Annotated in this window: 108 protein-coding genes and 1 tRNA gene (2 of these 109 cut by a window edge); 68 read left to right on the top strand and 41 right to left on the bottom strand. The window is 73.3% G+C overall.

Annotated features, from left to right (window positions below; genetic code table 11):
* The 9 genes from AGRA3207_RS03045 to AGRA3207_RS03005 form a co-directional block, all read left to right on the top strand.
* On the top strand, positions 1–423 hold the 3' end of the coding sequence (locus tag AGRA3207_RS03045) for a universal stress protein (RefSeq protein WP_231333026.1). 519 nt of this gene lie to the left of the window's left edge; only the last 423 of its 942 coding nucleotides appear in the window; its start codon lies off the left edge, out of view; it ends in the stop codon at positions 421–423.
* A 145-nt stretch (positions 424–568) separates the two neighbouring features.
* Positions 569–1423 carry a helix-turn-helix transcriptional regulator gene (locus tag AGRA3207_RS03040; protein WP_420830899.1) on the top strand — a complete coding sequence of 285 codons (855 nt, stop codon included), beginning with the start codon at positions 569–571 and terminating at the stop codon, positions 1421–1423.
* Positions 1420–2832: a Fe-S cluster assembly protein SufB gene (sufB, locus tag AGRA3207_RS03035; RefSeq protein ID WP_231333024.1), complete on the top strand. Its 1413-nt coding sequence runs from the start codon at positions 1420–1422 to the stop codon at positions 2830–2832. The genes AGRA3207_RS03040 and sufB overlap by 4 nt, the downstream gene beginning before the upstream one ends.
* Positions 2832–3968 carry a Fe-S cluster assembly protein SufD gene (gene sufD / locus AGRA3207_RS03030; RefSeq protein WP_231333023.1) on the top strand — a complete coding sequence of 379 codons (1137 nt, stop codon included), beginning with the start codon at positions 2832–2834 and terminating at the stop codon, positions 3966–3968. Before sufB ends, sufD begins: the two co-directional genes overlap by 1 nt.
* The gene (locus AGRA3207_RS03025) at positions 3965–4282 is read left to right on the top strand and encodes a non-heme iron oxygenase ferredoxin subunit (RefSeq protein WP_231333022.1); all 318 of its coding nucleotides are present in this window, start codon (positions 3965–3967) and stop codon (positions 4280–4282) included. The genes sufD and AGRA3207_RS03025 overlap by 4 nt, the downstream gene beginning before the upstream one ends.
* Before the next feature lie 14 nt (positions 4283–4296).
* Positions 4297–5061: a Fe-S cluster assembly ATPase SufC gene (gene sufC, locus AGRA3207_RS03020; RefSeq protein WP_231333021.1), complete on the top strand. Its 765-nt coding sequence runs from the start codon at positions 4297–4299 to the stop codon at positions 5059–5061.
* A gap of 104 nt (positions 5062–5165) precedes the next feature.
* Complete coding sequence (locus tag AGRA3207_RS03015) at positions 5166–6446, top strand: cysteine desulfurase (protein WP_231333020.1); 1281 nt, start codon at positions 5166–5168, stop codon at positions 6444–6446.
* A 36-nt stretch (positions 6447–6482) separates the two neighbouring features.
* Positions 6483–6941 (top strand): Fe-S cluster assembly sulfur transfer protein SufU, encoded by a 459-nt coding sequence (gene sufU / locus AGRA3207_RS03010; RefSeq protein ID WP_231333019.1) that lies wholly within the window; start codon positions 6483–6485, stop codon positions 6939–6941.
* Positions 6938–7264, top strand: coding sequence for a metal-sulfur cluster assembly factor (locus tag AGRA3207_RS03005; protein ID WP_231333018.1), 327 nt, complete (start codon positions 6938–6940; stop codon positions 7262–7264). Before sufU ends, AGRA3207_RS03005 begins: the two co-directional genes overlap by 4 nt.
* Positions 7265–7329: 65 nt before the next feature.
* Here AGRA3207_RS03005 and AGRA3207_RS03000 read toward each other — a convergent pair whose 3' ends face one another.
* The gene (locus AGRA3207_RS03000) at positions 7330–7905 is read right to left on the bottom strand and encodes a hypothetical protein (protein WP_231333017.1); all 576 of its coding nucleotides are present in this window, start codon (positions 7903–7905) and stop codon (positions 7330–7332) included.
* Between the two features lie 132 nt (positions 7906–8037).
* Here AGRA3207_RS03000 and AGRA3207_RS02995 point away from each other — a divergent pair, with 132 nt between their 5' ends.
* Both AGRA3207_RS02995 and AGRA3207_RS02990 read left to right on the top strand, forming a co-directional pair.
* Positions 8038–9213, top strand: coding sequence for a sensor histidine kinase (locus AGRA3207_RS02995; protein WP_231333016.1), 1176 nt, complete (start codon positions 8038–8040; stop codon positions 9211–9213).
* Positions 9210–9866, top strand: coding sequence for a response regulator (locus AGRA3207_RS02990; protein ID WP_231333015.1), 657 nt, complete (start codon positions 9210–9212; stop codon positions 9864–9866). The genes AGRA3207_RS02995 and AGRA3207_RS02990 overlap by 4 nt, the downstream gene beginning before the upstream one ends.
* Positions 9867–9929: 63 nt before the next feature.
* Here the strand turns inward: AGRA3207_RS02990 and AGRA3207_RS02985 are convergent, their stop codons facing one another.
* A complete protein-coding gene (locus AGRA3207_RS02985; protein WP_231333014.1) occupies positions 9930–11057 on the bottom strand; it encodes an EAL domain-containing protein in 1128 nt (375 codons plus the stop codon).
* A gap of 117 nt (positions 11058–11174) precedes the next feature.
* Positions 11175–11570 (bottom strand): ABC transporter permease, encoded by a 396-nt coding sequence (locus AGRA3207_RS02980; protein WP_231333013.1) that lies wholly within the window; start codon positions 11568–11570, stop codon positions 11175–11177.
* Positions 11571–11656: 86 nt separating this feature from the next.
* Between AGRA3207_RS02980 and AGRA3207_RS02975 the strand changes: the two genes are divergently transcribed.
* From AGRA3207_RS02975 to AGRA3207_RS02965, 3 genes are read left to right on the top strand one after another with little or no spacing between them, the layout of a single operon-like run.
* Complete coding sequence (locus AGRA3207_RS02975) at positions 11657–12295, top strand: AIM24 family protein (RefSeq protein ID WP_231333012.1); 639 nt, start codon at positions 11657–11659, stop codon at positions 12293–12295.
* Positions 12295–12948, top strand: a complete 654-nt coding sequence (locus AGRA3207_RS02970; RefSeq protein WP_231333011.1) for an AIM24 family protein — start codon at positions 12295–12297, stop codon at positions 12946–12948. Before AGRA3207_RS02975 ends, AGRA3207_RS02970 begins: the two co-directional genes overlap by 1 nt.
* A 2-nt stretch (positions 12949–12950) precedes the next feature.
* On the top strand, positions 12951–13712 hold the full coding sequence (locus tag AGRA3207_RS02965; RefSeq protein WP_231333010.1) for an AIM24 family protein: 762 nt from the start codon (positions 12951–12953) through the stop codon (positions 13710–13712).
* 63 nt (positions 13713–13775) lie between these two features.
* Here the strand turns inward: AGRA3207_RS02965 and AGRA3207_RS02960 are convergent, their stop codons facing one another.
* A complete protein-coding gene (locus AGRA3207_RS02960) occupies positions 13776–14546 on the bottom strand; it encodes a VOC family protein (RefSeq protein WP_231333009.1) in 771 nt (256 codons plus the stop codon).
* A 286-nt stretch (positions 14547–14832) separates the two neighbouring features.
* Between AGRA3207_RS02960 and AGRA3207_RS02955 the strand changes: the two genes are divergently transcribed.
* The 3 genes from AGRA3207_RS02955 (at position 14833) to AGRA3207_RS02945 (ending at position 17810) form a co-directional block, all read left to right on the top strand.
* Positions 14833–16431 carry an ABC-F family ATP-binding cassette domain-containing protein gene (locus AGRA3207_RS02955; protein ID WP_231333008.1) on the top strand — a complete coding sequence of 533 codons (1599 nt, stop codon included), beginning with the start codon at positions 14833–14835 and terminating at the stop codon, positions 16429–16431.
* Between the two features lie 116 nt (positions 16432–16547).
* Positions 16548–16760, top strand: a complete 213-nt coding sequence (locus AGRA3207_RS02950; protein WP_021596738.1) for a helix-turn-helix domain-containing protein — start codon at positions 16548–16550, stop codon at positions 16758–16760.
* A gap of 198 nt (positions 16761–16958) precedes the next feature.
* On the top strand, positions 16959–17810 hold the full coding sequence (locus tag AGRA3207_RS02945; RefSeq protein ID WP_231333007.1) for an enoyl-CoA hydratase/isomerase family protein: 852 nt from the start codon (positions 16959–16961) through the stop codon (positions 17808–17810).
* 75 nt (positions 17811–17885) lie between these two features.
* Here the strand turns inward: AGRA3207_RS02945 and AGRA3207_RS02940 are convergent, their stop codons facing one another.
* On the bottom strand, positions 17886–19805 hold the full coding sequence (locus AGRA3207_RS02940; protein WP_231333006.1) for a Xaa-Pro dipeptidyl-peptidase: 1920 nt from the start codon (positions 19803–19805) through the stop codon (positions 17886–17888).
* A gap of 282 nt (positions 19806–20087) precedes the next feature.
* Here AGRA3207_RS02940 and AGRA3207_RS02935 point away from each other — a divergent pair, with 282 nt between their 5' ends.
* Entirely contained in the window at positions 20088–22067 is a 1980-nt protein-coding gene (locus tag AGRA3207_RS02935; protein ID WP_231333005.1) for an ABC transporter ATP-binding protein, read from the top strand.
* Here AGRA3207_RS02935 and AGRA3207_RS02930 read toward each other — a convergent pair.
* The gene (locus tag AGRA3207_RS02930; RefSeq protein ID WP_231333004.1) at positions 22043–23011 is read right to left on the bottom strand and encodes a sulfotransferase family protein; all 969 of its coding nucleotides are present in this window, start codon (positions 23009–23011) and stop codon (positions 22043–22045) included. The two genes, AGRA3207_RS02935 and AGRA3207_RS02930, sit on opposite strands and share 25 nt — an antisense overlap.
* A gap of 416 nt (positions 23012–23427) precedes the next feature.
* On the opposite strand from AGRA3207_RS02930, the gene AGRA3207_RS02925 reads away from it, so the two are divergent.
* From AGRA3207_RS02925 to AGRA3207_RS02915, 3 genes are read left to right on the top strand one after another with little or no spacing between them, the layout of a single operon-like run.
* The gene (locus tag AGRA3207_RS02925; RefSeq protein ID WP_231333003.1) at positions 23428–24483 is read left to right on the top strand and encodes a S66 peptidase family protein; all 1056 of its coding nucleotides are present in this window, start codon (positions 23428–23430) and stop codon (positions 24481–24483) included.
* Complete coding sequence (locus tag AGRA3207_RS02920; RefSeq protein ID WP_231333002.1) at positions 24480–25370, top strand: DUF1444 domain-containing protein; 891 nt, start codon at positions 24480–24482, stop codon at positions 25368–25370. Before AGRA3207_RS02925 ends, AGRA3207_RS02920 begins: the two co-directional genes overlap by 4 nt.
* A gap of 5 nt (positions 25371–25375) precedes the next feature.
* Complete coding sequence (locus AGRA3207_RS02915; RefSeq protein WP_231333001.1) at positions 25376–26542, top strand: glycerate kinase; 1167 nt, start codon at positions 25376–25378, stop codon at positions 26540–26542.
* Here AGRA3207_RS02915 and yczE read toward each other — a convergent pair.
* Entirely contained in the window at positions 26506–27279 is a 774-nt protein-coding gene (gene yczE / locus AGRA3207_RS02910) for a membrane protein YczE (RefSeq protein ID WP_420830861.1), read from the bottom strand. The two genes, AGRA3207_RS02915 and yczE, sit on opposite strands and share 37 nt — an antisense overlap.
* 94 nt (positions 27280–27373) lie before the next feature.
* On the opposite strand from yczE, the gene yczR reads away from it, so the two are divergent.
* Entirely contained in the window at positions 27374–28840 is a 1467-nt protein-coding gene (gene yczR / locus AGRA3207_RS02905) for a MocR-like transcription factor YczR (protein ID WP_231333000.1), read from the top strand.
* Positions 28841–28877: 37 nt separating this feature from the next.
* Here yczR and AGRA3207_RS02900 read toward each other — a convergent pair whose 3' ends face one another.
* A complete protein-coding gene (locus AGRA3207_RS02900) occupies positions 28878–29312 on the bottom strand; it encodes a CBS domain-containing protein (RefSeq protein ID WP_231332999.1) in 435 nt (144 codons plus the stop codon).
* Between the two features lie 172 nt (positions 29313–29484).
* Between AGRA3207_RS02900 and AGRA3207_RS02895 the strand changes: the two genes are divergently transcribed.
* Positions 29485–30930 (top strand): MFS transporter, encoded by a 1446-nt coding sequence (locus tag AGRA3207_RS02895; protein ID WP_231332998.1) that lies wholly within the window; start codon positions 29485–29487, stop codon positions 30928–30930.
* A 45-nt stretch (positions 30931–30975) separates the two neighbouring features.
* Here the strand turns inward: AGRA3207_RS02895 and AGRA3207_RS02890 are convergent, their stop codons facing one another.
* From AGRA3207_RS02890 to AGRA3207_RS02870, 5 genes are all read right to left on the bottom strand, one after another.
* Positions 30976–32601 carry a phytoene desaturase family protein gene (locus tag AGRA3207_RS02890; RefSeq protein ID WP_231332997.1) on the bottom strand — a complete coding sequence of 542 codons (1626 nt, stop codon included), beginning with the start codon at positions 32599–32601 and terminating at the stop codon, positions 30976–30978.
* Between the two features lie 27 nt (positions 32602–32628).
* Positions 32629–33498 (bottom strand): alpha/beta fold hydrolase, encoded by an 870-nt coding sequence (locus tag AGRA3207_RS02885; RefSeq protein WP_231332996.1) that lies wholly within the window; start codon positions 33496–33498, stop codon positions 32629–32631.
* Between the two features lie 99 nt (positions 33499–33597).
* Positions 33598–34410, bottom strand: a complete 813-nt coding sequence (gene fdhD, locus AGRA3207_RS02880) for a formate dehydrogenase accessory sulfurtransferase FdhD (RefSeq protein ID WP_231332995.1) — start codon at positions 34408–34410, stop codon at positions 33598–33600.
* 47 nt (positions 34411–34457) lie between these two features.
* Entirely contained in the window at positions 34458–35084 is a 627-nt protein-coding gene (locus AGRA3207_RS02875) for a trimeric intracellular cation channel family protein (protein ID WP_231332994.1), read from the bottom strand.
* A 19-nt stretch (positions 35085–35103) separates the two neighbouring features.
* Complete coding sequence (locus AGRA3207_RS02870; protein WP_231332993.1) at positions 35104–35298, bottom strand: DUF3099 domain-containing protein; 195 nt, start codon at positions 35296–35298, stop codon at positions 35104–35106.
* Between the two features lie 446 nt (positions 35299–35744).
* Here AGRA3207_RS02870 and AGRA3207_RS02865 point away from each other — a divergent pair, with 446 nt between their 5' ends.
* From AGRA3207_RS02865 to AGRA3207_RS02850, 4 genes are all read left to right on the top strand, one after another.
* Positions 35745–38654, top strand: a complete 2910-nt coding sequence (locus AGRA3207_RS02865) for a type 1 periplasmic-binding domain-containing protein (RefSeq protein WP_231332992.1) — start codon at positions 35745–35747, stop codon at positions 38652–38654.
* A gap of 203 nt (positions 38655–38857) precedes the next feature.
* Positions 38858–39142: a hypothetical protein gene (locus AGRA3207_RS02860; protein ID WP_231332991.1), complete on the top strand. Its 285-nt coding sequence runs from the start codon at positions 38858–38860 to the stop codon at positions 39140–39142.
* A gap of 10 nt (positions 39143–39152) precedes the next feature.
* Positions 39153–39476: a PadR family transcriptional regulator gene (locus AGRA3207_RS02855; RefSeq protein ID WP_231332990.1), complete on the top strand. Its 324-nt coding sequence runs from the start codon at positions 39153–39155 to the stop codon at positions 39474–39476.
* Positions 39473–40150, top strand: a complete 678-nt coding sequence (locus tag AGRA3207_RS02850) for a hypothetical protein (protein ID WP_231332989.1) — start codon at positions 39473–39475, stop codon at positions 40148–40150. Before AGRA3207_RS02855 ends, AGRA3207_RS02850 begins: the two co-directional genes overlap by 4 nt.
* Before the next feature lie 248 nt (positions 40151–40398).
* On the opposite strand, the gene AGRA3207_RS02845 is transcribed toward AGRA3207_RS02850, so the two are convergent.
* Together AGRA3207_RS02845 and AGRA3207_RS02840 are read right to left on the bottom strand one after the other, a co-directional pair.
* Positions 40399–40641 (bottom strand): hypothetical protein, encoded by a 243-nt coding sequence (locus AGRA3207_RS02845; RefSeq protein WP_231332988.1) that lies wholly within the window; start codon positions 40639–40641, stop codon positions 40399–40401.
* Positions 40642–40723: 82 nt separating this feature from the next.
* Positions 40724–40819 (bottom strand) — tRNA-Sec (locus AGRA3207_RS02840).
* A 219-nt stretch (positions 40820–41038) separates the two neighbouring features.
* On the opposite strand from AGRA3207_RS02840, the gene selD reads away from it, so the two are divergent.
* Positions 41039–42031: a selenide, water dikinase SelD gene (gene selD, locus AGRA3207_RS02835; protein ID WP_231332987.1), complete on the top strand. Its 993-nt coding sequence runs from the start codon at positions 41039–41041 to the stop codon at positions 42029–42031.
* 71 nt (positions 42032–42102) lie between these two features.
* Positions 42103–42369, top strand: a complete 267-nt coding sequence (locus tag AGRA3207_RS02830) for a GlsB/YeaQ/YmgE family stress response membrane protein (RefSeq protein ID WP_231332986.1) — start codon at positions 42103–42105, stop codon at positions 42367–42369.
* On the opposite strand, the gene AGRA3207_RS02825 is transcribed toward AGRA3207_RS02830, so the two are convergent.
* On the bottom strand, positions 42366–44255 hold the full coding sequence (locus AGRA3207_RS02825; RefSeq protein ID WP_231332985.1) for a propionyl-CoA synthetase: 1890 nt from the start codon (positions 44253–44255) through the stop codon (positions 42366–42368). The genes AGRA3207_RS02830 and AGRA3207_RS02825 overlap by 4 nt on opposite strands.
* 120 nt (positions 44256–44375) lie before the next feature.
* Positions 44376–44609: a hypothetical protein gene (locus tag AGRA3207_RS02820; protein WP_231332984.1), complete on the bottom strand. Its 234-nt coding sequence runs from the start codon at positions 44607–44609 to the stop codon at positions 44376–44378.
* Here AGRA3207_RS02820 and AGRA3207_RS39725 point away from each other — a divergent pair.
* The 4 genes from AGRA3207_RS39725 (at position 44593) to AGRA3207_RS02805 (ending at position 49508) form a co-directional block, all read left to right on the top strand.
* Positions 44593–44715 (top strand): hypothetical protein, encoded by a 123-nt coding sequence (locus AGRA3207_RS39725; RefSeq protein ID WP_273699996.1) that lies wholly within the window; start codon positions 44593–44595, stop codon positions 44713–44715. The two genes, AGRA3207_RS02820 and AGRA3207_RS39725, sit on opposite strands and share 17 nt — an antisense overlap.
* A 190-nt stretch (positions 44716–44905) precedes the next feature.
* A complete protein-coding gene (locus AGRA3207_RS02815) occupies positions 44906–46588 on the top strand; it encodes a SelB domain-containing protein (protein WP_231332983.1) in 1683 nt (560 codons plus the stop codon).
* Between the two features lie 89 nt (positions 46589–46677).
* Positions 46678–47871, top strand: coding sequence for an RtcB family protein (locus tag AGRA3207_RS02810; protein WP_231332982.1), 1194 nt, complete (start codon positions 46678–46680; stop codon positions 47869–47871).
* A 689-nt stretch (positions 47872–48560) separates the two neighbouring features.
* Positions 48561–49508, top strand: coding sequence for a pentapeptide repeat-containing protein (locus AGRA3207_RS02805; RefSeq protein ID WP_231332981.1), 948 nt, complete (start codon positions 48561–48563; stop codon positions 49506–49508).
* A gap of 226 nt (positions 49509–49734) precedes the next feature.
* Here AGRA3207_RS02805 and AGRA3207_RS02800 read toward each other — a convergent pair whose 3' ends face one another.
* Entirely contained in the window at positions 49735–49959 is a 225-nt protein-coding gene (locus AGRA3207_RS02800; RefSeq protein WP_231332980.1) for a hypothetical protein, read from the bottom strand.
* 104 nt (positions 49960–50063) lie between these two features.
* Between AGRA3207_RS02800 and AGRA3207_RS02795 the strand changes: the two genes are divergently transcribed.
* Complete coding sequence (locus tag AGRA3207_RS02795) at positions 50064–50648, top strand: hypothetical protein (RefSeq protein WP_231332979.1); 585 nt, start codon at positions 50064–50066, stop codon at positions 50646–50648.
* Here the strand turns inward: AGRA3207_RS02795 and AGRA3207_RS02790 are convergent.
* Complete coding sequence (locus tag AGRA3207_RS02790; RefSeq protein ID WP_231332978.1) at positions 50645–51022, bottom strand: hypothetical protein; 378 nt, start codon at positions 51020–51022, stop codon at positions 50645–50647. The genes AGRA3207_RS02795 and AGRA3207_RS02790 overlap by 4 nt on opposite strands.
* 452 nt (positions 51023–51474) lie before the next feature.
* Here AGRA3207_RS02790 and AGRA3207_RS02785 point away from each other — a divergent pair, with 452 nt between their 5' ends.
* Positions 51475–52269: an SAM-dependent methyltransferase gene (locus AGRA3207_RS02785; RefSeq protein WP_231332977.1), complete on the top strand. Its 795-nt coding sequence runs from the start codon at positions 51475–51477 to the stop codon at positions 52267–52269.
* Positions 52270–52319: 50 nt separating this feature from the next.
* Here the strand turns inward: AGRA3207_RS02785 and AGRA3207_RS02780 are convergent, their stop codons facing one another.
* Both AGRA3207_RS02780 and AGRA3207_RS02775 read right to left on the bottom strand, forming a co-directional pair.
* Positions 52320–53024, bottom strand: coding sequence for a nucleotidyltransferase domain-containing protein (locus AGRA3207_RS02780; RefSeq protein WP_231332976.1), 705 nt, complete (start codon positions 53022–53024; stop codon positions 52320–52322).
* Positions 53025–53082: 58 nt separating this feature from the next.
* Complete coding sequence (locus AGRA3207_RS02775) at positions 53083–53889, bottom strand: alpha/beta hydrolase (protein WP_420830860.1); 807 nt, start codon at positions 53887–53889, stop codon at positions 53083–53085.
* Between the two features lie 174 nt (positions 53890–54063).
* On the opposite strand from AGRA3207_RS02775, the gene moaA reads away from it, so the two are divergent.
* From moaA to AGRA3207_RS40070, 3 genes are read left to right on the top strand one after another with little or no spacing between them, the layout of a single operon-like run.
* Positions 54064–55053, top strand: a complete 990-nt coding sequence (gene moaA / locus AGRA3207_RS02770; RefSeq protein ID WP_231332975.1) for a GTP 3',8-cyclase MoaA — start codon at positions 54064–54066, stop codon at positions 55051–55053.
* A gap of 6 nt (positions 55054–55059) precedes the next feature.
* Entirely contained in the window at positions 55060–55641 is a 582-nt protein-coding gene (gene mobA / locus AGRA3207_RS02765) for a molybdenum cofactor guanylyltransferase (protein ID WP_231332974.1), read from the top strand.
* A 47-nt stretch (positions 55642–55688) separates the two neighbouring features.
* A complete protein-coding gene (locus AGRA3207_RS40070; protein WP_338028255.1) occupies positions 55689–56111 on the top strand; it encodes a DUF6457 domain-containing protein in 423 nt (140 codons plus the stop codon).
* Here AGRA3207_RS40070 and AGRA3207_RS02755 read toward each other — a convergent pair.
* Positions 56108–56338 (bottom strand): hypothetical protein, encoded by a 231-nt coding sequence (locus tag AGRA3207_RS02755; protein ID WP_231332973.1) that lies wholly within the window; start codon positions 56336–56338, stop codon positions 56108–56110. The two genes, AGRA3207_RS40070 and AGRA3207_RS02755, sit on opposite strands and share 4 nt — an antisense overlap.
* Before the next feature lie 65 nt (positions 56339–56403).
* On the opposite strand from AGRA3207_RS02755, the gene AGRA3207_RS02750 reads away from it, so the two are divergent.
* Complete coding sequence (locus AGRA3207_RS02750; RefSeq protein ID WP_231332972.1) at positions 56404–57837, top strand: MFS transporter; 1434 nt, start codon at positions 56404–56406, stop codon at positions 57835–57837.
* On the opposite strand, the gene AGRA3207_RS02745 is transcribed toward AGRA3207_RS02750, so the two are convergent.
* The 3 genes from AGRA3207_RS02745 to AGRA3207_RS02735 form a co-directional block, all read right to left on the bottom strand.
* Positions 57803–59152 (bottom strand): FAD-dependent oxidoreductase, encoded by a 1350-nt coding sequence (locus AGRA3207_RS02745; protein ID WP_231332971.1) that lies wholly within the window; start codon positions 59150–59152, stop codon positions 57803–57805. The two genes, AGRA3207_RS02750 and AGRA3207_RS02745, sit on opposite strands and share 35 nt — an antisense overlap.
* Positions 59142–59942 (bottom strand): tryptophan 2,3-dioxygenase, encoded by an 801-nt coding sequence (locus tag AGRA3207_RS02740; RefSeq protein ID WP_231332970.1) that lies wholly within the window; start codon positions 59940–59942, stop codon positions 59142–59144. Before AGRA3207_RS02740 ends, AGRA3207_RS02745 begins: the two co-directional genes overlap by 11 nt.
* Before the next feature lie 115 nt (positions 59943–60057).
* Positions 60058–60567 carry a MarR family transcriptional regulator gene (locus AGRA3207_RS02735; protein ID WP_231332969.1) on the bottom strand — a complete coding sequence of 170 codons (510 nt, stop codon included), beginning with the start codon at positions 60565–60567 and terminating at the stop codon, positions 60058–60060.
* Positions 60568–60656: 89 nt separating this feature from the next.
* Here AGRA3207_RS02735 and icmF point away from each other — a divergent pair, with 89 nt between their 5' ends.
* Together icmF and AGRA3207_RS02725 are read left to right on the top strand one after the other, a co-directional pair.
* Positions 60657–63875: a fused isobutyryl-CoA mutase/GTPase IcmF gene (icmF, locus tag AGRA3207_RS02730; RefSeq protein ID WP_231332968.1), complete on the top strand. Its 3219-nt coding sequence runs from the start codon at positions 60657–60659 to the stop codon at positions 63873–63875.
* Positions 63872–64699 (top strand): helical backbone metal receptor, encoded by an 828-nt coding sequence (locus AGRA3207_RS02725; protein WP_231332967.1) that lies wholly within the window; start codon positions 63872–63874, stop codon positions 64697–64699. The genes icmF and AGRA3207_RS02725 overlap by 4 nt, the downstream gene beginning before the upstream one ends.
* 62 nt (positions 64700–64761) lie before the next feature.
* Here AGRA3207_RS02725 and AGRA3207_RS02720 read toward each other — a convergent pair whose 3' ends face one another.
* Positions 64762–65913 carry an acyl-CoA dehydrogenase family protein gene (locus AGRA3207_RS02720; RefSeq protein ID WP_231332966.1) on the bottom strand — a complete coding sequence of 384 codons (1152 nt, stop codon included), beginning with the start codon at positions 65911–65913 and terminating at the stop codon, positions 64762–64764.
* 481 nt (positions 65914–66394) lie between these two features.
* Positions 66395–66742 (bottom strand): DUF3099 domain-containing protein, encoded by a 348-nt coding sequence (locus AGRA3207_RS02715; RefSeq protein ID WP_231332965.1) that lies wholly within the window; start codon positions 66740–66742, stop codon positions 66395–66397.
* A gap of 67 nt (positions 66743–66809) precedes the next feature.
* Between AGRA3207_RS02715 and AGRA3207_RS02710 the strand changes: the two genes are divergently transcribed.
* Positions 66810–67022: a dodecin gene (locus AGRA3207_RS02710; RefSeq protein ID WP_231332964.1), complete on the top strand. Its 213-nt coding sequence runs from the start codon at positions 66810–66812 to the stop codon at positions 67020–67022.
* Positions 67023–67215: 193 nt separating this feature from the next.
* Here the strand turns inward: AGRA3207_RS02710 and AGRA3207_RS02705 are convergent, their stop codons facing one another.
* The gene (locus AGRA3207_RS02705; RefSeq protein WP_231336211.1) at positions 67216–68589 is read right to left on the bottom strand and encodes a metallopeptidase TldD-related protein; all 1374 of its coding nucleotides are present in this window, start codon (positions 68587–68589) and stop codon (positions 67216–67218) included.
* 5 nt (positions 68590–68594) lie between these two features.
* Positions 68595–70094, bottom strand: coding sequence for a TldD/PmbA family protein (locus AGRA3207_RS02700; protein ID WP_231332963.1), 1500 nt, complete (start codon positions 70092–70094; stop codon positions 68595–68597).
* A 155-nt stretch (positions 70095–70249) separates the two neighbouring features.
* On the opposite strand from AGRA3207_RS02700, the gene AGRA3207_RS02695 reads away from it, so the two are divergent.
* Together AGRA3207_RS02695 and fabI are read left to right on the top strand one after the other, a co-directional pair.
* Positions 70250–70954, top strand: a complete 705-nt coding sequence (locus AGRA3207_RS02695) for a beta-ketoacyl-ACP reductase (protein ID WP_231332962.1) — start codon at positions 70250–70252, stop codon at positions 70952–70954.
* A 4-nt stretch (positions 70955–70958) separates the two neighbouring features.
* Positions 70959–71747, top strand: coding sequence for an enoyl-ACP reductase FabI (gene fabI, locus AGRA3207_RS02690; protein ID WP_231332961.1), 789 nt, complete (start codon positions 70959–70961; stop codon positions 71745–71747).
* Positions 71748–71807: 60 nt separating this feature from the next.
* Here fabI and AGRA3207_RS02685 read toward each other — a convergent pair whose 3' ends face one another.
* Both AGRA3207_RS02685 and AGRA3207_RS02680 read right to left on the bottom strand, forming a co-directional pair.
* Positions 71808–73772, bottom strand: coding sequence for a helix-hairpin-helix domain-containing protein (locus AGRA3207_RS02685; RefSeq protein ID WP_231332960.1), 1965 nt, complete (start codon positions 73770–73772; stop codon positions 71808–71810).
* A 67-nt stretch (positions 73773–73839) separates the two neighbouring features.
* Positions 73840–74793 (bottom strand): aldo/keto reductase, encoded by a 954-nt coding sequence (locus tag AGRA3207_RS02680; protein WP_231332959.1) that lies wholly within the window; start codon positions 74791–74793, stop codon positions 73840–73842.
* Between the two features lie 275 nt (positions 74794–75068).
* Between AGRA3207_RS02680 and AGRA3207_RS02675 the strand changes: the two genes are divergently transcribed.
* Positions 75069–75887, top strand: a complete 819-nt coding sequence (locus tag AGRA3207_RS02675) for an undecaprenyl-diphosphate phosphatase (protein ID WP_231332958.1) — start codon at positions 75069–75071, stop codon at positions 75885–75887.
* A 107-nt stretch (positions 75888–75994) separates the two neighbouring features.
* On the opposite strand, the gene AGRA3207_RS02670 is transcribed toward AGRA3207_RS02675, so the two are convergent.
* The gene (locus AGRA3207_RS02670) at positions 75995–76855 is read right to left on the bottom strand and encodes a S1 family peptidase (RefSeq protein ID WP_231332957.1); all 861 of its coding nucleotides are present in this window, start codon (positions 76853–76855) and stop codon (positions 75995–75997) included.
* Positions 76856–77058: 203 nt separating this feature from the next.
* Positions 77059–78393, bottom strand: a complete 1335-nt coding sequence (locus AGRA3207_RS02665) for an NsdA family TPR-like regulatory protein (protein ID WP_231332956.1) — start codon at positions 78391–78393, stop codon at positions 77059–77061.
* 247 nt (positions 78394–78640) lie between these two features.
* On the opposite strand from AGRA3207_RS02665, the gene AGRA3207_RS02660 reads away from it, so the two are divergent.
* The 8 genes from AGRA3207_RS02660 (at position 78641) to AGRA3207_RS02625 (ending at position 88108) form a co-directional block, all read left to right on the top strand.
* Positions 78641–78901 (top strand): hypothetical protein, encoded by a 261-nt coding sequence (locus AGRA3207_RS02660; RefSeq protein WP_231332955.1) that lies wholly within the window; start codon positions 78641–78643, stop codon positions 78899–78901.
* Positions 78901–79158, top strand: coding sequence for a hypothetical protein (locus AGRA3207_RS02655; protein WP_231332954.1), 258 nt, complete (start codon positions 78901–78903; stop codon positions 79156–79158). Before AGRA3207_RS02660 ends, AGRA3207_RS02655 begins: the two co-directional genes overlap by 1 nt.
* Positions 79158–79391, top strand: a complete 234-nt coding sequence (locus AGRA3207_RS02650) for a hypothetical protein (RefSeq protein WP_231332953.1) — start codon at positions 79158–79160, stop codon at positions 79389–79391. The genes AGRA3207_RS02655 and AGRA3207_RS02650 overlap by 1 nt, the downstream gene beginning before the upstream one ends.
* Positions 79392–79642: 251 nt before the next feature.
* Positions 79643–81571 carry a DUF2264 domain-containing protein gene (locus AGRA3207_RS02645; protein WP_231332952.1) on the top strand — a complete coding sequence of 643 codons (1929 nt, stop codon included), beginning with the start codon at positions 79643–79645 and terminating at the stop codon, positions 81569–81571.
* Positions 81571–82605, top strand: a complete 1035-nt coding sequence (locus tag AGRA3207_RS02640; protein WP_231332951.1) for a hypothetical protein — start codon at positions 81571–81573, stop codon at positions 82603–82605. Before AGRA3207_RS02645 ends, AGRA3207_RS02640 begins: the two co-directional genes overlap by 1 nt.
* Positions 82606–82684: 79 nt before the next feature.
* Positions 82685–86275, top strand: a complete 3591-nt coding sequence (gene car, locus AGRA3207_RS02635; protein WP_231332950.1) for a carboxylic acid reductase — start codon at positions 82685–82687, stop codon at positions 86273–86275.
* A gap of 56 nt (positions 86276–86331) precedes the next feature.
* Positions 86332–87531, top strand: a complete 1200-nt coding sequence (locus AGRA3207_RS02630) for an MFS transporter (RefSeq protein ID WP_231332949.1) — start codon at positions 86332–86334, stop codon at positions 87529–87531.
* Between the two features lie 211 nt (positions 87532–87742).
* Entirely contained in the window at positions 87743–88108 is a 366-nt protein-coding gene (locus tag AGRA3207_RS02625) for a hypothetical protein (RefSeq protein WP_231332948.1), read from the top strand.
* A 60-nt stretch (positions 88109–88168) separates the two neighbouring features.
* Here AGRA3207_RS02625 and corA read toward each other — a convergent pair whose 3' ends face one another.
* Positions 88169–89140 (bottom strand): magnesium/cobalt transporter CorA, encoded by a 972-nt coding sequence (corA, locus tag AGRA3207_RS02620; protein WP_476692276.1) that lies wholly within the window; start codon positions 89138–89140, stop codon positions 88169–88171.
* Between the two features lie 83 nt (positions 89141–89223).
* Between corA and AGRA3207_RS02615 the strand changes: the two genes are divergently transcribed.
* From AGRA3207_RS02615 to mshC, 7 genes are all read left to right on the top strand, one after another.
* A complete protein-coding gene (locus AGRA3207_RS02615) occupies positions 89224–89925 on the top strand; it encodes an MSMEG_4193 family putative phosphomutase (protein WP_231332946.1) in 702 nt (233 codons plus the stop codon).
* A 9-nt stretch (positions 89926–89934) separates the two neighbouring features.
* A complete protein-coding gene (locus tag AGRA3207_RS02610; RefSeq protein WP_231332945.1) occupies positions 89935–90483 on the top strand; it encodes a DUF3090 domain-containing protein in 549 nt (182 codons plus the stop codon).
* Between the two features lie 48 nt (positions 90484–90531).
* Positions 90532–91311: an SCO1664 family protein gene (locus tag AGRA3207_RS02605; RefSeq protein ID WP_231332944.1), complete on the top strand. Its 780-nt coding sequence runs from the start codon at positions 90532–90534 to the stop codon at positions 91309–91311.
* Between the two features lie 110 nt (positions 91312–91421).
* Positions 91422–92129, top strand: a complete 708-nt coding sequence (locus tag AGRA3207_RS02600; RefSeq protein WP_338028254.1) for an NRDE family protein — start codon at positions 91422–91424, stop codon at positions 92127–92129.
* 77 nt (positions 92130–92206) lie between these two features.
* On the top strand, positions 92207–93154 hold the full coding sequence (locus tag AGRA3207_RS02595; protein WP_231332942.1) for an ABC transporter permease: 948 nt from the start codon (positions 92207–92209) through the stop codon (positions 93152–93154).
* A gap of 6 nt (positions 93155–93160) precedes the next feature.
* Positions 93161–94084 carry an ABC transporter permease gene (locus tag AGRA3207_RS02590; RefSeq protein ID WP_231332941.1) on the top strand — a complete coding sequence of 308 codons (924 nt, stop codon included), beginning with the start codon at positions 93161–93163 and terminating at the stop codon, positions 94082–94084.
* Between the two features lie 89 nt (positions 94085–94173).
* Positions 94174–95403 carry a cysteine--1-D-myo-inosityl 2-amino-2-deoxy-alpha-D-glucopyranoside ligase gene (mshC, locus tag AGRA3207_RS02585; protein ID WP_231332940.1) on the top strand — a complete coding sequence of 410 codons (1230 nt, stop codon included), beginning with the start codon at positions 94174–94176 and terminating at the stop codon, positions 95401–95403.
* 76 nt (positions 95404–95479) lie between these two features.
* Here the strand turns inward: mshC and AGRA3207_RS02580 are convergent, their stop codons facing one another.
* Positions 95480–96322, bottom strand: a complete 843-nt coding sequence (locus tag AGRA3207_RS02580) for a PAC2 family protein (protein ID WP_231332939.1) — start codon at positions 96320–96322, stop codon at positions 95480–95482.
* A gap of 178 nt (positions 96323–96500) precedes the next feature.
* Complete coding sequence (locus tag AGRA3207_RS02575) at positions 96501–96959, bottom strand: universal stress protein (RefSeq protein WP_231332938.1); 459 nt, start codon at positions 96957–96959, stop codon at positions 96501–96503.
* A gap of 152 nt (positions 96960–97111) precedes the next feature.
* On the opposite strand from AGRA3207_RS02575, the gene AGRA3207_RS02570 reads away from it, so the two are divergent.
* From AGRA3207_RS02570 to AGRA3207_RS02540, 7 genes are all read left to right on the top strand, one after another.
* Positions 97112–97810 (top strand): HAD family hydrolase, encoded by a 699-nt coding sequence (locus AGRA3207_RS02570; RefSeq protein WP_420830859.1) that lies wholly within the window; start codon positions 97112–97114, stop codon positions 97808–97810.
* A 255-nt stretch (positions 97811–98065) separates the two neighbouring features.
* The gene (locus AGRA3207_RS02565) at positions 98066–98494 is read left to right on the top strand and encodes a hypothetical protein (protein ID WP_231332937.1); all 429 of its coding nucleotides are present in this window, start codon (positions 98066–98068) and stop codon (positions 98492–98494) included.
* A gap of 478 nt (positions 98495–98972) precedes the next feature.
* On the top strand, positions 98973–99977 hold the full coding sequence (locus AGRA3207_RS02560) for an ABC transporter permease (protein WP_231332936.1): 1005 nt from the start codon (positions 98973–98975) through the stop codon (positions 99975–99977).
* 36 nt (positions 99978–100013) lie between these two features.
* Entirely contained in the window at positions 100014–101771 is a 1758-nt protein-coding gene (locus tag AGRA3207_RS02555; protein WP_231332935.1) for an ABC transporter substrate-binding protein, read from the top strand.
* 90 nt (positions 101772–101861) lie between these two features.
* The gene (locus AGRA3207_RS02550; RefSeq protein WP_231332934.1) at positions 101862–102860 is read left to right on the top strand and encodes an ABC transporter permease; all 999 of its coding nucleotides are present in this window, start codon (positions 101862–101864) and stop codon (positions 102858–102860) included.
* Positions 102860–103945: an ABC transporter ATP-binding protein gene (locus tag AGRA3207_RS02545; RefSeq protein ID WP_231332933.1), complete on the top strand. Its 1086-nt coding sequence runs from the start codon at positions 102860–102862 to the stop codon at positions 103943–103945. The genes AGRA3207_RS02550 and AGRA3207_RS02545 overlap by 1 nt, the downstream gene beginning before the upstream one ends.
* A 170-nt stretch (positions 103946–104115) precedes the next feature.
* Positions 104116–105186 (top strand): ABC transporter ATP-binding protein, encoded by a 1071-nt coding sequence (locus AGRA3207_RS02540; RefSeq protein WP_231336209.1) that lies wholly within the window; start codon positions 104116–104118, stop codon positions 105184–105186.
* Positions 105187–105369: 183 nt separating this feature from the next.
* Here AGRA3207_RS02540 and AGRA3207_RS02535 read toward each other — a convergent pair whose 3' ends face one another.
* A complete protein-coding gene (locus AGRA3207_RS02535; RefSeq protein ID WP_231332932.1) occupies positions 105370–106347 on the bottom strand; it encodes a DUF5937 family protein in 978 nt (325 codons plus the stop codon).
* A 66-nt stretch (positions 106348–106413) separates the two neighbouring features.
* Between AGRA3207_RS02535 and AGRA3207_RS02530 the strand changes: the two genes are divergently transcribed.
* Positions 106414–107685 carry an MFS transporter gene (locus tag AGRA3207_RS02530; RefSeq protein WP_231332931.1) on the top strand — a complete coding sequence of 424 codons (1272 nt, stop codon included), beginning with the start codon at positions 106414–106416 and terminating at the stop codon, positions 107683–107685.
* Between the two features lie 180 nt (positions 107686–107865).
* Here AGRA3207_RS02530 and AGRA3207_RS02525 read toward each other — a convergent pair whose 3' ends face one another.
* The 4 genes from AGRA3207_RS02525 to AGRA3207_RS02510 form a co-directional block, all read right to left on the bottom strand.
* Entirely contained in the window at positions 107866–110361 is a 2496-nt protein-coding gene (locus AGRA3207_RS02525) for an ABC transporter permease (RefSeq protein ID WP_231332930.1), read from the bottom strand.
* A complete protein-coding gene (locus AGRA3207_RS02520) occupies positions 110358–111209 on the bottom strand; it encodes an ABC transporter ATP-binding protein (RefSeq protein ID WP_231332929.1) in 852 nt (283 codons plus the stop codon). The genes AGRA3207_RS02525 and AGRA3207_RS02520 overlap by 4 nt, the downstream gene beginning before the upstream one ends.
* Before the next feature lie 362 nt (positions 111210–111571).
* Positions 111572–112252 carry a response regulator gene (locus tag AGRA3207_RS02515; protein WP_231332928.1) on the bottom strand — a complete coding sequence of 227 codons (681 nt, stop codon included), beginning with the start codon at positions 112250–112252 and terminating at the stop codon, positions 111572–111574.
* Between the two features lie 105 nt (positions 112253–112357).
* Positions 112358–113045, bottom strand: the 3' portion of a protein-coding gene (locus AGRA3207_RS02510; protein ID WP_231332927.1) for a sensor histidine kinase. Its footprint extends 536 nt past the window's final position; the window shows 688 of its 1224 coding nt (coding positions 537–1224); its start codon lies off the right edge, out of view; its stop codon occupies positions 112358–112360.

Below are 113045 nucleotides of genomic sequence, written 5' to 3'. Positions count from 1 at the left end.
CAGGACGCCGGCGGGCCGCTCGCCGCGGCGGCCGGCATCGCGAGGCGGCTGGGGCTGCCGGTACGGCTGGTCACGCTGGTGCTGAGGCCGCCTGGCCTGGCCGCGCGGCTCCGCGACGCCGACGAGCTGCTGGCCCGGCAGCTCACGCAGGCGCAGGAGGACCTCGCGCAGGCCGCCGCCCTGTTCACCGACGGGACCGACGTGGTGACCGAGACCGCCGCCGGGACCGGCATCGCCACGACCGTCGCGGGCCTGGACATGCCGCCCGGGGAGATCCTCGCCTGCATGTCCGGTCACGACGGCCCGCTCCGCAAGGTCTTCCTCGGCGAGGGCTCCGGCAAGATCGTCCGGGCGTCGCCGTGCCCGGTGCTGGTCCTGCCGCGTGGCGCGGCGCCGCGCCCGGAGGCGTCGGCCGGTCGCTAACAAAAATTAGGTAAGGCTTACCTGCGTGAGGCAAGACATCGGCATTCCGCTGTTTCGGGGGAAGGAATTACGGCACACTGATGTTGTGAAAAACGTGAGCGAGGACGAGACGAGTGCCAGGGCCGCCGCCGTGCGGCCGTCCGGCATGCCGTCCTCCGCTGCTCACGGCGGTACGGGCGGTCCCCAGGGCGGTTCCCAGGGTGGCGGAGCCCATCCGGGCGACGCCCTCACGGGCCCGGCCCTGTCCGGAGGCAACGCCGAGCGCGACACCCGCGCCCGCGTCGCCCGGCTGATCCTGGAGCACGGCCCGGTCACCGCGTCCACTCTAGGGGAGCGCGTGGGCCTCACGCCCGCCGCGGTCCGCAGGCACCTGGACGCCCTGCTGGCCGAGGGCATGATCGAGGTCCGCCGGGCCCGGCCCACCCAGACGCGGCGCGGCCGGGGCCGTCCCGCCAAGTGGTTCGCGATCACCGACGCCGGGCGCAGCGCGTTCGTGCACGCCTACGACGACCTCGCCACCAGCGCCCTGCGCTTCCTCGCCGAGACGGCCGGCGACCACGCGGTCGCCGAGTTCGCGCGGCGGCAGATCGCCGACCTGGAACGGCGCTACCGCCCGGTCGTGCAGGCGGCCCCGCCCCACCAGCGGGTCCGCACCCTCGCCGAGGCGCTGTCGGGCGACGGCTACGCGGCGGCGGCCGCCAAGGCGCCGCAGGGCTCCGGCGAGCAGCTCTGCCAGCACCACTGCCCGGTCGCGCACGTCGCCGCCGAGTTCCCGCAGCTGTGCGAGGCCGAGACCGAGGCGTTCAGCAGGCTGCTGGGCACCCCGGTGCAGCGGCTGGCCACCATCGCCCACGGCGACGGCATCTGCACCACCCACGTCAGCTCGCGCTCGCTGTGCGGGCCGGGGGCGGGAGGCGTCACCCCGCGGGGGGACGCGGGGGAGCGGTCCCCCGAAACGACACTGAACACTGACGAGGAGTCCGGGAGGACACCCCTATGACTACGGCAGCCCACCCCGAGCTGGAGGGGCTCGACAGGTACAGGTTCGGCTGGGCCGACTCCGACGTCGCCGGGGCCTCCGCGCGGCGCGGCCTGAACGAGGACGTCGTCCGCGACATCTCAGGCAAGAAGGGCGAGCCGGACTGGATGCTCGACCTGCGCCTGAAGGGCCTGCGCCTGTTCGACAAGAAGCCGATGCCCACGTGGGGCTCCGACCTGTCGGCGATCGACTTCGACAACATCAAGTACTTCGTCCGCTCCACCGAGAAGCAGGCGGCGTCCTGGGAGGACCTCCCGGAGGACATCAAGAACACCTACGACAAGCTCGGCATCCCCGAGGCGGAGAAGCAGCGCCTCATCGCCGGCGTCGCGGCCCAGTACGAGTCCGAGGTCGTCTACCACAAGATCCGCGAGGACCTTGAGGAGAAGGGCGTCATCTTCCTCGACACCGACACCGGCCTGAAGGAGCACCCGGAGATCTTCCAGGAGTACTTCGGCTCGGTGATCCCGGTCGGCGACAACAAGTTCGCCGCGCTGAACACCGCCGTCTGGTCGGGCGGCTCGTTCATCTACGTCCCGCCGGGCGTGCACGTGGAGATCCCGCTCCAGGCCTACTTCCGGATCAACACCGAGAACATGGGCCAGTTCGAGCGGACTCTGATCATCGCCGACGAGGGCTCCTACGTCCACTACGTCGAGGGCTGTACCGCCCCGATCTACAAGTCGGACTCGCTGCACTCGGCCGTCGTGGAGATCGTCGTGAAGAAGGACGCCCGCGTCCGCTACACGACCATCCAGAACTGGTCGAACAACGTCTACAACCTGGTGACCAAGCGCGCCGTCGCCTACGAGGGCGCCACCATGGAGTGGATCGACGGCAACATCGGCTCCAAGGTCACCATGAAGTACCCGGCGGTGTACCTGCTGGGCGAGCACGCCAAGGGCGAGACCCTGTCGATCGCGTTCGCCGGTGAGGACCAGCACCAGGACGCCGGCGCCAAGATGGTGCACGCGGCGCCCAACACCTCCTCCACCATCGTGTCCAAGTCGGTGGCGCGGGGCGGCGGCCGCACGTCCTACCGGGGCCTGGTGCAGATCCAGGAGGGCGCCGAGCACAGCAAGTCCACCGTCAAGTGCGACGCGCTGCTGGTCGACCAGATCAGCCGGTCCGACACCTACCCCTACGTGGACGTCCGCGAGGACGACGTGGAGATGGGCCACGAGGCCACCGTCTCCAAGGTCTCGGAGGACCAGCTGTTCTACCTGATGAGCCGCGGCCTCACCGAGGACGAGGCCATGGCGATGATCGTGCGCGGCTTCGTCGAGCCGATCGCGCGCGAGCTGCCGATGGAGTACGCCCTGGAGCTGAACCGGCTCATCGAGCTGCAGATGGAAGGAGCCGTCGGCTGATGGGGCTCGACACCATCCCCCTGTCGACGCTGCACGAGAAGGCGTCGTACGAGGTGGGCGACTTCGATGTGCCCACGGGCCGCGAGGAGGAGTGGCGGTTCACCCCGCTGCGCCGCCTGCGCGGCCTGCACAACGGCACTGCGGAGGCGCACGGCAAGATCGTCCTGGAGGCGGAGGCGGCGCCCGAGGTGACCGTCGAGACGGTCGGCCGCGAGGACGCCCGCCTCGGCCGGGCCTACGTGCCCGCCGACCGCGTCAGCGCCCAGGCGTGGACGTCGTTCACCCAGGCGACGGTCGTGACCGTCCCGAAGGAGGCCGTCGCCTCGGCGCCGACCGTCCTGCGGCTGCGCGGCGAGGACGCCTCGTCCGCCGCCTACGGGCACACCACCGTGATCCTGGAGCCGTTCGCCGAGGCCACCGTCGTGCTCGCGCACCGCGGCCCGGCGACCTACGCCGACAACGTCGAGTTCGTCGTCGGCGACGGCGCCCGGCTGTCGGTGATCAGCCTGCAGGACTGGTCCGACGGCAGCGTCCACGTCTCGCACCAGCACGCCCGCCTCGGCCGCGACGCGCGGTTCGTCTCGCACAACGTCACGCTCGGCGGCGACCTCGTGCGGATCTCCCCGTCGGTCTCCTACGACGGGCCCGGCGGCGACGCCGAGCTGTACGGGGTGTACTTCGCCGACGGCGGCCAGCACCTGGAGCACCGCCTCCTCGTCGACCACGCCGTGCCGAACTGCCGCAGCCGCGTGGACTACCGGGGAGCGCTCCAGGACCAGGACGCCCACGCCGTCTGGATCGGCGACGTGATCATCCGCGCGGAGGCCGAGGGCACCGACACCTACGAGCTGAACCGCAACCTCGTCCTCACCGACGGGACCCGCGTCGACTCGGTGCCGAACCTGGAGATCCTCACCGGCGAGGTCGCCGGGGCGGGGCACGCCTCCGCGTCCGGCCGGCTCGACGACGAGCACCTGTTCTACCTCCAGGCCCGCGGCATCACCTTCGACGAGGCCCGCCGCATGGTCGTGCGCGGCTTCCTCGGCCAGCTCGTCGAGCGCATCGAGGTCGCCGAGGTCCGCGAGAAGGTCCGCGAGGCGATCGAGGCGGAGCTCGACCGGGAGACGGCCCGATGACCTACGTCAGGGCCTGCCCCTTCGCCGAGGTCCCCGCCGACGGAGCCGTCGGCGTCGAGATCGAGGGCACGCCGGTCGCGATCGTCCGCAGCGGCGACGACCTGTACGCCCTGAACGACATCTGCTCGCACGCCGAGGTCTCCCTCTCCGAGGGAGAGATCTACAACGGCACCATCGAGTGCTGGCTGCACGGGTCCTGCTTCGACCTGCGCACCGGCAAGCCCACCAACCCGCCGGCCACGCAGCCGGTCGCCACCTACAAGGTCAAGGTCGAGGACGGCGACGTCTACGTCTCGCTCGGCTCCGACGACTAAGGAACAGCACCACTATGGCCACGCTAGAGATCCGCGACCTCCACGTCTCCGTCGCCGACGGCTCCGACGGGACCAAGGAGATCCTGCGCGGGGTCGACCTGACCGTGAAGGCCGGCGAGACCCACGCGATCATGGGGCCGAACGGCTCCGGCAAGTCGACCCTCGCCTACGCGGTCGCCGGGCACCCCAAGTACGAGGTGACCTCCGGCACGGTCACGCTGGACGGCGAGGACGTCCTCGGCATGTCGGTCGACGAGCGCGCCCGCGCCGGGCTGTTCCTGGCGATGCAGTACCCGGTGGAGGTCCCGGGCGTCTCCGTCTCCAACTTCCTGCGCTCGGCCGTCACCGCCGTCCGCGGCGAGGCGCCGAAGCTGCGCGAATTCTCCAAGGAGATGAAGAAGGCGATGGACGACCTGTCCATCGACCCGGTGTTCGCGCAGCGCAGCCTGAACGAGGGCTTCTCCGGCGGCGAGAAGAAACGGCACGAGATCCTCCAGCTGGAGATGCTCAAGCCCAAGGTCGCCATCCTGGACGAGACCGACTCCGGCCTGGACGTCGACGCCCTCAAGGTCGTCTCCGAGGGCGTCAACCGCTTCGCCTCCGGCGACACCGGCGTCCTGCTCATCACCCACTACACGCGCATCCTCCGGTACGTGAAGCCCGACTTCGTGCACGTCTTCGCCGGCGGCCGCGTCGTCGCCGAGGGCGGTCCCGAGCTGGCCGACGAGCTGGAGGACGAGGGTTACGAGAAGTACGTGAAGGCGGGCGCATCGAAATGAGCGAAGCGAACCGGGGGGCGTGGGGGGTCGCCCCCCCACAGGGACAGGGCATGAGCGAAGCGAACCGGGGGGTGTGGGGGGTCGCCCCCCCACAGGGACAGGGCATGAGCGAAGCGAACCGGGGGGCCCTGCTGCCCGAGGAGCTGAAGAAGGACTTCCCGCTCCTGCGGCGCACCGTCCGCGGGGGGCGTCCGCTGGTGTACCTCGACTCGGGCGCGACGTCGCAGAAGCCCGTCCAGGTGCTGGACGCCGAGCGGGAGTTCTACGAGCGCCACAACGCCGCCCCGCACCGCGGCGCGCACCTGCTCTCCGAGGAGGCGACCGAGGCGTACGAGCGCGGGCGCGCCTCGATCGCCCGGTTCATCGGCGCGACGCCCGGCGAGATCGTCCTCACCAAGAACGCCACCGAGGGCATCAACCTGGTGGCGTACTCGATGAGCAACGCCGCCACCGCGGGCGAGGAGGCCGGGCGGTTCCGCGTCGGCCCGGGCGACGAGGTCGTGGTCTCGGAGATGGAGCACCACGCCAACCTCGTCCCGTGGCAGGAGCTGTGCCGCCGCACCGGCGCCACCCTGCGCTGGTTCGGGATCACCGACGAGGGCCGCCTGGACCTGGACGACCTGGACTCCCTCGTCGGCGAGCGCACGAAGCTCGTCGCGCTGACGCACCAGTCGAACGTGCTGGGCACCGTCCCGCCGATCGAGCGGATCACCGCCCGGGCCCACGAGGTGGGTGCGCTGGTGCTGCTGGACGCCGCGCAGTCCGTCCCGCACCAGCCGGTGGACGTACGCGGCCTCGGCGTGGACTTCGTCGCCTTCTCGGGGCACAAGATGCTCGGCCCGACCGGCATCGGCGTCCTGTGGGGCCGCCGCGAGCTGCTGGAGGCCATGCCGCCGTTCATCACCGGCGGATCCATGATCGAGACCGTCCACATGGAGTCGACGACGTACCTGCCGCCGCCGCAGCGGTTCGAGGCGGGCGTCCCGATGACCGCGCAGGCGATCGGCCTCGGCGCGGCCTGCGACTACCTCGCCGAGGTCGGCATGGACCGGGTGCACGCCCACGAGGTGGCGCTGACCGGGTACGCCCTCGAACGGCTGGGCGAGATCCCCGGCGTCCGGATCGTCGGGCCCGGTACCACCGAGGCCCGCGGCGGGGCCGTCTCGTTCACGGTCGCCGACATCCACCCGCACGACGTCGGGCAGGTCCTGGACGACCTCGGCGTCGAGGTCCGTGTCGGCCAGCACTGCGCGGCGCCGATCTGCCGCCGCTTCGGTATCCCGGCGACCACCCGCGCGACCTTCTACCTCTACAACACCCTCGCGGACGTGGACGCGCTCGCCGACGGGGTACGTCACGCCCAGAAGTTCTTCGGAACAGCCTGACGGGTGCCCTGGTTGTAGCGAGAGAGAAAGGACGACATGCAGCTCGAGGCGATGTACCAGGAGGTCATCCTGGACCATTACCGCAACCCCCATCACAAGGGGCTGCGGGAGCCGTACGAGGGCGAGGCGCACCACGTCAACCCGACCTGCGGCGACGAGGTGACGCTGCGCGTCCACCTGGAGGGCACGGGCCAGGACGCCGCGGTCGCCGACGTCTCGTACGACGCCATGGGCTGCTCGATCAGCCAGGCCAGCGCCTCGGTGATGGCCGACCTGATCATCGGCAAGTCCGTGAAGGAGGCGATGGCGGTCGGCGAGGAGTTCCTGACGCTCATGCAGTCCCGCGGCCAGGACGTCTCGCCCGACGAGGACGTCCTGGAGGACGCCATCGCCTTCGCCGGGGTGTCGAAGTACCCGGCCAGGATCAAGTGCGCCCTGCTCGCCTGGATGGCGTGGAAGGACGCGACAGCCCGCGCTCTCGGAGAGGCATCATGACCGACACCACGGAGACCGCCGTCCCCGAGGAGGAGATCCTCGAGGCGCTCAAGGACGTCGTCGACCCCGAGCTCGGCATCAACGTCGTCGACCTCGGCCTGGTGTACGGCGTCAATCTCGCCGACGAGGTCGCGACCCTGGACATGACCCTCACCAGCGCCGCCTGCCCGCTCACCGACGTGATCGAGGACCAGGCCCACAGCGCCCTGGAGGGCCTCGTCAAGGACGTCAAGATCAACTGGGTGTGGCTCCCCCCGTGGGGGCCCGACAAGATCTCCGACGAGGGCCGCGACCAGCTCCGCGCCCTCGGCTTCAACGTCTGACCCACCGCCTGCGAGGTCGCGTCCGCCCGGACGCGGCCTCAGGTGTACCTGAGGAACTCCGCTCGTCACCGGGGCGGCGGGCCGCCGGTGGGGCGCTGGGCGGGGCGCTTCTTGGGCTTGGCCGGGGCGAGGGTGTAGGTGATCGGCCACAGCGACCAGATCGCCAGGATCACGCCGAGGCGGGCTGTCCAGCCGGTGAGTTCGCGGGTGCGGTCCGGGTCGTCCGCGAGGGCGATCAGCAGGAGGAGGATCCCGCAGGCCAGCGCGGTCGCGATGACCGCCTTGGCGAACTCTCGCCACTCGTGGCGCGTGCGCGCCCGGCCGTGGGCGGGCCTGCCCCGGGGAGGGGGGCCGCCGGCGAAGCGGTGCGCGAACCGCTCGTCGGCCCAGCGGATCATGCGGTGGCCGAAGGCGACCGAGTAGCCGATGTAGGCGGCCGCGAGGCCGTGGCGGAAGCCGGCGGCCGCGCCCCCGCGCAGGTCGATCACCGTCGCCGTCAGGAGCACGACGTCGACCAGCGGGACGCACAGCAGGAGCGCCGCGCCGGTCCGGCGCATGCGCAGCGGGTACCGGGCGGCGAGCCCGGCGGCGAGGACGACCCAGAAGCCGATCTCGCATCCGGCGATGACCGCGATGAGCATGTCTCCATCGTCGCGTCGCGGGCGGGGGAGGCGCCTCGTCTGGGGTGGGGTTCCGTGGGTCGTCCGAAGGATGTACGCGGGGCCGTCAGCAGGTCGGAGACGGGCACGCCGCGGGGATGCTGAGATGGGGGTGTGCTTCCGATCCGCCGCCTGACCACCCGCCAGGACGCGCTCATCGCCGCCGGGGGGCTGGCGGGCGGGCTGCTCATGATCGCCGTGCACGGGTACTCGACGTGGGGGGCGTCCTGGGACCCGTCGCCGTGGTGGCGGCTCGTCCCGCTCGTCGGGCTGTGCTCGACGATGCTGCTGCGGCGGACGGCGCCCTTGACGTCGCTGGCCCTGGCCACCCCCTTCAACTTCGCCGACGTGGCCATGGGGCCGGGCTTCGCCACGGCGGTGATCTATGGGGACACGCTCTACGCGGCGAGCCTGTACGGGCGGCGGCGGACGGCGGAGTGGCTGCTCGGGACGGCCATCGGGGGGACGCTGCTGGCGGGGGCGGGTGCGGGGATCGCGCTGCGGGAGGTGCCGGCGGGCGTGCTGGGCGCGGCGGTCGCCGGGGTGACGTGGGTGGCACCGGTGCTGACGGCGATGGCCGTCCGCGAGCACCGGTCCAGGGCGGAGGCGGAGCGGCAGCGGGCCGAGCAGGTGGCGCGGCTGGCCGAGATGGACCGGCGGGCGGCGGTGGGCGGTGAGCGGGCCCGGATGGCCCGCGAGCTGCACGATGTGATCGCCAACCATCTGAGCGCCGTCGCGCTGCACTCCTCGGCCGTGCTGAAGGTGCGGGACCTGGACCGGGAGGGCCTCGACCGCGCGATGGAGGTCATCCGCGAGAACAGCGTCCAGGGCCTCGCGGAGATGCGCCGCATGATCGGCCTGCTGCGCGACGGCGGGGACGAGGACCCTCCGGCCGTGCCCCGGCTCGCCGGGCTGGAGCGGCTCGTCGCGCACACGGCCCGGTCGGACCTGTCGGCGGGCCTGGAGGTCAGGGGCGAGCCGCCGCCGGAGCTGCCCGCCGCGGTGGAGCTGGCCGCGTACCGGATCGTCCAGGAGTCGCTGACCAACGCCCTCAAGCACGCCGGGCCCGGACGCGCCGAGGTCCGCGTCGAGCACGCCGGGGGACGCGTGGTCATCGACGTGCTGAGCCCGCTCGGGCGGGACGGCGCGCGGCTGCCGGGGACGGGCAGCGGGCTGATCGGGATGCGGGAGCGGGCGGCGATGCTGTCGGGGGAGTTCGCCGCGGGGCCGGAGGACGGCCGCTGGCGGGTGCACGCCGAGCTGCCCCTCGACTTCGGGAGGACGCCGTGATCGAGGTCCTGGTCGCCGACGACCAGGCGGCGGTGCGCGCCGGGCTGGTGCTGATCCTGGGCGCGGCGCCGGACGTGCGGGTGATCGGCGAGGCCGCGGACGGGGAGCGGGCGGTGGCGCTGGCCCGCGAGCTGCGCCCGGACGTGGTGCTGATGGACGTGCGCATGCCCCGCCTGGACGGCATCAGCGCGACCCGGGAGATCGCCGGGATCGCGGACGTGCTGGTGCTGACGACGTTCGACCTGGACGAGTACGTCTTCGGCGCGCTGCGGGCGGGCGCGTCCGGGTTCCTGCTGAAGGACGTCGACGCCGACCGGCTCGTGGAGGCGGTGCGGACCGTGGCGGCGGGGGAGGGGATCATCGCGCCGAAGGTGACCCGCAGGCTCATCGGGGCGTTCGCGGCGCGTCCCGCGGCGAGACCCGGGGTACCGGGCCTGGACGGGCTCACCCCGCGTGAGCGGGAGGTGTTCCGCTGCCTCGGGGAGGGCCTGTCCAACGGGGAGATCGCCCGGCGGCTGCACATGGCCGAGACCACCACCAAGACCCATGTCAGCCGCATTCTGGGCAAACTGGGGCTGCGCAGCCGGGTCCAGGCGGCCATCCTCGCCCAGGAGACGGCCGCCGACGGGGCGGGGGGCCCGAGTGGTCACTGAGGGCCACCCGGGCCCGTTCGGCGCCCCAGCGCCGTTCTCAGGGAAGAGGTCCGGGGGTCGGTGTCATGGGGACAGCCCGCGGATCAGATCGGCGACGCGGACGATGCCGAGGCAGCGCCCGACCTCGTCCACCACGACCAGATCGTCGTAGACCCGTTCCTCCTCCTTCCCTGCGGCCCGGAGCGCCGCCACGGCAGGGACCGTGCGCGGCACCGGGCGGGGCTGGTCGGCCAGCCGCGCCGCGGGCCGGTGGGCGTGCAGGGCGTGCCCGTACGCGCCGGACAGCCGCAGCAGGAACCGGGTCCGGTCCACCGTGGCGCGGGGCCGCTGCCGTTCGTCGACCAGGACGACGCTGGTGATGCCCGTCTCGGCGTTGAGCGCGGTCAGCACCTCGTCGGCGGTCGCGGTGTGCGGCAGCGTCACCGCGGGCAGCGTGAACTCCGACACCCGCGGCCCGAGGCCGAGGTCCTGTGCCGCCGGTTCCTCGCGGGGCGCGACCGGCACGGTGATGGGCATCCCCGGCCGCCACTCCGGCGGGGCGAGCGCCGGCCCCTGGACCAGGCGGACGCCCAGCCCGCGCAGGTGCACCACCTGGTCCTGCGTGGCCAGGCCCGGCGCCAGGACGTGCGTGCCGAGCCGGTGCGCCAGCTCGACGAGGCTCGCCACCAGCGCCGAGCGGCGCGGCTCCGCGCGGGCCCTGCGGGCCAGCTCGGGATCGAGTTTCAGCAGATAGGACGCGCCGTCCACGAGCAGGTCCAGCGGCGCGTGCCCGGCGCCGAGGCCCGCGAGGCCGACGAGGTAGCCGGCCCGGCGCAGCCCCGAGAGGGCGGCGGCGACGGCCGGCCGTTGGGCGGGCGGGAATCCGCCCGCGACGCAGATGATGAACTCTTGTGGACGCCGTCCCGTCTCCCCGAGCCCGTGATGCAACTCGCCGAGGAAGGCGTCTCCGTGGGTCAGGGTCTCGGCCCGCAGGCCGATCTGCAGCGGAAGGGGGGTGCCCAGGTCCGCTGTCGCTCGGGCCGCCTCGACCGCGCGCCGGACGTCCTCCGCGGCGGGATCGACCCGCACGGGAGGAACGGCCGCGGCGGGCGGGCCCGCGTGCGTCTCCACGGCGACGACGGTTCCGGTGCCGAGATCGACCACCGGATGGAACACCGCGCGCGCCGGAAGCAGGACATCAACGGCTGACACAGCCGCATCATGTCCCCGCGAATCCCCCGAACCGGCAGTTGTCAGGAGAAGTTAACCAACTATTCGCCGGGCATCGGCGCAGGTCGCGAACCATGTCACGGGGTTCGCCCCATCCGATCACAGCCCGCGTCCACCCGCCAGCGCCGACAGCAGGTAGGTCACGCCCGCGACCGCCGCGAGCCACGCGTAGGCGGAGATGTCGGCGCCGCGCAGCGCCTGCACCACCAGCGCCCCGACGACCGCCACGGTCAGCACGTCACCGGTCATCGCCGCGGCCCTCAGGTGGGCGCGCGCCCGGTGGCCCGAGCCGAAGCCCTCCCCGAGCGGAAGCGCGGGCTCGTTGCGCCGGTACGCCAGGTACGCCGAGTAGCCGCTTAGGGCGGCGAGCGCGACGAGGGCCGTCCCCGACCGCCCGTCGGCGGCCAGCACGACCCCGACCACCACCGCCGCACCGAGGACGAGCCCGGGGACGGCCCACCTGCTGAGGCTGCGGCGTTCGGGAGCGATCCACATGAGGACATATCCTTCCCGATCCGCGGACGCAACGGACCTGCAACGCGCCGGTGCGCCCAGGCCCGGTGCCGGTATGTTCTCCGTCCGTGGCGCAATTTCGAATGAACGGCTCGAAAATGCTCGCCGTCGATCTCGCGGGCGAGACGATCAGGGCGCTGAACGGCTCCATGGTCGCCTACGAGGGGCAGATGGCGTTCAAACGGCAGGGCATGACCGGGGGCGAGGGCCTGCGCGGGGCCCTGAAGCGGAAGATCGCCGGTGAGGGGATGACCCTCATGGAGATCACGGGGCAGGGGACGGTGTACCTGGCGAGCGAGGCGACCGAGGTCACGCTCGTCCGGCTGACGGGCGACACGCTCTTCGTGGAGTCCGACAGCCTGCTCGCACTGGACGGGGACCTGAAGACCGGCGTCCAGTTCATCGGCCTGCGCGGGATGGGGACGGGGCAGGGCCTCGCCACCACGAAGGTGGACGGTCACGGCACCGTCGCGGTGCTGTCGGACGGGCCTGCCATCGCGCTGGAGGTGACACCCCAGATGCCGCTGTGCGTCGACCCGCACGCCTACGTCGCCCACCACGGGCAGCTCCAGCAGGACGTCGTCACCGACGTCAACTGGCGGACGGTCCTCGGCCAGGGGTCGGGGGAGAGCGTGCAGTTCCGCTACCAGGGCCACGGCCTCGTCTACGTCCAGCCCGCCGAGCGCGGCGGAATCTTGGAGATCTGATGCCGGGATACCAGTCGATCAACTCCAAGATGCTCCAGGTGCCGGTCGGCCCGGGCCAGGAGGTCTACAGCAAGCGCGGCGCGATGCTCGCCTACGCGGGGCCCGTGGCGTTCGCGCCGACCGCCACCGCCGGGCAGGGCATCGGCGGCACCCTCGGCCGCGCCGTCGCCGGCGAGCGGAGCGCGATGATGCACGTCACCGGCCAGGGCACCGTCATGTTCGGGCACGGCGGCCTGCACGTCACCGTCGTCGACCTGACCGGGGCCGACACCCTGTACGTCGAGGCCGACCGGCTGCTGGTGCACGACGCGACCCTCCAGGTCGGCACGATGTTCATGGGCGAGCAGGGCGGCGTGCGCGGCGTCATCCGCGGCGCGGTCACCGGGCAGGGGCTGTTCACCACGACCCTCTCGGGGCACGGCTCGTGCGGGCTGCTGTCGCACGGCGGCGTCATGGAGCTGCCGATCGGCCCGCAGCGGCCGGTCCACGTCGACCCGCAGGCGTACGTGGCGCACCGCGGACAGGTGCAGAACAAGCTCACCACGGCGGTGGGGCTGAGGGACCTGATCGGACGCGGGTCCGGCGAGGGCTTCCAGCTGGAGCTGAGCGGCTCCGGCGTCGTCTACGTCCAGGCCAGCGAGAGGAAGATCTGACCGTGAGCACCTTCGGCACGCAGACCTGGAACGCCGGGACGCTCCCGTCCAACGACAACGTCAACCCCTACGCCTTCAGCGTCGACCTCAACGGGCAGTGGTTCGCGCAGAAGGGCAAGATGATCGCCTACTACGGGCAGATCAGGTTCGAGGCGCTGTCGGCGGGCCCGCTGGACGCCCTGGTCGCGCACACCTTCAACTCCCCGCTGTACGCCCACGACTGGATCGTCGCGCAGGGCCAGGGCAAGCTCGTCCTGGCCGACCGGGGGTTCGACGTCAACTCCTTCGACCTGGACCAGGGGAACCTCACCGTCCGGGCGGGGAACCTGCTGGCGTTCGAGCCGGGCCTGGAGCTCAAGCAGTCGATCATCCCGGGCTTCCTCACGCTCATCGGGACGGGCCGGTTCGTGGCCGCCTCCAACGGGCCGGTGCATTTCGTCGAGCCGCCGATCCGGGTCGACCCGCAGGCGCTGCTCGGCTGGGCGGACTGCCCGTCGCCGTGCCACCACTACGACCACTCCTACATGCGCGGCGCGCTCGGCGCCGCGCGGATGATCTTCGGGGTCGGCGGGTCCTCCGGTGAGGAGCACCAGTTCGACTTCACCGGGGAGGGGACGGTGCTGATGCAGTCGTCCGAGGTCGTGATGAACGAGGACGTCCTGCTGCGGGACCTGGAGGGCCAGATCGGCCTGGTCGGCACCTCCGGGCTCCAGCGGCTCCAGCACACCATCACCCAGCGGCTGTCCGCCGAACGCCAGGGCTGACCGGCGCCGGAGCCCCGGGCCCCGCACGTGCGGGGCCCGGCGCTCCGGCCCGTGCCCGGGCGGTCAGGACGTCGGCGCGGGCGCGGTCTTCATCACCCGGAACGGCGCGCCGAACGGGTCGCGGACCGCCGCGATGCGCCCGTAGGGGGTGTCCTGCGGCTCCTCGTCGACGGTGCCGCCGCCCGCCCGCACCCGCCGGACCGCCTCGTCGGCGTCGGCCACGTCGAAGTAGCTGATCCAGGACGTCTCGGCCGCCCCCGGCTCGCCATGGATTCCGCCGATGTAGTGGCCGTCGGGACGGCGCAGGGCGGTGTAGTCCATGCCCGGGACGGGCTCCAGCCCGTAGTCGAAGACCGCGGTGTAGAACGCGCGGGCGGTGTCGGCGTCGGCCGTGACCAGATCGTTCCAGACGAGGGTCCCGGGCTCGTTGACGTAGGCGGCGCCCACGTGGTCCTGCCCCTGCCAGAGGCCGAACTGGCCGCCCTGCGGATCCTTGACGATCGCCATCCGGCCCTGGCTCATCACGTCCATCGCGGGCTGGACCACCTCGCCGCCGGCCTTGGCGGCACGGTCCACGACCTCGCCGATGTCGTCGGTGGCGAAGTAGACGTTCCACCAGAACTTGGTGGCCTGCTCGTCAGGGTTCTGCATCATGGCGGCGACGGGCTCCCCGCGCAGTGTGCACATGTTGTAGTGCCCGCCCTCGGGGCCGACGTCCTGGAACTGCCAGCCGAAGAGCGTCCCGTAGAAGGTCTTGGCCCGGTCGAGGTCGGGGATGCCGAGGTCGAGCCACGTGGGCGTCCCTGTCGGCGCGTTGCTCGTCACATGGGTCATCTGGCCACCGTTCCTTGTTGCCGGGGCCGCTCACGGCCCCGGGTCCGCTGCCGCACGCCCGTACCCCCACCATCCTGGCCTCTCCCCGGCGGTTCACACATGTGTTCGGACGGATCCGTAAGGATCGGCCGGCGTGCACGGGCCAGGGCTCCGCGTCACGTACACTGATCAGATGGTTTCGCTCCCGAGCTGACAGGCCGCCCAGGCGCGCCCCGGTCGCATGGACCGCGCGGCGCGCCGTTTTGCGCCTGTCCGTCGAGCCGTCCGTCAGGGGAGCCCTGTCACTGTGATCATCGCGAACGACATCGAGCTGCGCGCCGGGTCCCGGCTGCTGATCGAGGCCGCCTCCTTCCGGGTCAACCCCGGCGACCGGGTGGGCTTCGTCGGCCGCAACGGCGCCGGCAAGACCACCCTCACGAAAGTGCTGGCGGGGGAGGCGCTGCCCGCGCAGGGCAGCGTGACGTCCTCGGGCACGATCGGCTACCTCCCGCAGGACCCCCGCGGCGTCGACCTCGAAGAGCTGGCCCGCGACCGGATCCTGTCCGCGCGGGGCCTGGACGAGGTCATCCGCAAGCTGCGCGCCGCGGAGGAGGCGATGGCGGCCGCGTCCGACGCCGAGCGCGACAAGGCCGTCCGGCGCTACGGGCGGCTGGAGGAGCGGCTGCACATCCTCGGCGGGTACTCCGCCGAGGCCGAGGCCGCCTCCATCGCCTCCAGCCTGGGCCTGCCGGACCGGGTCATGGCCCAGCCCCTCGGGACGCTCTCGGGCGGCCAGCGGCGCCGCGTGGAGCTGGCCCGCATCCTGTTCTCCGGCGCCGACACGCTGCTGCTGGACGAGCCCACCAACCACCTGGACGCCGACTCGATCGTCTGGCTGCGCGACTTCCTGAGGTCCCACCAGGGCGGCCTGGTCGTCATCAGCCACGACGTGGAGCTGCTGGACGCGGTGGTCAACCGGGTGTTCCACCTGGACGCCAACCGCAGCGTGATCGACATCTACAACGTCGGCTGGTCGACCTACCTCGGCCAGCGCGAGACCGACGAGCGGCGCCGCAAGCGCGAGACGGCCAACGCCCAGCGGCAGGCGTCCGCGCTGCTGTCGCAGGCCGACAAGATGCGCGCCAAGGCCACCAAGGCCAAGGCGGCGCAGCAGATGGACCGCAGGGCCAGGCAGCTCCTGGCCGGCGTCGAGGGCGAGCGGCAGGCCGACAAGGTCGCCAAGATCCGCTTCCCGGATCCGGCGCCGTGCGGCCGGACTCCGCTCACCGCGGAGGGTTTGTCGAAATCGTACGGATCTTTGGAGATATTCACCGACGTGGACCTGGCGATCGACCGGGGCAGCCGCGTCGTCGTGCTGGGCCTGAACGGCGCGGGGAAGACGACGCTGCTGCGCATGCTGGCGGGCGTCGACAAGCCCGACACCGGCGCCGTCGTGGCCGGTCACGGCCTGCGTGTCGGCTACTACGCGCAGGAGCACGAGACGCTGGAGGTCGAGCGCTCGGTGCTGGAGAACATGCAGTCCGCCGCGCCCGGCATGGCGCCGGTCGAGGTCCGCAAGATCCTCGGCTCGTTCCTGTTCTCCGGCGACGACGTGGACAAGCCCGCGGGCGTCCTGTCGGGCGGTGAGAAGACCCGTCTCGCCCTGGCCATGCTGGTGGTGTCCAGCGCCAACGTCCTGCTGCTGGACGAGCCCACCAACAACCTGGACCCGGCCAGCCGCGAGGAGATCCTGGCGGCGCTGCGCACCTTCGCCGGGGCCATCGTGCTGGTGACCCACGACGAGGGCGCCGTCGAGGCGCTGCGGCCGGAAAGAGTGATTTTGCTGCCGGATGGTGTCGAAGACATCTGGAGTGACGAGTTTGCTGATCTGGTGGCACTTGCGTGACCTGGGGACTGCCTTCCGCAGATCTTTTCTGGCCGAGTGGGTAGCCGAACGCGCGGGAATGACTGATCATGGCGGGGGATAACGCAGCGGTCACCACATCACTACGGGAGGTACTCGTGGCCGAGACCCTTAAGAAGGGCACCCGCGTGACCGGTGCCGAGCGCGACAAGCTGGCGGCGGACCTCAAGAAGAGGTACGACTCCGGCGAGAGCATCCGCGCCCTGGCAGCCGCCACCGGCCGCTCGTATGGGTTCATCCACCGGATTCTGACCGAGTCCGGCGTCAACCTGCGCGGTCGCGGCGGCGCGACCCGGGGCAAGAAGTCCTGAACGGACACCGACCCCCGGATGAGCGCACCGCCTGAGCCGCCGCCGCGGCCGGCCGAGTAGGGTTCGGCCGCGGCGGCGGACAGGGTGGGTTCCGCCCCGTGGACGGCGGGGCGGGACCCAGTGCGCCCCCATGCGTCCCGCCTTCCCGCCCCGGCCGCGGACCCCGCCGCCGGACAGGTCACAGCGGAGAGGGAGCGCATGGCGGACGCGGACGCGGGCCGGCGACCGGAAGCGGTCACGGCCCCGGGAGAGGCAGACCTGGCAGGAAACGATCTGCCAGCGGACGATCCGGACGGGATCGATCTGGCCGGGGCCGGGTTGCGGCTGGACGTGGACGGCGCGGTCGCGACCGTCACGCTGGACCGTCCCGAACGGCGCAACGCCATGACGTTCGACACCTGGCGGGGACTCGCCGCGATCGGCAGGTCCCTTCCGGCGGGCGTGCGCGTCGTCGTGCTCCGCGGCGCGGGCCCGTCCTTCTCGGCGGGCATCGACCTCGCCCTGTTCTCCGGCGACGGCGAGGGCTTCGCCGACGGCTCCGACGCCGAGGCCACCGACCGCTTCATCGCCGGGCTCCAGGAGGGGTACACCTGGCTGCGCGACCCCGCGTTCGTCACCGTCGCGGCCGTGCAGGGCCACGCCATCGGCGCGGGCTTCCAGCTCGCGCTGTCCTGCGACATCCGCGTGGCCGCCGACGACGCGCGGTTCTGCATGAAGGAGCCCGCGCTCGGTCTCGTCCCCGACCTGACCGGCACCAAGCCGCTCGTCGAGATCGTCGGCGTCGCCCGCGCGCTGGAGCTGTGCCTCACCGCCCGCACCGTGCGCGCCGACGAGGCCGCGCGGCTCGGCCTGGCCGAGACCGTCGTCCCGCGCGACGGGCTCGACGCGGCCGTCGCCGACCTGGTCGCCGCGCTGCTGACGGTGGACGCGGGCGCCGCCGTCGCCACCAAGCGCCTGCTGTGGCAGGCCCCGGGCAACACCCTCGAACAGCAGTGCGCCGCCGAGCGCCGCGAGCAGGCCGGGCGTCTCCGCGAGCTCTTCGCCCGCTGAGACGGCGGGGACGGCGGGGACGGCGCGGCGGGCCGCGTCAGGCGCCTGCCGTGACGGCGGCCCGCCGCGCGGCGGTCACCGGCCCGATGCGCGGGCCAGCGGCAGGAGCAGCCTGCTGGTCCCGGGGGTGAGGACGACCTTGGTGCCCGCCGGGTAGCGGAGCGTGTAGTCGCGGTCGGTGGACAGCACGACGACGCCGAGCCGGTGGCCGGCCTTGACGACGTAGTCGGTCGGCTCGAAATCCCAGCGGAACCGATAGGTCTCGCCGGCCTCGATCTGCTCGGTGCGGCCCGGGTCGTGCCGGTTCCTGGCGTCCAGCCAGCCCCGCGTGATGATCTTGAACGGGGCGGTCTCGGTCAGCAGTGCCTGCCGGGTCGTGCACCCGTCGTCGCCCGGGACGCCCTGGCCGTAGCAGACGCGCTCACCGGTGTCGCTGCGGGCGCCGGTGGGGCGGGTGTCGGTGCCGTAGTCGACGAGCAAGGCCGTCAGGTAGGGCGACCGCCCGTCCAGCGACGCCCGGACCGACATCTGCGGGATGCCGTTGACGCGCAGCGGCTCCTCAAGCGCCGGTGTGAGGTAGGCCAGCCGGTTGGGGTCGGCCTTGTCCTCGTTGACCAGCAACTCCTCGGCGCTGCGGGCCTTCCCGGCGTCCACGAGCGACTGGTCGTCGCCGTGCCGGGGCCGTTCGCCGAGGACGCCCGGCTGGCCCGACGCGCCGGCGTTCAGGCTGAACGAGACCGTCCGGGTGCCGGGGACGGGCCAGTCCTTGGCCGTCTCCCACTGCCCCGGGGCGCGCTCGATGTCGACGCGCGGCTCCTTGTCGATGCCGTTGCGCAGGCCGTACAGGTACCGGTCGAACCAGTGGTGGGTCTGGCGCAGCCACTCCTCAAGGCGCCAGCGGAACGGCGTCGCGTGGTTGGCCTGGTGCAGCCACAGCTTGCGCGGCACCCCGGCCTCCTTCAGGGCGTTCCACCACTGGACGGAGTTCTTGACCTTGACGTTCCAGTCGTTCAGCCCGTGCACGACCATCACGGCGGCGCGCACCTTCCGGGCCTGGTCGACGTAGTCCCGCTGCTCCCACACGTCGCTGTAGTCGCCGGTCTCGCGGTCCTGCCCGGCCGCGATCGCGTCGATGACCTTGGCGCAGACCTCGGGATCCTTCCGGGTCAGCACGATCTTGGCCATCACGTCCAGGTCCTCGCCCTGGTAGCCGCCGGGCGCGAGGACCCCGCCGTTGGCGCGGTAGTAGTCGTACCAGCTGGAGATGCCCGCGATCGGCACGATGGCCTTGAGGCCGCGGACGCCGGTCGCGGCGGCCATGTTCGGCAGCGTCCCGTTGTAGGACTGGCCGATCATGCCGACGTTCCCGGTGGACCAGCCCGCCTCGACCGGCGTGCCGTCCGGGGCCCAGCCCTTCGCGCGGCCGTTCAGCCAGTCCACGGCGGCCTTGGCGCCCGCCTGCTCGCTGCGGTCGCCGGCGGTCGGGCAGCCGGTGGACCCGCCCGTGCCGATGCTGTCGAGGTTGGCGATGGCGTAGCCGCGCGGCAGGAAGTAGTTGTCGTAGTAGCCGGGGAAGACGTCGGCCACGCCCCGCTTGCCGCCGGGCAGGGCCTTCGCCTGCGCGTCGCCGATGTCGACGGGGTGGTTGGGGACGTTGTGGGTGCCGGCCCAGTACGGGCTGGCCTCCAGGATCGTCGGGACCTTGAGCCCGGCGGTGTCGGTCTCCTTCGGGCGCATGATCCGCATCTCGACGCGGTCGCGGACGCCGTCGTGGTCGCTGTCGGCGGTGGTCTCGATGCTGACGGTCTGGGTGACCGCGTCGGCGCGGGAGAAGACCGGCTGGGTCTCGCCGTCCCTCACCGTGACCTTCGGGGCGGTCTCCGCGCCGCGCGCCGGCCTTGTGGGCGCGGCACCCGCGGGGAGTGCGGTGGTGGCGAGCAGCGCGGCCGTGAGGGTGATCACGCCGGCGCCGCCTCGCGGGAAGCGTCGTCTCACTGGGGGCTCCTGGGGGGTGTGAGCCGGAGGTTGTTGATCACATGTACTACCGGTGCCGCGGGAAGTCCATAAGATCGCCCGTTATCGGTTCCGGCGGGCGGGCGCGGCGGGCGGGCGCGGCGGGCGGGCGCGTCATGGGCGTTACGCCGTGAGCGGAGCGGGGAAGCCGGGCGGGGGCGGCGGCGTTGTCCCAGCCGGATACTGAGATGCTTACTTGATTACGTACCTGCCCGCCCGGGCTCCCGCGGGGCGGGCAGCGATCCCTCGGAGGCGCTTGTGGGGATGCCGGGAACGCCGGGCAACGGCTGGCAGGTGATGGCCTCGTTCCGCAGGGACGGGTCGGTGACCCAGCAGAAGCTCAAGCCCGGCACCGTCGGGCGGATCGCCGGCTACGCGCGCCCGTACGTCCGCGAGCTGGTCCTGTTCCTCGTGCTGAACACCATCGCCGCGCTGATCGTCATCGCGAACCCGCTGCTGCTCAAGGCGATCATCGACCGCGGCATCGTGCCGGGCCGCCAGGACCTCGTGGTCTGGCTCGCCGCGGGCGTCGCCGGGCTGGCGCTGCTGGAGGCGGTGCTCGGCCTGGCGCAGCGCTGGTACTCCGCGCGCATCGGCGAGGGGCTGATCTACGACCTGCGCACGCAGGTGTTCGGGCACGTCCAGCGGCAGCCCGTCGCGTTCTTCATGCGCGCGCAGACGGGCTCGCTCGTCAGCCGCCTCAACAACGACGTCATCGGCGCCCAGCGCGCACTGACCACCACCCTGTCCTCGGTGGTGTCCAACGTGATCAGCCTGATCCTGGTGCTGGTGACGATGCTGATCCTGTCCTGGCAGGTGACGCTGATCGCGCTGCTGCTGCTGCCGGTCTTCATCCTGCCCGCCAAGTGGGTCGGGCGGCGGCTGTCGCGGATCAGCCGCGAGCAGATGGTGCTGGACGCCGAGATGAGCTCGCTGATGACCGAGCGGTTCAACGTGGCGGGCGCGATGCTCGCCAAGCTGTACGGCCGCCCGGCCGAGGAGGAGGAGAACTTCTCCCAGCGGGCCGCGCGCGTCCGCGACATCGGCGTCGTCGCCGCCATGTACGGCCGCGTGTTCTTCACCGCCCTGACGCTGGTCGCCGCGCTCGCCACCGCCATGGTCTACGGCATGGGCGGCTTCCTGGTCGTGGACGGCGGCCTGGAACTCGGCACGCTCGTCGCCCTCGCCACCCTGCTGACCCGCATGTACGGGCCGCTGACCGCGCTGTCCAACGTCCACGTGGACGTGATGACCGCGCTGGTCAGCTTCGACCGCGTGTTCGAGGTGCTCGACCTCAAGCCCCTCATCCGCGACCGCGAGGGCGCCCGCTCCCTCGGCGGGCCGCAGGCCGGGGACGGGCCCGCCGCGCCGGCGATCGAGTTCGACCACGTCCGGTTCGCCTACCCCGCGTCGGAGGAGGTGTCGCTGGCCTCGCTGGAGTCGATCGCGCGGACCGACACCGCGCCCGCCCGCGAGGTCCTGCACGACGTGGACTTCACCGCGGCCCCCGGCCGCCTCGTGGCGCTGGTCGGGCCGTCCGGCGCGGGCAAGTCGACGATCACGCACCTGGTCTCGCGGCTCTACGACGTGTCCGGCGGCGCGGTCCGGATCGGCGGGACGGACGTCCGCGACGTCACGCTCGACTCGCTGCGCGCCGAGATCGGCGTCGTGAGCCAGGACGCGCACCTGTTCCACGACACCATCCGGGAGAACATGCGCTACGCCCGCCCGGACGCCACCGACGCCGAGATCCTCCAGGCCCTGGAGTCCGCGCAGGTCGGCGGGCTGGTCGCGTCGATGGCCGAGGGCCTGGACACGGTCGTCGGCGACCGCGGCTACCGGCTGTCCGGCGGGGAGAAGCAGCGGCTGGCGATCGCCCGGCTGCTGCTCAAGGCGCCGTCGGTCGTCGTCCTGGACGAGGCGACCGCGCACCTGGACTCCGAGTCCGAGGCGGCCGTCCAGCGCGCCCTGCGCACCGCCCTGGCCGGGCGCACGTCCCTGGTGATCGCGCACCGGCTGTCCACCATCCGCGAGGCCGACCAGATCCTGGTGATCGAGGACGGGCGGATCGCCGAGCGGGGCCGCCACGAGGAGCTGCTGCTGCGCGGCGGCCTGTACGCCGAGCTGTACCGCACGCAGTTCGCCCGGCAGGACGGCGACGCGGAGGAGGAGGGCGCCGCGGAGGGCGCTGCGGAGGGCGGCGAGGAGGAGAGCGGCGCTCAGGCGTCGGCGGCCAGCCGGTAGCCGAGGCGCCGCAGCTCGGCGCCGGCGACCTTCTCCACCTGGGCGCTCTGACGCGGCGTCAGCCGCTCGCGCCAGGACCCGACGCCGAGCTCGGCGGCGTCGCGCGTCCCGGACCGCACCAGGCCCGACAGGACCGTGCTGGAGATCGCCTGGTCCAGGTATTCCGACACCTCGGTCGCGACCCGGCGCGGATGGGCGGCGAGGTCCTCGTAGCGGACGGTGAACAGCTGCTCCTCGGGGACCTGCTGCCGCAGCCGCGCGCTGAGCCGCACCGAGCCGCGCCAGCGCAGCGCGCACTTGACCGCCGGCGCGGCGCTCGGCCAGCGGCTGCGCTCGGTGTGGTCCTCGACGCCGAGGAACGGGTTGGGGAACACCGTGTCGAGGTTGGCGAGGCCCGGCTTGAACCAGGCCAGGCAGCGGTCGTCGTCGAGCATGTCGGCGACCGCGTCCCGGCCGTCCCTGATCACCTGGACGAGCTGGGCGTCCGGGAAGGCGTCCAGCAGCACGTCCGCGCTGTAGATGAGGTCGGGGGAGGCGTCGGCGAAGCGCACGACGTCCGCCGGCTGGACGCAGGGCCCGGCCCGCTCGCCGTCGCGGGCGGGCCGCCCGGGCGGCGTGGGCGAGGCCGGGGGGAGCCCGGCCAGCTCGCGGCACTCGGGCGGGCACTCCGCGCACGCCCGCCCGGAGATCTGCCAGGTCTCGGCGTAGGCGTCGCGGAGGACGCGCGCGGCGCCCTGGCCACGCTGCGTGGCGATCGACGGCTGGCGCGCGAAGGCGTAGCTGACCCTCAGGACGCCGGGACGGCCGGTGGTGAGGTGGAAGCCCGCGGAGCGTTTGACCGCGCGCGCCAGCAGGTCCGCACCGGAATGGGGTGCGCCCAGAACGAAGACCGGGCGGCGGACCTTGGTGCCGTTGATCACGAGGATGTGCGGCGGCGATCTCATACCGGAACAAGTTTGTCACCTTTTCAGGACGAACGGATCGTGACGCTCCGTGCGGCCTGACCGAATACCTGGAAAGGGGCGGGCACACTGCTGGAGGACTCGGCCGCCGAGGGGCACCGATACACACGCGCGGAGGCCCTTCCAGCCCTAGCCTTGGGGGATGGACGCTCCCCAGACGCTCGCCGGTCCCGCCCTGGGATTTCGGTGGAGGGGCCGCGCACAGGCGCTGACCACGGACAACGCACACGGCCCGCTCCGGCGGCCCGCACCGGGGCCGGGCAAGGGCGGGCGGGCCGCGCGCCGGACGCCGGGAAACGCGAGATGATCTGTTGGCGGGTCGTGACCGGCGGCCCCTTCCGCTGGCGTCCGGATCCTGACAAGCTCTATGCGTCGCGGTGCGAGGAGGGATCGGGTTGATGAGCGGGGGCGCCCGCGCGGAGGTGGCCGACGAGTCATCTCACGCGCCCGCCGTCGGCATGCCCGGCGGGCGGGCCGAACGTTCCGAAGCTCGCCGGTACAAGGCGTTGCGGCCCGGTGACCGGGTCGCGGTCGTCGCGCCCAGCGGCCCCGCCGACCCGGCCCGGCTGGAGGAGGGCTGCGCCGTTCTACGCGGCCTCGGCCTTGACGTCGTGCTCGGACAGCACGCCCTCGACCGAGTCAACCTGGGCGGACCCGGCCCCCTCAGGGACGGCTGGCAGCAGCTCGCCGGCGGCGACGCCGACCGTGCCGCCGACCTGGCCTCGGCCTGGTCCGACCCCCGCGTCAGCGCGGTGGTCTGCGCGCGCGGCGGCTACGGCGCCACCCGCGTCCTGGACCACCTCGACTGGGACGCCCTGGCCGCCGCCACCGGCCCCGACCCCAAGATGCTGCACGGGTCCAGCGACATCACCGCCCTGCACGTGGCGTTCGGGGCGCGCCTCGGCGTCACCACCTCGTTCGGGCCGATGCCCGCCGGGCGGATCGCCGACCTCGGCCCCGCCGCGACCGGCGCCGACGACGCCCTCACCCGCGACGGCCTGCTGGCGGCGCTGTTCGGCACCGGCCAGGACGTCCTGACCGGCACCCACGCCCTCGCCCCGGGCCGGGCGGAGGGCCCGCTCACCGGCGGCACCCTCACGCTCCTCACGGCCCTGCTGGGCACCCCGTACGCGCCGCCGCGGGCCGAGGGCCGGATCGTCTTCCTGGAGGACGTGTCCGAGGCGCCGTACCGGATCGACCGGATGCTCGTCCAGCTCCTCCAGTCCGCATGGCTCGACGGGGCGGCGGGGGTGGTGCTGGGGTCGTGGGAACGGTCCGGCGACCCCGCCGAGCTGGACGCGGTGTTCTCGGCGCGGCTCGGGCCGCTCGGCGTGCCGGTCCTCGCCGGCGTCCCCGCCGGGCACGGCCCCCGCCAGCGCACCCTGGAGCTCGGCGCCCCCGCCATCCTGGACGCCGGAGCACTCACCCTGCGAGCGCCGGGAGGTGCGCGATGAGGGGACGGCACGCCCGTCCCGTCCCGGGGGACGACGGGACCCTGGAGTCGCTGGTGGTGCTGGTGGCCGAGAGCCTCGGCTACACCTGCCGCCGCTACCCCGGGGAGGTGATCATGCTTGAGGGCCCCAACCGGCTCCCCGTCAGCCTGCGCGACCTGCGGCAGCTGGCGCGCCTGGTGCCCCGCGACGACTGGCCCGCGCTGGTCTCCGACCAGGTCACCACGATCGTCACCGCGATGGAGGAGCCCCTCGACCTGTCCGACTTCGACCTCGCCCAGCATCTGCTGCGCACCCGCATCCATCCGGTCGAGGCCGACAACGGCGGGTTCGCCGCCCGGCCCTTCGCCCCCGGGCTGATCGAGGTCGTGGTCGTCGACACCCCCACCAGCGTCCGAACCGTCAGCAACGAGGAGATGCACGGCTGGCCGGTGTCCGGCGACGCGCTGTTCATGCTCGGCCGCGCGAACGTGCGCGGCGACGGGCCGCTCCAGCACGACGAGCAGGAGCTCGGCGGCGTCCGGGTGTCGGTCCTGCACGGCTGGACGTTCTACGCCGCGACCCACCTGGCGTGGCTGGAGGAGTACCTGCCGATCGGCCCCTACGGCGCGCTGGTCATCGCCCCCAACCGCAGCCTGATCGTCGCGCACTCGCTGCGGATCGCCGAGAACTCCCCGCGGGCCCGCTACCGGGCGGCCGTGACCGCCGCCCACGAGCTCCAGGCCCAGGCCCACCGCGCCTACGAGGAGGGGCCCGGCTCGCTCAGCCCGCACCTGTACTGGTGGCGCGCGGGTGAGCTGACCCTTCTGGAGACGCGGTACGAGGGCGACACGCTGGTGCTGCCGGAGGAGTTCGCGTCCGTCCTCACCGCCCTCGCCGCGGAGCATTGACGCCCGTGCGCGTCGTCGTCGCGCCGGACTCGTTCAAGGGCGGCCTGTCCGCCGTGGCCGCCTGCGCCGCGATCGGGGCCGGCGTCCGCCGCGCCGTGCCCGCCGCCGAGGTGGTCGCGGTGCCGATGGCCGACGGCGGCGAGGGCACCCTCGACTGCTTCCTCGGCGCCCGCGGCGGCACCCCGGTGGAGGCCGCCGCCACCGATCCGCTGGGACGCCCGGTCACCGCCCGCTACGCGCTCTCGGGCGACGGGACCTCGGCGGTCGTGGAGCTGGCCGCCGCGTCCGGGCTGACCCTCGTCGAGGACGTCCCGCCCGACCCGCTGGGCGCCTCGTCCGCGGGCACCGGCGAGCTGATCGCCGACGCCGTCCGGCGGGGCGCCCGCGAGGTGCTGGTCTGCGTCGGCGGCAGCGCCGGCACCGACGGCGGCGCCGGGCTGCTGCGCGCACTTGGCCTGCGGTTCCTCGACGCGTCCGGCGCGGACCTCCCGCCCGGCGGCGCGGCGCTCGCCCGGCTGGACCGCGTCGACGACTCCGAAGTCCCCGCCGAGGTCCGCGCCACCCGCTTCCGTGTCGCCTGCGACGTCACGAACCCGCTGGTGGGCCCGTCCGGCGCCGCCGCGGTCTTCGGCCCGCAGAAGGGCGCGACGCCGAGCCAGGTCCGCGAGCTGGACGCGGCGCTCACCCGGTTCGCCGACGTCCTCGCGGCCCGCTCGGGCGTCCGCGTCCACGACCTGCCCGGGGCGGGCGCCGCGGGCGGCACCTGCGGCGGCCTGGTCGCCGCGCTCGGCGCCGAGCCCGCCCCCGGCGCGGCGCTCGTCGCCGAGGCCGTCGGGCTGCCCGCCGCCCTCGCCGGCGCCGACCTGGTGATCACCGGTGAGGGGCGGGTGGACGGGCAGAGCGCGGGCGGCAAGGTCGTCTCCGCGGTCGCCGCCCTCGCCCGCGAGCGCGGCGTCCCTGCCGTCGCCCTCGCCGGAGCCGTCGCCGGGCCGCTCGCTGGACTGCACGACCTCGGCCTCACCGCCGCGTTCAGCCTCGCCGACGGCCCCCGGACCCTGGACGAGCTGAAGGCCGAGGCGGCACCGCTGCTGGCCGCGCTCGCCGACCAGGTGACCCGCTGCTTCCTCGGCCCCGGTCAGGAGACCCGCTCGGAGGCAGGCCCAGGGCCGTGATCGCGCGGGCCCGACGCCGCTTCGCGATCCGCCTCGGTCAGGCTCGCATGCGCCACTGCCCCGCTGGGGCAGACGGCGTGCTCGCGTGACACCGGGGGCTCCATCGACGGCCAGGGAGCGGCCGCGGCGTCCTCCGGAGGACCCTTGACCGGCGCGGGCCTGCCGACGGTCAGGCGGGGGAGGAACACGTGCGTCAGCGGGCCGATCGCCAGCGCGTAGAGGAGCGTGCCGATCCCGACCGTCCCGCCCAGGAGCCAGCCGGCCGCGAGGACGCCCAGCTCGATGCCGGTGCGCACGACGCGGATGGAGCGCCCGTCCGCGGCCAGCCCGGTCATCAGCCCGTCGCGGGGGCCCGGGCCGAGGCCCGCGCCGATGTAGCAGCCGGTGGCGAAGCCGCCGACGAGAACGGCCGCGACCAGGTACGCCCACCGGGCCGTGAGACCGGCCGGATCGGGCAGCAGCCACAGGAACAGGTCGGCGAAGGCGCCCAGGAAGACGACGTTGCTGATCGTCCCGAAGCCCGGCCGCTGGCGCAGCGGGATCCAGCAGAGCATCACCAGCGCCCCGGCGATGACGATCCACACGCCGATCGACAGCCCGAACCGGCGCGAGAGGCCCTGGTGGAGGACGTCCCAGGGGTCGTTGCCCAGGCCCGACAGGATCTGGAGGGCGATCCCGAGCCCGTACAAGGCCAATCCGATGTACAACTGCACCAGACGGCGCCCCATCGAGGCCATTGCTGCGCTCCAAGCTCGTCAGAGTACCCTGAGATGCCCATCATGAAGGGAAGTGGCCTGGAAAGTGCAGGGCCAATATGCAAAAGTGGTCTGTATGAGCGTGCGTTACGTGAACGGTGTGCAGCTGGCCAGGCTACTCGGGGACGTGCCGCGTGAGCGGCCCGTCTACGCGGCGCTGGCCCGGTCGGTGCGCGGCCTCGTCCTGGACGGGCGGCTCGCGGCGCGGATGCGGCTGCCCGCCGAGCGCGACCTGGCCGCGGCCCTGGGCGTCAGCCGCACGACCGTGACGGCGGCCTACGACCGGCTCCGCGAGGAGGGCTATGTCGAGAGCCGCCAGGGCGCCGGTAGCTGGACGGCGCTGCCGCCGGTGGCGATGTCGGCCGCCGAGCCCCGCCCGGGGGCGGGCACCGGCGGGCGGTTCGGCGGGGTCCACCCGCCGCCCGGCGACGGGTTCATCGACCTCGGCTGCGCCACGCCCGGCGCCCCCGCGATCTTCGGCGCGGCGGTCGAGGCCGCCGTCGCCGAGCTGCCCCGGTACAGCGCGGGCCCCGGGTACGAGCCCGCCGGGCTGGAGGAGCTGCGCGAGGTCATCGCCGCCGGGTACGCGGCGCGCGGCGTGCCGACCCGCGCCGACCAGATCGTCGTGACGACCGGCGCGCAGCACGCGTTCACGCTGCTGACGCAGACGCTGGTCGAGCCCGGCGACCCCGTCATGGTGGAGCGGCCGACCTATCCGCACGCCCTCGGCGCGCTGCGCCGCCGCGGCGCCCGGCTCGTGCCGGTCGGCGTGAACGAGGGCTGGGACGTGGAGCTGGCCGCGGGGTCCATGCGGCAGGCCGCCGTCCGGATGGCCTACACGATCCCCGACTTCCACAACCCGACCGGCCACCTGATGCCCGCGGGCGAGCGGGCCGCGCTGGTGGACGCCGCCCGCCGCGCCGACGCGTTCCTCGTCGTGGACGAGACGTTCGCCGACCTCGCGCACGACCCGGACGCGCCGCGCGAGCCGCCCGCCGCCTCGTTCGACAACGGCGGCCGGGTGATCACGATCGGGTCGGCGTCCAAGCTGCTGTGGGGCGGGCTGCGCATCGGCTGGATCCGCGCGACCGCGCCGCTGGCCCGCCGCCTGGTGCTCGCCCGCGAGCCGTTCGACATGGCCAGTCCCGTCCTCGACCAGCTGATCGTGCGGGAGCTGCTGCTGCGGGGCGGGGAGGTCCGGGCGGAGCGGGCGGAGGACCTGCGCCGCGGCCGCGACGCCCTCGCGGCCGCGCTGCGCGAGCTGCTGCCCGGCTGGGAGTTCCGGCTGCCCGCGGGCGGGATGTCACTGTGGGCGCGGATCGGCGCGCCGGTGGCGACCCAGCTCGCCGAGGCGTCCGAGCGCGCGGGCGTGCGGGTGGTGCCGGGCCCGGTGTTCGCCGCGGACGGCGTCCTGGAGGACTACGTCCGGCTGCCGTACGTGCTGCCGGCCGCGGTGCTGCGCACGGCGGTCGAGCGGCTCGCGGCGGTCCACCGGGAGGTGCAGGCGGCCCCGGCCGGGCGTCCCCTGCCCGTCTACGTCTGATCCCCGCATCGGACGCAGACGGCGGGACGCGGGCGGGTCAGGGCGCGCGCTGGATGTAGTCGACCAGGTGCTCGCGCTCGCTCTGCAGCTCGTCGATCGCGCTCTTGACCACGTCGCCGATGCTGACGATGCCGGCGAGCCGGCCGTCCTCCACCACCGGCACGTGCCGGAAGCGGCGCTCGGTCATGGTGCGCCGGAGGTCCTCGACCTTGTCGCCGGGCCCGCAGCTGCGGACCTCCGATGTCATGATCTCCGAGACGGGCCGGTCGAGCAGAGCCGCGCCGCGCTCGTGCAGGCGCCGCACGACGTCGCGCTCGGACACGATGCCGGCGATCGAGGTGCCGTCGGGCGACACGACCGCCGCCCCGATGTTGTGCTCGGCCAGGACGGCGAGCAGCTGCCGCACGGTGGCGTCCGGCCGTACCGTGGCCACCGCGTCTCCCTTCCTCCGCAGGATGTCGCGAATCCGCATGCCTCACGCTCCGCTGCCGGTTCGGACCCGGGGGACGACGGCCGCCGGGGGCCGGTCGCCGGGCTTTCTCCTGCCAAAGGTCGCATGTTCCGGCCCCGGGGAAAACCCCGCGGCGGTAAACCTCCGGCGCAGCGAATCGGCATATTTGTCGTAGATCGGGAACCACAGCGGGGTGACGACGACGCTCAGGACCATCGAGACGGACATCCCCGCGCGGCTCGACCGGCTGCCCTGGTCGCGATGGCACTGGACCGTGCTGATCGGTCTCGGCGCCGTCTGGATCCTGGACGGCCTGGAGGTCACCGTCGTGGGGGTGATCGGCCCGCGGCTCACCGACGAGAGCGCGGGGCTCGGGCTCACCGACGGGCAGGTGGGGCTCGGCGCGTCCATCTACGTGATCGGGGCCTGCCTCGGCGCGCTGCTGTTCGGCCACCTCACCGACCGGTTCGGGCGCAAGAAGCTGTTCCTCCTCACCCTCGCGCTGTACCTGACCGCGACCGTCCTGACCGCGGTGTCCTTCAGCCCATGGTGGTTCTACATGTGCCGGTTCCTCACCGGCGCGGGCATCGGCGGCGAGTACGCGGCGATCAACTCGGCGATCGACGAGCTGATCCCCGCCCGCGTCCGGGGCCGCGTGGACGTGGTGGTGAACGGCTCGTTCTGGATCGGCACGTCGTTCGCCGCCGCGCTGTCGATCCCGGTGCTGAACGGCGACCTCGTCCCCGAGGACCTCGGGTGGCGCGCCCTGTTCGCCCTCGGCGCGCTCCTCGGCCTCGGCGTGCTGTTCGTCCGCCGGACGGTGCCGGAGAGCCCGCGCTGGCTGTTCATCCACGGCCGCGAGGAGGAGGCCGAGCGGGTGGTGGCCGACATCGAGCGGCGGGTCGCCGCCGAGACCGGCGCCGAGCCGGAACGGCCGGGGGAGACGATCCGCGTCCGCCAGCGGCGGGTGGTCGGCTTCCGGGAGATCGCCGAGACCGCCGTCCGGCGCTACCCGCGGCGGACGGTCCTCGGCCTCGCGCTGTTCATCGGGCAGGCGTTCCTGTACAACGCCGTCTACTTCACCTACGCGCTGGTGCTCGACACGTTCTTCGGGGTGCCCGACGCGAAGGTCGGCTACTACCTGATCCCGATCGGCATCGGCAACTTCCTCGGCGCGTTCCTGCTGGGCAAGCTGTTCGACACCGTCGGCCGCCGCGTGATGATCACCCTGTCGTACGTGCTCTCGGGCGTGCTGCTGATCGGCACCGGCCTGCTGTTCCGCGCGGACGTGCTGGACGCCTGGACGCTCACCGCCTGCTGGTGCGCGGTGTTCTTCTTCGCCTCCGCCGGCGCGTCCTCGGCGTACCTGACCGTCAGCGAGATCTTCCCGATGGAGACGCGGGCCATGGCCATCGCCGCGTTCTACGCGGTCGGGACGGGCCTCGGCGGCGTGATCGGCCCCGTCCTGTTCGGCCGCCTCGTGGAGACCGAGCGGATCTCCGCCGTCGCCGCGGGCTACTTCCTCGGGGCCGCGCTGATGATCGCGGCGGGGATCGTGGAGATGTTCCTCGGCGTGGAGGCCGCCCGCAGGTCGCTGGAGGACGTCGCCCGCCCCCTGTCGGCCGAGCAGGTGGCGTGACACCCGCGCCGGGTCGGACCGGACCGGCCGCGGCCTGAAGACGCGTCAGGTCAGGAGGCGGCGCAGCGCCGCAAGGCCCGGTGTGAGGACGAGGCGGCCCGCGGAGCCGTCGTGCGCCAGCGCCGCGCGGGCCGCGTTGGCGCCGCAGGAGCCGTGCACACCGCCGCCCGGATGCGCCGACGCCGACGCCAGGAAGAGCCCGGCGACCGGCGTCTCCGCCCGCCCCAGCCCCGGGACCGGGCGCAAGACGAGCTGCTGGTGCGCCTGCGCCGTCCCGCCGTTCAGCGCGCCGCCGTGCAGGTTGGCGTCGTGCCCGCCGAACGCGGGCGGCGCGATGACCCGCCGGGCCACGACGCGGTCGCGGAACCCGGGGGCGAGGCGTTCGACGGCCGCCTCGATCCGCCCGGCCATCGCGTCCCGCTCCCGCTCGTCCCACACGCCGGTGATCCCGTCCGGCCCGGCGTCGCCCCTGACCCGCTGGGGGACGTGGGTGTAGGCCCACACCGACTCGGTGCCCGCGGGGGAGCGGGACGGGTCGGCGGTCGTCATCTGGCCGAGGAGCGCGAACGGCTCGGACGGGACGAACCCCGTCGCGATCTGCGCGCTGTACCAGGTCAGCGCGTCCATGCCGGGGGACAGGTGCACGGTCCCGGCCCGTCCGGCGCCGGGGGACGCCCAGGGGACCGGGCCGGACAGCGCCCAGTCGACCTTGAACGTCGCGTGGTCCCAGTCGAAGCGCCGCATGTCCTCGCGCAGGCCCCGGCGGTCGCGGGCGGGCACGTCGGACCAGTCCACCAGGCCGCCGTAGAGCGCGGGCGCCGACACGTCCGCCAGCACCGCCCGCGCCCCCCGCACGGCCTCCCCGGACGCCGTCCGCACGCCCAGCGCCCGGCCGTTCCCCACGACGACCGAGGTGACCTCGGTGTCGCAGCGGACCCGCCCGCCCCGGGACTCCAGCCGCCGCACGAGCGCCGCCGTCAGCGCGCCCGCGCCGCCCTCGGGCACCGGCCAGCCGTCCCGCTGGCCGACCATCGCCAGCAGCCACCCGAACCCCGAGCCGCCCGTGGTCTCGGGGAACACGTCGGTGTGCAGGGCGGAGCCCGCCAGCAGCAGCGGCCCGCCCGGCCCGGTGAACTCCCGCTCGCCCAGCCCGCGCACCGGCGCCGCCAGCGTCCGCAGGACGCGCAGCCCGCCCGCGCGCCGCAGCGCCGCGGCCAGAGGCAGCGCCGCCCGGACGGGCGGGAACGGGGTGAACAGGGCCCGCAGCAGTGCCTCGCCCATCTCCTCCCACAGCCCGTACAGCCGCAGCCACGCCTCGCCATCACCGTCCCCGAAGGCGTCGAGCCCCTCCGCGGTCGCCCGCGGGTCGTGCTCCAGGACGGCGCAACGGCCGTCCTGGAGCGGATGCGCGAGGACGGCCTCGGCGTGCTTCCACCGCAGCCCGTGCCGTTCCAGGCCGAGCGCCCGCATGGCGGGGGACGCCACGCCGAGCGGGTAGAAGGCGCTGCACAGGTCGCTGACGTAGTCGGGGTGGACCCCCCGGTCGCTGCGCACGGCCCCGCCCGGCTCGGGCTGCGCCTCCAGCACCTCCACGTCCCAGCCCGCGTCCGCGAGCATGTTGGCCGCGACCAGCCCGTTGGGCCCTGCCCCGATGACCACCGCGTCCGCCATACCGATCACCTTAGGGCCGGGGCCGCCTCAGCCGGCGGACCGGGCCGCCCGCGGCCCGTCCTCCACCCGGGCTACATGCCCGGCCACCCAGCGCGCGACGGCGTCCGGACGGCTGCGCGGCACCCAGTGCCCGGCCGCGACCGGCCGGATCGACAGGTCCGGCACGTGCTCCGGCAGCCCGCCCACCAGATGGGGCGAGACGAACAGGTCCCTGGTCGGGACGATGACCTGCGTCGGGACGTCCGTCCGGCGCCCGCGCGGCCTGCGCAGCCGCACCATGTTCGCCCGGTACAGCCCCACACCGGACGCGCCGTCGCGCGGCAGCGTCCTAGCCGGATGCCCGTCGCGGGCGGGGACGCCCTCACCGATCTCCAGGGCCCGCGTGAACACCCTGGACAACCCTGCACGCCACAGCAGCTCGGGCAGCACCGGAAGCTGGAAGAGGCAGATGTACCAGGACCGGACGCCCTGCCCGGCCACCCGCCGGAGGCTCGACGGCGTCGGGCGTGCCAGGCCACGCCGCGTCCAGAGCGCCACGTGGTCAAGGCAGGGGCCGGAGATGGAGGTGAACGAGGCGAACCGCTCCGCCATCGTGCAGACCGCCTCCCACGACTGGATCGAGCCCCAGTCGTGCCCCACCAGATGCACCCGGCGGCCGGGCGCGGCGGCGTCCAGCACCGCCCGCATGTCGGCCATCAACCGGCCGAAGGCATACCCCCCGCGCCCGGCCGGCCGCGACGACGCCCCGGCACCGCGCACGTCGTACCGGACGACGTGGTGGCGGGCCGCGAGCCGCTCGGCCACCTCGTCCCACACCGCGTGGGTGTCGGGGTACCCGTGCACCAGCAGGACGGTCGGCCGCGACCGGTCGCCCTGCTCCCACAAGGCCAGATCCACCCCGTCGCCACGCACCCACCGGAAACGCTCACTATTGGACACAGCGTCAATCAACCGCCCGCGACGGCCCCGGGTCAAGGTGACGCGTGCCACCGGCCCTCAGAGGGCGATGCGCTCGGCGCCTGTATAGACGTTCATGGTCTCCCCGCGCAGGAACCCCACCAGCGTCATGCCCGCGTCCTCCGCGAGGTCCACCGCCAGCGACGACGGCGCGGAGACCGCCGCCAGCACCGGGATCCCCGCCGTCATCGCCTTCTGCGTCAGCTCGAACGACGCCCGCCCGCTCACCATCAGGACCCGCCCGCCGAGGGGGAGCAGCCCCTCCCGCAGCGCCCACCCCACCACCTTGTCGACCGCGTTGTGCCGCCCCACGTCCTCCCGGACGGCCAGAAGCGCGCCCGAGGCGTCGAACAGCCCGGCCGCGTGCAGCCCGCCCGTCCGCTCGAAGACCCGCTGCGCCTCCCGCAGCCGCTCGGGCAGCGCCGCCAGCACCGCGGGAGTCAGCCGTACCGGGTCGTCCGCGACCTCGTAGGGCCGGTCCGCGCGCAGCTCCTCGATGCTCGACTTCCCGCAGACCCCGCACGCGCTGGTCGTCGCGAACGCCCGCGTCATCGAGTCGTCCGGCGGCCGCACCCCGGGCGCCAGCGTCACGTCGAGGGTGTTCTGCTCCTCGGTGTCGGCGCAGTAGCGCATCGCCGTCAGGTCCCCGGCGTCCCCGATGATCCCCTCGGCCGCCAGGAACCCCGCGACCAGGTCGAAGTCGTGGCCGGGCGTCCGCATGGTGATCGTGAGCGGCTTGCCCGCCACCCGGATCTCCAGCGGCTCCTCGACGGCCAGCGTGTCGGGACGCCGCCCCCGCGTCCCGGTGGTGCTCAGCCTCAGCACTGGCCTGCGCACGGTGATCCGCCCCATGACCGTGACGTTACCCGCCGGAACCTGCGGAAACGAACCGTCCCGCCCTAATCCGTGACGCCACGGGGCCGTGGAGCGCGCCAGCCGTACCGCATCGCCATCAGCCGCAGCCCGCACGCAAGCACCGCGGCGCCCGCGGTGACGGCACCACCGTGCAGGCCGGCCGTGTAGGCGACCGCCATCACCGCGGCCCCCAGCATCGCGGGCAGCGCGTAGAGCTGCCGGTCGTACAGCACCGAGGGGATCTGCCCGCTGAGCATGTCCCGCAGGACCCCGCCGCCGACCGCGGTGACCACCCCGAGCAACACCGAGTGCAGCGGCGACAGCCCATGCTCCAGCGCCTTCAGCGTCCCGGTGACGCAGAACAGCCCGAGCCCCGCCGCGTCGAAGAGCAGCACCGCCGGCAGCAGCCGCGTCACCTGCGGATGCCAGAAGAACACCAGTGCCGCCGCCGTCAGCGGCACCAGCACGTACCCGAGGCTCGTGAACGCGGCCGGGGGCACCGCACCGATCAGGAGGTCCCGCAGGATCCCGCCGCCGAGCGCGGTGATCTCGGCGAGCACCACCATCCCGACGACGTCCAGCCGCTGCCGCACCGCCGCCAGCCCCCCGGACACGGCGAAGACGAAGATCCCCGCCAGGTCCAGCGCCCCGGCCACGCCCGGTCCCGTCACGCCGCGTCCCCGCCGGCGCTCACCTGCCGCGCCGGTCCGTCCGGTCGACGCCCCAGTTGGCCACTACGGCCGCGAACGGCGGGATCACCGCCGCCACCACCGACATCCCGACCGCCGCCGCGGGCGAGAACCGCGGGACGACCGCCCAGGCGAGCACGAACAGAGTGAGGCACACCCCCATCATGATCCCGTACACCACCTTGCGCCGCCTCATCCCCCCACGCTACGCCGCCACCCCCCGGCCCCCGCCCGTCCGCCCGTCCCTCAGGGGGCCTTCTGCCCTTCTCCGGCCTTTATGGTTCAAACTCCACATGTAGCCCTGGGCGCTTAAAAGCAGACATCTAGATATATGTAAGGCGTTGACGAAGAGGTGAGATGAGATTATGTCGACCGCAAGATTTGATTAGTCAGTATTCTGACCGGTCTCTTGGCCGGAGTATGGATCCGGTGGAAAATGCCGAGCATGAAGCTCGGACACCTTCGCGAGGTACGCGGTGCGGGGCGGATGCCGTGGATCTTGTACGGGACCGCGGATTCGGGTGGTACCGATCCGCCGAGGCCCGGACGGCACTTTTCGTGGTCCAGCGATCTTCCCTGCGATCTTCGCGAAGTCCCCGGTGCCGTGACCGCGGTGGCCGCTGATCATCCGAAGTGGCAAGAATGTCTGATAGAAACCCTGTTTTCGCCGGAATAGGGACGCTCGTCGAGGTCATCCGCAAGCTCTATGAGCGCCCCAGGCCGTTCACGTGGAGCCAGGAACGGGAGATCCGGGGGGACCACCCCCTCCCGATCATCTATCTCCAGCACGACGGGACGACGGCCGGATTCCTCCGCTCGCTGGAGACGTCCATACTCGAGAACGCGCCGGACGTCCCGGTCCTCCGTGTGGACGCCGCGACCGCGGCAAGGCACAGCCTGGAGCGCTGGCGCCTCGGCCCGCCGCCCTCCACGCCTGACGGGCAGGACGGAGAGGACGCCGCGAAGGCGTACGAGAGGCCCCGCGAGCCTCCTCTGCTGCCCCTGCTCGACGAGGCCCGCGATGGCCTGTCCGTCCATCGCACGAGGGGCAGGCGGCTGAGCGGCTTCACCCGTTACCGCGTGGCGGACCTTCTCACGGGGACCAAACTCGAGGCGCCTCGGACGCGAGATGACAAGGCCGAGATCACCGCCTTCCTCAAGCAGTGGGCGGGCGGAGGGGCCCGGGCTCCGGATGGCGGCGGGGTGGCGGAGGCGCTGAACCGCCTCGTCCAGCAGGTGGCCTCATCGCCGATCACACTGATGTTCGGCCTCTTCTGGCTGGGCTACCGGATCGCCCGCCTAAGCCGCCTCGTCCCGGCGTCGGTGCCCGGGCTGGCACGCGAAAGCCACTGGTTCATGCGCCGGCAGGCGATGGTGGTGCCGAAGCACTCGCGGAACTTCCTCGACTTCGCCACGCGGCTCACCGTGGGACACCGTAAGCCCGAGATGGAGACGAGCGTCAAGAAGCTCCTCGTCCACGCGTTTCTGGAGGATCTCCGCGTCATCTACAGACGGCGCCATTTCAAGGTGTTCCCGCGCCTGGACGGCTACCGCAGGACGGGATACGTGGTGCTGCTCATCGGCAACGCCACGGCCGACAACGGTGCCGGCGAGCTGCTGGGCCTGATCAACTCGGTCCGGAACGAAACTGGTGACTTCGATCCGCTCCTGGTCATCGCGGCCGGTGAGGATCCTCCGCCCGAACCGATCGAGCCCGGGAAGATCGTCTACCATCCGGCGAAGGCGCTCCTCGCGTTGCAGGATTGGTGGAGGCATCTGCCCGACAAGCGTCAGACATTCGCCTCCGATGCCCGGCATCTGCCCTTCCGCCTTCCTCCGGCCGCCGTCCCCGCGAACGAGGACCGCCTCCCCGGCGATGATCTTTCCGTCTGGCGATCGGACGCGTTCGCCTGTCGCCGCGCCTTGTGGCTCACGAGGAGTTCGGTCCTCAGGGTGGCGGGTCTCGGCGCGGTGGCCGTCCTGCTGTTCCCGCTGTCCGGCTTCGCTCTCCGGCAATTAGAGGCCGGGTGCGCATTGCGGATGCCCCGGCTCGGATCGCGCGTCTCGGTCCGGGCCGTCACGTTCGGCCGTGATGATGTCCAGTGCGTCGGATACAGTGCGGACAAAACGCAGATCTTCGGCTCGAACGAGCGGCTGCGCCTTGTTCAGAAGAAGGTCCTTGACGAGAACGAAGCGGCTCGGCGCAGCCATGCCGCAAACCCGGGCAGGCCCTATATCGGTCTGGTGTTCTTTGCCGCCTTCACGCACAAAGGATCACTTCAGGACACCGATCACGCGGTCTCGGAGGAGCTGGAGGGGCTCCTTCTGCGGCAGCGGATACAGAACGGCAAGTCCAGCACCGAGCCGCTCCTTGAGATCATCATCGCCAATGGCGGCGAGAAGATGAGGGAGGCTCCTCGGGTCACCCGCGACATGCTGCTCTCCCTCTTCAGAAGGGATCCGCGTCTTCTCGGAGTGGTCGGTCTCGACCGGACCGTCGTGCAGACCGAGGAGGCGATCACGATGTTCGGCGGCGCCGGCGTGCCGGCCTTCGGCACGACCCTCACCGGCACCGGCCTGGAGAAGAGGTCGCCCCTCTATTTCCAGATGGTTCCGAGCAATCGGTTCCAAGCGATCCTGCTCGCCGAGTACGCACGGTCGTTGCGCGCCACGAGAGTGGTGATCTATCACCCCCTGGGCCAGGGTGATGACACCTACATCGGCTCACTGGTCAAGGCGACCAAAGAGAAGCTGAGGGAATTCCGGATCCCAATAGGAGATATTTCCTGGGCGGACGCCGGTGGTGACCTGCATCAGGCGTGCGATGTGGATCGCCATAAGGAGATCGCCTTCTTCGCCGGGCGGGAGAACGAGTTCAGCGACTTCCTGCGCGCGATCACCGGAGGCTGCGCCGATCGCGGCACCCTGCCCGCCATCGTCGCCGACGACGCCATTTCACGTTTCGTCGCCAATGCCGGCAGCCGCAGATCGAGCGCACTCGCGGGTATACCGGTCTCTTATGTGAGCCTCGGTAGTCTCCTGGTTCTGGCTGATTCTTCCTGTTCTGAACAAGGGAAGGCGTCCGGAGCTCAGGGAGCGGCCCAGCTCGCCTCGTTCTGCTCGGAATACGGCGCGCTCTACAAAGACCTGGCCGCGAAACTCAGTGCCGGCGAGAAACCGGGACTGAGCTGGCCCGCCGAGCGAGTGGGGCTCACCTTCGACGCCGCCGGCGTCTTCATCGACTCGGTCCTCAGCATTCGGAGGGACGGGCCCTGGGCCCAGGCCGCGACACTCGACCGGGCGGCCGTCGCACAACGCTTCCGTGAACCCGGCTTCGCCTCGACGGGCGTGACCGGCCTGATCGACTTCGTCCGCTCCCGTGCGGGCGACCACCGCAACCTCGCCCTCCTCAGGATCGCCAACATCCACGACATCAACGAACGGCCGGTCTGCGTCTTCATGATCGGCGAGCTGTATCAGCCCGGCCAGCGCCGCGACCCGCGTACCCACTGCCCGGTTCCAGGCCCGCTGCGTTCATCGGCTCGAAAGTAGCGGGCACGGCGTCCTGACTGGGCCCCCGCACGCCGCGCCGCGCGGTTCCGGCGTTTCCGCAGGTCAACGCCACACTCCGAACCACGACCTTCCGAATCGCGGCGGTTGTGACCTTGAGCTCTACCTATGTAGAGTACGAGCATTGTAGGGGTTGGGGTCGGTCGCCGGCGCGGCGGGACGGAGGACAGGAGACGAGGTGTGCGATGAGCAAGCGGAGTGGAGATGTCCGGGAGGGGCGGCAGGGGGTGTTCGTCCCGGCCGAGGTGCTGGTGGCCGTGGTGATCGGGGCGGCGGGGCTGGCGACGGCCGTCCTGGCGGCGCTGTTCCCGGCCGTGGGACTGCCGGTGGGGGTGGGCGTCGCGGTGGTCGGGCTGCTGTACGGGATCTATCACAACACCCGGCAGCGTGCTGTGGCGTTGGTGCCGGGCACACCGCCGACAGGCGTGCGGACGCAGACGAACGACGAAGAAGGCGAGCGGCATGGCTAAGGGGCCGCGGATGACGATGCAGACCCAGATGGTCCTTCGGCAGGCGCTGCTGGAACCGGCACGCGAGTGGTACGGACTGGAGATGATGCAGGCCACCGGACTCCCGTCCGGCACCGTGTACCCCATCATCACGCGGCTGGAGCAGTGCGGCTGGATCACCTCCCACTGGGAGGATCCGTCCGAGCACGAGATGCAGGGCCGCCCTCGCCGCCGCTACTACCAGCTGACCCAGGAGGGCACCGAAGCCGCCCGGCTGGCACTGGCCAAGGCTCACCAGAACCGCGCCACCGCCCCCATCCCGTGGGGCAGCCCGCGCCCCGGTGCCACCTCATGACGCCCGACGAGGAAGACGCCGTTAATCAGGCTCTGACCACCTTCGCCAGCCACGTCATCCCGGCGGCGAACGCGGCGGCCAAGACGGCGATGGCGGCCAAGCCGACCAAGTCGACCAAGACCCCGAGGATGACACGCGCCTCCTACGCGGCCGACTACGCGGCACTCGCAACGCGCACGGCACATGCGGCGCACTCGGTGACGATCTCCATGGGCGCGGCCCGCGCGGTGGATGCGGCGGCTCGCGCGGCGCGCACGGCACGTGCGAAGGACGCGATGCGCGCTGCGGATGCGGCGGCCGACGCGGTCCGGGCGGCGGACGAGACGGGGTCGGCAGAGGCCGTGGTGCAGGCGCTCGCGGCGGCGAGGATCGCCGCCGTCGCCGCACTCCGGGAGTGCGAGCGGACCTTCGCCCCCGCGACGTCGAGACCACCATGTCCCGATGCCGAGGTGAAGCTGCGCAAGCTGGGGCGAGTGCCGCGGCGAATGGTGGGGGCGATGACGGCGATGCTTCCGGCCGCTGATCGACCCCGGTACCGGGAGGAATGGGAGGGACTCCTCACCGAGCTGCCCACCCGGCGGGCACGAGCCCGGGAAGTGTCCGCCCTGCTAAAGGCGGCCCCCCGGCAGACCTGGATTCTGCACCGCCCCTCACCCGGCCGACGGCGCACATGACGTCGCACACCCGGTTCCCCGCGATCGCCCTGCCGCGGGCGTGACGCGTGAAGAACACGCCATCATCAGGTCTCGACACGATGCGGTAGGACGGCGGCTCCCAACGGACGCTCCGAGACTGTTCCTGGCGGGTAGGTGCTTGTTCTGTGCGCCGGTGTGCCCTCGCCCGTGGTCCAGTTCGGCGGGGCATGGGGAGTAAACACATGCGTGCGGGTGGGTGAGGTGTGCCTGGGGGAGGGATGCCTCTCTCAGCTCTTGCGGGCTCTGGGGCCGCCTTTCCGGGGCTCGACGCCGCGTTCGCGGAGCTTCTTGCGTATGTAGCCTGCGGTGAAAATCTCCGGCTTGGCGAGTTGGTCCGCGGTTCGGCCGGCGTCGGCGGCGTCGACGTAGGCGCTGAAGAGGTCTTCCAGGAGGGCGTCGGCCTCCTTCTTCGCCTTCAGGTACCTGGTCTCTGCCAGTTCGACTCTGGCGTCGACTTCTTCTGGACTCATGCGGCACAAAGTACCGGCATTGGGTCGCGGCAAACTTCGCGGCCGCGGTGCGGCGAGTGTTCCGGAGCCCGCTCGTGGGTGGTGGCGGAGGCGTGCGGGGATCGAACCCGCCGTCCCGAGGTGCTCGGGACCATCGGTTTTGAAGACCGAGGAGGCCACCAGGCACTCTCACGCCTCCGCGGGCGATCTTAGTTGGCGCAGGCGGCGATCACGTCGGTGTTCTTGGGCGGAGCCTGGTCAGTGGTGCCTTGCGGGTCAGAATCGCGTCACGTCGAACCTCGTTCGGAGGGGGGTCCGGGGCGGTTCGTGCAGGCTGGGCGGGAGGGGGTCGCTGGGTGACCATGTCCGTACCGTCCGTTTCTTGATCATTTGTAATGGTTGTGCGTTAAATTTCTGGGTGAACCGTGTTGTCCCCACTGCCCGTCTTACGCAGTACGCCCACGGCGGGGGCTGCGCGAGCACCATTCCGCCGGGTGAGCTGGAACGTGTCGTCGCCGGGCTCACCGGCGGCGGGGACGATCTGGTCGCCGGGGGCGAGGACGGCGATGACGCGGCCGTCCTGCGGGTGGGGGAGGGGCGCGCGGTGGTGTCCGCGGCGGTCTTCTTCCCGCCGGTGGTCGACGACGCCTACGACTGGGGGCGCATCGCCGCCGCGAGCGCGCTGTCGGCCGTCTACGCGGTGGGCGGCGTGCCGCTCATGGCGCTCAGCCTGCTCGGCTGGCCGCGGGACGCCCTGCCGGCGGATTTGGCCCGGGAGGTCCTGCGCGGCGGACGGGACGCGGCGGCGCGCGCCGGGTGCCCGGTCGTGGGCGGGCACGGCGCGGACGACCCCGAGCCCAAGTACGGCCTCGCGGTGACGGGCGCCGCCGACCCGGGCCGGCTGCTGCGGCTGGACGCGGGACGTCCCGGCGTGCCGCTCTCGCTCACCAAGCCGCTCGGCCTGGGCGTGCTCAACGCGCGCCACAAGGCGACGGGGGAGGTGTTCGCGCACGCGGTCGAGACGATGGCCGCGCTCAACGCGGACGCGGCGGGGGCGGCGCTCGACCGCGGTGTCCGGTGCGCCACCGGCGTCAGCGGGTTCGGGCTGCTCGGGCACCTCTACAAGCTGGCGCGGGCCGCCGGGGTCACCGCGGTCGTGGACGCCAGGGCGGTGGAGTACCTCGACGGGGCGCGCGCCGCCGTCCGCGACGGGTTCGTGCCCGGCGCGACCCGGCGGAACCTGGCGTGGGTGACGCCGCACACCGACTTCGGCCGGATCGCCGAGGAGGAGCGGCTGCTGCTGGCCGACGCGCAGACGTCCGGCGGGCTGCTGGTCGCGGGGGAGGTGCCCGGCGCGCCGGTGATCGGGGAGCTGGTCGGCCGGGGCCGCCGCGCGCTCCGGGTGCGCTGACGTTCCCGCAGGTCGCGTCTATGATCGGAAAGCGGGTAGAAGATCGTCGGGACGCGACCGGGGGAGCGCGCATGACCATCGGGGGGATCGCCGCCGCCATCGTCCTGGGCGCCGTCATCGGCGTGCTGGGACGGCTGACCGTGCCGGACCGGCGGAGTATGCCGGGCTGGCTGCTGGTCGCGGTCGGCATCGTCGCGGCCATAGCGGGGACGGCGCTGACGCACCTGTTCGGGCTGGAGCGCCCGGGCTGGGACTACTGGGAGACGTTCTTCCAGATCGTGCTGGCCGCGGTCGGGGTGTACCTCGTGGCGGTGTTCTGGCCGACGTCCGCCCGCTAGTCCCGCGCCGGGGGCCGCAGGACGGCGCGGAGGCCGTCCAGGACGGCCGGGTCCTCGATCGTGGACGGGACGGTGACCTCCTGCCCGTCGGCGATGCCGCGCATCACGCCCCGCAGGATCTTGCCCGACCTGGTCTTGGGCAGCGCCGCGACGATCGTGATCTCCTTGAGCGCCGCGACGGGCCCGACCTGGTCGCGCACCATCCGCACCAGCTCGGCGGCCAGCTCGTCCGGCTCGGCGAGCACGCCGCTCTTCAGCACGACGAGCCCGCGGGGCACCTGGCCCTTGAGCGCGTCGTGGACGCCGATCACCGCGCACTCGGCGACCGCCGGATGCGCGGCGATGACCTCCTCCATCGTCCCGGTGGACAGGCGGTGGCCGGCCACGTTGATGACGTCGTCGGTGCGGCCCATGACCCACACGTAGCCGTCCTCGTCGACGTGCCCGCCGTCGCCGGTGAGGTAGTGGCCCGGGTGCCGGGTGAGGTAGGACTCGACGAACCGCTCGTCGTCCTGCCACAGGGTCGGCAGGGTGCCCGGCGGCAGGGGCAGCCGCAGCGCGATGTCGCCGTCCGCACCCGGCGGGACGGGCCCGCCGTCCGGGCCGAGGACGCGCACGTCGTACCCGGGGACGGGCACCGACGGGGACCCGGCCTTGATCGGCATCGGCTCCAGCCCGCGCAGGTTCGCCACGATCGGCCAGCCCGTCTCGGTCTGCCACCAGTGGTCGACGACGGGACGGTCCAGGACGCGGGTCGCCCAGCGGTAGGTGTCGGGGTCGGTCCGCTCCCCGGCGAGGAACAGGGTGTCCAGCGCGGACAGGTCGTGCCCGGCGAGCAGCGCGCCCTCCGGGTCCTCCTTCTTGATCGCCCGGATCGCCGTGGGCGCGGCGAACAGCGCCTTGACCCGGTGCTCGGCGGCGACGCGCCAGAACGCGCCCGCGTCGGGCGTGCCCACCGGCTTGCCCTCGTACAGGACGGTCGTGCAGCCCGTCAGGAGCGGCGCGTACACGATGTAGGAGTGCCCGACGACCCAGCCGACGTCGGACGCCGCCCAGAACACGTCACCGGGGCCGACCCCGTAGACGTTCTCCATGGACCAGCGCAGCGCCACAGCGTGCCCGCCGTTGTCGCGGACGACGCCCTTGGGCCGCCCGGTCGTCCCGGACGTGTACAGGATGTAGAGGGGGTCGGTGGCGGCGACCGGCACGCACTCGGCGGCCTCGGCGCCCGCGATCGCCTCGTCCCACTCCACGTCCCGCGGCCGGACGAGGTCGGCGTGCAGCTGCTCGCGCTGCCGGATGACGCACCGTTCCACCTTGTGCCTGGCCAGTTCGAGGGCCTTGTCGAGCAGCGGTTTGTAGGGGACGATCCGGCCGCCCTCGATGCCGCAGGACGCCGACACGATCGCCTTGGGCCGGGCGTCGTCGATCCGGACGGCCAGCTCCGGCGCCGCGAACCCGCCGAACACCACCGAGTGGACGGCGCCGAGCCGGGCGCACGCCAGCATCGCCACGACCGCCTCGGGGACCATCGGCAGGTAGATGATGACGCGGTCGCCGCGGTCGACGCCCTGCGCGCGCAGCGCCCCCGCGAACCGGGCGACGAGGGCGGTCAGCTCCCGGAAGGTGTAGGAGCGCTTCGTCCCGGTGACCGGACTGTCATAGATCAGGGCGGCCTGGTCGCCGCGTCCCTCCTCCACGTGCCGGTCCAGGGCGTTGTCGCAGGTGTTCAGCTCACCGCCGGTGAACCAGCGGTAGAACGGCGGCGCGCCGTCGTCCAGCACGCGGTCCGGCGGGACGAGCCAGCGGATGTCCCGGGCGGCCAGCCCCCAGAAACGGGTCGGATCGGCGATGCTGCGCTCGTACGCGGCGGCGTAGGCCCCCATTTCGTTCCTCCAGGTGCGGTCCCCTGGCCCCAATCCGCATTTCGGGGCGCACACCTATAGGGCACGGCGCGGGTGCCGTTCGTCAAGGCCCCGCGCCGTCACGATCGTCCCCGCCGGTGGTCAGCCGGGCCTGCGATGCGGGTGGCGCAGGCCGTGGACGAGGGCGACCACGGCGGCCGGGGCGGCGCCCGCCGCGACGATCCAGAAGCACAGCTCATAGGCGCCGAGCGACGGCACGCCCGTCCCGGCGATCACGCGCCCGGCCAGGATCGACGCCGTCACCGCGCCCGCGACGCCGCCGCCGGTGGTGCGGACCAGGGAGTCGATCCCGCTCGCGATGCCGCTCTGGTCCAACGGCGGCGAGCGCGAGCGGTTCGCCGGTCTCGTCCACCGGATGCTCGACGACTTCGGGGCCCACCGCGACAGGCTCGACGCCGGAACGGTCCCGAACGGGCCCTGACCAGCGCGAACCGGCAGCCGCCCCCGCGTCCCGCGCCGTCCCGTGAGATTTGCCATCTCGCAGTGTGGGCCCCCTCGGGTTTCCCTGCCGGTCCGGCGTCCCTAGGGTTGCCTTCCGTGGACCTTCGTCTGCACCACCCCCGCACCGCGGCGCCCCGGGCCGTTGCCTCCCCCGTCCGGGAACGGCGCCGATGCACGTAGTCGCCACCGCCGGGCATGCCGGGCACGGCAAGTCGGCGCTCGTGCGCGCGCTCACCGGCATGGACCCGGAGGGACCCCGCGACGCCTGGACGGACCTGCCCTCGGGCGGCCGCGTCGCGTTCGTGGACGCGCCCGGCGGCGAGCACTCCGTCCCCGCCGTGATCGCCGCGGCCGGCCCGGCGCCCGCCGTGCTGTTCGCCGTCGCCGCCGACGAGGGCTGGCGGCCGCGGTCGGGCGAGCACCTGGCGGCGCTCGACGCCCTCGGCGTCCGGCACGGCGTCCTCGCCGTCACCCGCTCCGACGTCGCCGACCCGAGGCTCGTCCTGCGCCAGGCCCGCGAGCGGCTCGCCGGGACGTCCCTGCGCGGCATCGAGACCGTCGCGGTCAGCACCGTCACCCGCGCCGGGATCGACGAGCTGGCGGCCGCCCTGGGACGGCTCTCCGGCCGCGTCCCGGTCCCCGACCCCGGCGCCCCGGTCCGGCTGTGGGCCGACCGCACGCGCCGCGCCGCCGGGCTCACCGCCGTCACCGGCACGCTCGGCGCCGGGACGATCCGGACCGGCGACGAGCTGCTCCTCCTGCCGTCGGGCGCCCGCCGCCGCGTCGAATCGATCGAGTGCGACGGCGAGCCCCGCCGCTCCGTCCGCGGATACGCCCGCGTCACCGTCGCCCTGCGCGGCGACGGGCCGGTGACCGCCGCCATCAGCCCCGGCCGCTGGACGCACACGACCTGCGTCGACGTCCGCACCCGCTTCGGCGAGGCCGCCGGGCGCCTCGCGCGGCAGATGATCCTGCACATCGGCTCCGCCGCCGTCGCGGTGCGCCTGCGGCCGCTCGGCCCCGACACGGCCCGGCTGACCCTCAACGCGCGGCTGGCGCTGCACGTCGGCGACACCGGCCTGCTGCGCGACCCCGTCCGCCGCACCGTCGCCGGGGTGAGCGTCCTGGACGTCCGCCCGCCGACCCTCGTCCGCCGCGGCGCCGGGGCGGCACGCGCGCGGGAGCTGGCGTCCTGGCCGGACCGTCCCGGCGGGTCGGTGGTTCTGCGCCGCCACGGCCTGCTCCGGCGGTCCGAGCTGGACCTGATGGGCTGCGCGCCGCCGAAGGACGCGATCGCCCTGGACGGCGGCTGGTACGCCGACCCCGCCTACTGGGACTCGCTCCACGAGCGCCTCGCCGAGGAGGTGTCCCGGCACGCCGCCGACCGCCCGCTGACCCCGGGCGTCCCGCTGGAGACCGCCCGGCTCCGCCTCGGCCTGCCGACCCGGCGGCTGACCGCCGCGCTCGTCCGGCCGCCGCTGCGCCTGCGGGCGGGGCGCGTCCACGGGCCCGCCCCGGCCCTGCCCGCGGGCCTCGCCGAGGCCGTCGACCGGCTCCGCGCCGACATGGAACGCGCGCCGTTCGAGGCGCCCCGCCCCGAACGGCTCGCCGAGCTGGGCCTCACCGGCGGCGCCCTCGCGGCCGCCGAACGCGCGGGCGCCGTCCTGCGCCTCGCGGACGGCGTCGTCCTGCTGCCGGGCGCCGACCGGGAGGCGCTGCGGATCCTGTCGGAGCTCCCGCAGCCGTTCACGCCGGGCCAGGCGGGCGACGCGCTGGCGACGAGCCGCCGGGTCGCCGTCGCCCTCCTGCGGCACCTGGACGGCCTCGGGCTCACCGAGCGCCGCCGGTCATGACACCCGCCCATGCGGGAAAAACCCTTTGAAACGCACACGGCGTTTCTGGCGTCATAGATCACGGTCCGGACCCCGCACAAGGAGAAGGCATGCCGTACCAGACGCTCAAGGGCGGCCGCGTTCCCATCCGGATGTGGGCCGACCCCGACACCGTCGAGGACATCGCCCTCGACCAGCTCCGCAACGTCTCCGCCCTGCCGTGGGTGGAGGGCCTCGCCGTCATGCCGGACGTCCACTACGGCAAGGGCACCACGGTCGGCTCGGTGATCGCGATGCGCGACGCGGTGTCGCCCGCCGCCGTCGGCGTGGACATCGGCTGCGGGATGACCGCCGCCGGGTCGTCCCTCACCGTCGAGGACATGCCGGACGACCTCGCCGGAATCCGGCACAGGCTGGAGCGCGCGGTCCCCGTCGGCCGCGGCGCGCACCGGCAGCCGGTCGACCCGTCCGGCCTCCCGAGCCTGAAGGAGCGCGGCTGGTACGACTTCTGGAAGGCGTTCGACGACCTGCACCCGGCGGTGCGCGCCCGCCTCGGCCGCGCGCGCAAGCAGATGGGCTCGCTCGGCGGCGGCAACCACTTCCTGGAGCTGTGCGCGGACGGCGACGGCGCGATCTGGCTCGTCCTGCACTCGGGTTCCCGCAACATCGGCAACGAGCTGGCCGAGCACCACGTCGAGGCCGCCCGCAGGCTCCCGCACAACCAGGACCTCCCGGACGCCGACCTCGCCGTGTTCCTCTCCGGCACCACGACGATGGACGCCTACCGCCACGACCTGTTCTGGGCGCAGGAGTACGCGCGCCGCAACCGCGCGATGATGATGGCGCTCGCGCAGGACGTCGTCACCAAGCGCTTCGGCGAGGCCCGCTGCACGTGGGGCGAGGTCATCTCCTGCCACCACAACTACGTGGCGGAGGAGGAGTACGACGGCGTCGACCTGCTCGTCACCCGCAAGGGCGCGATCCGCGCCGCCTCCGGCGACCTCGGCATCATCCCGGGCTCGATGGCGACCGGCACCTACATCGTCCGCGGCCTCGGCAACGAGACCGCCTTCAACTCCGCCTCCCACGGCGCGGGCCGCCGGATGAGCCGCACCAAGGCCCGCAGGACCTACACCGTGGACGACGTGGTCGAGCAGACCCGCGGCGTCGAATGCCGCAAGGACGGCGGCATCATCGACGAGATCCCCGCCGCCTACAAGGACCTGGAGACGGTGATCGAGGCCCAGTCCGACCTGGTCGAGGTAGTGGCCCACCTCCGCCAGCTCATCTGCATCAAGGGCTGAACCCCTGCAGGTGACGTGCGGTGAAACCGCGAATCGCTGGCCCCGGAGAAGTGTTCCCCAAGAGTCCCCGGCAGATCCCGGGCACTTCCCCGGGGTCCGTGTGCCGGGATGTGCCCTGCCGGGCAACGCGAACGGGCGCGCACTCCTGCTGCGCCCTCCAGTACCGTCCGCCAGGCGCCGCCTCGGCGGGAGGAGCGCGCGGTGGCATACAGCGCGCCGAGCGCCGGGTCCACGCCGCAGCCGATCGCGGCATACCCGCTGGCTGCCTCGCCGACCTTGAAGTCGTCCTTGATCTCAGACAGGCGCCCACGGACGCCCGCCAGGAACCTGCCGCCGTCCTGGCGCTCGTCGTCCGCGGGCAATCATCCGCAGTCACGCAGCGTAGACCGGACGGCGTCGACGAAGGTGGTCACCATGAAGCGCCCCAGATCCTCGCCGTCCGGCTCTGGGCTTGAGGGCCCGGCACAACTTCCGCGAGATGGACGCGCCCGTCGTGGACGAGTCCGGCGACCGCCGTCGACGCGGCGGACCGGGGGAGTTAACGAGGTCAGCGTACGTCGCACTCGCACACACATTCGACCGAGTCCGACCGGGTTTCCGTGCAACTTCGACAGAAAGGGCATCACGCCGCGGTGCCGGAACGATACATGTCTTCCTGGCGCGCGTTTCAGGTGTCGAGGGGGTGGATCATGCAGCGGCCGAGGGCACAGGAACTGGTGGCGACGGCGTTGGCGCTGGGGGTGCTGGCGGCCGTCTGGGGTGCGATGGTGTGGCGGCCGTCGGACACGGTGCGGTGGCTGCTTGCGGGCGGGGCCGTGGTCGGCGCGGCGGTACTGGCGTTATGGGGTTTGCTCGGACCAGTTGCGCGCTGGCTGTCGGGCGAGCACGCCGAGTTGACTCCGGCCGAACGGAGATCACTGACGGCAGCCGAGCGGGTGGAGGCGGTCAACCAGTCGCGGTCGGCGCTGATGCAGTCGGTGACCGGGCTGGTGGTGATCGTGGGCGTGGCGTTCACCGCAGCTGGCCTGATCTACACTGCACGGACCCTGGACATCAGCCGGCAGGCCCAGGTCACCGATCGCTACACCAAGGCGATCGAGCAACTGGGGTCGGGCAGGCCCGAGGTGCGCATGGGCGGGATCTACGCACTGGAACGGCTGATGGCCGACTCCTCGCGCGACCGCCCAACCATCATCGAGGTGCTGGCCGCCTACATCCGTAGCCACGCCCAGGACAGGCCACCGGCGGGGTCGGACAGGACCCGGCTGGCGGTGGACGTTGAATCGGCTCTGACTGTGCTCGGCCGGGCCCAGCTTCATCTGGGCACCGTCGATCTGCGCGATGCCGACCTTCATGGCAAGAACCTGTCTGGCGTGAAGCTGTCCATCGCGAAGCTGTCCGGCGCGAACCTGACCGGTGCGGACGTGACCCACGCGGACCTGGCGCACGCGGACCTGACCGGCGCGAAGCTGTCCGGCGCGGACCTGCGCGGGGCATACCTGTCCGGCGCGAAGCTTTTCGGCGCGGATCTGACGCACACGGACTTGCGTGGAGCGGACCTGCGCGCATCCATGGGTGCTCCCACGCCAAAGCAGTTGCGAATGGTGGCCAGGACCGATGCCTCCACACGCTTCTAGGGCCAACGCACGAGAGCTCGGCAGCACGGGGATCAACATGGGTGCGTATCCGCAGTCGGGCCGATCGCCGTAGGTCGGGGTAGAACGTGCGCCTGGCCGTCTTCGCTGCCGTCGTCTTCTCCGTCACCGCCGGAGGGGCCGCCTGCCTGCAGATCGTCCTCGGCCATCGGCGGCGTCCTCGTCCTTGTAGGTGGTGGCACTGCAAAGACTGGCGGCGCGGGTTGCGTCACGGCGATCCGTCGGCGGGGACGCGGGACACGCCGCGTGATGGCCAGTCGGCGCCACAGGCGTGCGGGCAGCGCGGCCTCCAGCTGCGCGGACGGACCTGGCGCTCGTCGCCGAGCGCGGTGAGCACGCGGGTCGGGCTCGTACGGAGGCTCAGGCCGGGCGGGGTCAGGGCGGCCAGGACGACGGGCTCGGCGCCGGGGCATGGGGTGCGGAAGGTGACCACAGTCGGTCTCGCGCTTGCGGGTTCTTGTCAAGATCAGGCAGATTCTGACCAACCCCGCTTCCCCGCTTGACAGAATTTGTCTGGACAGAGCCGGAAGGTGGGAAATGAAGATCAAGACGAGGATTTCCGCTGCTGCGGCTGCGGGGCTCTTAGCCGTGGCGTTCGCTCCGAACTTGGCCGATGCGGCTACCGGTCCCACGCCGGGTGCGGGCTCGGATACGCTGCCCGGGAAGCCTGGTGGAGCGGGGGGTGATTCCTCCGCGTTCGCTGGTATCGACGTGAAGAGCGGACAGGCCGTCCTCGCAGCGGTGAAAAATGTCAACGCGCCCGTGGTGGGATGTGTCGTGAGGGCAGATGACCCGGACACTCTCATCTACAACAAGCCACCGATCATCGCGCAGGGTGAAATCGTGCGATGCACCGTGCCCAAGCCTGATGACTGTCGGGTGGAAACCGACCTCGAAGAGTACTTCACCTTTGAAGGGGTGTGGAGCGTCGTCGCCAACGGGTCGGTGAAGCGCGGCTGCAACATCGGCCGTGCGTCCAGGTCGACGGCCTCGTACAAGTGCTCTCATGACGCACACGGATCTCACAAGTACCGCACGAAGACCTGGCTCACCGTCACCTACAGGGGCCAGAACGCCACCAACGCCGCGACAAGCGGCGAGAAGAGCTGGTGGTGCTTCTAGGGTCGTTCTTCGAGGGGCCGGGCATCCGTTTGCCCGGCCTCGCCGGCCGTAGTGGCGAGGACCGCCGCGAGTACGGCGGCCAGTTCTTCCGAGAAGACGACCCCTTTGAGGCGGCCGTCGACGATCAGCATGTAATAGTGGTCGTCCCGGAGGAGGGCGCGTTGCAGGTTCGGTGCGTTTCTATCGGTGACCTGGAATAATTCGGCGGTGACGTCACCTGCCGTCACGGTGACATGTGGCACGTGACCGGCAGGGGTCTCCAGGACCGCCCCGAGATTCTGCAAGTCTTCTGCCATCTGACGGAGTTCGTCCATATTGATCGAAGAGATGTGCTCGCTGAGCTCTTCATCGCCCTGTCCGAATGTCGTGTCCATCGAGCTGCTCCGATCGGTGAAGGTGTCACGGCAAGAGTATGCGCACCGTCAGAGAGGCGAAGGAGTCGGGGAAGCGACTCGCTGTTAGGGGGACGCCATGCCGAGGGATTTCATGGTGTTGACAGGGCTGGCACTGGGTGTTGTGGCGGCGCTGTGGGGCCTGCGGCGCGGCGGCTGGCCGGTGAGCGCGTCCGGCTGGGCGACGCCGAGCGGGCGTCGTTGACGGCGGCCGAGCGGGTGGGGCTGTCAATCAGGCGCGGTCGGCCCTGATGCGGCGCGGACCTGCACGGTCTGCGTGGCGGGCCGGCGGCCGAGCAAGTGCGCCAGGCGGCCAGGAGCGATGGCACCACGCGCTTCTAGCGGACACCCCGGGCCGATACCGTTCGTGCCGTGTCTGTCACTTTCGGGACGGCTTCGGCGTAGGGTACGGGGCCCTGACCGGAGGAGGCGCCGTGAGCGCAGACCCCAGGATCGACACGTCCGTGCCGCATTCGGCGCGGGTCTGGAACTTCCTGCTCGGCGGTAAGGACAACTATCCCGTCGACCGGCAGGCCGGTGAGAGGGTCTTCCAGACCTTTCCGGGGATGGTCGACATGGCGCGCCACTCCCGGTACATGCTCATCCGGGTGGTGCGGTACCTGGCGGGCGACGCCGGGATCCTCCAGTTCCTGGACATCGGCACCGGGCTGCCCACCATGGACAACACCCACGAGGTCGCGCAGCGGGTCGCGCCCGAGGCGCGCGTCGTCTACGTCGACAACGACCCGCTGGTGCTGGTGCATGCGAGGGCTCTGCTGACGAGCAGCCCCGAGGGCGCCACCGACTACGTCGAGGCGGACGTCCGCGACCCGGACGCCATCCTCGCGGAGGCCGCACGCACGCTCGACCTGACCCGTCCGGTGGCGCTCATGCTCATGGGGATCCTGGGCCTGGTGGACGACTACGACCGCGCCCGCGCGATCGTGGCGCGGCTCATGGCGGCGTTGGCTCCGGGGAGCTACCTGGCGGTCTACGACGGCACCGACACCGACCCGGCCTACATGGAGGCCATCCGCGCCTACAACGCAGGCAGTGGCGCGGTCGCCTACACGCCCCGGAGCCTGGACGACATCGCCGGCTATCTCGACGGCCTGGAGATGGTCGAGCCCGGCGTCGTGCCCGTGACGCGGTGGCGGCCCGACTCCGCGCCGTGGGGCTCGCTTCCCGAGGTCGCCTGCGCCGGTGGCGTCGCCCGCAAGCGGCCTTAGTCCCTAGCCGCGCGGTGCAGCGCGTGGGCGGTGAAGATCCGGCGCGGTCGTCAGGAAGGCCGCGGGAGGTGGGCGGCGCGGACGGTGTGCAGCCACTCCTCGACGCGGGCGCGGTCGGGCTCCTCTGGCAGGGGAGTGCGGGCGGCGGCGAAGTCGGCCTCGGCCTTCGCGAGGACGTCCCGTGCCGCGGTGAGGTCGCCGGCCGCGACGCGCTCCCCGAAGTCGAGGTACCACTGCGGATCCTGGAGCCGGACGTCGAGCGTCCCGCCACTGTACAGGAGAAGGCCCTGGTGGACGAGGCGGGCGAGGTGCCGGGCGTGCTTGGCGGTCTTCTTCGCGGTCCCGGCCCCGGAGGACGCGTCGCGTGACTCCATGCGGCGGAACTGGGACACGGCGTAGCCGAGGTAGGCGTCCTTGACCCGGCGGGCGGACAGGAACGCCTCCCGGAGGCCGATGAGCCGGTCCCCGAGCGGGGTGCGGGCCTCGTACAACTCGTCCGGCAGCCAGAGCAGCTCGGTGACCGTCGGGTTCATGCCCAGGCACAGCGTCGCGAACTTGGCGGCCTCGTGGAACGTCACGTCCGGTTGCGCGGTGACGACGGTCGCCTGCCGTCCGGTGGGCGGGTTCAGGCCGTGGAAGGCGATGGTGGGCGCCGCGTAGACGCCGAGCCGGTCGATGTCGGAGCCGGGCCCGGCGAGGCCGTAGGCGGTGGACCCCACGATCCCGTAGAGGAGCACGTTCCCAGGGGCCGTCATGATCCCCATCATGGCGGAGCCGGTGACGGACCGGCACGTCATTTCCGCCGCCCGGGTCTCAGGGGAGGACGCGGTCGACGAACGCGGTCACGTCGCCGAGGACCTCGGCGCGGTTGGTCTCGTTGAAGACCTCGTGGCGGGCGCCCGGGTAGTGCCGCTCGGTGAGGCCCTCGCCGCGGACCGCCTCAATGCCGACCCGGGTGTCCTCCGGCCGGACCAGCTCGTCGGCGGTCCCGTGCAGGTAGAGGACGGGCAGCGCCCCGAGGGAGCCGTACCCGTTGATCCGCCGGAGCGCCGCGTCCAGGGCCCGGACGGTGGGCTTCTTGAACGGCCCGTGCCAGACGAGCGGGTCCGCGGCGTACGCCTCGCCCACTGACGCGTCGCGGGACAGCGTGGACGGGTCGAGGGGCGTGCCGGGCATCTCCTCCAGCGGGAGCAGCGCGTCCACGACGTGCCAGCGGCCCAGCACCGGCGCGGACAGCACCAGCGCCGCGAGGTCCCCGCCGTGGAGCTGCGCGTACCGGGCGGCGACCAGCCCGCCCATCGAATGGCCGATCATCACGACCGGCAGGCCCGGGTGGTCCCCGGCCGCCGCCCGGGCGACCGTGCGGACGTCGGCGACGACGTCCTCGTAGTCCTCGATCAGGACGCGGTCGCCCGCCGAGCGCCCGTGCCCCATGTGGTCGGGCCCGCAGACCGTGGCGCCGTGCCGGACGAGCGCGTCCGCGACGTGCCCGTAGCGGCCGAGGTGCTCGCCGTACCCGTGGACGAGCACGGCGACGTAGCGGGGTTCGGGCGCCGCCCAGATCCGCGCGGTGACGGCGCCCCGCGTCCCCGCGAACTCCCACTCCTGTGGCGTTGTCACTCCTGGCCTCCCGCGATCGGAACGGACCGTCTTGGACGATTGTCGGGCAGGACGGCCGGACTCCGCCGCCCGCGATGCGACGGATCGTCGCCCGCCGGAATAGTCTGGGACGACCGACCGTGAACAGGCGGCGGCCCGCGGGACGGGCCGCCCAGAGGCAGGAAAGGGGTGCCCGTGCTCGCCGACACCTTCGGCCGCGTCGCGACGGACCTGCGGGTCTCCCTCACCGACAGGTGCAATCTGCGGTGCTCGTACTGCATGCCGCCGGAGGGGCTGGACTGGCTGCCCAAGCCGGAGCTGCTCACCGACGAGGAGGTGCTCCGCCTCGTCGGCATCGGCGTCCGCGACCTCGGGATCACCGAGGTCCGCTACACCGGCGGGGAGCCGCTGCTGCGCCGCGGCCTGCCGGGCATCGTGCGGGCCACGGCCGCGCTGACGCCGCGTCCCCAGGTGTCGCTGACCACCAACGGCATCGGGCTGGACCGGCTGGCCGCGCCGCTCGCCGACGCGGGCCTGGACCGGGTCAACGTCTCCCTCGACACCCTGGACGCCGCGACGTTCAAGCGCCTGGCGCACCGCGACCGGCTCGGCGACGTCCTGGCGGGCCTCGCCGCGGCCCGGGACGCGGGCCTGGAGCCGGTGAAGGTCAACGCGGTGCTCATGCGGGGGATCAACGATCACGAGGCCGTCCCGCTGCTGCGGTACTGCCTGGAGCACGGCTACCGGCTCCGGTTCATCGAGCAGATGCCGCTGGACGCCCAGCACGGCTGGAAGCGCGCCGACATGATCACCGCCGACGAGATCCTCGACCGGCTGTCCGCGGCGTTCACGCTCCGGCCGGACGAGGCGCACGCCCGCGGCAGCGCCCCCGCCGAGGCGTTCCTGGTCGACGGCGGCCCGGCGGCCGTCGGGGTGATCGGCTCGGTGACCCGCCCGTTCTGCGGCGCCTGCGACCGGGTCCGGCTCACCGCGGACGGGCAGATCCGCAACTGCCTGTTCGCCACCGAGGAGTCCGGCCTGCGCGACGCGCTGCGCGGCGGCGCCACCGACGCCGAGCTCGCCGGCCGCTGGCGCGCCGCCGTCCGCGCCAAGCGCCCCGGGCACGGCATCGACGACCCGTCCTTCCTCCAGCCCTCGCGCCCGATGTCGGCCATCGGCGGCTGACCGCCGATGCCGTTCGACGCGGTGGTCCTGGCCGGCGGCCGGGCCCGCAGGCTCGGCGGCGCGGACAAGCCCGCGGTGCCCGTCGGGGGGCGCCCCCTCATCGAGTGGGTGGCCGCCGCGGCGGCGGGCGCGTCCCGGCTGGTGGTCGTGGGGCCGCCGCGGGACGTCCTGCCGGGCGCCGTGCTCGTCCGGGAGGACCCGCCGGGCGGGGGACCGGTCCCGGCCCTGCGCGCGGGGCTCGCCGAGGTCCGCGCGGGCCGGACGGCGCTGCTGGCCGCCGACCTGCCCTTCCTGCGTCCCGCCCACCTCGTCCGGCTGCTGCGCGAGGTGGACGCGGCGCGCGGCCGGGACGGGGCCGTGCTCGTGGACGGCGACGGCCGCGAGCAGTGGCTCGCCGGCTGCTGGCGGACGGACGCGCTCCGCGCCGCCCTCGCCGGCTACGGGGGCTCCTCGCTGCGCGGCGTGCTCGCCCCGCTGGAGCCGGTCGCGGTCGCGTTGCCCGACGGGCCGCGCCCGCCCTGGTACGACTGCGACACGCCGGAGGATCTGGCCCGCGCCGACGACCTCGCCGGGCCCGGCGTGCTTTGACCCGTGCGAGAGTGGGCACCGCCTATGGCGACGCGGAAGGGGGACGCATGTCGGTACTGGAGGACTGGATGAGGGCGGCGTGCCTGGAGCTGGGCCTGGAGCGCGGGGACATCGACCGCGACCTGGTGCTGGACCTGGCCCGCGACGTCGCGCACGGCGTCGCGCGGCCGGGAGCGCCGCTCACGGCGTACCTGCTGGGCCTCGCGGTCGGACGCGGCGCGCCCGCGCGGGACGCCGCCGCGCGGCTCACCGAGCTGGCCGAGGGCTGGCAGGCGCCCGGCCACGAGTCCGCCCAGGCGCCCGCTCAGGAGTCGGCTCCGGAGCCTGCGCGGGATTCCCCGCAGGGGCCCGCGCCCGCAGCGGGTGACGGCCCGCCCGACGCCGCCGAGCCCGGGGCCGCGCCCGCGCCCGCGGGCTCGTCGGAGGCCGTGCCGGGTCCCGCGGGCGCGCCCGTCCTCGACGAGGTCTAGCGGGTCTCGCGCTCGGCGACCGGGACGACGTCGCGCAGGAAGTCGCGGCGCCCGAGGAACGCCGAGAGGCTCTCGCGATGCTCGTCGCACGCCAGCCAGACCTTCCGGCGGTCCGGTGTGTGGATCTTCGGGTTGTTCCAGCGCAGCGCCCAGACGGCGTCGGCCCGGCAGCCCTTGGCCGAGCACTGGAGCTCCTCGGCGCCGGTCTCGGGCGCGGAATCGGTCATGCGGCCAACTCTGGCACAGCCGGGCACCGCGTTTGCCCCGGCCGTCTCCGGATAGGACCCGGCTCATGCACACGGGGACCACGGCCGACGCCCCGCCCGGCACGGGCAGGCGGCGCCGCTGGCAGGCGCTCTCGGTGTGCCTGGTCGCGGCCTTCATGTCGCTGCTTGACGTCAGCATCGTCAACGTGGCGCTGCCCTCCATCCGGGAGGGCCTGCACGCCTCCGACGCGGCGCTGCAGTGGATCGTGTCGGGGTACGCGCTGACGTTCGGGCTGGTGCTGGTGCCGGCGGGGCGGCTGGGCGACGCCCGCAGCCGCCGGGCGGTGTTCATGGCCGGGCTCGCGATGTTCACCGCCGCCAGCGCCCTGGCGGGGCTGGCGCCGGGCATCACCTGGCTGATCGCCGCGCGGCTGGTCCAGGGCGTCGCGGGCGGCATCCTGAACCCCCAGGTCGCCGGGTTCATCCAGCAGCTGTTCCAGGACGCCGAGCGGGGACGGGCGTTCGGGCTGCTCGGCGGCGTCATCGGCGTCGCGACCGCCGTCGGGCCGCTGCTCGGCGGTGGCCTGATCGCCCTGGCGGGCCCGGCCGACGGCTGGCGGTGGGTGTTCCACGTCAACGTCCCGGTCGGGCTGGTGGCGCTCGTGCTGGCGTGGCGGCTGCTGCCCGAGCCGGTCTACGAGGAGCGGCGGGGGCTCGATCCGCCGGGGGTGCTGCTGCTGGGCGCGGGCGTGCTGTGCGTGCTGCTGCCGTTCGTCCAGGAGCAGCAGTGGCAGGGCGCGGGGAAATGGCTGCTGGTGCCCGCGGGCGGCGTGGTGCTCGCCGCGTTCGTCGCCTGGGAGCGGCGGACCGCCACGCCGATGATCGACCTCGCCCTGTTCCGGTTGCGGTCCTACGCGCTCGGGTCGGCGATCGCGCTGCTGTACTTCGCGGGGTTCACCGCCGTGTTCTTCATCTTCACCCTCTACCTGCAGAACGGGCTGGGCTACACCGCGCTGGAGGCGGGGCTGGCCATCACCCCGTTCGCGGTCGGCTCGGGCGTCGCGGCGGTCATCGGCGGGAGGGTCGTCACCCGCTACGGGCGCCCGCTCGTGGCCGTGGGCCTCGGGGTGGTCGTGGTCGGCCTCGCCGCCGCGTGGGTCGCGGTCGAGCTCGTGCCGGGACGCGGCGTGGGCTGGGCCACCGCGCTGCCGCTGCTGGTGACGGGCGCCGGGAGCGGCATGGTGATCTCCCCCAACCAGACGCTCACGCTGTCGGAGGTGCCGCGCACCGAGGGCGGCAGCGCCTCCGGGGTGCTGCAGACCGGGCAGCGCGTCGGCAGCGCGGCGGGGATCGCCGCCACCGGGTCGGTGTTCTTCGCCACCGTCGCCGGGACGCGCGGGGACTGGGCCACCGCGTTCCGGCACGGCCTGGTCGTGGTGCTGGTGTTCGTCCTGGCGGCGCTGGCGGCGGCGGTCGCGGACGTCGTCAGCGGCCGCCTCGACGGCCACGGCGGGGGATGAGGACGCCCGCGCCGAGGCCGACGGCCGCCCCGGCGCCGAGGACGGCGGCGGCGAGCATCCTGTTCTGCCGCCTGATGCGGGAGGGGATCTCCGCGTACGGCATCGTGGAGAACGACACCAGCTCGTAGCGGGAGACGTAGCGTCCGGCCAGGCGCCGCTCCAGGGCGTGCACGGCCGCCTGCTTGGCGCGGTAGACCGGCGAGGACACCCGGTCGCGCATCTCGACGAAGTTGTCCAGCGCCATCTCGGCGATGGCGTCGGTGTTGGCCTTGCGCCGCTCCTGGTAGAGCGACAGGGCGCGCGGCCAGTGCCCGTCGGCCTCGGTAAGGCACCGGTCGATCTCGATGCAGTCCTCGAAGGCGCAGTTGGCGCCCTGCCCGAAGAACGGGACGATCGCGTGCGCGGCGTCGCCGAGCAGCGCGACGATCGCGCCGTCCCCGTAGCGCACCCACGGCCAGCACCGGACGGTGACCAGCGACCCGACCGGGTTCCGCGCGTAGTCCTCGGCGAGGCCGGGCATGAGGCCGGCGACGTCGGGATAGTGCTCGGCGAAGTAGGCGGTGACGGCGCCGGGCGTGCCGAGCGCGGTGAAGTCGGACTTCTTCCAGAACAGGGTGCAGGTGAACGACCGGTCGAGGTTGGGCAGCGCGATCATCATCGACGTGCCGCGCGGCCAGATGTGCAGCGCGTCCGGGTCGAGCGCGAACTCCCCGTCCTTCGGCGGGACGGTCAGCTCCTTGTAGCCGTGTTCGAGGACGTCGGTGTCGCCGTCGGGCCGCAGGGACCCGCGGACGGCGCTGTAGGCGCCGTCCCCGGCGAGGATCACGTCGGCGGGCTCGGTGAGCGGCCGGCCGCCGGCGTCCTCCAGCAGCAGGGCGCCCGCCTTGGTGTCGACGCCGGTGACGCGCTGGGAGAACACGAGCCGGACGCCGGGTGTGGACTCGGCGGTGTCCAGCAGCGACCGGTTCAGCTCGGCGCGGCCGATGGAGTTGATGTGGCGTTCGCCGTCGGCGCTGTAGGGCTGGAAGTTGGGCTCGCCGCCGCGCGGGTGCACCATCCGCCCGTGCATGGGCAGGGCCTGCTTGAGCGACCGGTCGCGCAGCCCCACCTGCTCCAGCGCCGCGAGCCCGCGCGCCGAGATCGCCAGGTTGATGGAGCGGCCGCGTTCGGCGCCCGCCACCCGGGGGTCGGGGCGCCGCTCGTACACGGTGACCTCGATGCCGCGGCGGCCGAGCAGCACGGCGAGCAGGCAGCCCGCGAGGCCCCCGCCGACGATCGCGACCCGCCCGGCGCCGCGCGTGCGGTCAGGCGCCATGGACGGGGACCTCCTCGGTCTGGGAGCGGACCTCCCACAGGTCGGGGAAGGCGGGCGCGAACAGCGTGGAGCGCAGGTATTCGGCCCCGGCGGAGCCGCCGGTGCCGACCTTGGCGCCGATCGTCCGCTCGACCATCTTCAGGTGCCGGTACCGCCACTCCTGGAGTCCCTCGTCCACGTCGACGAGGGACTCGCACACCTCGGCGGCGGGCCCGCTCTCGTCGGCGTAGACGGTGACGAGCACCTTCTGGACCTCCGGGTCGGGCTCCCACGCCGCGGAGGTGTCGCGGGACAGGGCCCGCTCGGGGACGGGGTGGCCGCGCCCGGCGAGGTAGCGCAGGAGGGAGTCGAACAGCGACGGGCGGGCGATCGCCGCCCGGAGCCGCTCGTCGTCGCGGATGTCGGAGGCGGGGAACGCGCGGCGCCCGAGCACCGCCTCCAGCTCGCGGAACTGCTCGCTCTGGAAGCCGCTGGAGCTGCCGAGGGCGTCGCGGAAGGAGGCGAACTGCCGGGGCGTCATCGTTTCCAGCACGTCCAGCTGCCCGACCACGGTCTTGAGGATCTTGGTGATCCGGCGGGCGGTGTGCAGCGACCCGGCGCTGTTGCCCTCCTCCAGCCTGCGCTGGAGCAGGGCGGCCTCGTGCAGGATCTGCTTGAACCACAGCTCGTAGACCTGATGGATGATCACGAAGAGCAGCTCGTCGTGGGCCTCGGTCTTCGGTTCCTGGCACGACAGGAGCCTGTCGAGCCGCAGATAGCCGCCGTACGTCATCGTCGGCGAATCCGCCATCATCGCCTCCTCGCGACACCACGGATGCACACCCTGGAGCACCCGCAGCATAAGCGAATCCCGTGCCCCGCAGATCAGAATGATGTTCGGCCCGGCTCCTGGGCGCGGGCGCCGCTCACGGGCTGAGGTCGCCCGCCGAGACGCGCACGGGGCGCAGCGCGGCGGCGATCCGCTCGGCCTCGGCGGCCGACAGGTCCGCGATGCCGAAGCCGGACTCGTTGAGCGCCGCCGTGGCCTCCTCGGCCAGCTCGCGCCCGGCGCCGGTGATGGTCGCGAGGACGACCCGGCGGTCGGCGGGGGAGGGGCCGCGGCCGACGAGGCCGCGCTGCTCCAGGCGCCCGATCACGTTGGTGACCGACGCGGGGTGGACCATGAGGCGGACGCCCATCTTGCCCATCGGGAGGGTGCCGGTGCGGGTGAAGGCGAGCAGGCGCAGGGCCTCGTAGGCGGCGAAGGTCAGCCCGTACGGCTTGAGGACGGCCTCGATCCGGCCCAGCAGGAGCTGCTGGGCCCGGATGACCGAGGTGACGGCCGCCATGTGGTCGGCGTGATCGGGCCAGCGGGCGCTCCACTGGCGGTGGGCCTCGGCGATGGGATCGAGTGTGGTGTCGGGCGTGTCGGGCATCGCCCGAGCGTATGTGTCCTTGACCGGATCGCGCACGGAAACTATTTTAACTTCCAAATATTGGATGTCCAAGGTTTGGGGTGGAGACGGTGACGGGGCAACTCCACGTGCCGGAGCATCCGGTGCGCTTCGTGACGGCGGCGGCGCTGTTCGACGGGCACGACGCGGCGATCAACATCATGCGGCGGATCCTGCAGTCTCAGGGCGCCGAGGTGGTGCACCTGGGCCACGACCGCTCGGTCCGCGAGGTCGTCGACGCCGTCCTGGAGGAGGACGCGCAGGGCGTCGCCATCAGCTCCTACCAGGGCGGTCACGTCGAGTACTTCGAGTACCTGTCCCGCAGCCTGAAGGAGGCCGGGGCCGAGCACGTGAAGGTGTTCGGCGGGGGCGGCGGCGTCATCGTCCACGAGGAGATCGCCCGGCTGTCGGACGCGGGGGTGCGGATCTTCTCGCCCGAGGACGGCCAGCGCCTCGGCCTGCCCGGGATGATCAACGAGCTGGTCCGCGAGTGCGACGTCGACCTGGCCGCCGACCCCGCCCCGGCGGAGGGGGTGGTCGCCGGCGACCGGCGCGCCCTCGCCCGCGCCGTGACCTGCCTCCAGGCGGGCGCGCTGCCGGAGGCCGACCGCGCCCTGCTCGCCGACGCGGCCGGGAGGCGGCGCGTGCCGGTGCTCGGCATCACCGGGACGGGCGGCTCCGGGAAGTCCTCCCTCACCGACGAGCTGGTGCGGCGCCTGCGCGTCGACCAGCAGGACAAGCTGCGCGTCGCGGTCCTGGCCGTCGACCCGACGCGGCGGCGCGGCGGCGGCGCGCTGCTCGGCGACCGCATCCGCATGAACTCCCTGGACGGCGACCACGTGTTCTTCCGCTCGCTGGCCACCCGCGGCGCCCGCGAGCTGCCGGAGAACATCGAGGAGATCATCGGCGCGTGCAAGGCCGCCGGATACGATCTGGTGATCCTGGAGACGCCGGGCATCGGCCAGGGCGACGCCGCGATCGTCCCGCTGGTGGACGTGTCCCTCTACGTGATGACGCCCGAGTTCGGCGCCGCGTCCCAGCTGGAGAAGATCGACATGCTCGACTTCGCCGACGTGGTGGCGATCAACAAGTTCGAGCGGCGCGGCGCCGCGGACGCGCTGCGGGACGTCTCCCGGCAGCTGGTGCGCAACCGCGAGGCGTTCGGGCAGCGCCCCGAGGACATGCCCGTCTACGGCACCAGCGCCGCCACGTTCAACGACGACGGCGTCACGGCCCTCTACCGGCACCTGGGCGGGCTGCTGTCCGGGCACGGGCTGCACCTGGAGCCCGGCACGCTCCCCGAGGCCGCGACGAAGGTCTCCACCGGCGCCGCCACCGTCATCCCGCCCGCCCGCGTCCGGTACCTGTCGGACATCGCCGACACGGTGCGCGCGTACCACGCCGGGACCGCGCGGCAGGTGGAGGCGGTCCGCCGCGTCCAGCGGCTGGAGGAGGTCCGCGCCGAGCTGACCGACGCCGCCGAGGTCGAGGCGCTGCTGGAGAAGGCCCGCCGCGACGTCGACCCCCGCGACGCCGGGCTGGTCGAGGGCTGGCCCGCGGTCGTGGAGTCCTACTCGGGCGACGAGCAGGTCGTCCGCGTCCGCGACCGGGAGCTGCGCACGCCGCTGACCCGCGAGTCCCTGTCGGGGAGCAGGATCCCGCGCGTCGCGCTGCCCCGCTACACCGATCACGGCGAGCTGCTGCGGTTCCTGCGGTCGGAGAACCTCCCCGGCCGGTTCCCGTTCACCGCGGGCGTGTTCCCGTTCAAGCGCGACAACGAGGACCCGGCGCGGATGTTCGCGGGGGAGGGCGACCCGTTCCGCACCAACCGCCGCTTCAAGCTGCTGTCGGAGGGCCAGCCCGCGACCCGGCTGTCCACCGCGTTCGACTCGGTCACCCTCTACGGCCGCGACCCCGACGAGCGCCCCGACGTGTACGGCAAGGTCGGCACGTCCGGGGTGTCCATCGCGACGCTGGACGACATGAAGGCGCTGTACGACGGGTTCGACCTGTCCTCGCCCACGACGTCGGTGTCGATGACCATCAACGGGCCCGCCCCGACGATCCTGGCGTTCTTCCTCAACACCGCCATCGACCAGGGGATGGACGCGTTCCGGGAGGAGCACGGGCGTGAGCCGTCGGAGGAGGAGGCGGGGCAGGTCCGCGCGCGCGTGCTGTCGACCGTGCGCGGCACCGTCCAGGCCGACATCCTGAAGGAGGACCAGGGGCAGAACACCTGCATCTTCTCCACCGAGTTCTCGCTGCGGATGATGGGCGACATCCAGGAGTGGTTCATCGCCAACGCCGTCCGCAACTTCTACTCGGTGTCGATCTCCGGCTACCACATCGCCGAGGCCGGGGCGAACCCCATCAGCCAGCTCGCGTTCACGCTCGCGAACGGGTTCACCTACGTCGAGTCCTACCTGGCGCGCGGCATGGACGTGGACGACTTCGCGCCCAACCTGTCGTTCTTCTTCTCCAACGGCATGGACCCCGAGTACAACGTCCTCGGGCGCGTCGCCCGCCGCATCTGGGCCGTCGCCATGCGCGACCGGTACGGCGCCAACGAGCGCAGCCAGAAGCTGAAGTACCACGTGCAGACGTCCGGGCGGTCCCTGCACGCGCAGGAGATGCACTTCAACGACATCCGCACGACGCTCCAGGCGCTCGTCGCCATCTACGACAACTGCAACAGCCTGCACACCAACGCCTACGACGAGGCCGTCACCACGCCCACCGCCGAGTCCGTCCGGCGGGCCCTCGCGATCCAGCTGATCATCAACCGCGAGTGGGGGCTGGCGGTGAACGAGAACCCGCTCCAGGGGTCGTTCGTCATCGACGAGCTGACCGACCTCGTGGAGGAGGCGGTCCTGGCGGAGTTCGACCGCATCAGCGAGCGCGGCGGCGTGCTCGGCGCGATGGAGACCGGCTACCAGCGCGGCCGCATCCAGGACGAGTCGATGCTGTACGAGCAGCGCAAGCACGACGGCTCCCTGCCGATCATCGGGGTGAACACCTTCCGGAGCCCCGGCGCCGGCGACGGGACGCCCGACACGATCGAGCTGGCGCGCGGCACCGAGGACGAGAAGCGCTCCCAGCTCGACCGGGTCCGCGGCTACCGGGAGGCGCACCGCGACGGCGCCGAGCCGGCGCTGGCCGCGCTCAAGGAGGCGGCGCGCTCGGGCGGCAACGTGTTCGCGGTGCTGATGGACGCGGCGCGGGTGTGCACCCTCCAGCAGATCACCGACGCGTTCTTCGAGGTCGGCGGCCAGTACCGCCGCAACGTATGACGGACCACGCGGCGGGACCCGCCACGGGCGGCGGCGGCCCGGCCCGGGACGACACCGGCACGCCGGTCCGCGTCCCGGAGCGGGTCCGCCGGGTCGTCTCGCTCGTCCCGTCCCTGACCGAGACCGTCGCGGACGCCGCGCCCGGCCTGCTCGCCGGGGCCACCGACTGGTGCACCCACCCGGAGGGCCTGGACGTGCCGCGCGTCCGGGGCACCAAGAACCCCGACCTGGAGCGGATCGCCGAGCTGCGGCCCGACGTCGTCGTCGGCAACACCGAGGAGAACCGCCCCGCCGACGTCGAGGCGCTGCGGGCGGCGGGCGTCCCGGTCTGGATGACCGAGATCCGCGGCGTCGGCGAGGCCCTGCGGTCCCTGCGCCGCATGCTGGCCGAGGCGTGCCGCGTCCCGGAACCCGCCTGGCTCGACGAGGCGGACCGCGCCTGGGCGGGCGCCGCGCCCGTCTGGGCGGACGGGCCGCGCGCGGCCGTCGTCCCGGTCTGGCGGCGCCCGTGGATGGTCGTCGGGCGCGGCACCTTCACCGGTGACGTCCTGGCCCGGCTGGGCGTCGCGAACGTCTACGCGGGCCACCCGGAGCGCTACCCGAAGATCCCCCTGGACGAGCTGAACGCCGCGGGCGCCGACCTGGCCGTCCTGCCCGACGAGCCCTACCGGTTCACCGCCGCCGACGGCCCGGAGGCGTTCCCCGGCCTGGACGCGGCGCTCGTCGACGGCCGGTACCTGACCTGGTACGGGCCGTCGCTCGTGGACGCGCCGGCGGTGCTGTCCCGGCAGCTCGCCGCCGCCCGCCGCCACCGGGACGCCTGACCCGCCACGCCTGACCCGCCGCCGCGCCGGGGCGCCTGGCCCGCCGCGCCGCGGGCCCCGGCTCAGACCTTGATGTCCTTGGCGATGATGGTCTTGAGGACCTCGCTGGTGCCGCCGTAGATCCGCGCGACGCGGGCGTCGGCGTACAGGCGCGCGATCGGGTACTCCAGGATGTAGCCGTAGCCGCCGTGCAGCTGGAGGCACTTGTCGACCACGCGCGCCTGGACCTCGGTGCAGAACAGCTTGGCGACGGCGGCGTCGGCGGGGGTGAGCTCCCCGGCGTCCAGCGCCTCGATCGCGCGGTCCACCAGCGACCGGGCCGCCTCGACCTCGGTGGCGCACTCGGCCAGGACGAACTTGGTGTTCTGGAAGGAGGAGACGCTCTTGCCGAAGACCGTCCTGCCCCGGACGTACTCGCGGGCGAACTCGACCGCCGCGGCGGCGGAGGCGTAGGAGGCGGTGGCGATCCCGAGCCGCTCCTCGGCGAGGTTGTGGGTGAGGTACTCGAACCCGCGGCCCTCCTCGCCGAGCAGGTCCGCGGCGGGGACCCGGACGTCGGTGAACGACAGCTCGGCGGTGTCGGAGCTGCGCAACCCGATCTTCTCCAGCTTGCGCCCGACCGCGTAGCCCTCGCCGGCGGTGTCGACCGCGAGGATCGACAGGCCCGCCCGGCGGTCCTCCGGCGAGGCCGGGGAGGTGCGGGCCACCACCAGGACCCGGTCGGCGAGGACGCCGCCGGTGATGAACGTCTTGGCGCCGTTGAGGACGTAGTGGTCGCCGTCCCGCCGCGCGGTGGTGCGTATCCCGGCCAGGTCCGAGCCGGTCCCGGGCTCGGTCATCGCGATGGCCGTCATCATGTCGCCGCTCGCGAACGGCGGCAGCCAGCGCCCCTTCTGCTCCGGCGACCCGTACTTGAGCAGGTAGGGCAGCACCAGGTTGACGTGCACGCCGTAAGAGCCGAAGCCCACGCCCGCGCGGGCGCACTCCTCCGACACCACCGCCTGGTACTTGAAGCTGGTCTCGCCCGCGCCGCCGTACTCCTCGGGCACCTGCACGCCGAGGACGCCGAGCTCGCCGAGCCGGTTGTAGAAGGCGCGCGGCGGGTGGCCGGCCTCCTCCCACTCGCCGAAGACGGGGACGACCTCGGCGGCGATGAAGGCCCGGATCATGTCCCGGAACGCCTCGTGGTCCTCGTTGAACAGGGTGCGGCGCACGCTGGGGGTCCCTTCCGGACGCGGACTGGCGGTACTCGGACGTAACTCGAACCGCATTCTAGTCATAGGGACGCGCAGGCCGGAGCCGTGATCGCGCCGGACGGGCCCCGGCCGCCTCCCGGGCACGGCGGGGACGCGCTCTTCTTGACACGCCTCCGTCCGGGCCCGAGGGGCGCCGCGGGAATGGTTCGGCGGCGACGGGTTTCGGCTCGTGGCCGGACCAGGCCAGGGTTGGGTCTATGCAATTCTCAGACGATGTGCGTGGTGTCCGGACCGGGGTCAAGGAGGGCCTGCGGGCCGGTCAAGGGAAAACCCCCGGACATGAAAAGCGGCGCCGGGTGGATACGGGGGCAATCCACCCGGCGCCGCATCATCGGTGTTCCGACGGGGGCCCGGAACACCGGCACGGGCGCTCCGACGGGGGACCAGAGCGCCGGTACAAATCGTACACCGAAACCCCCCGCGGTTAGTCAAGAGAATGTCACGACCCGATTTCCGGTCGCTGTCCGGAAACTGGGTTCTGTGCGGTCCTTCCGTGGTGACCGGCGGGTTCTTCGAATCGCGCCCGGGGAGTCGGCTCACGGCCCCCGTTCGCGAAGATCACACTGATGTACGGAAGGAACAGGGCACCGGCCACCAGGAGGCCGACGAGCCACAGCGGGGCGCCCGCCATGGCGGCCAGCACCGCGCCGACGAAGCAGACCGTCCTGATGCCCATGGACACCAGGTAGCGCCGCTGCCGGTACCCGATGTCCTCCGACATCGGCCGCGGCGCGTCGGTGACCGTGTAGATCTCGGTCTCGGACCTGCGGCGGTGATTGACCTTCACGTTTCCACGGTAAGCCCATGGAGTCCGGCAGGCGACAGCAGGTCGCCATGACTTCGGGAGGAACGGGATGACCGAACGCACGTACCGGGTGACCGAGATCGTGGGGACTTCACCCGAGTCGGTCGACGCCGCCGTCCGCAACGGCATCAGGCGCGCCGCGCAGACGCTCCGGCACCTGGACTGGTTCGAGGTGACGGAGGTCCGCGGGCAGATCGAGGACGGCGAGGTCGCCCACTACCAGGTGGGCCTGAAACTCGGGTTCCGCCTGGAGGACGGCTGAGCGTCGCTTTCCACCTGGAGGACCGCTGACGGCGCCCTCCACTTGGAGGACGGCTGAGCCGCGCCCCTCCGCCCGGAGGGACGCCGCTCGGCCGCCTCCGCCCGGGGGCGGCTGAGCCGCGCTCTCCGCCCGGGGCCGCCGCGGCGGCGGCCCCCAAGGCGGTCCCGGGGCCGTACGGCCCCGGGAGGCGCCCTCAGGACGCCTCGGAGACCGTCGACATGTTGAAGTCGGCCACCCGGAGCGGGGGCATCGCCGCGCGGGTGAAGTAGTCCGACCACTCGCGGGGCAGGGTCCGGCCGGTGCCGCCGACCTCGGCCAGCCGCGACAGCAGGTCCACCGGGCTCTCGTTGAACCGGAAGTTGTTCACGGCCCCGGCGACCTCGCCGTCCTCGACCAGGAACACCCCGTCGCGGGTGAGGCCCGTCAGCAGCAGGCTCTGGGGGTCCACCTCCCGGATGTACCACAGGCACGTGAGCAGCAGGCCGCGCTCCGTGCGGGCCACCATGTCCTCCAGCGACGCGCCGCCGTCCGGCCCCGTCATGATCAGGTTGTCGACGGGCGGGGTCGGCGCCAGGCCGGTCCGCCGCGCGGAGTGGCGGGTCTGGATGAGCGAGGCCAGCGCGCCGTCGCGGATCCAGTCGGTGGCGCCGAGGCCGAGGCCGTTGTCGAACACCGACGACTCGCGGCTGGAGGCCCGCGCGATCATGAACGGGGCGCACTCCAGGCCCGGGGCGGCCGGGTCGCTGGACAGCGTGACGGGCAGGTTCGCCAGCTCCTGCCCGACGCGGGTGCCGCCGCCGGGGGCGCTGAAGACCGTCCGGCCGTCCTGGGCGTCGCGGGCGCCCGCCGACCAGTACAGATAGATCATCAGGTCGGCGACGGCGGTGGGCGGCAGGATCGTCTCGTACCGTCCCGCGGGCAGGTCGACGCGCCGCGCGCCCCAGCCGAGCCGCCGCGTCAGCTCACCGGTGAGGGCGGGGACGTCCACGTCGGAGAAGTCGCGGGTGGACACCCCCGACCAGGCGGACCCGCCCGCGCCCTTGGCGTTGAGCTCCAGCAGCCCGGTCGGCTGGTCGTGCCGCAGCCGCAGCCCGGCGGAGTTGCCGAGGAACGTGGAGGTCACCGTGTGGTTGGCGAACCCGTACAGCCGCCGCCCGCCGGCCTCCGCCTCGGCGAACGCCTCGCCGAGCGCGGGCGCGAGGCCCTCGTAGACGCCGATGCCGGTCTCGGCGGGGTCGTCGTCCCAGCCGCCCGCCGGGCCCTCGGAGACCAGCGGGGCGGCGTCCTCGGCGGGCTCTCCGGTGGCGGCGTCGGCCTCGGCGGCGCGGACGAGGTCCTCGATGCCGCCGGCGCCGACCGCGGCGCGCGACACCACGCCGGCGGCGACGCCGCCCGCGGTCTCGCGCAGCGCGATGACGGTGAGGCGGCTGGTGCGGCTGACGCCGTTGGTGGTCAGGGTGTTGCCCGCCCAGCGCAGGTTCGCGGTCCCGGTCTCGTCGGCGATGACGACGCAGCCGTCGGCGCGCGACAGGGCCAGGGCCCGCTCGACGGCCTCCTGCGGCCTGATCGTGCTCACTGGCCGGCCTCCTTCAGCGCGTTGAGGATGTTGACGCCGCGGAACAGCGCCGACGGGCAGCCGTGGCTGACCGGCGCGATCTGCCCCGGCTGGCCCTTGCCGCAGTTGAACGCGCCGCCCAGCACGTAGGTCTGCGGGCCGCCGACGGCCTCCATGGAGTTCCAGAAGTCGGTGGTGCTGGCCTGGTAGGCGACGTCGCGGAGCTGCCCGGCCAGGCGCCCGTTCTCGATCCGGTAGAAACGCTGCCCGGTGAACTGGAAGTTGTGGCGCTGCATGTCGATCGACCAGCTCTTGTCGCCGAGGATGTAGATCCCGCGCTCCACGCCGGAGATCAGCTCGTCGGTGGACGGGCCGTCCTCGGCGGGCCGCAGCGACACGTTCGCCATCCGCTGGATCGGCATGCTGGACGCCGCGTCGGCGAACGCGCACCCGTTGGAGCCCTCGGCGCCGGTGAGGGCGGCGATGCGCCGGTCGGTCTGGTAGCCGGTGAACAGCCCGCCGGTGACGATGTCGAACGACCGGGTCCGCACGCCCTCGTCGTCCCAGCCGATGGTGGCCAGGCCGTGCTCGGCGGTGCGGTCGCCGGTGACGTTCATGACCTCCGACCCGTACCGCAGGCTGCCGAGCTTGTCGGGGGTGGCGAAAGAGGTGCCGGCGTAGGCGGCCTCGTAGCCGAGCGCGCGGTCCAGCTCGGTGGCGTGGCCGACGGACTCGTGGATGGTCAGCCACAGGTTGGACGGGTCGATGACGACGTCGTACAGCCCGCCCTCGACCGAGGGCGCCGCGAGCTTCTCGGCGAGCAGCTCGGGGATGCGGGCCAGCTCGCCGTCCCAGTCCCAGTGCGTCCCGGTCAGCCACTCCCACCCGTACCCGGCGGGCGGGGCGAGGGTGCGCATGGTGTCGAACCCGCCGTCGGCGATGCCCACGGCGTTCACGACGGGATGCAGCCGGACGCGCTGCTGGGTGGTGACGGTCCCGGCGAGGTCGGCGAAGAACTTGTTCTCCTTGACCTGCAGGAGGGTGGCGTCCACGTGGTCGACGCGGTCGTCGTCCAGCAGCCGGCGGCTCCAGTCCGCCAGCAGCGCGACCTTGTCGCCGGCCGGCACCTCGAACGGGTCGGTCTCGTACGCCGAGACCCATGTCCGCTCGCCGTGGACGGGCTCGGGCGCCAGCTCGATGGGCTCGCGGTTGACGGCCCCGGCGACGGCGGCGACCTCGACGGCCTGGCCGGCGACGCGGGCGGCGCCCTCGGGCGTCAGGTCGATGCCGGCGGCGAAGCCCCAGGTGCCGTCCTTGACGACGCGGACCGACAGGCCGAGGTCGTCGGCGTCCAGGGCGGTCTCCAGGGCCGCGTCGGCGAGGCGGAGGGTCTGGCTGCGGATGCGCTCCAGGCGGAAGTCGGCGTGCTGCGCGCCCAGTTCCCGGGCCCGGCTGAGCGCCGCGTCGGCCAGCGCGCGCAGGGGGAGCGCGGTGAAGGCGGGATCGATGTCATGCACCTTCAGCAACCTACCCCCCGCACCTGCGGGCCCGCCCGGACAAACCCAGGTGAGCGGATCTTGTCGGATGGGCACATCCTCTTCGCGGCGGCGGGCCGCTAGTGTCCCTTGCAGTCGCCGCGGGAAGGCGTCGCACCAGCAACGAGAGGGTCGTGATGAGTCGCTCTGTCCTCGTGACCGGCGGTAACCGGGGCATCGGCCTGGCCATCGCCCGCGAGCTCGCCGCGGGGGGCGACGCCGTCGCCGTCACCTACCGGTCCGGGGAGCCCCCCGAGGGGCTGTTCGGCGTGCGGTGCGACGTGACGAGCTCCGAGGACGTGGACGCGGCGTTCGGCAAGGTCGAGGCGGAGCAGGGCCCCGTCGAGGTGCTGGTGGCCAACGCCGGGATCACCAAGGACACCCTCCTGGCGATCATGAGCGAGGAGTCGTTCACCTCCGTCCTGGACACGAACCTGACGGGCGCGTTCCGGGTCGCCAAGCGCGGCGTGAAGGGCATGATGCGCAAGCGCTCCGGCCGGATCGTGCTGGTGTCGTCGGTGGTGGGGCTGCTCGGCTCGCCGGGGCAGGCGAACTACGCCGCGTCCAAGGCCGGCATGGTCGGGTTCGCGCGGTCGCTGGCCCGCGAGATCGGCTCCCGCGGCATCACGGTGAACGTGGTCGCGCCCGGGTTCGTCGACACCGACATGACCGCGGTGCTGACCGAGGAGCAGCAGAAGTCGATCACGGCGTCGATCCCGCTGGGCCGCATCGCGCGGCCCGAGGAGGTCGCCAAGGCCGTCCGGTTCGTGGCCAGCGAGGACGCCGCCTACATCACCGGGGCCGTGATCCCGGTGGACGGCGGCCTGGGGATGGGGCACTGAGGTCATGGGAATTCTCGACGGCAAGCAGATCCTGGTCACCGGCGTCCTGACCGACAAGTCGATCGGCTTCCACATCGCCCGGGTGGCGCAGCAGGAGGGCGCGCGGGTGGCGCTGACCGCCTACCCGCGGCCGACCCTCACCCAGCGCACCGCCAAACGGCTGCCGTCCGGCCCGGACGACCCGCCGCCGGTCCTGGAGCTGGACGTGACCAGCCCCGAGCAGCTCGGCGGCCTCGCCGACGCCCTGCGCGGCCACGGCTTCGACCGTCTCGACGGCGTCGCCCACGCCATCGCCTTCGCGCCGCAGACCGCGCTCGGCGGCAACTTCCTCGACACCCCGTGGGAGGACGTGGCGACGGCCGTGCACGCCTCCACCTACTCGCTGAAGTCGCTGACGATGGCGTGCCTGCCGCTGATGAAGGGCGGCGGCTCGGTCGTCGGCCTGGACTTCGACGCCAGCAAGGCGTGGCCGGTGTACGACTGGATGGGCGTGGCCAAGGCGGGGCTGGAGTCCTGCTCGCGCTACCTCGCCAAGTACCTCGGCCCGCAGGGCATCCGCTGCAACCTGGTCGCCGCCGGGCCGCTCGCCACGATGGCCGCCAAGAGCATCCCCGGCTTCGAGGGCATGACCGACATGTGGCCCAAGGCCGCCCCGCTCGGCTGGGACATCACCGACAGCGAGCCCACCGCCCGCGCCTGCGCGGCGCTGCTGTCGGACTGGTTCCCCGCGACCACCGGCGAGATCATCCACGTCGACGGCGGCATCCACGCCATCGGCGGAGCCTACGCGTAACCCCCGGTCACCCGCCGCGAGGCCGCTTAGGGGCGGATGAGGCGCGTCCGCGGGGGAGTCCTACTGCATCACGAGTCTTGCCAGGCGGGTGCGCCGTTCGGGGGCGGCCGTGTCCCGGACGGCGCGCGCCAGCGCCGGGCCCGCGGCCTGGACGATCGACAGGTGCCGCCGGGCGAGCCCGAAGGCCGCCGCCACGGCCGGCCGCGACAGGCCCTCGGGGGACATGACCGCGATCACGGCCGGACGCGGCGTCCCCCGCCCGAGGCCGACCGTCACGGCCCAGCCGTGCCGCAGGCGGGACGCGTCGGCCGGGGCGAGGGTGGCCATGCCCCCGGCGAACTCGACGTCCAGCCCGTGCGCGCCGCCGCCGAGGACCACGCCGGTCTCGCCCACGGCGGCGTGGGGGAGGGGCGCGGCGACCACGACGCGGTCGCCGGGGTCCATCCCGGCGAACTTGCCCGGCCCGGGGTTCAGCCGGGCCTTGAGCGCCGCGTTGAGGGCGGTGGCGCCGGCCTCACCGCCGGGGGACGAGGCGACGATCTGGACGCCCTCCGGCGGGATGCCGAGGGCGCGCGGGATCGAGTCGGTCAGCAGCTGGACGGTCCGGTGGACCGCCTCCCCGGCGTCGGCGGCGGGGACGATCACGACCTCGCGGCCGGGCGCCTCCACCGGGGTCAGCTCGCCGCCGCGGACCGCCGCGGTGAGCGCGCCGAGGGGGCCGTCCGGCGGCGCGGCGTCCAGCGCGACGACGGGGACGGTCTCGGACGCCTCCAGGTCCTTCAGCGGGCTGCCGGGCCCGGCGGGCGGTGGCGCGCCCGTGTGCGCGCACAGGACCAGGTGCGTGCCGTCGGCGCACGCCTCGGCGAGCACCGCGCACAGCTCGACGTCCAGCCCGTCGGCGTCGGTGACCAGGACCAGGTCCAGCTCGAAGGGCCGCTGCTCGCCGCGCCCGAACACGACGGCGCCCGGCGCGGCGGACGGGTCGTCGCGCGGCTCCAGCAGCCGGTGCAGGCTCGTGACCCGCGGCCCGTCGCCGGCGCCGCCGTCCGCGGCGAGGTCGGCGGCGGCGCGGTCGGTGGGGACGGCGACGGCCGCGCGGACGCCCCGTCCCGCGGCGGCCGACGCGATGGCGAGCGCGGTCCGCTCGATGTCGCCGGGCGCCCCGCGCACGACGCTGACGCCGGTGCGGAGCGCGGCGGTGAGGGCGAGGGAGCGGTCCTCGGGCAGCCCGGAGCGCAGCTCCCGGACGTCGTCGTCCTCCAGCAGCGGCACGGCGGTGAGCGTCAGCCGCTGGAAGCCCTCGGCGGCGGCCTCCTCCGCCAGCGCCCACCGGGCCAGGCCGAGGATCTCCTCGGGCTCGGGGAGGGCGGCGTCCTCGTCCGGGTCCTCCCCGGCGTCGAACGCGGGCTCCTCGGTGAGCGCCAGCACGTCCGCCTCGTCCAGCGCGGCCTCGACCGCCGCGCGCGGGTCGGGGACCTGGAGGCGCTCCAGCGCGGTGACGACGTCGGCGGCGGGCGTCACCGTGTGCCCCTCGCGGGCCGCCTCGGTCAGCAGGTGCGCGACCAGCGCGCGGCCCCGCCGGGGGTCGTCCGGGCGCGCGTCCTGCCCGAGCAGCCGCCGGGCGAAGTGGTCGGCCTGCCGGGGCAGGACGCCGGGGACGGCCAGCAGCCGCCACGGGTCGCCGCGCAGGACGGCGGCGGCCCCCGGGCCCAGCCGGGCCGCGGCGCGGGACGCGAGCGGCGCCGGGACGCCCGTCTCGCCGAACAGGGCGGTGAGGGCGGCGAGGCCCTCACCGGCCGCCGGGACCTCCGCGGCGGGACGCGGCGCGGGGCCGGGCTCACGCGCGGCGCGGGCGGGGCCCGCGGCCTCGGCGGCGGCCCGTGCGCCCGCGGCCTCGGCGGCGCGCATGGCCTCGGCGGCGCGTGCGGCGCGCTCGGCCCGGGTGGGGGCGCCACCCGCTTGCGGTCCGTTCTGTGGCCCTGCGTGCGGCTCGGTGGGGTCGGGGTCGGTGTGGGAGTCGGTCACGGGCTTCCCGTCGCGGCTGGTCGCGGTTGGCGGACCGTCCTGAGCGTGCCATGGACGGCCGGGATGGTCACGGATGCGCCGGTGACATGTCGGACACGTCGTCGAGCGCGTCGCGGATCTCACCGGGGAGGTTGAGGTCGGCGGCCTCCAGGATGGCGCCGAGCTGCGCGGCCGTCCGGGCGCCGACGATCGGCGCGGCGACCCCGGGCCGGTCGCGGACCCAGGCCAGCGCCACGCCGAGCGGGGACGCGCCGAGGCCCTCGGCGGCGGTCACCACAGACTCCACGATCCGGGCGCACTCCTCGTCCAGGTACGGCTGGACGAAGTCGGAGAAGTGCGGGGCCGCGGCCCGCGACCCGGCGGGGATGCCGGTGCGGTACTTGCCGGTGAGGACGCCCCGCCCGAGCGGCGACCACGGCAGCAGCCCCGCGCCCGCGTCCAGCACGGCCGGGACGACCTCCCGCTCGATGTCGCGGCGCAGCAGCGAGTACTCCAGCTGCGCCGACACCACGGGCGCGCGGCCCGGCCACGCCCGCTGCCAGGCGGCGGCCTTGGACACCTGCCAGCCCGCGTAGTTCGACACGCCGACGTAGCGGGTCCGCCCGGACGCGACCGCCTCGTCCAGCGCCGACAGCGTCTCCTCCAGCGGCGTCGCCGGGTCGTACACGTGCAGCTGCCACAGGTCGACGTGGTCGAGGTCCATGCGGTCCAGGGAGGCGTCCAGCGCGCGGAGCAGATGCCGGCGGGACCCGTCGTAGCGGCCGTTCGGCCGGATCGCGGCCTTGGTGGCGACGACGAGGCCGTCACGGTCCACGAGCTCGCGCAGCAGGTGCCCGAGGATCCGCTCGCTGTCGCCGTCGTTGTAGACGTCGGCGGTGTCCACCAGCGTGCCCCCCGCCTCGACGAACGCGACGAGCTGCGCCGCCGCCTCGTCCGGCGCGGTGTCCTGTCCCCAGGTCATGGTGCCGAGGCCCAGCCGGGACACCAGAAGCCCGCTCCTCCCGAGGTGACGCTCCTTCATAGGCGGCCAATGTAGCGGTCGCCGCGGACGCCCTTCCCGGCCGTCACTCCAGGTGGCCGTCCCGCTTCGGGCGCCGGGAAGGTGGCAGGAAGGCGGGCGGAAGATGTCCGGGAAGGGGACCGGTCATGGCCGGGTGTGGCATTTGTGCAGGTGAGAGGCGTGTTGACGGGGCCGGACGTGACGTCCTGCCCCTGCCGCGGCCCTCCGGCCGCTACCCTTCCTAGGGGATCGGGCACCGTGGCCCATCTCGCACTCTGGGAGGGGACGCGCCGCCTGTGAACGTCGTTGAAGCGACCGTGCTCGGAATCGTCCAGGGACTCACCGAGTTCCTGCCGATCTCCAGCTCGGGCCACCTGCTGTTCGTGCCCAAGCTGCTGCGCTGGGACGACCCGGGAGCGCCCTTCACCGCCGTCATCCAGCTCGGCACGATGGCCGCCGTCATCATCTACTTCTGGCGCGACCTCGTCCGCATCCTCACCACCTGGACCAAGAGCCTGTGGACGCCCGACCTGCGGCCCCACCAGGATGCGCGGATGGGCTGGTACATCGGCCTCGGCACCATCCCGATCTCGGTGTGCGGGCTGGCGTTCAAGGACTTCATCGAGGAGCCCGCCCGCAACCTGTGGATCAACTCGACGTCGCTGATCGTGATGGGCCTGCTGCTGATGGTCGCCGAGTGGGCGGGCATCAGGAAACGCGAGGTCGCCGACCTCAACATGCGCGACGGCCTGCTGATCGGCGCGTTCCAGTGCCTGTCGCTGATCCCCGGCTCGTCCCGGTCGGGGTCCACGATGACCGGCGCGCTGTTCCTCGGCTACACGCGGGAGGCCGCCGCGCGGTACTCCTTCCTGCTGTCGATCCCGGCGGTCGTGCTGTCGGGGGCGTTCGAGATGCGCAAGGCGTTCGACGGGTCGCTCCAGCTGGTCCCGACGGTGGTCGCCACGCTCGTGTCGTTCGTCGTCGGGTACGCGTGCATCGCCTGGCTGCTGAAGTTCCTCACCCGCCACTCGATGATGGTGTTCGTGTACTACCGCGTCGCGCTCGGCGGCGTCCTGCTCGGCCTGCTCGCCGCGGGCACCATCTCGGCCACCTGACCGGGCCCCCGGCCCGCCGACCGGCCTGCCGTCCCCTGATCCGCCGATCCCAGGACGCGCTCCGCCCCGGGACGGCCGTGGCCGCGCCGGGGCGGAACGCGGGTCCCTCAGGCCGCGGCCGAGATCACGCTGTTGATCCACTCGCGGTGCACGGTCACGTCGGTGTAGATGCTCGGGCCCCTGCGGCAGTCGGGGAACTGGGGGCCGGGCGCGTCGGGGTCCTTCGGCAGCACCTCGGTCCGGCTGAACGCGCCGATGAGCCGCCAGCCACCGGCGGTCTTGCGCAGCAGCGGCCCGCCGGAGTCGCCGAAGCACGCGCCCGTCTTCGTCTCCGGGTTGCCGGTGCACACCTCGGAGTCCGCCTCGATGGGGGCGGTCTCGCTCACGCAGGTGCCGGGCTCGCGGATCGCCGAGTCGAGCTGCTTCAGCACCTCGGGCTTGTCGTCGTCGCCGCATTCGAAGACGGGCTTGGTGACCGTGCACCCCCACCCCAGCAGCCGGGTCGGGGTGCCGACGGGCTGCCGGGTGTCCAGGGTGATCGGCGCCTCGGTGACCGGCCGGTCGAGCCGGACCAGCGCGACGTCGAAGTGGTCCTCCCGGCCCTCGGGGTGCAGGACGATCTGCCGCGCGCCGCGCAGGCTGCCGCCCTCCGACTTCCGGACGCTCCCCACGCGGATCCGGAGGCTCTCGGGCGTCACGTCGCCGTCCACGCAGTGCAGGGCGGTGACGACCCACTCGCCGGTGAGCAGGCTGCCTCCGCAGAAGTGCCCCTCCACGTCGTTCTGGAAGGACACCATGAACGGGTACGGCTCGGTCGCGTCCTCGCCACCGATGATCATCGTGGAGGCGGGGGCGTCGGGCCCGGGCGGCCCGGGCTCGGCCGATGCCGCCAGGGCGGTCGGCGCGGCCAGGCCGAGGCACGGCAGCGCGGCAGCGGACGCGGCCAGCGTCAGGCGGAGTTTGCGCACGGATGCGTTCCCTTCCGGTGTCGGCAGCGCGCCCCGGCGGGGGGCGGCGGAATGGGAGCACCCGCCCGCCCGGCGCACTGCGAGATCATCGGGTGATGATCGGATGACACGACGCTAGAAGGGCCCGAATGCCGCGGACGACCCAGCCACCGGCCGGTTTCCGGTACAGGCTCCTGTACCGGACGTCCGGCCGCGACAGGCGATCAGACCCCGGCGACCAGGGTGCGCAATTCCCGGGCGGCGGGCAGGGCACGCGCCCTCTCGTCCGGCAGCGCCTTGATGATCTCGTTGCCGATGCGGCGGCGGGCGGTGCTGTTCGGCAGGGACCGCATGTTCTCGACGGCCGATTCCAGCGCGTCGGACGTCTCGCGCTCGTGCACGAGGCTCAGCGCGTGCATGAGCCGGAGGTTCACCCGCGTGCCGCTCCGCTCCGGCGGCAGCAGCCGCAGCGCGTGGTCGATCGACGCCTTCGCCCGGACGGAATCCCCGAGCACCGAGTACACGAACGACTCGCTGAATCGCAGGTAGTCCTCCGGCCAGCCGCGAGGGGAAATGTGATCCACGGTGATTTGGTCCGGCAGCGCAATGTGGACGCGCCGCAGTTCGGCCAGGGCCTTTTCTGCTCCGTCGGCATCGCCCTGATCGGCGAGGACCTCGGCGCGGGTCTGCAACGTCGTCGCCAGGCCGACGCTGGGCGTGCTTCCTGCGGATTCAAGGGCGTCATCGAGGAGACGGCCTACGGCCGCCGGATCCCGGCCTTCCCACGCGGCACGGGCTGCGTGGTAGGCCCGCACCCAGGTCGCGAGCCCGCGGTCCTGTGATTCGTCCGCCACGCGGATCGCGGTCTGGAAGCAGCGCCGGGCGCCGCGGATGTGGCCCATGTCAGACAATTCCTGGGCCATATACGCGGTGATCTCGGCGCTGGAGCGGAGCAGTTCCTGCCGGGCCAGCCAGCGGGTCTCCTTCCGCAGGGCCCGGCCGAGCGCGAGGATGTCCGTGGCCAGGTCGGCGACGAGTGCTCCGGTCGGCTCGACCCAGATGACGCGCGAGTACTCCCAGGTGGAGTCCTGCCAATGGCTGATGTCGACGTCCGCGCGTTCGGCGAGGGCCTCGTCGAGTCCGGAGAGAATTGTGGACAGGGCTTCGGTCGGGAGTGCTGCGCCCGCGCCGAGCGCGGTGACGAGTTCGAAGAGTGCACGGCGTTTCACGGCGTCGTCCCCACCGTCGGCAGAAGGGCTCCGGTCCACTCTACCTATCGGGACGCCTTGCGACTTTTTCGTCATCGGCTGGGGCGGGAAGAGGACGTCCGGTTCGATGCCGAACGCGGTGCCGTAGGCGTCGGCCCAGTTCGCCGGGAAATGGCGGCCCGATTCCCAGCGGGTGATCTGCCGGGCGAGGCTCTTGACCTGGGCCGTCGTGGGATTGGTAATGCCCACGGCCGCGTAGAGCTGCCGTGCCATGTCCCATTTTCCCCAGCCGCGCGCCGTGCGCTCGGCTTCCAGTGTGACGGCCCATGGGGGACGGAAGTCCTCACTCATGTCGCGCATCCTCCGGGGGGAGGGCGGGCAGGAGACACCGTCCGGTCCCCTCGGTTGCCCACTCCTCGTCGTCACCCATCGTCGACTATTCGTGTGCGCTGCGTCATGGATTCACTGGAATCGGAGGGGCCCGCCGACGCGGGATCGACGAGGAACGACGTCGGCGGGCCTGGACGAGCAGAGCGGCCCCGGCCCGGCGCGCCAACGCCGGGGGATCCGGGGCCTGACCGGAAGGAAGGTCCGGCTTATGGGCACGGTACCGCCGTCGGCGGGCGTGGACGCGGAGAAGGCCGCGTTGCGTGCGGAGTTCGGCGACTGGAGCATCATCTTCACCAGCGACACCGGCCGGTGGTGGGCCACACGGCCGGTGGGGCGGTCCGGGTGGGGCGGCTCGCCGCCGGGCGTGCGGCCGGTCACCGATCTCGACGCCGACACCGCCGAAGGGCTGCGCGGCAAGCTGCGGGAACACGGCCAGGGCAGCGCCGGGACGTCCGGAGGGCCGTCGTGATGCTCTGGTCGCCGGACCCGGTCGACCGGGAGGTGGCGGCGGTGGTGGCGCGTCCGGCGGAACCCGCGCGGGCGCCCGTGCCGCCGCCGGTGGACCGGGTGCCCGAGGGGATCCAGTACTGGTACGGCAGGGCGACCGGGAGCTGGTTCGCGATCGTCCCGTGGCCGTGGGCGCGGTGCGGCGTCCGGCTGGTGGAGTCCGCGTCCGAGGGCGCGCTGGCGGCCGAGGTGCGGCGGCTGCTGGTCCAGGTCGGCTGATGGGCGGGGGAGGGGCGCCGACCGGCCCGGCGGACCGTTACGAGGTCATCGGCGACACCACGATGATCATCGTGGTGGACGCCGGGTCCGGTGACGTGATCGGCGCCGCCTACGCCGAGGAGGAGGACCCGCGCTGGTGGCGCGGGATCCTCCACGGCCGGGTCACCCGCCTGTTCGTCCCGGCGCATCGGCCCGAGCCGCATCTGGACGTCGCGCGGCGGCTCTGGCGCTAGACCCCGTGGCCCCGGCACGGCTGGGTGGGCTCGCCGGGGCCACGGCCCGGCCACGCCTTGCCGGATGCGCGTACCCGGACCGATGGACACCGCGGCGTGACCGCGGGTGCAGCCCGGGCTGCCTCTGATGCTGCCCTTCTGACCAGGGGGTTCCGCCACCGGGCGGTTAGGTTCGTCGGCAGCGTCCAAAGCGGCGCGGGCTCCGGCCACGACCGGGCCGGGCCACCGGCCGTCGGGAAAGGCGTTGAACGATGTGCGCTGAGTCGCTGCGGTCGGGTGTGCCCTGGCCCGAGCCGGATTTCACACTGTCGCCGTACACCGGCTACACCCGCGCGCATTGGACGGCGGTGGCGGACGACTGGCTGCTGACCGCGCGGGAGTTCGCCAGCCCCGGCCACGCGCTGATCGCCCTGCCGGGACGGCCGAGCTGGTCCGGGCTGTGGAGCGACCGCCTCGAAGGCTTCGCGCGGACGTTCCTCCTCGCGTCCTGCCGCATCGCGGGTGCCTCCGGGCAGGATCCGCTGGACCTCGCGGGCTGGTACGCGGAGGGCCTGGCGGCCGGATCGGACGTGGCCGGGGTGGAGGGCTGGCCGCGCGGGGTCGGCTGCCGGTTCCCGCCCGCCGGGCTGAACCAGCCGATCGTCGAGGCGGCCAATCTCGCGTTCGCGCTGCACCTGTCCCGGCCCTGGGTGTTCGACCGGCTCGACGACGGCGCCCGGAACCGTCTCGTCGGCTGGCTGGCCCACCACGCTGGCCTGAGCACCTGGGACAACAACTGGTCCCTGTTCCCCGCGGTGATCGAGGCGTTCCTGCACTCGGTCGGGGCGGACACCGGTGGCCTGCGCGGCGCCGGACGGGTCGCCGAGGTGGAGGAGTGGTACGCCGGTGACGGCTGGTACTTCGACGGCCGGGACGGCAACGCCGACTACTACACCGCCTGGGGCATCCAGCCGCTGCTGTGGGCGTGGTACGCGATGCGCGACCCGCACGGCGCGGCCGCCGCCAGGAACCGGGAGCGGCTCGGCGCGACCGCCGCGGCGGTCGCCGCGATGATCGCGCCGGGCGGGGCGCCCGTCCACCACGGCCGTTCCCTGACCTACCGGACGGCGGTGCTCGCCCCGCTGTGGCTGGCCGCGCTGGAGGGGTGCGGCCCGCTCCGCCCGGGTGAGACCCGCGGGATCGCCGGCGGCGTCCTGCGGTACTTCCGTGACGGCGGCGTCGACCAGGACGGGCCACTCCCGCCCGGATGGCGCGGGCCCTCGCCCGGGACCGTCCAGGAGTACAGCGGACCGGCGTCGCCCTACCTCGCGGGCCTGGGGTTCCTCGGGCTGCTGCTGCCGCCCGGGCATCCGGTCTGGACGGCCACCGAGGAGGGCCACCCCGCCGAGGACGGCGACCGGGTGCTCGAAGGCCCGCACTGGATCGTCTCGCGCCGGCGCGGCGTGGTCCGGCTGGTCAACCACGGCCGCTGCCGTCCCGCGTACTGGCATCCGCCCGGCACCCGGCGCGACGATCCGCACTACGACAAGTTCGGCTACAGCTCGCACACCGCGCCCGCCCCGCACCCGGACTCCATCGACGGGCATTTCGGCCTGCTGGACGACGGCGGGCGGCCGACCCGCCGCGGACCGGTGTTGCGCTCGCTGACCACCGGCGGCCTCGCCGCCTCCCTGCACGTCCCGGAGGTCGGCGGCGTCCCGCTCGCCGGTGTCGACGTCACCTCGGCGACCCTGATCAGAGGCGATGTCGAACTGCGGTGCCATCTGGTGCGCGGTGCCGCCGGGCGGGCCGTACGCGAGGGCGGCTACTGCGTGGCGCATGACACGCCCCCCGAGACCGGGTCCGGTGGGCGCTGCGCCTGGGTGAGCGCCGGCGAGGGCCTGGGCACCAGCAGCACGGGCCTGCACGGCTGGGACGCGGCGGAGGCCGTGGAGTTCCCGGTGGGCAACGCGATGGGGGCCCGCTGCGCGGTGCCGGTGCTGTCCGGGCGCGTGGACGGGGACCTCTCGGTCCATGTCTCCGCGCACCTCCTCGGCGTCGCCGCGGACGACGGCGTGGTCGTGCCCGAGGTCCGCGTCGACCGCGCCGGGGCCACCGTCACGGTCCTGTGGCCCGGCGGCGGCGCCCCGACGCGGGTCGACCTGGCGGGGCTGCGGCGAGACCTGTCCGGGGAGGCGTGATGGCGGCCTCGCCGTTGTGGGCGGTGACCAGCTACTTCAATCCGAGCCGGTACTCCCGCAAGCGACGCAACTTCGAGGTGTTCCGGGATCGTCTCGGTGTGCCGCTCGTGGCCGCGGAATGCTCCGTGGACGGCGAGTTCGAGTTGTCCGAGGGCGACGCCGACATCGTCGTCCGCTTCCGCGGCGACGTGATGTGGCAGAAGGAGCGGCTGCTGAACCTCGCGCTGCGGGAGGTCCCGGCGGAAACCGCGGCCATCGCCTGGCTGGACTGCGACGTCGTCCTGGACGCGGAGGACTGGGCGGAACGGGCGGTGCGCGCGCTGGACGACCACGTCCTCGTGCAGCCGTTCAGCCGCGCCTACTGGCTGGAACCGGACGACGTGCGGTTCGACCCGGCGGCCCTGGAGACCGTCCCGCGCCGGGGGTTCGGGCGGGTGGCGGCGGGTGGTGACCGCGCGGCCATCCGCGCGTGGAGATGCCCCGACACCGGGTTCGGGCTGCCCGAGGGCTACGCCTGGGTCGGCCGCGGCGACGTGCTGCGGGAACACGGCTGGTACGACGCCTACGTCATGGGCAGCGGCACCATGGAGTTCGCCCTCGCCGCCGTGGGGGAGCTGATGATGATGCCGGTGATCGGCCCGGTCACGGCCGCCCAGGCCGGGCACCTGCTCGACTGGGCCCGGCCGTTCGCCGACGCGGTGCGGGGACGCGTCGGCCACATCGAGGGCAACGCGTTCCACCTGTGGCACGGCACCTGGGGCAACCGGCGCTACGCCGCCCGGCGACGCGACTTCTTCGCCTACGGCTTCGACCCGTACGAGGACATCGCGGCCGCGCCGTCCGACTACACCCGCTGGACGGCCGGGGAGGGCTGGCGGCGGCACCGGACCGCGGACGGCGCGTGGACCTGGGCGAGCGACAAGCCGGACATGCACCGGTTCGTGGACGGCTACTTCAACGCGCGGCTGGAGGACACCGTCGCCGCGGACCCGGACCACGGATACGGCGACGACCAGGGCGGCGGCGTGCGCTGAGGGGCGTGCGCCGAGGGGCGTGCGCCGAGGGGCGTGCGCGCACGGCACGGGCCGCAGGACGATCGAGCGAGGGAGCCACATGAGGGTGCCGAACGATCCGGGAGCGGCGGTGTTGTCCGGCCCCGGCACCTGGGAATCGCGGCTGGAGCGGCGGGTCGCCGCCGCGTACGCCACCGACGGGCAGCTGCGCGCGGCCGCCCCCGACCCCGCGGTCGCCGCCCGGCTCCGCACGCCCGGGCTCCGCCAGACGGAGATCATCGCCGCCGTCCTGGGCGGCTACGCCGACCGGCCGGCGCTCGGTCAGCGCGCGGTCGAGGCCACCGTGGACCCGGTGACCGGCCGGAGGGCGCCGCGGCTGCTGCCCCGGTTCGACACGATCACCTATCGCGAGCTGGCGGCGCGCGTCGGCGCCGCCGCCGGGGCGCTGGGGCACGGCACGGCGCGTCCGGTGCGTCCCGGTGACCGGATCGCCATCGCCGGCTTCACCGGCATCGACTACACGGTGCTCGACCTGGTGTGCCCCCACCTCGGCGCGGTCTGCGTCCCGCTGCCGTCGGACATGCCGGACGCGCAGCTGGCGGCGACGCTGGCCGAGACCGCGCCGCGGGTGCTCGCGGTGACACCGGCCCTGCTGGCGCGGGCCGTCGGCCACGTGCTCGCCGGGCCCGCGCCCGCTTTGCTGCTGGTCTTCGGGCACCACCCCGGCGTCGACGACCACCGGGACGCGGTGGAGGACGCCCGCCGGAGGCTGGCCGAGGCGGGCAGCCCGGTGCCGGTCGAGACGCTGGACGCGCTGATCGCACGCGGGCGCGCGGGACCGGCGGTGGCCGCGCACGTCCCGGCCGCGGGGGAGGACCCGCCGGCGCTGCTGCTCTACACCTCGGGCAGCACCGGCACCCCCAAGGGGGCGGTGTACTCCGACCGGCTGGCCGGGCAGTTCTGGGGATCGCGGCGGCAGATCCCCGCGCTCTGCTTCACCTACATGACGATGGGCCACGGCGCCGGGCGCGGCGCCACCTACAGCGCCCTGGCCCGCGGCGGCACCGTGTACTTCACCGCGCGCGAGGACAAGTCGACGCTGTTCGAGGACATCGCGCTGGTCCGTCCGACCGAGATGCCGTGCGTCCCCCGGCTGTGCGAGCTCGTGTTCCAGCGTTTCCACGGCGAGGTGGCCCGGCGGATGGCGGCGGGCGAGGACCGGGCCCGCGCCGAGCGGGAGGTGACCGCCGGGATGCGCGGCCGGGTGCTCGGCGACCGGCTGCTGATGCTCGTCTGCGGGACCGCGCCGCTGTCGGCGGAGCTGCGGGCGTTCACCGAGGCGCTGCTGGACCTGGAGGTGCACGACGGCTACGGCTCGACCGAGGCGGGCGGCGGCCTCCTGTTCGACCACCGCGTGCAGTCCCCGCCGGTGCTCGACTACCGGATCGCCGACGTGCCGGAGCTGGGCTACTTCCGGACCGACCGTCCGCATCCGCGTGGTGAGCTGCTGCTGAAGACCACCCTGATGTTCCAGGGCTACTACGGGCGGCCCGACCTGACCGCGGGCGTGTTCGACGCCGACGGCTTCTACCGGACGGGCGACATCGTCGCCGAGACCGGGCCGGGCCGCCTGGTCCCCGTGGACCGCCGCAACAACGTGGTCAAGCTCGCGCAAGGCGAGTTCGTCGCGGTCGCGGCACTGGAGGCCGAGTTCGCCCGCAGCCCCCTGATCCGGCAGATCTTCCTGTACGGCGGTGCCCGGCATCCCTTCCTGCTCGGCGTGGTCGTCCCCTCCGACGCGGCCGCGCACCTCGGCGGCGCCGACGAGGTGAAGGCGGGGATCGGCGCGTCACTCCGGGAGATCGCGCGCGCGGCGCGGCTCGGCCCCGCCGAGATCCCCCGGGACCTCGTCATCGAGCCCGAGCCGTTCTCGGCCCGGAACGGCCTGCTGTCGGAGGTGGGCAAGCCGCTGCGGGCCGCGCTGACCCGCCGCTACGCCGACCGGCTGGAACGGCGCTACGCCGACATGGCCGCGCAGCAGGCCGCCGAGCTGCGCGCCCTGCACGTCTCCGGCGCCGGACGCCCGACACCGGAGACGGTGGCCCGCGCGGCCCGCGCCGTCCTCGGGGGCGGCGAGGAGCGGACGCGCCCGGACACCCGGTTCACCGACCTCGGCATGGACTCCCTGGCCGCGCTCGAGTTCGCCACGCTGCTCACCGGGATCTTCGGCGTGGAGGTGCCGGTGAGCACGATCCTGGGCCCGGCCACCGACCTCGGGTGGCTGGCGGCGCACATCGATCAGGAGCGCGCCGCCGTCGCGCGGCGGCCCACCGCGGCCTCGGTGCACGGCACCGGGTCGTTCCGGGGGGCGCGGGGGACACAAGGGACCGGCCCGGCGGTCCGGGCGGCCGACCTCATCCTGGAGGCGTTCCTGGACGCCGGCACGCTCGCCGCCGCCCGCGCGCTGCCCCCCGCGGCCGTCCCGGCCCGGACGGTCCTGCTCACCGGCGGCAACGGCTACCTCGGCCGGTTCCTCTGCCTGGAACTGCTGCGGCGGGCGCGCGCCTCCGGCGGCACGGTGGTCTGCCTCGTCCGCGGCCGTGACGCCGAGGCCGCCCGCGGGCGGCTGGACGCCGCCTTCGACAGCGGCGACCCGGAGCTGCTGTCGGAGTACCGGGACCTGGCCCGGCACCACCTCGCCGTGCTGGCCGGCGACGTCGGCCGGCCGCGGCTCGGCCTGCCGGAACCGGACTGGCGGCGCCTCGCGGAGACCGTGGACCTGATCGTGCACTCCGCCGCCCACGTCAACCACCTGCTGCCCTACGCGCAGCTGTTCGGCCCCAACGTCACCGGCACCGCGGAGATCATCCGCCTGGCGCTGACCACGCGGCGCAAGCCCGTCGCCCACCTGTCGACGGTGGCGGCCACCGACCAGGCCGGCGCGGCGGCGCTGGACGAGGACGACGACATCCGCCTGGTCAGCCCGGTGCGGGTGGCCGACGGCGGCCACGCCGGCGGCTACGGCACCAGCAAATGGGCCGGTGAGGTGCTGCTGCGCGAGGCGCACGAGAAGTGCGGGCTGCCCGTAACGGTGTTCCGCCCGGCCATGATCGGGGCGCACACCCGCTACACCGGGCAGCTGAACACCGCGGACACGTTCACCCGCCTGCTGTTCAGCCTGCTCGTCACCGGCGTCGCGCCGAAGTCCTGGCGGCACCCCGGGGACGACGCCGGACGTCCCGCCCGGGTCGAGGGCCTTCCCGTCGACGTCACCGCGGCGGCGGTCGCGGCACTCGGAGCCCGGACGGCCGAGGGCTGGCTCACCTACCACGTCATCGACCCGCACACGGGCGGCATCGACCTGGACGAGGTCGTCGACCGGCTGATCGCGACCGGCCATCCGATCCGGCGCATCGACGGGTACGCCGACTGGCTCACCCGCTTCGAGGGCGCCCTGCGCGCCCTGCCCGCGCACCGGCGGGCGCTGTCCGTGCTGCCCGTCCTGGACGCCTACCGGCAGCCGGTCCGTCCCGGCCCGGTGCTGTCCGCGGCGCGCTTCCGCGCGGCGGTCCGGTCCGCGCGGCCCGGCCCCGGCGATGACGTCCCCGGGCTGACCACCGCGCTGATCGACAAGTACGTCGACGATCTGAGACGGCGCCGCCTCCTCGACGGCCCGCCCCCCGGCCGGTGACCGGCCACCGCGGGGCGGCGGCCGGGGCGGCCGGCGGCGCCAGGGAGGACGGGAAGATGACGGGACCACGGGTGCCCCTGCCCGTATACGTGCTGGCCTTCGCGGTCTTCGCGCAGGGCACCTCCGAGCTGATGCTGTCGGGCCTGCTGCCCGGCGTCGCCGCGGACCTGCGGGTCTCGGTGGCCGCGGCCGGGCTGCTGGCCTCCGGCTTCGCCGCGGGCATGGCCGTGGGCGCCCCGCTGCTGACCGCGGCGACCCTGCGCTGGCCGTACCGCCGGGCGCTGCTGGCGTTCCTGTCGGCCTTCGTGCTGGCCCATCTCTTCTGCGCGGCGGCACCCGGCTACGGCGCGCTGATGGCCGGCCGCGTCCTCGGCGCGGTCGCCTACGCGGGCTTCTGGGTCTCGGCCATGGTCGCCGCGGTGCGGGTGGTGCCCGCGGAGATCAAGGGCCGCGCCCTGGCCGTGGTGTCCAGCGGCCTCGCCGTGGCCACCATCGTGGGCGTCCCGCTGAGCACCGTCGTCGGCGACGCGTTCAGCTGGCGCACGGCGATGCTGGCGGTCGCCGGGGCGACCGCGCTCGCGGCCGTGGGCATCGTCGTCTTCCTGCCGGAAGGCCGGGGCACCGGCGCGGAGCGGCCCGACCTGCGCCGGGAGCTGGCCGTGTTCACCGATCCCCGGCTGTGGCTGACCTACCTGGCCGCGGCGCTGTCGGCGGCGCAGGGCACGGCCATCGCGACCTACCTCGGCGCGCTGCTGATCGGCGCGGCCGACCTGCGGCCGGGCCGGGTGCCGGTCGCGCTGGTGATCGCCGGTGTCGGCGCGCTGCTCGGCCTGGCGGCCGGAGGCCGGTTCGCCGACCGGTGGCCGTTCGCGACGCTGCTGGCCGGGTTCTCCGGCGCGGCCGCCGCGTCCGTGCTGCTGGTCCTCGGCGCCGGACGCCCCGTCACGGCCGTGCTCTGCGCGACCGCCCTGCAGTTCTTCGGATGGTCGCTCAACCCCGCGGTGAACGTCCGCGTCTTCACCTACGCCGCGGCCGCCCCGTCGCTGGCCGGCGCCGCGAACATCACCGGCTTCAACATCGGGATCATGGCCGGCCCGGCGCTCGGCGGCCTGCTGATCGCCCTCGGCGGCCTGCCCGCGGTGGGCTGGGCCTCGGCCGGGTTCGCCCTGGCCGGCCTCGCCGCCGCGGGCGGCTCGTACCTGCTGCGCGGCGAGGAGGCCGAGCCCGCACAGGCCACCCTCCCCGTGGCTCGCTGACCCGCCCGGCGGGGACCGGTCACCCCCGTCCGGCGACCCTCCACGCGAACCGGGCACCCCCGGTCACATTCCCTTCCAAGCCCACGAAAGGACCGCGCCAAAACGATCACTTCGCCCGCATTCACCCGGTTCACGTCATGGCCTTTACGCGCCCGTACAACGGGCGCAAGATCAAGGTGCTCCTGCCCCTCGCCCGCACCAGGAGGCGACGATGCGCCGCATCATCTCCCTAGTGGCCTGCACCGGTATCGCGGCGGCCTTGACCCTCGCCCCGCACGCGGAGGCGTCGCCTCCGATCAGCAAAAGCGAATGCGCGACGGTGATCCCCGCCCGCTCCGCCATCGTGATCTGCGTGAGCGTCGCGAACGGCCAGGTGAGCGCGTCGTTCTACCTCGTCGACTCCGCGGACGTCACGTCGACGTCCTACCTCCTGAAGGAGTGCGACGCCCAGCAATGCACCGAGCTCCCCGCCAAGGACACCGTCCCCGCGCAACCCGGAAAGACCTACGCCACATGCGGTAACGCCACTTACCAAGGCACCCCCTACACGGCCTGCACCCAACCCGTCCCCGCCTGACCCCACCGCCCCACCCCGCCGGGCCACGCGTCTGTACCAGTGGCGCGACAGCCGTCGCCGTCAGAGCCAGCCGCTTTTGCGGAGGCGGCGGAACAGGAGGGTGCACAGAACGGCCATCGCGCCTATGACCAGGGGGTATCCGAAGGTCCAGTGCAGTTCGGGCATGTCGTCGAAGTTCATGCCGTAGATCCCCGCGATGGCCGTGGGCACCGCGATGATCGCCGCCCAGGCGGAGATCTTCCGCATGTCGTCGTTCTGGCGCTTCCCGAGCAGGGCCAGGTGCGCCGTCAGGACGCTGTTCAGCAGCTCGTTGTGCGCGTCGACCTGGCCGTCGACGAGCAGGAGGTGGTCCAGGACGTCGCGGAAGTACTCGCGGGTGCCGCCGCACTCGGCGACGCGGCCCTTCACGATGTCCTGGAGGACCGGGACGAGCGGGTCCTCGGCGCTGCGGAACTCCAGCACCTCCCGCTTCAGCGAGTAGATCTCCGCGGTGACGTCCCGGGCACCCGGATCGAACACGGCGCGCTCCAGGCCGATGATGTCCACCTCGACCTCGTGGACGACGAGGCCGTACCGGTCCACGATCTCGTCGCACACCGCGTAGAGGACGGCCGTCGCGCCGTGTTTGAGCAGCTCCGGCGACTCCTCCAGCCGCTTGCGGACGGGCCCCAGCGGGTTCCCCGCGCCGTGCCGGACCGTCACCACGAAGTCCTGGCCGAGGAACACCATGATCTCGCCGACCTCGATGTCGGACGTCTCGTCGATGTAGGAGAGGGTCTTCAGCACCACGAACAGCGTGTCGTCGTAACGCTCCATCTTCGGGCGCTGGTGCGCGGACACGGCGTCCTCTGCGGCCAGCGGATGCAGCCGCAGCTCGTCGCGGACGAGCTCGAACTCCGCCTCGTCCGGCTCGAACAGCCCGATCCACACGAAGCACTCGCCGTCCGCGCGGGCCAGGTCGAAGGCGTCGCTGATGTCGCCGTCGATGTCGCTGCGCGCGCCGTTCGCGTAGATGGCCTTGTCCACGATCACGCCACGCATTCTCCCGCATCCCCGGCGCACCCGGGTACGCCGCCGTGATCACCCGGTGTCCGCGATCTCCTAGAGTGCAGGATGTGACGACCCTTCTCCTGCTCAGGCACGGCCTGACCGCCATGACCGGGCCCGCCCTCGCCGGCTGGACCCCCGGCGTCCACCTGGACGAACGCGGCCGCGCGCAGGTGTCGGCGCTCGCCCGGCGGCTGGAGCCCGTCCCGCTCGCCGCGATCGTCTCCAGCCCCCTGGAGCGGTGCGTCGAGACCGCCGACGCCGTCGCCGCCGGACGGCCCGGACCCGCGGGCAAGGTCGAGACCGACGACCGGTTCGGCGAGGTCAGGTACGGCGACTGGACCGGCCGCCCCCTCAGGGAACTCGCCGAGGAGCCGCTGTGGCGGGTCGTCCAGGCGCACCCCAGCGCCGTGCGCTTCCCCGGCCCGGACGGGGAGGCCCTGGCCGCCGCGCAGCACCGCGCCGTCGCCGCCGTCCGGGAGTGGAACGCCCGGATCGCCGCCGAGCACGGCGACGACGCCGTCTACGCCGTGTGCAGCCACGGCGACATCATCAAGGCCGTCGTCGCCGACGCCCTCGGCCTGCACCTCGACCAGTTCCAGCGCATCCACGCCGATCCCGCGTCCCTCACCGCCGTCCGCTACACCGAGCTGCGGCCGTTCGTCGTCCGGCTCAACGACACCGGCGGGGACGTCGGCGATCTGCTGCCGAAGCCCCCGGGCGACGGCGGTTCCGGGTCGAGTGACGCGCCCGTGGGCGGCGGCGCGTAGGGTCGAGACATGCCCGTCATCTCCTACGACCTGCCGGACAGGTTCATCGCCGGCGCCGTCGGCCGGCCGGGGGACCGCGCCTTTTACCTGCAGGCCCGCTCGGGCCGCCGCATCACCAGCGTCGGCCTGGAGAAGTTCCAGGTGACGCTGCTGGCGGAGCGTCTGGAGGAACTCCTCGACGAGGTGCTGCGCCGCAGCGGCGGCGACGCGCCCGTGCCCGCGGTCACCCCCTCCGAGCTGCGCGATGACGATCCCTTGGACCAGCCCGTCGAGGAGGAGTTCAAGGTCGGCACCATGGCCCTCGCCTGGGATCCCGACGACGAGCAGGTCGTCATCGAGGCCCAGGAGGTCACCGAGGGCGACGACGACGCCGAGGTCGGCGAGGACGACCCCGCCATCGCCGTCCTCCGCGTCCGTATCAGCGCCGCGCAGGCCCGCGCGTTCGCCGAGCGCGCCCTCCAGGTCGTCGCCGCCGGACGCCCCCCGTGCCCCCTGTGCGGGCTGCCCCTGGACACCGAGGGCCACGTCTGCCCGCGGCAGAACGGATACCTCGGCTGACATGCCGCTGTACTGGATCATGAGCGCGCCTGCCGGGAGAATGAGAGCATGACGCAGTCCTCCCGGGACCGGGCCACCGCCGGCGACGGTCCCCCCGGGCGCACGGTCTCCCCCCGAGACGCCGCAGCCGCCGAGAGCCTCCTGCTCGACGGGCGCCTCTCCGTCGAGGGACGGCTCGTCCAGGCGTCCAACGCCACCCTGTACTGCTCCGTCGAGCACGACGGCGTCAGCGCCAACTGCGTCTACAAGCCCGTCGCCGGTGAACGCCCCCTCTGGGACTTCCCCGACGGCACCCTCGCCGAACGCGAGGTCGCCGCCTACGAGGTCTCCAAGGAGATGGGGTGGAGCACCGTCCCCCCGACCGTCCACCGTGACGGCCCCTACGGCCCGGGCATGGTCCAGCTGTGGGTCGAACCCGACCCCGGCATCGACCTCGTCGCCCTGTCCCGCTCCGACGAGGACCCGATCCGCCGCATGGCCGTCTTCGACGCCGTCGTCAACAACGCCGACCGCAAGATCGGCCACCTCCTCCCGCCCGGCGACGGCCACGTCTACGGCTGCGACCACGGCGTCTGCTTCTCCGTCGAGTACAAGCTCCGCACCGTCCTCTGGCAGTGGCGCGGCAAACGCCTCACCCCCGAGGCCCTCGAAGCCCTCACCCGGGTCTCGGCCGCCCTCAGCGGCGGCGCCCTCGCCGCCCGCCTCACCGAACTCCTCACCGCCGAGGAGGTCGACGCCGTCCGCCGCCGCGTCGATCTCATGCTCAAACACCGCATCCACCCCTATCCCCCCGAAGACTGGCCCGCCATCCCCTGGCCGCCGCTGTAGTCCGAAGGGCGACCCCGAGGCCGCGGGCGGCCGGGGGTGGTGCTGCAATTGGGTGCATGTGTACGGCGATCGTCAGTTTTGATCCCTCCTCGCCGGTTCCTGTGCTCCTGGTGGGCGTGCGCGACGAGTTCCTCGCCCGTTCCTGGGAGATGCCCGGACGGCATTGGAAGGAGCGGCCGGGGCTGGTCGGCGGGCTGGATCTGCGGGCCGGGGGGACGTGGCTGGCGGTCGACCCGGAGGCGCCGCGGGTCGCGACCGTGCTGAACGGGCGGGGGCGGATGGCGGCCGAGGACGGCCGGGCGTCGCGGGGGGAGCTGCCGCTGCGGCTGGCGGCGGACGGGAAGCCGGGCAGGATCGACCTGCCCGCCTTCGACCCGTTCCACCTCGTCTGCGCCGAGGCCGACCGGGTGCGGATGTGGAGCTGGGACGGCGGGACGATGGTGGAACGGTCCCTCGGGCCGGGGCTGCACCTGGTCGTCAACAGCGGGCTGGAGGGCGAGGGCCAGCTGGAGGGGCAGACCGAGGACGCCTACATGTCGGCGCGGCTGGGGCACTTCCGGCCCCGGCTGGAGGAGGCGGCGCGTCCCGTGCCGGGGGAGGGGCCCGCGGGCGAGGCGTGGGGCGCCTGGTTCCCGCTGGTGAACGGGGACGGGCTGGCCCGCGCCGACCACAGGGCGCTGCTGCCGGTGCTCGACCTGGGCGAGGGACGGGTGTGGGGCACGACGTCGGTCAGCCTGATCGCGCTGACGGCGGGCGGGGTGCGGTACGACTTCACCGCGGTGCCGGGCGACCCGGCCTCGTGGGGCCGGGTGCTCTGACCGCTTTCCCGGCGTGCGCGTGACCGTCGGTGCTAGCGTGGCTACTTCGTGCGACCTTCGCGTGCGGGGAGTCCGGGATGGCGCAAGGGGGATGGGCGGCGGTCCCGGATGCGCCGGAGCCGGTGCGGGGGCTGTCCCCGGCGCGGCTCGCGTGGCGGCGCTTCAGGCGTGACCGGGCCGCGCTGGCGTCCCTGACGGTCCTGTCCCTCGTCTTCGTGTTCGCGCTGATGGCGCCGCTGTGGGCTCGGTGGACGGGTCACCCGTACGACGCCACGTTCCCCCGCACCGGCCTGGACGCCGACGGGCTGCCGCGCGGGCCGGGCGGGGAGTTCTGGCTCGGCGCCGACCAGCTCGGCCGGGACGTGCTGGTGCGGGCCGCGTACGGGGCGCGGATCTCGCTGCTGGTCGGGGTCCTCGCGGCGCTGCTCGCCGCCGCGGCGGGGACGTGCGTCGGGACCGTCGCCGGGTACGCGGGCGGCGCGGTGGACGCGCTGCTGGCCCGGCTGATGGACGTGACGCTCGCGCTGCCGTACCTGCTCGTGGCGATCATGCTGGCGACGACGTTCCAGGTGTCCTCGCCCCGCGCGAGCCTGGCGATGACGGTGCTGGTCATCGCGTTCTTCTCCTTCGCGGCGTTCGGCCGGGTCGTGCGCGGCCAGGTGCTGTCGCTGCGGCGGCGGGAGTTCGTGGACGCGGCCCGCGCGCTCGGCGCGTCCAACGCGCGGATCATCGTCGCGGACGTGCTGCCGAACCTGGCGGCGCAGGTCACGGTGCTGACCTCGATGCTGGTCCCGGCGTCGATCGTGTTCGAGGCGACGCTGTCGTTCCTCGGCGCGGGGGTGCGGCCGCCGATGCCGAGCTGGGGGTCGATGCTCGGGGAGGGCGGCGAGGTGTTCCGGACGGCCTGGTGGCTGCCCGCGGCGCCGGGCGTCCTGCTGCTGCTGACCACGCTGTCGTTCAACCTGCTCGGCGACGGGATCCGCGACGCCCTGGACCCGCGCGGCGACCGGCCGGGCAGGGGGTGAGCGGCGGTGCCGCGCTTCCTCGCCGGGCGGCTGCTGCACGCGGTGGCCGTGGCGTGGCTGGTGTCCACGCTGGTGTTCGTGTTCCTGCACGTGTCGCCCGTCCCGGTGGAGCGGGTGATCGGCGGGCCGCGCGCCACCGCCGAGACCCTCGGCCGGATCCGCGGGACCCTGGGCCTGGACGAGCCCGTCCTCGTCCAGTACGCGCGGTTCATGCGGCGGCTGCTGTGCGGGGACCTCGGCGACTCCTACGTCAGCGGCGCCCCGGTGGCCCGGCTGATCGCCGAGCGGCTGCCGACGACGCTGTGGCTGGTCGCCGGCGCGGGCGTCCTGTGGTTCGCCGGCGGCATCGCCATCGGCGTGCTCGGCGCGGCGAGGGCGCGGAGCGTGTGGGACCGGGCGGCGACGGTGCTGGTGCTGGCCGGCCTGTCCACGCCGCCGTTCGTGATGGCCCTGGCGCTGCTGCACCTGTTCGGCGGCGGCCCGTTCGAGGCGGGGCCGCCGCTGCAGGAGCACTTCCTCCAGCGGATGGTCCTGCCGTGGATCGCGCTGGCGTCGCTCATGGTCGCGACCTACACGCGCCTGACGCGGGGGGCGATGCTGGACGTCCTCGGGGAGGACTACGTCCGCACGGCGCACGCCAAGGGCCTGACGCGGCGGCGGGTCGTCTGCCGGCACGGGCTGCGCGCGGCGCTGGCCCCCGTGGTCACCCAGCTCGGCGTCGACCTCGGCGCGCTGGTCGGCTCGACGATCGTCACCGAGAAGGTGTTCGGGCTGCAGGGCGTGGGACAGCTCGTCTACCAGTCGATCGCGCTCGGCGACACCCCGGTGATCATGGGGGTGACGCTGCTGGTGACGCTGTTCGTGGTCGCGGCGAACCTGCTGGTGGACGTCGGGTACTCCGCCCTGGACCCGCGCGTGCGGCCCTCGTGACCTGCGTGTCCCCGGCCGTCCGGACACTCACCGCCTATCACGGTCATCTCGGAGTAATCCCACCGACCGGGCATGGATAAGCTTTCCGTATGCGATCGTGGCACGCCTCCGATGTCCCCAGCCTCTCCGACGCGGGGCTCCCCGCCGCGACGCGGCCGCTGCGGCTGCACGACACCGGGTCGGGCGCGGCGCGGACGGTCGAGCCGCAGGCGACGGCACGGATGTACGTGTGCGGCATCACCCCCTACGACGCCACGCACATCGGGCACGCGAACACCTATGTGGCGTTCGATCTGGTGAACCGGATGTGGCGGGATCTCGGGCACCCCGTCCATTACGTCCAGAACGCCACGGACGTCGACGACCCGCTCCTGGAACGTGCCCGGCACACCGGCGAGGACTGGCGGTCGCTCGCCGACCGGGAGATCCAGCTGTTCCGCGACGACATGGCGGCGCTGCGGGTCCTGCCGCCCGACCACTACGTCGGCGCGGTCGAGGCGATCCCGCTGATCGTCGAGATGATCGAGAAGCTGCGCGCCAAGGACGCCACCTACGAGGTCGGCGGCGACATCTACTTCCCCATCGCGACCGACCCCGACTTCGGGCGGGTCAGCGGCCTCGGCCGCGCGCAGATGGCCCCCCTGTTCGCCGAGCGCGGCGGCGACCCGGACCGGCCCGGCAAGCGCGACCCCCTTGACGCGCTGCTGTGGATGGCGCGGCGGCCCGGCGAGCCCGGGTGGGAGTCGCCGTTCGGGGAGGGGCGGCCGGGGTGGCACGTGGAGTGCTCGGCGATCTCGGTGGAGTACCTCGGGATGGCGTTCGACGTGGAGGGCGGCGGCTCGGACCTGGCGTTCCCGCACCACGAGATGGGCGCCTCGCACGCGCAGGTCGCGACGGGGGAGCGGCCGCACGCCCGCTCCTACGTCCACGCGGGCATGGTCGCGCTGGACGGCGCGAAGATGTCCAAGTCGCGGGGGAACCTGGTGTTCGTGTCGCGGCTGCGGAGGGACGGCACCGACCCGATGGCGATCCGGCTGGCGCTCCTGGCCCACCACTACCGCTCCGACTGGGAGTGGACGGCGGCGGAGCTGGAGACGGCGCAGGCGCGGCTCGGGAGGTGGCGGGCGGCGGTGGCGCGCCCGGCGGGCCCGGCGGCGGCGCCGGTCGCGGACGCCGTCCGCGCGCACCTGGCCGACGACCTTGACGCCCCGGCGGCGCTGGCGGCGGTGGACGCGTGGGCCGCAGCCGCGGGCGACGACGCGTCCGCGCCGTCGCAGGTGGGGGCGCTCACCGACGCGCTCCTCGGCGTCAAGCCCTGACGGCCGCCACCTGGCGCGCCGGTCCCGGCGGCGGTCCCGGTCCGGGCGGCGCGCCCGCTCCGCGTGGCGCGCCCGGTCAGCCGGGGTCGCGGCGCCGCAGGTAGCGTTCGAACTCGCGGGCGATGGCGTCGCCGCTGGCCTCGGGCAGCTCGGTCGCGTCCTTCTGCTCCTCCAGGGTGCGGACGTACTCGGCGACCTCGGAGTCCTCCTCGGCCAGCTCGTTGACGCCGTTCTCCCAGGCGCGCGCCTCCTCGGGCAGCTCACCGAGGGGGACGGTGACGTCCAGGAGGTCCTCGACGCGGCGCAGCAGCGCCAGCGTCGCCTTCGGGGACGGGGGCTGCGCGACGTAGTGGGGGACGGCCGCCCACAGCGACACCGTGTCGAGGTCGGCCTTGCCGCAGGCGTCCTGCAGGACGCCGAGGATCCCGGTGGGGCCCTCGTAGCGGGCGGGCTCCAGGTGCAGGGTGTTGACCAGGCCCGCCTCGGACGCCGCGCCGGTGACCGGGACCGGGCGGGTGTGGGGGGCGTCGGCGAGCAGCGCGCCGAGGAGGACGACGTTGCGCACGTCCAGCTCCAGCATCAGCCCGACCAGCTCCCGGCAGAACGAGCGCCAGCGCATGTTCGGCTCGATGCCGTGCACGAGGACCACGTCGCGGCCGTTGGGCAGCCGCGCCCAGGAGATCCGGGTGGTGGGCCAGGTGATGCCGCGGGTCTCCCCGTCGACCATCTCGACGATCGGGCGGGTGACCTGGAAGTCGTAGTAGTCGTCGGGGTCGAGCTCGGCGATCGGCACCGCCTCCCACGTCGACTCCAGGTGCTGGATGACCCCGCTCGCGGCCTCGCCGGCGTCGTTCCACCCCTCAAAGGCGGCCACGAGCACCGGATCGACGAGTTCCGGCACGCTTTCGAGCTCGACCACGCGCTGCCTCCTTCCGACGTCGGTACAGCGTCACCGCGGGGGCCCGTCATTCCCGGGGGCGGGGGGTCCCGCTCATGATCGGTGGCTGTCAGCCTACGTCCTGACACTGACCTACCCCAGCCTTCCGGCGCCAGACCCCGCCCTGTACGCCCGGGGCGGAACGAGGGTCACGATCGGGTCACTTGCCGTCGGTGGTGTGGACGATCAGCACGTCGCACGAGAGACGGCGCGAGAGGCCGGCGGGGACGGAGCCGAGGATGCGGCCGGCGAAGCTGTTGAGGCCCCGGTTGCCGATCACCACGAGGTCGGCGGAACGTTCCCGGGCCAGCGTGGAGATGACGTCGACGGCGTCGCCCTGCACGGCGGCCTGCTCGATGCCGGTGGCGCCGGCGGCGGCGGCCCGGCGCCGCGCGGCGCGCAGCGCGTCCTCGGCGGGGGTGGCGCCCTGCACCTTGTAGGCGAGGTCGCCGAGCCGGTCGGCGGCACTGGCCCGCTCGCGCTCGGGCATCGGGCTGTAGGCGGACGCGAGCAGCAGGGTGGCGCCGGTCGCGGCCGCCAGCCGCGCCGCGCGGTCCACCGCGCGGAACGAGGAGTCCGAGCCGTCGGTGCCGACGAGGATGGTGCCGTAGGCGCTCATGCCACTCCTTACCCGTTGGTAGTTTTCGGGCACGCTACCGTTCCGGTGCCCCGTCCGTCACCGTCCGCAGCCTGGATAGGCTGGGATCTTCCAGACATTCCCGAGGCCGGGTGCTCCGGTACCGGCGGTTCTGCGATGACGTGGGGAGCGACGTGGGGGGCACAGGCGGGGACGCGGCCGGGGACGCGGCCGGGGGCGGCGCGGGGCGGCTCCAGGCCGTCCTGTTCGACATGGACGGGCTGCTGATCGACTCCGAGCGCCTCTGGCTGGAGGTCGAGTCGGAGGTGATGGCCTGGCTCGGCGGGACGTGGACGCCCGCGCACCAGGAGCGCCTGGTCGGCGGGTCCCTGGACGTCGCCGTGGCCTACATGCTGGAGCTGACGGGGTCGCCGGCCCCGCCCGGGGAGGTCGGGCGGCGGATGCTGGACGGGATGGTCGAGCGGCTGAGCACGTGCGTGCCGCTGATGCCCGGCGCCAAGGACCTGCTCACCGGGCTGCGGGAGGCGGGCGTCGCCACCGCGCTGGTGTCCTCCAGCCACCGCAGGCTCATCGAGCCGGTGCTGGACGCGATCGGCCGCGGGCACTTCCGGCTGAGCGTCGCCGGCGACGAGGTGGAGCGCACCAAGCCGGCGCCCGAGCCGTACCTCACCGCCACCGCGCGGCTGGGCGCGGACCCCCGCCGGTGCGTGGTGCTGGAGGACTCCCCGAACGGGGTGGCCGCGGCCGAGGCCGCGGGCTGCGTCACCGTCGCCGTGCCGGGCGTGCTGCCGATCCCGCCGGCGCCGGGGCGCACGGTGGTGCGCTCGCTGCGCGAGGTGACCCTGGAACGGCTGTCGTCGCTGGTGGCGTGAGGCCGCGCGCGGGGCGGGCGCGTTCCCGCTCCACAGGTTCGACGTCCAACCGTTGCCCGATGTTGATCTCCGCCGGGACGGCGGTGCCCCCGGCGGGGTAGCGGCCCCCTGCTACCCCGGGGGCGGTCCCTAGGGGACGGGTCCCGCCGGAGGAGGAGGCGCGGGCCCCGGCAAACCGTCCGGCGGTAGGAGCGGCATCGGCGCCGGGACGTGTGACGATGGGAGGAGCATCACCGCACGGAGTGAGGGGCCGGCATGAGCGACGCAGCCATTTTCGCGATCAGTCTTGGAGTGACCCTGGTCGGGCTGGTCACCAGCTGGGGGGTCTACCGGCGCCGGGGAGCGGCGTCCGGCATGCGCGGCGCCGCGCTGTCGCTGGTGCCGCTGGCGGCGGCGATGACGGGGGTGACCGAGTTCTTCGTCGACCTGGCCTTCAGCCCGGTGAAGTGGGCGGGCGTCGCCGTGGCGGGCCTGGCGGTGCTGCTCTACCTGACCTCGGGCGCGATGCTGAGCCGCCGCGCGGGCAACGCGGGCGGTGACGGCAGGGCCGCCGGGGGTGGCGGGCGGCGGAAGCAGGCGGGGAGCGCGCCCAAGGGCAAGGGCGCGGTGGGCGGCGCGCAGCCGTCCGGTGACCCGGAGCTGGCGGAGATCGAGCAGATCCTCCGCAACCGCGGCATCTCCTGATCTTCCGGGCCGTCCCCCGGGGGGCGGGCGGCCCGCGCGTCACGGTCCGGCGGCGGGCCGGGCGTTCCTGGTGATCATCGCCTTGCGCGTGTGCGATCCTGGGGGCGTCCCGGCCCGCCGTTTTGTGCGCGCGAAGCGGCTGACCTGCGGACGATCGATCTCGGAACGGACTCAGTACGGTAAAGCTTCCCGGTCTAGACCGGTTTCGTGTTGCCGTCCAGGGTGTCGGCGTACGTACTATTCGGGCGATTTGCCGGAAGTGTTGTGCGGCACGTGTGCCCGAGATGACGACGAGATCACAAGTCAGATACGGGTACTGGCGAAGCCCGCCTCACGGATGGACAGTCGTGCCCGAAGGACTACGTTTCCCTTCAGCAAACACGGCGTAACGGGCACGGGGGCCGCGGACGATCTTCGCCGCCGCCCGGACCGCGTACGCCGGCGGCCAAGTGGCCCGAAGGGCTAGGAGGTACGGAGCGTGACCGCACCGATCGAGGTGTCCGGAGCGGAGGGCGAGGCCCAACCGGACGCCGTCCTCGCGGGCGTCGATCGCAAGGCGATCCAGGGTCGTTCCCTCGGACAGATCGCCTGGCTTCGGCTCAAGCGCGACAAGGTCGCCATCGCGGGCGGGATCGTGGTGCTGATCCTGATCGTGTTGTCGCTGCCCGGCGTGACCGGCCTTGTCACCGGCTGGTTCGGCAGCCCGCCCAACGATTTCCACCAGAACCTGGTGGACGCGACGCTCGGCGGCCCCACCAAGCCGCTCGGCGGGATGAGCGCCGACCACATCTTCGGCGTCGAGCCCATCAACGGGCGCGACCTGTTCAGCCGCGTCCTGTACGGGGCGCGTGTCTCCCTGCTCATCGGCGTGCTCGCCACGCTGGTGTCGGTGGTCATCGGCACGATCATGGGCATCACCGCCGGGTACTTCGGCGGCTGGGTGGACACGCTGATCGCCCGCACGATGGACGTGTTCCTCGCCTTCCCGCTGGTGCTGTTCGCGATCTCGCTGGTGGGCGTGATCCCCAACAACCTCGCCGGGCTGGAGGGCAACAACCTGCGGATCGCGATCCTGGTGTTCATCATCGGGTTCTTCAACTGGCCCTACATCGGCCGGATCATCCGCGGGCAGACCATGTCGCTGCGCGAACGCGAGTTCGTCGACGCCGCGCGCAGCATGGGCGCGCGCAACTCCTACATCCTGTTCAAGGAGATCCTGCCGAACCTGGTCGCGCCGATCCTGGTGTACTCCACGCTGCTGATCCCGACCAACATCCTGTTCGAGGCAGCGCTGTCGTTCCTCGGTGTCGGCATCAACCCGCCCGATCCCTCGTGGGGCGGGATGCTGTCGCAGGCCACCGAGCTGTACTCGGTCGCCCCTCACTTCGTGATCGTCCCCGGTCTCGCCATCTTCATCACCGTGCTGGCCTTCAACCTGTTCGGCGATGGGCTGCGCGACGCCCTGGACCCACGGGCCCGATGACCCCGGCGAACGTCCGGTCTTAGCGAAAGGGAATCGATGAAATCTCCCAAGGTGGTGACCAGTGCGGCGGCGGGGATCGTCGTCCTGGGCCTCGGGCTGTCCGCCTGCGGCGGCGGTGACGACGAGGGCGGCGGCGGTACCGGAGGCTCCAAGTTCGACGCCGGGTCGACGGCGGTCGTCAACGCCTCCGACCACAAGGGCGGCGTGCTGAAGTTCGCTCAGCCGGACGACTTCGAGTCGCTGGACCCGGCGAACATCTACTACGCCTACGGGCTGAACTTCGTCCGGATCTTCTCCCGCAGCCTGATGACCTACAACTCCAAGCCGGGCAACGAGGGCACCAAGATGGTCCCCGACCTGGCGGAGGCGCCGGGCGTTCCCAGCAACGGCAGCAAGACCTGGACGTACAAGCTCAAGCGGGGCGTCAAGTACGAGGACGGCACCGAGATCAAGGCCAAGGACATCAAGTACGGGGTCGCGCGGACCTTCGACCGCAGTGTCCTGCACAACGGCCCGTCCTACTTCCCGCAGCTGCTGGCCGCCGACGGGTACAAGGGCCCCTTCAAGGACAAGAACCTTGAGAACTTCAAGGGCGTGTCCACCCCCGACGACTACACCGTGGTGTTCAACCTGAAGTCGCCGTTCAGCGAGTTCGACCAGGTGGTCGGCTTCTCCGGGCAGACCGCCCCGGTCCCGGCGGCGAAGGACACCGGCGCCCGCTACGGCATGCACCCGGTCTCCAGCGGCCCGTACAAGCTCGAAGGCGACTACACCCCGAAGAAGGGCGGCACCTGGGTCCGCAACACCAACTGGGACCCGGCGACCGACCCGAACCGCAAGCAGCTCCCCGACAAGATCGAGGTGCAGTCGGGCCTGAAGGCGGAGGAGATCGACAGCCGCCTGCAGGCCGGCACCGTGCAGGTCGACCTCCCCGGCTCGGGTGTGCAGGCCGCCGCGCGGCAGCAGATCCTGACCAACCCCAAGCTCAAGGCCAACGCCGACAACCCGCTCGCCGGGTTCCACTGGTACGTCCCGATCAACGTCAAGAACATCCCGAACATCGAGTGCCGCAAGGCGATCGTGTACGCGGCGGACCGTTCGGCGATGTACCGGGCGTACGGCGGCGAGGTCGGCGGGCAGGTGTCGACGTCGATCCAGCCGCCGTCGGTGCAGGGCCGCGAGAAGGGCACCGACTTCTACACCAAGGCGGACCCGACCTACACCGGCGACCCGGCGCAGGCCAAGGCGGCGCTCGCCAAGTGCGGCCAGCCCAACGGCTTCTCCACCACGATGATCTTCCGGAGTGACCGGCCGAAGGAGAAGGCCACCGCCGAGGCGCTGCAGCAGTCCCTCGCGAAGGTCAACATCAAGATCGAGCTGAAGGGGTACCCGTCGGGCACCTACACCAACGAGCAGCTCGGCGCGCCGAAGTTCATGGCCAAGGAGAAGATCGGCCTCGGCACCTACGGGTGGGCGCCGGACTGGAACACCGGCTACGGCTACCTGCAGCCGGTCTCCGACGGCGACGCGATCGTGCCCACCGGCAACGCCAACCCGGAGGAGCTGAACGACCCCGAGGTCAACAAGCTCTGGGACGACGTCGTCAAGGTCCAGGACGCCGCGGGCCGCGCGAAGATCTACAACCAGATCGACGGGAAGATCCGCGAGCAGGCCGCGATCCTGCCGAACGTGTACGCCAAGTCGCTGCTCTACCGCCCGACGAACCTGACGAACGTGTACTTCCACGCGGGCTACGGCATGTACGACTACGCCAACCTCGGCGTCACCGGCTGAGCGCGGTTCCCGAGCTACCTGAGAGAAGGCAGGTGAAGGCATAGGACGGTCGCCGGGGGGATCCCCCGGCGGCCGTCTGGGCCGGACACTGTGGTCGCATTCATTGTTCGCCGCCTGCTGGGCGCGGTGGGGCTGCTCCTCATCATCAGCGCGGTGACGTACGCCATCTTCTTCCTTGTCCCGCGGGCCGCGGGCGTGACCAGCGACGACATCGCGGGCCGCTTCGCCGGCAAGCAGCCGGACGCGGCCACCCTCGCCGCGATCAAGGACCGCTTCGGGCTCGACGATCCGATCCCGGTGCAGTACGGGAAGTTCATCAAGGCGATCGTCGTGGGCGACACCTACGACACCGGCACCGAGGAGATCGACTGCCCGGCGCCGTGCCTCGGCTACTCCTTCCGCACCAACCAGTCGGTGACCGACCAGATCGTCGACCGCGCCCCGGTCACGTTCATGATCGCCATCGGTGCGGCGGTGCTGTGGGTGCTGGCGGGCGTGTCGATCGGCGTGGTGTCGGCGCTGCGCAGAGGCACGATCTTCGACCGCGCGGCGATGGGCATCGCGCTCGCGGGCGTCTCGCTGCCGATCTTCTTCACGGGCCTGCTGTCGCTCGCGTTCGTCGTCCACCGATGGGAGATCCTCCCGGCGGTCAACTACAATGACGTGACCGACAACCCGTTCAACCTGCTGCTCCCGTGGATCTGCCTGGCGTTCCTGTACGCGGCGTTGTACGCGCGGCTGACGCGGGCGGGCATGCTGGAGACGATGAACGAGGACTTCATCCGGACGGCGCGCGCGAAGGGCCTGCCGGAGAAGACGGTGGTGGTCAAGCACGGGCTGCGCGCGACGCTCACCCCGATCATGACGGTGTTCGGCCTGGACATCGGGCTGCTGCTCGGCGGCGCGATCATCACCGAGAAGACGTTCTCGATTCCCGGCCTCGGCCAGCTGGCGCTGGACGGGGTGAACCAGAGCGACCTGCCGGTGGTGCTGGGGGCGACGCTGACGACGGCGTTGTTCATCGTCCTCGCCAACCTGGTCGTGGACGTCCTGTACGGGGTCGTCGACCCGAGGGTGAGGCACAGCTGATGGCGCGCAGGAAACCGGCCGAGCTGGTGAACGGCTCCGCCGAGACCGCGGCGGGGCGCGGGGCCCCCACCTCCTTCCTGGAGGTCCGCGACCTGAGGATCCACTTCCCGACCGACGACGGCCTGGTGAAGTCGGTGGACGGGCTGTCGTTCTCGCTGGAGCGGGGCCGCACCCTCGGCATCGTCGGCGAGTCGGGCTCGGGCAAGAGCGTGACGAGCCTCGGGCTGCTGGGGCTGCACAACCGCCGCAACGCGACCGTGTCGGGCGAGATCTGGCTGGACGGCACGGAGCTGGTCGGCGCGCCCGCCGGGCAGGTCCGCAGGCTCCGCGGCCGGAAGATGGCGATGATCTTCCAGGATCCGCTGTCGGCGATGCACCCGTTCTACACGGTGGGCCATCAGATCGTCGAGGCGTACCGGGTCCACAACGACGTGTCCAAGCAGGTGGCGCGCAAGCACGCCATCGACATGCTGGGCCGGGTCGGCATCCCCAAGCCCGACAAGCGGGTGGACGACTACCCGCACCAGTTCTCCGGCGGCATGCGGCAGCGCGCGATGATCGCGATGGCGCTGTCGTGCGACCCGGAGCTGCTGATCGCCGACGAGCCCACCACCGCGCTGGACGTGACGGTGCAGGCGCAGATCCTCGACCTGATCCGGGACCTGCAGCAGGAGTTCAACTCCGCCATCATCATGATCACCCACGATCTGGGGGTGGTCGCCGAGCTGTCGGACGACATCCTGGTGATGTACGCGGGCCGCTGCGCCGAGTACGCCGCGGTGGACGACGCGTTCCACCGCCCGCTGCACCCCTACACGTGGGGGCTGCTCGGGTCGATGCCGCGGCTGGACCGGGAGCGCACCGACCGGCTGATGCCCATCAAGGGGACGCCGCCTAGCCTGATCAACGTCCCGGCGGGCTGCGCGTTCAACCCGCGCTGCGCCTACTGTGACCTGACGGGCGGCAAGAGCACCACCGAGCGGCCCGAGCTGCTGGAGGTCGAGCCCGGCCACAAGGCGGCCTGCCATCTCCCGCTGGACAAGCGGCGGGAGATCTGGGACTCCGAGATCCGGCCGAAGCTGTGACGAGCACGGGTGGGAACGAGACTGTGAGCACTGAGAACACCACGGCGGGCGGCACCGCCGCCGAGGCCCCCTCCGCGGCGTCCGCCACGGCCCCCGCGCAGGCGCCCGCGGAGGCGTCCCCGGCCACCGCCACGGCCCGCGACGCCCGTCCGGTCCGGGACGGCGAGCCGCTGCTGGAGGTGGAGAACCTCGGCAAGCACTTCCCCGTCACGGCGGGCCTGCTGCGCCGGCAGGTCGCGGCGGTCAAGGCCGTCGACGGCGTGTCGTTCTCGGTCCGCAAGGGCGAGACGCTCGGGCTGGTCGGGGAGTCGGGCTGCGGCAAGTCCACCACCGGCCGGATGATCATGAGGCTGCTGGACCCGAGTTTCGGGAAGATCACCTTCGAGGGCGAGGACATCACGGCGATGTCCCAGGGGCGGCTGCGGCCGCTCCGCCGCGACCTTCAAATGATCTTCCAGGATCCGTACTCGTCGCTGAACCCGCGCAAGACCGTCGGCGCGATCGTCGGGGCCCCGTTCCGGCTGCAGAAGATCGAGGCCAAGCAGGGCGTGAAGAAGGCCGTCCAGGACATCCTGGAACTGGTGGGCCTGAACCCCGAGCACTACAACCGGTACCCGCACGAGTTCTCCGGCGGGCAGCGGCAGCGCATCGGGATCGCGCGGACGCTGGCGCTCAAGCCGAAGCTGATCGTCGCGGACGAGCCGGTGTCGGCGCTGGACGTGTCGGTGCAGGCGCAGGTGGTGAACCTGCTGGAGGACCTGCAGGACGAGCTCGACCTCACCTACGTGGTGATCGCGCACGACCTGTCGGTGGTCCGGCACATCTCCGACCGGGTCGCGGTCATGTACCTCGGGAAGATCGTCGAGGTGGCGGACCGGGCCGACCTGTACGAGCGGCCGATGCACCCCTACACCAACGCGCTGCTGTCGGCGGTGCCGATCCCGGACCCGAGCGAGCGCGGCGACCGGCAGCGGATCCGGCTGCAGGGCGACGTGCCGAGCCCGCTGGACCCGCCGCCGGCGTGCCGGTTCCACACCCGCTGCTGGAAGGCGCAGGACATCTGCAAGCAGGTCGAGCCGCCGCTGGTGGAGCTCAGCCCCGGCCACCAGGCCGCCTGCCACTTCCCGGAGAACACCACGGTCAGCGCGACCGACGAGGTCGCGCGCGCCGCGGTGGCCCCGGCCACGGGGGCGGGCACCGCCGCCGCGGCCGCGGCCGACGATCCCGAGCCGGAGTCCTGACCCGGCCGCTCCCGCCTCCAGGACGCGCCGCCCGCGCGTCCTGGACCTGGTCCGCACCGTGATGAAGGCCCGTCCCCCGCGCGGGGACGGGCCTTCACGCGTCCGCAGGGCCAGGGGGCCAGGGGTCAGGGGTTAGGGGACAAGGGCCAGGGGGCGGGGGCCGGGGGCGGCGCGGAGGCGGGGTCAGGGGGTGCGGGCGAGGGCGTCCCCGAGGGGTGTGCGCCGGTACAGCACCGCCCGCCCGGCGCGGGACCTTTCGAGCAGCCCGGCGCGGCGCAGGACCGCCAGGTGGTCGCCGACGGTGCCGGGCGCGACACCGAGGGCCCGGGCGAGCTGGGTGGTCCCGGCGGGTTCGGCGAGCGCGAGCAGGATCCGGGTGCGGGTGCGGCCGATCAGGGGGGTGAGCGCGCCGGGCCCTGCGGACGGCGACGCCTCCCACAGCGCGGAGATCCCCCGGGCCGGGTAGATCAGCGCGTACGGCCAGGGGTGCTCGTTGTGCGCGGCGATGCCCGGCCATACGAACACCGACGGGATGAGCAGCAGCCCTTGGCCGCCGAGGGGGATCGTCTCGGTGACGCCCATGCCGAGCAGCTCGATGCCGCCGCCGCGCCACCGCACGCGGGGGTGCAGGTCGCGCAGCGCCGCCTCCCAGCCGCCGTGGCTGAGCCGCCCGGCGCGGTGCAGGACGTCGCGTTCGCAGATCGCGCGCAGCCGCGGCCAGTCCGGCGCGAGCAGCGTCCGCCACGCGGTCTCCAGCGTCGCGGCGAGGACGGCGACGGCGTCGGGGCGTTCCAGGACCGCGCGGGCGCGCGCGCCGGCCGGGCGCACCGCCAGCGCGCGCTCGATGCCGTCGCGCGCCACCTCCGGCGGCGTGGCGCGGACGGCGGCGAGGTCGTCCTCGATCGTCTGGGCGAGGCCGCGGGGCGGCGGCGCCACGAACGCGGTGCCGCCCCGGTGGGACTGCAGGGCCAGGACGGCGTCCAGCTCCGTCCCGGCGCGCAGCGCGCGCAGCTCGGGCGCCAGCCGCGCCGCCCACGCCCCCGGCAGGGCCCGGTCGGACAGCCCGGTGAGTGCGCGCAGCAGCCCGTCCAGCTCGAACAGCGGCGACAGCGCGAACCGGCTGTGCAGCAGATCCTCCGCGGACACCTCGAACCGGATCACCCCCCGACCTTACGCCAGGGGACGTAAGCATCGCGGTGCCCGGCGGGCCGCGCCGACGCTGGCCCGATGACGGTGATCGGCAGGGGGGAGCGGCGCGCCGGGTACCGGGAGGCGCTGGCCGAGCCGCGGTTCCGGGTGCTGTTCGGCAGCCGGGCGCTGGCGATCGCGGCGGACACGCTGCGGATGATCGCGCTGTCGGTGCTGGTGTACGGCACGACCGGGTCGCCGCTGCTCGCGGCGGTCGCCTACGGCATCGGGTTCCTGCCGCAGCTCGCCGGCGGGGCGCTGCTGGGGTCGCTGGCCGACCGGCTGCGGCCCCGCCCGCTGATCTGGGGCGCGTACGCGGTGGAGGCGGCCGCCGCGGCGGCGCTGGGGCTGCTGGGCATGCCGGTGGCGGCGGCGCTGGCGCTGGTCGCGGTGGTGGCGTGCGCGACGCCGGTGTTCGCGGGCGCCTCCAACCGGCTCGTCGCCGAGGCCCTGGACGGCGACGCCTACGTGATGGGCCGGTCGCTGATGACGATGGCGTCGGCGGCGGCGCAGCTGCTCGGGCTGGCGTTCGGGGGGATCGCGGTCGCCGCGGCCGGCGCCCGGCACGCGCTGCTGGCGGCGGCGGCCGGGCATGTCGCGGCGGCGCTGCTCGTGCGGCTGCGGCTGCCGGACCTGCCGCCCCCGCCGCGCGCGGGCGGCGGGTCGGTGGTGGGCGACAGCTGGGCGGGGAACATGCGGCTGCTGCGCGACCCCGTCGTCCGGGCGCTGCTGCTGGCGCAGTGGCTCCCGCCCGCGTTCGCCGCCGGAGCGGAGAGCCTCCTCGTCCCCTACGCGGGGACCCGCGGGTACGGGGACGGGACGGCGGCGCTGCTGCTGGGCGGCTCGGCCGCGGGGATGCTGCTGGGGAACCTGGCGGGGGCGCGGCTGCTGGGCCCGGCGGCGCGGGAGCGGCTCGCGGTGCCGCTGATGGCGGTGTTCGGGCTGCCGCTGGCGGCGTTCGCGCTGCCGCTGCCCGCTGCGGCCGCGGCGGGCCTGCTGGTGCTGTGCGGCTGCGGGTTCGCCTACGAGCTGGGCATCCAGCGGCCGTTCGTGGACGCGCTGCCGGAGGAGGGCCGCGGGCAGGCGTTCGGGCTGCTGTCGACGGGCCTGATGACCGCGCAGGGCGTCGGCCCGGTGCTGCTCGGCGGCGCGGCGGAGGCGCTGCCGGTGGGGGAGACCCTCGCCTGCGCGGGCGCCGCGATCCTCCTCACGGCGCTGCTGCTGCGCCGCCCCCTGCGCCGCGCCCGCGTCACCGCCGCCGCCCCCGCCGCCCCGCCCGCGACCGGGCCCGCGGTGGGGGACGCCACCTGACCCTGCGGGGGCTCTGACCCGGCGGAGGGCTCTGACCCGGCGGAGGGCTCTGACCCGGTGGGGGACCGACGCCCCGTACGGCCTGCTGGCGGCCGTACGGGGCGTCGCGGGCGCGGGCGCCGCGGGAGGTGTGCGGCGCCCGCGCCCTCGGGAGGAGGACCCCGGGTGGGTCGCCCGGGATCACTCGGTGGAGATGGCCTTCAGGACGTCCATCCGCCCGGCGCGCCACGCCGGCCACAGCGCGGCGAACACCCCGATCACCGCGGCGACCACCAGGTACAGCACCAGCGTCCCGACCGGGATGGACAGCTCGCCGAGCCCCTTGTCCTTCAGCGCGTTCTGCAGCGCCGCGCCGAACGACACCCCGATGCCCATGCCGAGCAGCGCGCCGAACACCGCGATCACGATCGACTCCAGGCGGATCATCCGGCGCAGCTGCCGGCGGCTGATGCCGATGGCGCGCAGGAGCCCGATCTCGCGGGTCCGCTCGATCACCGACAGCGCCAGCGTGTTGATCACCCCGACGGCCGCGATGATGACCGACATCGCGAGCAGCACCGACAGGAACGTCACGAACGTGTCGACCTCGCTGTGGGCGCTGGCCTTCAGCGCCGCCTGGTCGGACACCTCCAGGTTCGGGTAGTCCTTCAGCGTCGTCTCCAGCGCCGCCTTGGTCGCCGCGTCGGCCCGCGCCGTGTCGACGACGATGGCGTCGGCGGACGGCCGGGCGGTGTGCGCCCGGTACGCCTCCACCGAGATGACCGTCCCGCCGATCAGGTCGCTCTTGGTGAAGATCCCGGCGACCCGAAGCCGCTGCACCTGCCCGTCGGTGAACTGGACGGGGACGCTGCTGCCGACCTTCCAGCCGTGGTCGTCGGCGTTCTTCTCGCTCACCAGCATCCCGGCCGGGCCGAGGTCGGTGTTCCCCGACACCATCGACAGGCGCGCCGCCTTGGCGATCGCGGCGACGTCACCGGCCATGTACGACGTCTTGTCCCCGTCGATCTTGACGTTGCCGGGGTAGGTCGCGGACGCCGCCACCACCCCCGGCGTCGCCTTGATCCGCTGCACCGTGCCCTCGTCGATGCCGCTGCCGCCGCTCGGCTGGACCAGGTAGTCGGCGCCGAACTGCTGGTCGATCTGCGCGTCCACCGACGCCCGCATCGACGACCCCATCACGTTCACCACGGTGATCAGCGCCAGGCCGATCATCAGCGCGGCGGCGGTCGCGGCGGTCCGCCGCGGGTTGCGCAGCGCGTTCTGCTGCGCGAGCCGCCCCGGCGTGCCCATGAGCCTCGCGAACGGCGCGCCCAGCACCCGCACCACCGGGACGCTGATCACCGGCGCGAGCATCGCGACGCCGATGAACACCGCGAACGCCCCGGAGCCCACCGCGATGACCGGCTTGCCGCCGCCCCCGCCGAGCCCGACCCCGATGAGCCCGGCGCCGATCAGGGTCAGCAGCGACCCCAGCGCCACCCGGATCCGCAGCGACCGCTGCGGCAGCGCCACGTCGTCGCGCATCGCCGCTACCGGCGGGATCTTCGCCGCGCGCCGCGCCGGGAAGTACGCCGACACGACCGTCACCACGATGCCCACCACGTACGACCAGATCACCGGCGACGCGGTGAACGTCAGCCCGCCGTCCATGTTCGCCGCGGTCTTCAGCAGCGCCGCCAGCCCGGCGCCCATCGCCAGCCCGAGCGTCGACCCGACGAACCCGACCGCGACCGCCTCGCCGATCACCGCCCGCGTCACCTGCGGCCGCGCGGCGCCGATGGCGCGCAGCAGCGCCAGCTCACGGGTCCGCTGCGCCACCAGCATCGAGAACGTGTTGAAGATGATGAACGCCCCGACGAAGATCGAGATCAGCGCGAACACCAGCAGGAACACGCGGAAGAAGTTCAGGAACGCCGCGACGTCGCTCTTGGTCTCCTCGCGCAGCTCCGTCCCGGTGATGGCCTCCACACCGCCCGGCAGCACCTTCGACACCCGGTCGCGCAGCTCCGTCTCGGACGGGCCCGAGGAGCCCATCTCGATGTCGGAGAAGTACCCGGGCTTCAGCATCAGCCGCTGCGCCGTCGGCGTGTCGAACGCCGTGACGGTCGCGCCCATCAGGTCCCCGGCGTCGATCAGCCCGACGACGGTCATCGGCTGCGGCTTCCCCGAGGTCACGACACGGGCGGTGCCGCCCACGGCGAGCCGCGCCTTCGCCGCGGTCTCGGCGTCGACGAGGACCTCCCGGGGCCCCTGCGGCGCCCGCCCCGACTTCAGGTCGAACGACCCCGAGGCGTTCCAGTTCGTGCCGAGCTGCGGCGGGCCGTTCCCGCCGCCGACCAGCTTGCCGTTCGTGCCGACGACCGCGGCGAACCCGCTGACGTTGCCGACGGGGTCCTTCACCCCGTCCACGCCCTGCACGGCCTTCAGCACCGACGCCGGCACCGGCTGCGCCGGGGCGGTCTCGTCGTCGCCGGCCTCGACGACCTTCTTGGCCCGCACGTCCACGGCCACGTTCGTGCCGATCCGGCTGAACAGGTCGTCGAACTGCTTGTTCATCGTGTCGGTGAAGATCAGCGTGCCCGCCACGAACGCCACGCCGAGGATCACCGCGACGGCCGTCAGCACCAGCCTGATCTTGTGCGCCGCCAGGTTGCGGAGCGTGACCTTGCCCATCATCGCGCCGCGACCCCCGGCCCCTGCCCGCCCTGGACGCCCGCGCCGTCCGGGACGCCCGCGCCGGGACGCGGCCCCGCCTCGAAGCCCTTCATCCGCTCCAGGACCCGCTCGGCCGTCGGCTGCGTCATCGTGTCCACGATCTGCCCGTCGGTCAGGAACAGCACCTGGTCGGCGTACGCCGCCGCCGTCGGGTCGTGCGTCACCATCACGATCGTCTGGCCCATCCGCCGCACCGAGTCCCGCAGGAACCCCAGCACCTCGGCACCGGACCGCGAGTCCAGGTTCCCGGTCGGCTCGTCCGCGAAGATGATCTCGGGGCGGGCGGCGAGGGCGCGGGCGCACGCCACGCGCTGCTGCTGGCCGCCCGACAGCTCCGTCGGACGGTGCTTCAGCCGCGGCCGCAGCCCGACCGTGTCGATCACCGCGTCCAGCCACTGCCGGTCCGGCTTGCGCCCGGCGATGTCCATCGGCAGCGTGATGTTCTCCAGCGCCGTCAGCGTCGGCACCAGGTTGAACGCCTGGAAGATGAACCCGACCTTGTCGCGGCGCAGCCGCGTGAGCTGCTTGTCGCGCAGCCGCGTCAGCTCGGTGTCGCCGATGTACACCTCCCCGGAGTCCACCGAGTCCAGCCCTGCCATGCAGTGCATCAGCGTGGACTTGCCGGACCCGGACGGGCCCATGATCGCGGTGAAGCGGCCGCGGGGGATGCCCACGGTCACGCCGCCGAGGGCGACGACCTGCGCGTCGCCCTTCCCGTACACCTTCGCGACCTGATGCGCCCGTGCGGCGAATTCGCCCGCCCCGGGCGCGGCGTGCGCGTCAGCGGTCGATGGGGCGGTGTTCGTCACGTGAACTCCCTGTTTCGGGTGAAGCGGATGGATCTGCGTCCGGATCGCGCCCTGGTCCCCCCGGCGATCCGACGTAAGAAACAGTAGGAGTCCGACAAGCCCCTGAGATGCACCCCAGGAAGGGAATTACTGCTCCATCCCCGGCATGAGGGGGCCTCCACCCCGTCGTCCTCCCGGAGTAGGACCCCCGTGTCAAAGGAGGGGGGTACCCCGGAGCCACGGGCCAGGGTCGACCCCGGCGCGACGAAGGCCGGCCCTCCCCGCATCGCAGGAGGACCGGCCGGGAAACACCAGAACGGGCCGCGCGCGCCGCACCCCGGGGTCATACCAGGGTCCCGGACGCCGCCGGCCCGGGGTCGGGGTCAGGTCTGCCCGGGGCGGCTCAGACCCGTCTCGTACGCGTACACGACGGCCTGCACCCGGTCCCGCAGCCCCAGCTTCGCCAGGACGTTCCCCACGTGCGTCTTCACCGTCGTCTCGCTCACCACCAGCTCCGCCGCGATCTCCGCGTTCGACTGCCCCCGCGCCACATGCGACAGCACCTCCCGCTCCCGCTCGGTGAGGGTGTCCAGCCCCGGCGGCGGCGAGGAGTCCCGCACCGCGGGCAGCCGCGTCGCGAACTTGTCCAGCAGCCGCCGCGTCACACTCGGCGCCACGATCGCGTCGCCCGCCGCGACGATCCGGATCGCCTGCACCAGGTCCTCCGGCGGCGAGTCCTTCAGCAGGAACCCGCTCGCCCCCGCCCGCACCGCCTCGATCACGTACTCGTCCAGGTCGAACGTCGTGAGGATCAGCACCTTCGGATCGTGCGACGCCGCGCCCTCCCGGATGATCCGCCGGGTCGCCTCGATCCCGTCCACCCCCGGCATCCGGATGTCCATCAGCACCACGTCCGGCAGCAGCGACCGCGTCATCTCCACCGCCGCCGCGCCGTCACCCGCCTCACCGACCACCGCGATGTCCGTCTCGGCCTCCAGGATCAGCCGGAAACCCGTCCGCAGCAGCGGCTGGTCGTCGACGAGCAGCACCCGCACCGTGCTCATCGGCCCACCCCGCGGCGCCCCGCCACCACGCGCCGACGCGCCGTCCCGCTCGGTTCCATCGTCCCAGCTCCTCGCCTCGCGCCGCTCACGCCGCTCATCCTCAACCTACGCCTCCAGGGGGAACCGGGCCCGCACGCCGAACCCGCCGCCGACACGCGGCCCGATCCGCAGCTCGCCGCCGTACAACGCCACCCGCTCGTACATCCCGACCAGCCCGTGCCCGGGGTTGTCCCCATTGTCGGCCATGATCGTCGCGGTGCCGTGCCCGTCGTCCTCGATCTCCACGGTCAGGTCGTCGTCGGTGTAGTAGAGCCGGACCCAGGCCCGCGCCTGCGAACCCGCATGCTTGAGCGTATTGGTCAGCGCCTCCTGGATCAGCCGGAACGCCGCCACGTCCACCCCCGGCGACGGCGTCCGCGCCTCCCCCTCGATCCACAGCTGCACCGACAGGCCCGTCTCCCGCACATGGTCCAGCAGCTCCCCGAGATCACCGAGGCCCGGCTGCGGCGCCAGCTCCCGGCCCGCCTGCTCGGCGTCCCGGTCGGTGCGCAGCACCCCCACGATCCGCCGCATCTCGCTCAGCGCCGTCCGGCCGACCTCCTCGATCGTCGACATCGCCTCCCGCGCCCCGTCGGCGTTCCGGTCGATGATCCGCCGCGCCGCGCCCGCCTGCACCGTCATGACGCTCACATGGTGCGCCACCACGTCGTGCAGCTCCCGCGCGATCCGCGACCGCTCCTCGATCCGCGCCGCCCGCGCGTCGGTGCCCCGCGCCCGCTCCAGCCGCGCCGCC

The sequence above is a fragment of the Actinomadura graeca genome, from assembly GCF_019175365.1.
Lineage (GTDB): Bacteria > Actinomycetota > Actinomycetes > Streptosporangiales > Streptosporangiaceae > Spirillospora > Spirillospora graeca.
Note: the sequence above shows the minus strand (reverse complement) of the source record. Positions and strands in the feature narration are given on the sequence as shown.

Excerpts from the sequence above, each read along its gene's own strand:
- AGRA3207_RS03005 (WP_231333018.1), top strand. The coding sequence starts at position 6,938 with ATGACCGACACCACGGAGACCGCCGTCCCCGAGGAGGAGATCCTCGAG.
- AGRA3207_RS02790 (WP_231332978.1), bottom strand. The coding sequence starts at position 51,022 with ATGGACACGACATTCGGACAGGGCGATGAAGAGCTCAGCGAGCACATC.
- AGRA3207_RS02925 (WP_231333003.1), top strand. The coding sequence starts at position 23,428 with ATGAGCGGGGGCGCCCGCGCGGAGGTGGCCGACGAGTCATCTCACGCG.
- sufD (WP_231333023.1), top strand. The coding sequence starts at position 2,832 with ATGGGGCTCGACACCATCCCCCTGTCGACGCTGCACGAGAAGGCGTCG.
- AGRA3207_RS02625 (WP_231332948.1), top strand. The coding sequence starts at position 87,743 with ATGCGCCGCATCATCTCCCTAGTGGCCTGCACCGGTATCGCGGCGGCC.
- yczR (WP_231333000.1), top strand. The coding sequence starts at position 27,374 with ATGAGCGTGCGTTACGTGAACGGTGTGCAGCTGGCCAGGCTACTCGGG.
- car (WP_231332950.1), top strand. The coding sequence starts at position 82,685 with ATGAGGGTGCCGAACGATCCGGGAGCGGCGGTGTTGTCCGGCCCCGGC.
- AGRA3207_RS02855 (WP_231332990.1), top strand. The coding sequence starts at position 39,153 with ATGACGATGCAGACCCAGATGGTCCTTCGGCAGGCGCTGCTGGAACCG.
- AGRA3207_RS02575 (WP_231332938.1), bottom strand. The coding sequence starts at position 96,959 with ATGAGCGCCTACGGCACCATCCTCGTCGGCACCGACGGCTCGGACTCC.
- AGRA3207_RS02845 (WP_231332988.1), bottom strand. The coding sequence starts at position 40,641 with ATGAGTCCAGAAGAAGTCGACGCCAGAGTCGAACTGGCAGAGACCAGG.
- AGRA3207_RS02865 (WP_231332992.1), top strand. The coding sequence starts at position 35,745 with ATGTCTGATAGAAACCCTGTTTTCGCCGGAATAGGGACGCTCGTCGAG.
- AGRA3207_RS02710 (WP_231332964.1), top strand. The coding sequence starts at position 66,810 with ATGACCGAACGCACGTACCGGGTGACCGAGATCGTGGGGACTTCACCC.
- AGRA3207_RS02660 (WP_231332955.1), top strand. The coding sequence starts at position 78,641 with ATGGGCACGGTACCGCCGTCGGCGGGCGTGGACGCGGAGAAGGCCGCG.
- sufB (WP_231333024.1), top strand. The coding sequence starts at position 1,420 with ATGACTACGGCAGCCCACCCCGAGCTGGAGGGGCTCGACAGGTACAGG.
- AGRA3207_RS02900 (WP_231332999.1), bottom strand. The coding sequence starts at position 29,312 with ATGCGGATTCGCGACATCCTGCGGAGGAAGGGAGACGCGGTGGCCACG.
- AGRA3207_RS02695 (WP_231332962.1), top strand. The coding sequence starts at position 70,250 with ATGAGTCGCTCTGTCCTCGTGACCGGCGGTAACCGGGGCATCGGCCTG.
- AGRA3207_RS02745 (WP_231332971.1), bottom strand. The coding sequence starts at position 59,152 with ATGGCGCCTGACCGCACGCGCGGCGCCGGGCGGGTCGCGATCGTCGGC.
- AGRA3207_RS40070 (WP_338028255.1), top strand. The coding sequence starts at position 55,689 with ATGTCGGTACTGGAGGACTGGATGAGGGCGGCGTGCCTGGAGCTGGGC.
- AGRA3207_RS02825 (WP_231332985.1), bottom strand. The coding sequence starts at position 44,255 with ATGGGGGCCTACGCCGCCGCGTACGAGCGCAGCATCGCCGATCCGACC.
- AGRA3207_RS02870 (WP_231332993.1), bottom strand. The coding sequence starts at position 35,298 with ATGAGGCGGCGCAAGGTGGTGTACGGGATCATGATGGGGGTGTGCCTC.
- AGRA3207_RS02665 (WP_231332956.1), bottom strand. The coding sequence starts at position 78,393 with ATGAGTGAGGACTTCCGTCCCCCATGGGCCGTCACACTGGAAGCCGAG.
- AGRA3207_RS02980 (WP_231333013.1), bottom strand. The coding sequence starts at position 11,570 with ATGTGGATCGCTCCCGAACGCCGCAGCCTCAGCAGGTGGGCCGTCCCC.
- AGRA3207_RS03025 (WP_231333022.1), top strand. The coding sequence starts at position 3,965 with ATGACCTACGTCAGGGCCTGCCCCTTCGCCGAGGTCCCCGCCGACGGA.
- AGRA3207_RS02810 (WP_231332982.1), top strand. The coding sequence starts at position 46,678 with ATGCCGTACCAGACGCTCAAGGGCGGCCGCGTTCCCATCCGGATGTGG.
- AGRA3207_RS39725 (WP_273699996.1), top strand. The coding sequence starts at position 44,593 with ATGCCGCTCTGGTCCAACGGCGGCGAGCGCGAGCGGTTCGCCGGTCTC.
- AGRA3207_RS02595 (WP_231332942.1), top strand. The coding sequence starts at position 92,207 with ATGGCGCAAGGGGGATGGGCGGCGGTCCCGGATGCGCCGGAGCCGGTG.
- AGRA3207_RS02735 (WP_231332969.1), bottom strand. The coding sequence starts at position 60,567 with ATGCCCGACACGCCCGACACCACACTCGATCCCATCGCCGAGGCCCAC.
- AGRA3207_RS02860 (WP_231332991.1), top strand. The coding sequence starts at position 38,858 with ATGAGCAAGCGGAGTGGAGATGTCCGGGAGGGGCGGCAGGGGGTGTTC.
- yczE (WP_420830861.1), bottom strand. The coding sequence starts at position 27,279 with ATGGCCTCGATGGGGCGCCGTCTGGTGCAGTTGTACATCGGATTGGCC.
- AGRA3207_RS02525 (WP_231332930.1), bottom strand. The coding sequence starts at position 110,361 with ATGATGGGCAAGGTCACGCTCCGCAACCTGGCGGCGCACAAGATCAGG.
- fdhD (WP_231332995.1), bottom strand. The coding sequence starts at position 34,410 with ATGGGGCGGATCACCGTGCGCAGGCCAGTGCTGAGGCTGAGCACCACC.
- AGRA3207_RS02815 (WP_231332983.1), top strand. The coding sequence starts at position 44,906 with ATGCACGTAGTCGCCACCGCCGGGCATGCCGGGCACGGCAAGTCGGCG.
- AGRA3207_RS02645 (WP_231332952.1), top strand. The coding sequence starts at position 79,643 with ATGTGCGCTGAGTCGCTGCGGTCGGGTGTGCCCTGGCCCGAGCCGGAT.
- AGRA3207_RS02605 (WP_231332944.1), top strand. The coding sequence starts at position 90,532 with ATGACGCAGTCCTCCCGGGACCGGGCCACCGCCGGCGACGGTCCCCCC.
- AGRA3207_RS02795 (WP_231332979.1), top strand. The coding sequence starts at position 50,064 with ATGAAGATCAAGACGAGGATTTCCGCTGCTGCGGCTGCGGGGCTCTTA.
- AGRA3207_RS02530 (WP_231332931.1), top strand. The coding sequence starts at position 106,414 with ATGACGGTGATCGGCAGGGGGGAGCGGCGCGCCGGGTACCGGGAGGCG.
- AGRA3207_RS02740 (WP_231332970.1), bottom strand. The coding sequence starts at position 59,942 with ATGGCGGATTCGCCGACGATGACGTACGGCGGCTATCTGCGGCTCGAC.
- mshC (WP_231332940.1), top strand. The coding sequence starts at position 94,174 with ATGCGATCGTGGCACGCCTCCGATGTCCCCAGCCTCTCCGACGCGGGG.
- AGRA3207_RS02555 (WP_231332935.1), top strand. The coding sequence starts at position 100,014 with ATGAAATCTCCCAAGGTGGTGACCAGTGCGGCGGCGGGGATCGTCGTC.
- AGRA3207_RS02805 (WP_231332981.1), top strand. The coding sequence starts at position 48,561 with ATGCAGCGGCCGAGGGCACAGGAACTGGTGGCGACGGCGTTGGCGCTG.
- AGRA3207_RS02610 (WP_231332945.1), top strand. The coding sequence starts at position 89,935 with ATGCCCGTCATCTCCTACGACCTGCCGGACAGGTTCATCGCCGGCGCC.
- AGRA3207_RS02920 (WP_231333002.1), top strand. The coding sequence starts at position 24,480 with ATGAGGGGACGGCACGCCCGTCCCGTCCCGGGGGACGACGGGACCCTG.
- AGRA3207_RS02890 (WP_231332997.1), bottom strand. The coding sequence starts at position 32,601 with ATGGCGGACGCGGTGGTCATCGGGGCAGGGCCCAACGGGCTGGTCGCG.
- mobA (WP_231332974.1), top strand. The coding sequence starts at position 55,060 with ATGCCGTTCGACGCGGTGGTCCTGGCCGGCGGCCGGGCCCGCAGGCTC.
- AGRA3207_RS02970 (WP_231333011.1), top strand. The coding sequence starts at position 12,295 with ATGCCGGGATACCAGTCGATCAACTCCAAGATGCTCCAGGTGCCGGTC.
- AGRA3207_RS02545 (WP_231332933.1), top strand. The coding sequence starts at position 102,860 with ATGGCGCGCAGGAAACCGGCCGAGCTGGTGAACGGCTCCGCCGAGACC.
- AGRA3207_RS03000 (WP_231333017.1), bottom strand. The coding sequence starts at position 7,905 with ATGCTCATCGCGGTCATCGCCGGATGCGAGATCGGCTTCTGGGTCGTC.
- AGRA3207_RS02960 (WP_231333009.1), bottom strand. The coding sequence starts at position 14,546 with ATGACCCATGTGACGAGCAACGCGCCGACAGGGACGCCCACGTGGCTC.
- sufC (WP_231333021.1), top strand. The coding sequence starts at position 4,297 with ATGGCCACGCTAGAGATCCGCGACCTCCACGTCTCCGTCGCCGACGGC.
- AGRA3207_RS02945 (WP_231333007.1), top strand. The coding sequence starts at position 16,959 with ATGGCGGACGCGGACGCGGGCCGGCGACCGGAAGCGGTCACGGCCCCG.
- AGRA3207_RS02850 (WP_231332989.1), top strand. The coding sequence starts at position 39,473 with ATGACGCCCGACGAGGAAGACGCCGTTAATCAGGCTCTGACCACCTTC.
- AGRA3207_RS02780 (WP_231332976.1), bottom strand. The coding sequence starts at position 53,024 with ATGACGGCCCCTGGGAACGTGCTCCTCTACGGGATCGTGGGGTCCACC.
- AGRA3207_RS02935 (WP_231333005.1), top strand. The coding sequence starts at position 20,088 with ATGCCGGGAACGCCGGGCAACGGCTGGCAGGTGATGGCCTCGTTCCGC.
- fabI (WP_231332961.1), top strand. The coding sequence starts at position 70,959 with ATGGGAATTCTCGACGGCAAGCAGATCCTGGTCACCGGCGTCCTGACC.
- AGRA3207_RS02725 (WP_231332967.1), top strand. The coding sequence starts at position 63,872 with ATGACGGACCACGCGGCGGGACCCGCCACGGGCGGCGGCGGCCCGGCC.
- AGRA3207_RS02515 (WP_231332928.1), bottom strand. The coding sequence starts at position 112,252 with ATGAGCACGGTGCGGGTGCTGCTCGTCGACGACCAGCCGCTGCTGCGG.
- AGRA3207_RS02565 (WP_231332937.1), top strand. The coding sequence starts at position 98,066 with ATGAGCGACGCAGCCATTTTCGCGATCAGTCTTGGAGTGACCCTGGTC.
- AGRA3207_RS02655 (WP_231332954.1), top strand. The coding sequence starts at position 78,901 with ATGCTCTGGTCGCCGGACCCGGTCGACCGGGAGGTGGCGGCGGTGGTG.
- AGRA3207_RS02830 (WP_231332986.1), top strand. The coding sequence starts at position 42,103 with ATGACCATCGGGGGGATCGCCGCCGCCATCGTCCTGGGCGCCGTCATC.
- AGRA3207_RS02750 (WP_231332972.1), top strand. The coding sequence starts at position 56,404 with ATGCACACGGGGACCACGGCCGACGCCCCGCCCGGCACGGGCAGGCGG.
- AGRA3207_RS02930 (WP_231333004.1), bottom strand. The coding sequence starts at position 23,011 with ATGAGATCGCCGCCGCACATCCTCGTGATCAACGGCACCAAGGTCCGC.
- AGRA3207_RS02630 (WP_231332949.1), top strand. The coding sequence starts at position 86,332 with ATGACGGGACCACGGGTGCCCCTGCCCGTATACGTGCTGGCCTTCGCG.
- AGRA3207_RS03015 (WP_231333020.1), top strand. The coding sequence starts at position 5,166 with ATGAGCGAAGCGAACCGGGGGGCCCTGCTGCCCGAGGAGCTGAAGAAG.
- sufU (WP_231333019.1), top strand. The coding sequence starts at position 6,483 with ATGCAGCTCGAGGCGATGTACCAGGAGGTCATCCTGGACCATTACCGC.
- AGRA3207_RS02650 (WP_231332953.1), top strand. The coding sequence starts at position 79,158 with ATGGGCGGGGGAGGGGCGCCGACCGGCCCGGCGGACCGTTACGAGGTC.
- AGRA3207_RS02640 (WP_231332951.1), top strand. The coding sequence starts at position 81,571 with ATGGCGGCCTCGCCGTTGTGGGCGGTGACCAGCTACTTCAATCCGAGC.
- AGRA3207_RS03040 (WP_420830899.1), top strand. The coding sequence starts at position 569 with ATGCCGTCCTCCGCTGCTCACGGCGGTACGGGCGGTCCCCAGGGCGGT.
- AGRA3207_RS02755 (WP_231332973.1), bottom strand. The coding sequence starts at position 56,338 with ATGACCGATTCCGCGCCCGAGACCGGCGCCGAGGAGCTCCAGTGCTCG.
- AGRA3207_RS02680 (WP_231332959.1), bottom strand. The coding sequence starts at position 74,793 with ATGAAGGAGCGTCACCTCGGGAGGAGCGGGCTTCTGGTGTCCCGGCTG.